Annotated in this window: 75 protein-coding genes and 3 pseudogenes (1 of these 78 only partly in view); 35 read left to right on the forward strand and 43 right to left on the reverse strand. The window is 70.8% G+C overall.

What is annotated here, in order from left to right; translation table 11 throughout:
• The 6 genes from ACGFNI_RS24720 to ACGFNI_RS24745 form a co-directional block, all read right to left on the reverse strand.
• Positions 1-1,289 carry the 5' end (the start) of an amino acid adenylation domain-containing protein gene (locus tag ACGFNI_RS24720; RefSeq protein ID WP_393686815.1) on the reverse strand. The gene continues 8,152 nt to the left of window position 1, outside the view, so the window shows 1,289 of its 9,441 coding nt (coding positions 1-1,289); its start codon is at positions 1,287-1,289; its stop codon lies beyond the left edge, outside the window.
• Positions 1,290-1,397: 108 nt separating this feature from the next.
• Complete coding sequence (locus tag ACGFNI_RS24725) at positions 1,398-2,324, reverse strand: sterol desaturase family protein (RefSeq protein ID WP_393686816.1); 927 nt, start codon at positions 2,322-2,324, stop codon at positions 1,398-1,400.
• A gap of 458 nt (positions 2,325-2,782) precedes the next feature.
• Entirely contained in the window at positions 2,783-3,832 is a 1,050-nt protein-coding gene (locus ACGFNI_RS24730) for a Rieske 2Fe-2S domain-containing protein (protein ID WP_393686817.1), read from the reverse strand.
• Positions 3,833-4,091: 259 nt separating this feature from the next.
• Complete coding sequence (locus ACGFNI_RS24735; protein WP_393686818.1) at positions 4,092-5,540, reverse strand: FG-GAP and VCBS repeat-containing protein; 1,449 nt, start codon at positions 5,538-5,540, stop codon at positions 4,092-4,094.
• Between the two features lie 263 nt (positions 5,541-5,803).
• Positions 5,804-5,965, reverse strand: coding sequence for a hypothetical protein (locus ACGFNI_RS24740; protein WP_393686819.1), 162 nt, complete (start codon positions 5,963-5,965; stop codon positions 5,804-5,806).
• Between the two features lie 127 nt (positions 5,966-6,092).
• The gene (locus tag ACGFNI_RS24745; RefSeq protein ID WP_393686820.1) at positions 6,093-6,521 is read right to left on the reverse strand and encodes a VOC family protein; all 429 of its coding nucleotides are present in this window, start codon (positions 6,519-6,521) and stop codon (positions 6,093-6,095) included.
• Positions 6,522-6,832: 311 nt separating this feature from the next.
• Between ACGFNI_RS24745 and ACGFNI_RS24750 the strand changes: the two are divergent.
• Positions 6,833-7,222: pseudogene (locus tag ACGFNI_RS24750) on the forward strand (LuxR C-terminal-related transcriptional regulator); the annotation flags it as partial.
• Positions 7,223-7,260: 38 nt separating this feature from the next.
• Here the strand turns inward: ACGFNI_RS24750 and ACGFNI_RS24755 are convergent.
• The 4 genes from ACGFNI_RS24755 to ACGFNI_RS24770 all read right to left on the reverse strand — a co-directional run bounded on the left by ACGFNI_RS24755 (position 7,261) and on the right by ACGFNI_RS24770 (position 11,647).
• Positions 7,261-7,911 carry a GntR family transcriptional regulator gene (locus ACGFNI_RS24755; RefSeq protein WP_393686821.1) on the reverse strand — a complete coding sequence of 217 codons (651 nt, stop codon included), beginning with the start codon at positions 7,909-7,911 and terminating at the stop codon, positions 7,261-7,263.
• 81 nt (positions 7,912-7,992) lie between these two features.
• Positions 7,993-8,901 (reverse strand): transcriptional regulator CynR, encoded by a 909-nt coding sequence (gene cynR, locus ACGFNI_RS24760; RefSeq protein ID WP_393686822.1) that lies wholly within the window; start codon positions 8,899-8,901, stop codon positions 7,993-7,995.
• Between the two features lie 118 nt (positions 8,902-9,019).
• On the reverse strand, positions 9,020-10,324 hold the full coding sequence (locus ACGFNI_RS24765; RefSeq protein ID WP_393686823.1) for an amidohydrolase: 1,305 nt from the start codon (positions 10,322-10,324) through the stop codon (positions 9,020-9,022).
• A 51-nt stretch (positions 10,325-10,375) separates the two neighbouring features.
• Entirely contained in the window at positions 10,376-11,647 is a 1,272-nt protein-coding gene (locus ACGFNI_RS24770) for an amidohydrolase family protein (protein ID WP_393686824.1), read from the reverse strand.
• Positions 11,648-12,115: 468 nt separating this feature from the next.
• On the opposite strand from ACGFNI_RS24770, the gene ACGFNI_RS24775 reads away from it, so the two are divergent.
• Entirely contained in the window at positions 12,116-12,730 is a 615-nt protein-coding gene (locus ACGFNI_RS24775) for a heme-binding protein (RefSeq protein ID WP_393686825.1), read from the forward strand.
• Between the two features lie 25 nt (positions 12,731-12,755).
• Here ACGFNI_RS24775 and ACGFNI_RS24780 read toward each other — a convergent pair whose 3' ends face one another.
• Positions 12,756-14,069 (reverse strand): phytase, encoded by a 1,314-nt coding sequence (locus ACGFNI_RS24780; protein WP_393686826.1) that lies wholly within the window; start codon positions 14,067-14,069, stop codon positions 12,756-12,758.
• Positions 14,070-14,275: 206 nt separating this feature from the next.
• Here ACGFNI_RS24780 and ACGFNI_RS24785 point away from each other — a divergent pair, with 206 nt between their 5' ends.
• Complete coding sequence (locus tag ACGFNI_RS24785; RefSeq protein WP_393686827.1) at positions 14,276-14,626, forward strand: hypothetical protein; 351 nt, start codon at positions 14,276-14,278, stop codon at positions 14,624-14,626.
• A gap of 33 nt (positions 14,627-14,659) precedes the next feature.
• Here ACGFNI_RS24785 and ACGFNI_RS24790 read toward each other — a convergent pair whose 3' ends face one another.
• Together ACGFNI_RS24790 and ACGFNI_RS24795 are read right to left on the reverse strand one after the other, a co-directional pair.
• Positions 14,660-15,160: a GNAT family N-acetyltransferase gene (locus ACGFNI_RS24790; RefSeq protein WP_393686828.1), complete on the reverse strand. Its 501-nt coding sequence runs from the start codon at positions 15,158-15,160 to the stop codon at positions 14,660-14,662.
• A 249-nt stretch (positions 15,161-15,409) separates the two neighbouring features.
• A complete protein-coding gene (locus ACGFNI_RS24795) occupies positions 15,410-16,390 on the reverse strand; it encodes an MFS transporter (protein WP_393686829.1) in 981 nt (326 codons plus the stop codon).
• 273 nt (positions 16,391-16,663) lie between these two features.
• Here ACGFNI_RS24795 and ACGFNI_RS24800 point away from each other — a divergent pair, with 273 nt between their 5' ends.
• Positions 16,664-17,335 carry a PucR family transcriptional regulator gene (locus ACGFNI_RS24800; RefSeq protein ID WP_393686830.1) on the forward strand — a complete coding sequence of 224 codons (672 nt, stop codon included), beginning with the start codon at positions 16,664-16,666 and terminating at the stop codon, positions 17,333-17,335.
• Between the two features lie 36 nt (positions 17,336-17,371).
• On the opposite strand, the gene ACGFNI_RS24805 is transcribed toward ACGFNI_RS24800, so the two are convergent.
• Positions 17,372-17,935 (reverse strand): TetR/AcrR family transcriptional regulator, encoded by a 564-nt coding sequence (locus ACGFNI_RS24805; protein WP_393686831.1) that lies wholly within the window; start codon positions 17,933-17,935, stop codon positions 17,372-17,374.
• Between the two features lie 124 nt (positions 17,936-18,059).
• Here ACGFNI_RS24805 and ACGFNI_RS24810 point away from each other — a divergent pair, with 124 nt between their 5' ends.
• Positions 18,060-18,965 (forward strand): SDR family oxidoreductase, encoded by a 906-nt coding sequence (locus ACGFNI_RS24810; protein ID WP_393686832.1) that lies wholly within the window; start codon positions 18,060-18,062, stop codon positions 18,963-18,965.
• Between the two features lie 85 nt (positions 18,966-19,050).
• Here the strand turns inward: ACGFNI_RS24810 and ACGFNI_RS24815 are convergent, their stop codons facing one another.
• Both ACGFNI_RS24815 and ACGFNI_RS24820 read right to left on the reverse strand, forming a co-directional pair.
• Positions 19,051-20,190, reverse strand: coding sequence for a lipase (locus ACGFNI_RS24815; protein ID WP_393686892.1), 1,140 nt, complete (start codon positions 20,188-20,190; stop codon positions 19,051-19,053).
• A gap of 135 nt (positions 20,191-20,325) precedes the next feature.
• A complete protein-coding gene (locus ACGFNI_RS24820; RefSeq protein ID WP_393686833.1) occupies positions 20,326-21,435 on the reverse strand; it encodes an FAD-dependent monooxygenase in 1,110 nt (369 codons plus the stop codon).
• 197 nt (positions 21,436-21,632) lie between these two features.
• Here ACGFNI_RS24820 and ACGFNI_RS24825 point away from each other — a divergent pair, with 197 nt between their 5' ends.
• From ACGFNI_RS24825 to ACGFNI_RS24835, 3 genes and pseudogenes are all read left to right on the forward strand, one after another.
• Positions 21,633-22,583, forward strand: coding sequence for a TetR/AcrR family transcriptional regulator C-terminal domain-containing protein (locus ACGFNI_RS24825; RefSeq protein WP_393686834.1), 951 nt, complete (start codon positions 21,633-21,635; stop codon positions 22,581-22,583).
• A gap of 183 nt (positions 22,584-22,766) precedes the next feature.
• Positions 22,767-23,093, forward strand: a complete 327-nt coding sequence (locus tag ACGFNI_RS24830) for a plasmid stabilization protein (protein WP_393686835.1) — start codon at positions 22,767-22,769, stop codon at positions 23,091-23,093.
• Between the two features lie 13 nt (positions 23,094-23,106).
• Positions 23,107-23,815, forward strand: a pseudogene (locus ACGFNI_RS24835) (hypothetical protein).
• On the opposite strand, the gene ACGFNI_RS24840 reads toward ACGFNI_RS24835, so the two are convergent.
• Positions 23,816-24,397, reverse strand: coding sequence for a TetR/AcrR family transcriptional regulator (locus ACGFNI_RS24840; RefSeq protein ID WP_393686836.1), 582 nt, complete (start codon positions 24,395-24,397; stop codon positions 23,816-23,818).
• 95 nt (positions 24,398-24,492) lie between these two features.
• Between ACGFNI_RS24840 and ACGFNI_RS24845 the strand changes: the two genes are divergently transcribed.
• The gene (locus tag ACGFNI_RS24845) at positions 24,493-25,755 is read left to right on the forward strand and encodes an NADH:flavin oxidoreductase/NADH oxidase family protein (RefSeq protein WP_393686837.1); all 1,263 of its coding nucleotides are present in this window, start codon (positions 24,493-24,495) and stop codon (positions 25,753-25,755) included.
• A gap of 235 nt (positions 25,756-25,990) precedes the next feature.
• Positions 25,991-26,965 carry an alpha/beta hydrolase gene (locus ACGFNI_RS24850; RefSeq protein WP_393686838.1) on the forward strand — a complete coding sequence of 325 codons (975 nt, stop codon included), beginning with the start codon at positions 25,991-25,993 and terminating at the stop codon, positions 26,963-26,965.
• 10 nt (positions 26,966-26,975) lie between these two features.
• Here the strand turns inward: ACGFNI_RS24850 and ACGFNI_RS24855 are convergent, their stop codons facing one another.
• Together ACGFNI_RS24855 and ACGFNI_RS24860 are read right to left on the reverse strand one after the other, a co-directional pair.
• Entirely contained in the window at positions 26,976-27,302 is a 327-nt protein-coding gene (locus ACGFNI_RS24855; protein WP_393686893.1) for an erythromycin esterase family protein, read from the reverse strand.
• On the reverse strand, positions 27,200-28,036 hold the full coding sequence (locus tag ACGFNI_RS24860) for an erythromycin esterase family protein (RefSeq protein WP_393686839.1): 837 nt from the start codon (positions 28,034-28,036) through the stop codon (positions 27,200-27,202). Before ACGFNI_RS24860 ends, ACGFNI_RS24855 begins: the two co-directional genes overlap by 103 nt.
• A 216-nt stretch (positions 28,037-28,252) precedes the next feature.
• Between ACGFNI_RS24860 and ACGFNI_RS24865 the strand changes: the two genes are divergently transcribed.
• Positions 28,253-29,101: a Crp/Fnr family transcriptional regulator gene (locus ACGFNI_RS24865; protein WP_393686840.1), complete on the forward strand. Its 849-nt coding sequence runs from the start codon at positions 28,253-28,255 to the stop codon at positions 29,099-29,101.
• A gap of 148 nt (positions 29,102-29,249) precedes the next feature.
• On the opposite strand, the gene ACGFNI_RS24870 is transcribed toward ACGFNI_RS24865, so the two are convergent.
• Both ACGFNI_RS24870 and ACGFNI_RS24875 read right to left on the reverse strand, forming a co-directional pair.
• Positions 29,250-29,675 carry a hypothetical protein gene (locus ACGFNI_RS24870; protein ID WP_393686841.1) on the reverse strand — a complete coding sequence of 142 codons (426 nt, stop codon included), beginning with the start codon at positions 29,673-29,675 and terminating at the stop codon, positions 29,250-29,252.
• Positions 29,676-29,915: 240 nt separating this feature from the next.
• Positions 29,916-31,046, reverse strand: a complete 1,131-nt coding sequence (locus ACGFNI_RS24875; RefSeq protein ID WP_393686842.1) for a PQQ-dependent sugar dehydrogenase — start codon at positions 31,044-31,046, stop codon at positions 29,916-29,918.
• A gap of 679 nt (positions 31,047-31,725) precedes the next feature.
• Between ACGFNI_RS24875 and pqqA the strand changes: the two genes are divergently transcribed.
• The 8 genes from pqqA (at position 31,726) to ACGFNI_RS24915 (ending at position 39,400) form a co-directional block, all read left to right on the forward strand.
• Positions 31,726-31,911 (forward strand): pyrroloquinoline quinone precursor peptide PqqA, encoded by a 186-nt coding sequence (gene pqqA / locus ACGFNI_RS24880; RefSeq protein ID WP_393686843.1) that lies wholly within the window; start codon positions 31,726-31,728, stop codon positions 31,909-31,911.
• 10 nt (positions 31,912-31,921) lie between these two features.
• Positions 31,922-32,842: a pyrroloquinoline quinone biosynthesis protein PqqB gene (gene pqqB / locus ACGFNI_RS24885; protein ID WP_393686844.1), complete on the forward strand. Its 921-nt coding sequence runs from the start codon at positions 31,922-31,924 to the stop codon at positions 32,840-32,842.
• Entirely contained in the window at positions 32,839-33,591 is a 753-nt protein-coding gene (gene pqqC, locus ACGFNI_RS24890) for a pyrroloquinoline-quinone synthase PqqC (RefSeq protein ID WP_393686845.1), read from the forward strand. Before pqqB ends, pqqC begins: the two co-directional genes overlap by 4 nt.
• Complete coding sequence (pqqD, locus tag ACGFNI_RS24895; RefSeq protein ID WP_393686846.1) at positions 33,588-33,845, forward strand: pyrroloquinoline quinone biosynthesis peptide chaperone PqqD; 258 nt, start codon at positions 33,588-33,590, stop codon at positions 33,843-33,845. Before pqqC ends, pqqD begins: the two co-directional genes overlap by 4 nt.
• Positions 33,842-34,993, forward strand: a complete 1,152-nt coding sequence (gene pqqE / locus ACGFNI_RS24900; protein WP_393686847.1) for a pyrroloquinoline quinone biosynthesis protein PqqE — start codon at positions 33,842-33,844, stop codon at positions 34,991-34,993. Before pqqD ends, pqqE begins: the two co-directional genes overlap by 4 nt.
• A complete protein-coding gene (locus ACGFNI_RS24905) occupies positions 34,993-36,036 on the forward strand; it encodes a chitinase (protein WP_393686848.1) in 1,044 nt (347 codons plus the stop codon). Before pqqE ends, ACGFNI_RS24905 begins: the two co-directional genes overlap by 1 nt.
• A gap of 132 nt (positions 36,037-36,168) precedes the next feature.
• Complete coding sequence (locus ACGFNI_RS24910; protein ID WP_393686849.1) at positions 36,169-37,236, forward strand: DUF6801 domain-containing protein; 1,068 nt, start codon at positions 36,169-36,171, stop codon at positions 37,234-37,236.
• Positions 37,229-39,400: an NACHT domain-containing protein gene (locus ACGFNI_RS24915; RefSeq protein ID WP_393686850.1), complete on the forward strand. Its 2,172-nt coding sequence runs from the start codon at positions 37,229-37,231 to the stop codon at positions 39,398-39,400. Before ACGFNI_RS24910 ends, ACGFNI_RS24915 begins: the two co-directional genes overlap by 8 nt.
• A gap of 87 nt (positions 39,401-39,487) precedes the next feature.
• Here the strand turns inward: ACGFNI_RS24915 and ACGFNI_RS24920 are convergent, their stop codons facing one another.
• The 4 genes from ACGFNI_RS24920 to dnaK form a co-directional block, all read right to left on the reverse strand.
• A complete protein-coding gene (locus tag ACGFNI_RS24920; RefSeq protein WP_393686851.1) occupies positions 39,488-40,288 on the reverse strand; it encodes an SAM-dependent methyltransferase in 801 nt (266 codons plus the stop codon).
• Positions 40,289-40,471: 183 nt separating this feature from the next.
• Positions 40,472-42,028 carry a serine/threonine-protein kinase gene (locus ACGFNI_RS24925; protein WP_393686852.1) on the reverse strand — a complete coding sequence of 519 codons (1,557 nt, stop codon included), beginning with the start codon at positions 42,026-42,028 and terminating at the stop codon, positions 40,472-40,474.
• A 314-nt stretch (positions 42,029-42,342) separates the two neighbouring features.
• The gene (gene grpE / locus ACGFNI_RS24930) at positions 42,343-42,924 is read right to left on the reverse strand and encodes a nucleotide exchange factor GrpE (RefSeq protein WP_393686853.1); all 582 of its coding nucleotides are present in this window, start codon (positions 42,922-42,924) and stop codon (positions 42,343-42,345) included.
• On the reverse strand, positions 42,921-44,783 hold the full coding sequence (dnaK, locus tag ACGFNI_RS24935) for a molecular chaperone DnaK (RefSeq protein ID WP_393686854.1): 1,863 nt from the start codon (positions 44,781-44,783) through the stop codon (positions 42,921-42,923). The genes grpE and dnaK overlap by 4 nt, the downstream gene beginning before the upstream one ends.
• A gap of 259 nt (positions 44,784-45,042) precedes the next feature.
• Here dnaK and ACGFNI_RS24940 point away from each other — a divergent pair, with 259 nt between their 5' ends.
• On the forward strand, positions 45,043-46,263 hold the full coding sequence (locus tag ACGFNI_RS24940; protein ID WP_393686855.1) for an alpha/beta hydrolase family protein: 1,221 nt from the start codon (positions 45,043-45,045) through the stop codon (positions 46,261-46,263).
• A gap of 87 nt (positions 46,264-46,350) precedes the next feature.
• Here the strand turns inward: ACGFNI_RS24940 and ACGFNI_RS24945 are convergent, their stop codons facing one another.
• From ACGFNI_RS24945 to ACGFNI_RS24990, 10 genes are all read right to left on the reverse strand, one after another.
• A complete protein-coding gene (locus ACGFNI_RS24945; protein WP_393686856.1) occupies positions 46,351-46,998 on the reverse strand; it encodes a TetR/AcrR family transcriptional regulator C-terminal ligand-binding domain-containing protein in 648 nt (215 codons plus the stop codon).
• Between the two features lie 89 nt (positions 46,999-47,087).
• Positions 47,088-50,186 (reverse strand): NACHT domain-containing protein, encoded by a 3,099-nt coding sequence (locus ACGFNI_RS24950; RefSeq protein ID WP_393686857.1) that lies wholly within the window; start codon positions 50,184-50,186, stop codon positions 47,088-47,090.
• A 113-nt stretch (positions 50,187-50,299) separates the two neighbouring features.
• The gene (locus ACGFNI_RS24955) at positions 50,300-51,553 is read right to left on the reverse strand and encodes a beta-ketoacyl-[acyl-carrier-protein] synthase family protein (protein WP_393686858.1); all 1,254 of its coding nucleotides are present in this window, start codon (positions 51,551-51,553) and stop codon (positions 50,300-50,302) included.
• Positions 51,550-51,816 (reverse strand): acyl carrier protein, encoded by a 267-nt coding sequence (locus ACGFNI_RS24960; RefSeq protein WP_393686859.1) that lies wholly within the window; start codon positions 51,814-51,816, stop codon positions 51,550-51,552. The genes ACGFNI_RS24955 and ACGFNI_RS24960 overlap by 4 nt, the downstream gene beginning before the upstream one ends.
• Positions 51,789-52,901 (reverse strand): beta-ketoacyl-ACP synthase III, encoded by a 1,113-nt coding sequence (locus ACGFNI_RS24965; protein WP_393686860.1) that lies wholly within the window; start codon positions 52,899-52,901, stop codon positions 51,789-51,791. Before ACGFNI_RS24965 ends, ACGFNI_RS24960 begins: the two co-directional genes overlap by 28 nt.
• Positions 52,902-52,929: 28 nt before the next feature.
• Positions 52,930-53,772: an SDR family NAD(P)-dependent oxidoreductase gene (locus ACGFNI_RS24970; RefSeq protein WP_393686861.1), complete on the reverse strand. Its 843-nt coding sequence runs from the start codon at positions 53,770-53,772 to the stop codon at positions 52,930-52,932.
• 39 nt (positions 53,773-53,811) lie between these two features.
• Complete coding sequence (locus ACGFNI_RS24975; protein ID WP_393686862.1) at positions 53,812-54,861, reverse strand: 3-oxoacyl-ACP synthase III family protein; 1,050 nt, start codon at positions 54,859-54,861, stop codon at positions 53,812-53,814.
• A gap of 14 nt (positions 54,862-54,875) precedes the next feature.
• The gene (locus ACGFNI_RS24980) at positions 54,876-56,741 is read right to left on the reverse strand and encodes an acyl-CoA dehydrogenase (protein WP_393686863.1); all 1,866 of its coding nucleotides are present in this window, start codon (positions 56,739-56,741) and stop codon (positions 54,876-54,878) included.
• Positions 56,713-57,651 (reverse strand): acyltransferase domain-containing protein, encoded by a 939-nt coding sequence (locus ACGFNI_RS24985; protein WP_393686864.1) that lies wholly within the window; start codon positions 57,649-57,651, stop codon positions 56,713-56,715. Before ACGFNI_RS24985 ends, ACGFNI_RS24980 begins: the two co-directional genes overlap by 29 nt.
• A gap of 256 nt (positions 57,652-57,907) precedes the next feature.
• Positions 57,908-59,275 (reverse strand): hypothetical protein, encoded by a 1,368-nt coding sequence (locus tag ACGFNI_RS24990; RefSeq protein ID WP_393686865.1) that lies wholly within the window; start codon positions 59,273-59,275, stop codon positions 57,908-57,910.
• A 471-nt stretch (positions 59,276-59,746) separates the two neighbouring features.
• On the opposite strand from ACGFNI_RS24990, the gene ACGFNI_RS24995 reads away from it, so the two are divergent.
• A complete protein-coding gene (locus ACGFNI_RS24995) occupies positions 59,747-60,919 on the forward strand; it encodes a hypothetical protein (RefSeq protein WP_393686866.1) in 1,173 nt (390 codons plus the stop codon).
• 463 nt (positions 60,920-61,382) lie between these two features.
• Here ACGFNI_RS24995 and ACGFNI_RS25000 read toward each other — a convergent pair whose 3' ends face one another.
• Complete coding sequence (locus ACGFNI_RS25000; RefSeq protein WP_393686867.1) at positions 61,383-62,711, reverse strand: hypothetical protein; 1,329 nt, start codon at positions 62,709-62,711, stop codon at positions 61,383-61,385.
• Between the two features lie 375 nt (positions 62,712-63,086).
• On the opposite strand from ACGFNI_RS25000, the pseudogene ACGFNI_RS25005 reads away from it, so the two are divergent.
• From ACGFNI_RS25005 to ACGFNI_RS25025, 5 genes and pseudogenes are all read left to right on the forward strand, one after another.
• Positions 63,087-64,118, forward strand: a pseudogene (locus tag ACGFNI_RS25005) (alpha/beta hydrolase family esterase); the annotation flags it as partial.
• 255 nt (positions 64,119-64,373) lie between these two features.
• Entirely contained in the window at positions 64,374-65,117 is a 744-nt protein-coding gene (locus tag ACGFNI_RS25010) for a 3-hydroxybutyrate dehydrogenase (protein ID WP_393686868.1), read from the forward strand.
• Positions 65,118-65,177: 60 nt separating this feature from the next.
• The gene (locus tag ACGFNI_RS25015; protein ID WP_393686869.1) at positions 65,178-66,560 is read left to right on the forward strand and encodes an MFS transporter; all 1,383 of its coding nucleotides are present in this window, start codon (positions 65,178-65,180) and stop codon (positions 66,558-66,560) included.
• 13 nt (positions 66,561-66,573) lie between these two features.
• Positions 66,574-68,496, forward strand: coding sequence for a helix-turn-helix domain-containing protein (locus ACGFNI_RS25020; protein ID WP_393686870.1), 1,923 nt, complete (start codon positions 66,574-66,576; stop codon positions 68,494-68,496).
• An 89-nt stretch (positions 68,497-68,585) separates the two neighbouring features.
• Positions 68,586-69,506: a hypothetical protein gene (locus ACGFNI_RS25025; RefSeq protein ID WP_393686871.1), complete on the forward strand. Its 921-nt coding sequence runs from the start codon at positions 68,586-68,588 to the stop codon at positions 69,504-69,506.
• Here the strand turns inward: ACGFNI_RS25025 and ACGFNI_RS25030 are convergent.
• Complete coding sequence (locus ACGFNI_RS25030; RefSeq protein ID WP_393686894.1) at positions 69,503-69,826, reverse strand: hypothetical protein; 324 nt, start codon at positions 69,824-69,826, stop codon at positions 69,503-69,505. The two genes, ACGFNI_RS25025 and ACGFNI_RS25030, sit on opposite strands and share 4 nt — an antisense overlap.
• 208 nt (positions 69,827-70,034) lie before the next feature.
• Positions 70,035-70,931, reverse strand: coding sequence for a zinc metalloprotease (locus tag ACGFNI_RS25035; protein ID WP_393686872.1), 897 nt, complete (start codon positions 70,929-70,931; stop codon positions 70,035-70,037).
• A 209-nt stretch (positions 70,932-71,140) separates the two neighbouring features.
• On the opposite strand from ACGFNI_RS25035, the gene ACGFNI_RS25040 reads away from it, so the two are divergent.
• Positions 71,141-71,458 carry a hypothetical protein gene (locus ACGFNI_RS25040; RefSeq protein WP_393686873.1) on the forward strand — a complete coding sequence of 106 codons (318 nt, stop codon included), beginning with the start codon at positions 71,141-71,143 and terminating at the stop codon, positions 71,456-71,458.
• A gap of 55 nt (positions 71,459-71,513) precedes the next feature.
• Here the strand turns inward: ACGFNI_RS25040 and ACGFNI_RS25045 are convergent, their stop codons facing one another.
• On the reverse strand, positions 71,514-72,302 hold the full coding sequence (locus tag ACGFNI_RS25045) for a hypothetical protein (protein WP_393686874.1): 789 nt from the start codon (positions 72,300-72,302) through the stop codon (positions 71,514-71,516).
• A gap of 356 nt (positions 72,303-72,658) precedes the next feature.
• On the opposite strand from ACGFNI_RS25045, the gene ACGFNI_RS25050 reads away from it, so the two are divergent.
• The 4 genes from ACGFNI_RS25050 to ACGFNI_RS25065 all read left to right on the forward strand — a co-directional run bounded on the left by ACGFNI_RS25050 (position 72,659) and on the right by ACGFNI_RS25065 (position 77,943).
• Entirely contained in the window at positions 72,659-74,356 is a 1,698-nt protein-coding gene (locus ACGFNI_RS25050; protein WP_393686875.1) for a M4 family metallopeptidase, read from the forward strand.
• Positions 74,357-74,675: 319 nt separating this feature from the next.
• Positions 74,676-76,364 carry a GMC oxidoreductase gene (locus ACGFNI_RS25055; protein WP_393686876.1) on the forward strand — a complete coding sequence of 563 codons (1,689 nt, stop codon included), beginning with the start codon at positions 74,676-74,678 and terminating at the stop codon, positions 76,362-76,364.
• 69 nt (positions 76,365-76,433) lie between these two features.
• Positions 76,434-76,982 carry a gluconate 2-dehydrogenase subunit 3 family protein gene (locus ACGFNI_RS25060; protein WP_393686877.1) on the forward strand — a complete coding sequence of 183 codons (549 nt, stop codon included), beginning with the start codon at positions 76,434-76,436 and terminating at the stop codon, positions 76,980-76,982.
• Positions 76,983-77,013: 31 nt separating this feature from the next.
• Positions 77,014-77,943: a ferritin-like protein gene (locus ACGFNI_RS25065; RefSeq protein WP_393686878.1), complete on the forward strand. Its 930-nt coding sequence runs from the start codon at positions 77,014-77,016 to the stop codon at positions 77,941-77,943.
• Between the two features lie 106 nt (positions 77,944-78,049).
• Here ACGFNI_RS25065 and ACGFNI_RS25070 read toward each other — a convergent pair whose 3' ends face one another.
• Together ACGFNI_RS25070 and ACGFNI_RS25075 are read right to left on the reverse strand one after the other, a co-directional pair.
• Positions 78,050-78,619 carry a glycoside hydrolase family 25 protein gene (locus tag ACGFNI_RS25070; protein ID WP_393686879.1) on the reverse strand — a complete coding sequence of 190 codons (570 nt, stop codon included), beginning with the start codon at positions 78,617-78,619 and terminating at the stop codon, positions 78,050-78,052.
• A gap of 189 nt (positions 78,620-78,808) precedes the next feature.
• Positions 78,809-79,279: a hypothetical protein gene (locus ACGFNI_RS25075; protein WP_393686880.1), complete on the reverse strand. Its 471-nt coding sequence runs from the start codon at positions 79,277-79,279 to the stop codon at positions 78,809-78,811.
• Positions 79,280-79,630: 351 nt separating this feature from the next.
• Here ACGFNI_RS25075 and ACGFNI_RS25080 point away from each other — a divergent pair, with 351 nt between their 5' ends.
• On the forward strand, positions 79,631-81,079 hold the full coding sequence (locus ACGFNI_RS25080) for a tyrosinase family protein (protein WP_393686895.1): 1,449 nt from the start codon (positions 79,631-79,633) through the stop codon (positions 81,077-81,079).
• A gap of 101 nt (positions 81,080-81,180) precedes the next feature.
• Here the strand turns inward: ACGFNI_RS25080 and ACGFNI_RS25085 are convergent, their stop codons facing one another.
• Positions 81,181-81,939 carry a hypothetical protein gene (locus ACGFNI_RS25085; RefSeq protein WP_393686881.1) on the reverse strand — a complete coding sequence of 253 codons (759 nt, stop codon included), beginning with the start codon at positions 81,937-81,939 and terminating at the stop codon, positions 81,181-81,183.
• Between the two features lie 730 nt (positions 81,940-82,669).
• On the reverse strand, positions 82,670-83,155 hold the full coding sequence (locus ACGFNI_RS25090; protein ID WP_393686882.1) for a carboxymuconolactone decarboxylase family protein: 486 nt from the start codon (positions 83,153-83,155) through the stop codon (positions 82,670-82,672).
• A 174-nt stretch (positions 83,156-83,329) separates the two neighbouring features.
• Between ACGFNI_RS25090 and ACGFNI_RS25095 the strand changes: the two genes are divergently transcribed.
• The 3 genes from ACGFNI_RS25095 (at position 83,330) to ACGFNI_RS25105 (ending at position 86,758) form a co-directional block, all read left to right on the forward strand.
• Complete coding sequence (locus tag ACGFNI_RS25095) at positions 83,330-84,268, forward strand: RNA polymerase sigma-70 factor (protein ID WP_393686883.1); 939 nt, start codon at positions 83,330-83,332, stop codon at positions 84,266-84,268.
• A gap of 237 nt (positions 84,269-84,505) precedes the next feature.
• Positions 84,506-85,243 (forward strand): helix-turn-helix domain-containing protein, encoded by a 738-nt coding sequence (locus tag ACGFNI_RS25100; protein WP_393686884.1) that lies wholly within the window; start codon positions 84,506-84,508, stop codon positions 85,241-85,243.
• A gap of 69 nt (positions 85,244-85,312) precedes the next feature.
• Positions 85,313-86,758: a CoA transferase gene (locus ACGFNI_RS25105; RefSeq protein WP_393686885.1), complete on the forward strand. Its 1,446-nt coding sequence runs from the start codon at positions 85,313-85,315 to the stop codon at positions 86,756-86,758.
• Positions 86,759-86,848 lie beyond the last annotated feature (90 nt).

Raw genomic sequence — 86,848 nt, forward strand, 5'->3', positions numbered from 1 at the left:
TTGGTGCCGCCGAAGCCGAACGAGTTCACCCCGGCTCGCGCGGTGCCCTCGTGCGCGGGCCATGCGGTCACCCGTTCGGGGAACTCGTACGGCAGGGCGTCCTGTTCGATGGCGGGGTTGAGGTGCTCCAGGTTGATGTGGGGCGGGATCTGCCGGTGTTCGAGGCACAGGGCGGTCTTGATCAGCCCGGCGATGCCGGCGGCCGACTCGGTGTGCCCGATGTTGGCCTTGACCGAGCCGACGTAGCAGCGGTCACCGGGCCGCCGCCCGACCGCCAGCGCGCGGCCCAGCGCGTTGGCCTCGATGGGGTCGCCGACCGGCGTCGAGGTGCCGTGCGCCTCCATGTACTGCAGGTCGCCCGGCGTGATGCCGGCCTCGGCGCAGACCCGTTGGATGAGGGTGACCTGCGCGTCCGGGTTCGGCACGGTGATGCCGTTGGTGCGGCCGTCCTGATTGACGCCGCTGCCGCTGATCACCGCGTGGATCGGATCCCCGTCGCGCAGGGCGTCGTCCAGCCGCTTGAGCGCGACGATGCCGACCCCTTCGGCCCGTACGTAGCCGTTGGCCGAGGCGTCGAAGGTCCGCGACCGGCCGTCGGGGGAGAGGAATCCGCCCTTGGTCTCGGCGATGGTGTACTGCGGCGCCATGTGCAGCAGCGCCCCGCCGGCCAGTGCGATGCCGGTCTCGCCGCGGTTCAGGCTCTGGCAGGCGAGGTGCACGGCCACCAGCGATGAGCTGCACGCGGAGTCGAGCGAGACGCTCGGGCCGCGGAAGTCGAAGCAGTAGGAGATGCGGTTCGACACCATCGTCATCATGGTGCCGGTCGCCGTGTGCGCGGCCAGCGACTCGAAGCTGAGGTCCGAGAACTGGAGGATCTTGTAGTCGAGCGTGAACGCGCCGACGAACACGCCGACTTCGCCTCCGGCCAGCTCCGCGGGCCGCTGCCCGCCGTCCTCCAGGGCCTCCCAGGCCACCTCAAGCAGCTTGCGCTGCTGCGGGTCCATGTGGTCGGCCTCGCGCGGGCTGATGCCGAAGAAGGCGGGGTCGAACTCGTCGAAGCCGTCGATATAGCCACCGCGGCCACCTACCAGGCGCCCTGGTTTGTCTTTGAACCGGCTGCCGAGCGTGGTGACGTCGTAGCGGTCGGCAGGGGTCGGTGTGATGCAGTCCTTGCCGTCCAGCAGGTTCCGCCAGAACGTGCGGTGGTCGGATGCGCCGCCGGGCAGCCGGCAGCCCATGCCGATGATGGCCACTTTGCCCTGTGCGGCAGCGTCGTGCGCCTCCGTCATGGTCGAACTCCTCACGTCGTGCGCCGCGGCACTGGGGATGGGGGAAGGGGTATGGGGATGATGAGTGGTGGTGCGTGCTTCGGGGACGGCCGGCCAGGTGGGCGGCGGTCAGCCCTTCCTCGCACGGCGCCAGGGGTGGAGATGGGCGGCGATGATCTCGCCGGTACCGGGAAACGACGCGGGATCCCGGAGGCCGACCGCGACCGGCCTGATTCCGGGCCGCCAGGTGAAGCTGCCGAAGAGGTGGTCCCAGACCGAGAGGTCGGCGCCGTAGTGGCCGGCCTGCGACAGCGCGGTGCTGTGGTGCAGCCGGTGCTGTTCAGGACTGGCCAGCGCATGGTTGAGCCAGCCGAAGCGGACATCGATGTCGGCGTGGATGAAGTAGCCCTGCGCGACGACGAAGAGGCCCACCACGAACACCGATTCCTGCGAGAACCCGGCCAGCGCCAGGGCCAGTTGGACGCAGCCCTGCTCGATGACGATGTCGAGGACGTGGTTGACGCCGTTGTTGGCGACGTTGACCTTCTGCGGGACGTGGTGCACTCCGTGCAGACGCCACAGCCATGCGTGGGTGTGCGCCAGCCGGTGCACCAGGTACCCCGTCAGCGAACCGCTCAGCAGCGCGCACGGGATCTCCTGCCACAGCGCGAGCGCCGGGTCGGCAGGTGACAGCACACCGACGGCGGTCGTCACCAGCCCCTGCGCCAGCGCTCCGCCGGCCATGGTGAGCAGGAAATAGACGCCGTACCAACGCCATTCCTCGGCACCGGGACGCCAGTCGCGCTCGTAGGGAATCAGGTGTTCGAGAATCACCAGATAGGTGACGACGCCGATCAGGAAAATCGGGCTGACCCGGGCGGGATCCCACTGGTACCGCAGTGCCGTCATTGCCACCGAAAGGGTGGCAAGGAAAAGCACTGGATAAGCGGTCGCGCGCAGCACGGAACCCGGGAAAATATCCGAAATCCGCTTCGTGAACGGCTGGGATGTGGCTGGCTCGATTTCGCTGCTGGCTGACTGTTCGAACTCTTCCATCCGTAGCACCTCTACGAGCGATGCGATACAGGGAAAAAGGTGACGTCCTCACCGCTGCGGCGATCCGCTTGAGGTGTGGACCGCCACGTCACGGCGCGGTCCACCACCCCCGCCCACCAGGAGCCCGGAGGTTTCGGCGGGCGCTTCATGGCGGTGTGTGATGCTTCGGGGAGCCTGGCCGGAAATCGCTGTTTTCAAGTCCCTGTACGGACTCGCAAAACGCATGGACGAGCGTCGACTGAACCGGGTATGCATTGTTCCTTTTCTTTTCCGGTGGCCTTGAGCAAGGCGTACCGATGTGTCATTCCAGGTATCCGCGTCACCGCTCTCCACCTGATGACCATTGAACCGGATGGTCCACACCGGGGGAATATGAAAAGAGCCCCGTGTCATCAATTTGAGCTACTTAATATTACTAGTATGCCAATGGGGTTTCCCGCTCAGAGGGCGACCGGTCGTCAGGCGTCCTCGCGCTCCGTCGGCGGCGGGTAGAACCGCTGGGCCCAGCGCCGGAACGGGCCGATCGGACCGTCGCCGTGCGCGAGCCCGGGCGGCTGCTGGTACAGCTTGTGGTGCCAGACCGGGAAGTCGGCGGCGGTGAACTCGCAGCTGGACCGGAAGATCGAGCGGTCCAGCAGCCGGGCGGCGGTCCGGCTCACCACGCGGGCGAGCGGCGCGGGCAGCCGGGCCGGTTCGCTGAAGGCGATGCGGTTCAGCTGCCGGAACTGCATGCGGTTGGGCGCGATGGCCGTCGGCATCACCATCGTGCACATCCGCAGGCCGAGCCGGGGTGTGTACATGTCCGCGTGCAGGCAGCCGAGCCCGTACCCGTCCACCTCCACCTCGACGACGAAGTCGCCTACCAGGGGCGCCGATTCATGGGCCCGCATGGAGACGTGGAACGTCGCGTCGGCGTACGCGACCGGCCCGCCGATCTCGGCCTTGGACCAGCCGTGCAGGGTGGCGAAATGCCCGAGATCCACCGAGTTCTCGATCACTTCCTGGACGTTGCCGGCCAGTTCCCAGGCCATGTGGCGGGCGGGCCGGTGGCCGATCGTGTGCCAGTTGGGGATGGACCAGTCCGGCGCCCGGCCGTCGTGGTGCCGCCAGACGAAGACGGCGCCGTTGGCCTCCCGTACGGGCAGCGACGTAAGGCGTGATCTGGGCGGCGGGGCGCCGTACGCCGTCCGCGCACAGGTCCCGTCGGGGCGGAAGGCGAAGAAGTGGAACGGGCAGATCAGATTGTCCCCTTCGACCTTCGCGAGGCCGAGGTGGGCGCCGAGGTGCGGACAGTACGGCCGGACGGCCCGGACCGCGCCCGAGGTCAGCCGGTAGAGGACCACGTCCTCGCCGGCCAGCGGCCGGGTGAGGACGGTACCCGGCGGCAGTTCGTCCGAGAACGCCAGCGCGGCCCAGCCGCTCGGGTAGGGCAGGGCCAAGGTCCCCGCAGCGTCGGCCGGAGTCGGGCCCTCGCTGATGGCCCGCCCGTATTCGCGTGCTATTCCCATGCCGCCCCCTTCACATCCGTTCGCCTGGAGAATGCCCACAGCGTCCTGAGATCGTCCCGACGCGCCGTATCTCACCCGAATGAGTGCACGTTGGCGAAGCGCGGCAAGAGCGGCGAAGTGCGGTATGAGGGGTATTTCCGGCGACTGTCGAGGCGGACCGGAACGGTCGGAAATCACCGCCGGGCAGGCGAACGGCCCCCGCCGTCATACGGTCGGGGGCCGCTCGGTCTCCGGGGGCGGGCCACCGGCCCGCAGTGGATCAGTTCTCTTCGAGGCCCCAAAGAGGCGACTCCGTCGAGCCGTTGAAGTTGTCGCCGAACGAGGCCCCGGGCGCGGGCGCCCCCAGGTCACCGGGTGCGAAGGACGTCGCCTTGCCGGTGACCAGGCCCGACGCGCTGCCGGGAACGGACCAGACGGCGCCGGCGCCGGCGTTCTCACCGGGCGCGGAATCGGCCAGGTCGGCCTTGCCGTCGCCGTTGACGTCCAACAGCCGCACATTGCCGCCGAATTCGTCGCCCGCCTCGGCCACGCCCGGCACTCCGGCGGTGTCCTGGCTGAACGCCTGCGCGCCGGTTCCGGTCAGCCCGTCGGCCGAGCCCTTGAGCAGGACGGTCGAACCGGCCTTGTGCTTGCTGCCGATGGACTCGCCCGGCACGCCGACGGCCAGCTCGTCGCGGCCGTCGCCGTCGACGTCGCCCGCGGCGAGCGAGGCGCCGAACACGTCACCCGTCTCGTTCGCGCCCGGCACACCCGGGGTGGCCTGGGTGAAGGTGGCGGTGCGGCTGCCGAGCCCGTCCTTCGTGCCGTAACGCACCTTGACGGTGCCGGAGTCGGTCCACGGGCCCTCGACGACCCCGCCGGGTGCCTCGCGGTAGGCCAGGTCCGCCTTGCCGTCACCGTTGAAGTCGCCGAGGGTGGCGGGCAGGGCCTCGGGCCCCTTGCCGGTCTGCTTGGTCAGCCCGTTCCTGCCGCCCAGGAGCACGGCGCCAGGGCGTGCCGACTCCTCCATGGCCCGGCTCACGAACACGTCGTCGGCGCCGTCGCCGTTGATGTCTCCTGCGGTGAGCCCGAGCGCCTCGTCGTCGGATTCGGTCACCGAGAGCGTCTGCACCTTGGCGGGCTTGCCGTCGCGGGTGAAGGGGCCCTGGAGCAGGGTGGCCTTGTTCTCCTTCATGTACTCGGTGACGAACAGGTCCTGCTTGCCGTCGCCGTTGAAGTCACCGGCGGCCATCCGCTGGGCGTCGTGGAGCCGGACGGCCCCCTGGGCACTCAGCCCCTTGCCCTTGGCGCCCCACAGTGCGATCAGGCGGTCCCCGGACCCGCCCGCGGCCTGCACGACGAGGTCCGTCACGCCGTCACCGTCCAGGTCCCTGGCGGCGAGCTTGTCGGCGAAATGGCCTTCGATGTCCGGAATCCCGAGCATCTTGGCGTCGATGACGGTGCGGGTGGCGGGGTCAAGACCGTGGGCCGAACCGTAGACGACGGCCAGGTAGCCGGACCCGCCCGAGGCGCCGGGGGCTCCGATGGCCAGGTCGTTGTAGCCGTCGCCGTTGAAGTCCTCCTTCACCGCGGACTTCTTGACCGCGGCCTGCGGGTCCTTGGCGGGCCCTGACGAGCCCGACGTGACGGCCCCGGCGGTGACGGCGAGCGCCCCCGCGGCGACGACACCGATGCCTGCTGCTATCGCGCCCCTGGTGCGATTACGCACACGACCTCCTGGAAGGTGAGTTGAGTGGGAGTTGAGTGGTGGGGGTGGGTTGTGGGGGAGTGGGGTGAAAGGGGACAAGTGGGTTGGGGGTGTGGTGAGTTGGGTGCTCGGATGAAATGCCTTCACGGCGCATGACACCGTGTCGCGCCTCGGCGGTTGCACCTGTGCGCGCCGCTTTTCCGCGGACCCGGTGATGGCGGGGTACGCGCGGGCCGGTCTGCGACGGTCCGACCCGGCGAAGGCGTATTTCAGCAGGAAGATCCCTACTGGCTGCGGGTACGGGAGCCGCTGTACTGCTGGTCGGTGACCGGCTCGGCCCAGGTCGTTTCAGGGGCGCCGTGCAGCCTTAGCCTGCCGTTGTGGTGGCGGGGCGGGAGCGCCGGGCCGTCCAGCAGTGCCCAGCAGCCGAACCTCGCCCGTTTCAACTTCCTCACAAAGGCTCGGACAGGCGCAGCGGAGTTCCACGGCCCCCGGTCCGGGCACCGGCCCGGACCGGGGGCCGCGGGCCGCTCAACGACAAGTAAGCCGGTGGGCCTACCGCTTGACGGCGCGTCAGGGACGCACGTAGGGCCGGGTCATGATCTCCATGTTGTGGCCGTCCGGGTCGGCGAAGTACGCGCCGTGACCGCCGAACAGGTTGTTGGTCCGGCCGGGTTCGGTGTGACCGGGGTCGGCGCAGTACGTGACCCCGACGGCCTCCAGCCGGGCGATCATGGTGGGGAACTGCGCTTCGGGCACGAGGAACGCGTAGTGCTGCGACTGGATCGGCTCGTCCCGCTTCTCGTAGTAGTCGAGCGTCACGCCGTTGCCGAGGTCGACGGGCAGGAAAGGCCCGAACGGAGCGCCGACCTCAAGACCCAGGATCGTGGCGATGAACTCGGCCGACAGGTGCCGGTCACTGGCATGGACGACGGTGTGGTTCAGCTGGACGGAAGCCGCCGACGGCTCGGGGGCATGGGCGTACTGCGGGGCATGTGACATCGGTGGGGTTCTCCGGGTCTTCGGGATGCGTTGGCAGAGGCGCCGCGTGCGGGCGCCGGGAGCAAAGACACGGAGAAGGGGGCGGGCCTCTTGCCCGCCTCGCGCTCACGCCGAGGCCGGGCGCCTCACTCGTGTATGGCCCATGGCCGACCCGGCAGTCACCCGGCCGATTTTAGTGGTGAACCGGGCGCAGGGACAACGCCGTTCCCGGCCACGGCCACGGGCGCAGGCGACAGCGCGCCGGTGACGCGGACGACCGGCGGGTCAGCCGATCGGCTGATGCGGGCGTCGCTGCGCTGGCTAACCTTGATCGGGTGCTCACCACGTACGACACGGACGCCGACATCACCCGCGGCATCGGGGCGGGCGCCACCGGGTACCTGCTCAAGGCCGAGCGGCCCGGGGAGCTGTTCGCGGCGATCCGCGCCGCAGCCCAGGGCCGTACGACGCTGTCGCCGCCGGTCGCAGGACGGGTGATGGACCGGATGCGCGGTGCCGCCGGGCCGACCCTCACCGACCGGGAGCGGGACATCCTCGGGCAGCTCGCGCGCGGCCTCGGCAACCGTGACATCGCCCGCGCGCTCTTCATCAGCGAGGCCACCGTCAAGACCCACCTCGGCCGGATCTACACCAAGCTCGGCGTCGACACCCGCGCGGGCGCCGTCGCCGTCGCGAAGGAACAGCGCCTGCTGCCCGGGTAGGCAGGCCGGAGGGGTCGGGCGGCGGTGCGGTCCGGAGGTCAGTCCCGGGGCTGCTTCCGGCGGGCGGCGGCTGCGTTGCGGCCGGTCTCCACGTGCTTTTCGGCCAGCTCTTCGACCCGCGCCACGTCACGGTCGGCGACGGCGGTGTAGAGCTCTTCGTGTTCCTTCGCCATCGCCGTGAGGTCGTCGTGCTGCCCCAGGAGCCAGCGCATCCGGCTGCGGAGGGTGCGCTCCAGTTCGTTCAGCAGCTCGTTGTCGGCGAGTGAGGTCACCGTCTCGTGGAAGTCGGCCGCCGCCCGCCGGGCGCGTACGGCGTCTCCCTCGCCGGCCGCGGTCAGCTCGGCGTCGAGGTCCGCGCGCAGCCGGGCGAGTCCGGCGCGGGTACGGCGCTGGGCGGCCAGCCCGAAGGCCAGCGTCTCGAAGGCCGACCGCACCTCGTCGAGGTCGGCGATGTCCGTCGGCGTGAACTCCCGCACGACGGCCCACGTCCGCGGGCGCAGCGTCACCAGCCCTTCGGACACCAGCGCCTTCAGGGCATCCCGGATCGGCAGCCGGCTCACCCCCAGTTCGGCGGCGAGTTCGCGCTCGACCAGTTTGCTGCCCGGTGTGCGCACGCCGTCGATGATCTCGTCGCGCAACTGCCGGGTGACCCGCTCGGATTCGGGTTCAAACCCTCCAGACCCTGCCATGCCCTCATTCTCTCATCGGCCCGTGCCGCGCCCGGCCTGCCGTCCGTCGGCCGACGCGGCTGCCGTGCCGTCGTGCCGCCGTCAGGCCGGCGCGTAGCCGCGGTCGCGGACCACGTGACCGGCGAGCCGGGTGAAGGCGCGGGCGGCGGCGCTCTGGTAGGCGCTGTCACGGCGCAGCAGCGCGGCGACGCGGGTGGGCAGGGGAGGGTCGAGGGGAAGGGGGGTGAGGTGCGGGTGATCGTCGGTGATGGCGTCGGGGAGGACGGTGGCCAGCGCGGGGGTGCGTCGCACGATCTCCGTGAGTGCCTGGATGGTGTTGGCCTCCACCGCGATCGGCGGGCTGACGCGGTGCCGGGCGAAGTAGGCGTCGATGTGGCCGCGGGTGGCGAAACCCGCGCTGAGCAGGGCGAGTTGCTGCTCGGCGAGCCGCTGCACCGGCATCGGCCGCCGCTCCCGGGTGCCGGGGCGGTCCGCGGTGGCGACCAGGCTGAGGGTCTCGGCGAACAGCGCGGTGGCGGCGATGCCGGGCGGGTGGGGTCTTTCGAAGGCGATGCCGAGGTCGAGTTCGTCGGCCAGGAGGCCCGTTTCGATGCGGTCCTGCGCCATCTCGCTCACCTCCAGCGTGACGCCGGGAAAGCCCTCGTGCAGCTCCTGCACGAGAGGACCGAGGAGGTAGGCGGTGAAGGTGGGTGTCATCGCCAGACGCAGATGCCCCCGGGAGAGGTCGGCGACGTCCAGGACCGCGCGGTCGGCGGCGGCCAGCTCCCGCAGGGCGCGCCGGGCGTAGTGCACGTACGCCTCACCCGCGTCGGTCGGCCGGACACTGCGCCCGCTGCGGTCGATGAGCTGGACGCCGACGGCGCGTTCCAGCTGTTTGATCTGCTGCGAGAGCGTCGGCTGGGAGATGCACAGCACCTCGGCGGCGCGGGTGAAGTTGCCTTGCTCGGCCACCGCGATCAGATAGCGGAGGTGACGTAGTTCCGGACCCATACGCCGGACTATAGGCATCGGCGGCCATGGCGCCGCCGCCGAGCCCGACGGCGATGGCGGGGAAGAGGGCGCCGGGCCCCTGCCATGCGCGTCGCGGCGGCAGGGGCCCGTGCGCAGGTCACCTCAGTTCGCCGTCGCGGGCCACCACCCGGCCGCCGTGCACCACCAGATCCCGCGCGGGCAGGTCCACCACGACCTGCGGCAGGCACTCGCCGCTGACGAGAAGGAAGTCGGCGGGGGAACCGGGGGACAGGTCGGCGCGGGGCAGCCGCAGGACGTCCGAGCCGCCGTGCGAACCCGCCTCGTAACAGGCCGCCAGTTCCGAGTCGAGGCGGACGTCATCGACCCAGCCGAGCAGATGCGCACGGTGCAGCATGTCCGCGTTGCCGAACGGGCTCCACGCGTCGCGCACCCCGTCCGAGCCGAGCCCGACGCGTACCCCGTGCTCCTTCAGCCGGGCGATCGGCAGGACCAGCGACTCGCTCGGTGCCACGGTGGTCAGCGCGATGTCCAGCTCGCCGAGGTCTCCCGCCACCCGCGCCAGCTCCGCGTCGGACAGGCCAGGCAGGCAGAACACATGGCTGACCGTCACCCTGCCCCGCAGGGAAAGCGTCCGGGTGCGGTCGATGATGCCGCGCAGCGCCGTGAGACCCTTCTCGCCCCGGTCATGCAGGTGGATGTCCACGCCGACGCCGTACCGGTCCGCGAGGCCGAACACCAGGTCAAGTTGCTCGTCCAGTGCCTGGTCGAAGCCGATCGGATCGATCCCGCCGATGAAGTCGACGGACCCGCTGCGCGCCGCCTCCTTGAGGAGCGCCGCCGTACCGGGCGCGCGGACGACGCCGTGCTGCGGGAACGCCACGATCTGGACGTCGAGCGCGTGCCGGAGCCGCTCGCGGGCGTGCGCGACGCCTTCCACGCAGGTCAGGCCGTAGGCGGGCGCGATGTCGGCGTGGGCGCGCATGGCTCGCGTGCCGCGCGTCACGGCGTGCGCCATCAGCCCGTACGCCCGCTCGGCGACCGGCCTGCGCTGACCGTGGAACACCTCCACGTCCTGGGCCGCGAGATCGGCGATGCCGTCGGCCGGTTTGCGCGACATCCAGGTGCCGCCCCACGCCGTCTTGTCGGGGTGGATGTGCGCGTCCACCAGCGCCGGCAGGGCGATGCGACCGCCGCCGTCGATCACTTCGGCGTCCTCGGGGGCCTGCTCGTCCGTGATGCGGCCGTCGACGACGGTGAGGTCCACCGGGCGCTTCGCGCCGAAGGGCCGCACGGTGCGGAAGACCACCGGGCGACTCGGCCGCGCCCGGGATTCGGCCCGCGCCGACGGGGCGGCAGCGGACAGCACGGTGCCGGAACCCGCGAGCGCGGCGGCCCCCGCGAGGACACCGCGGCGGGAAGGTTCGGAGGGTGAGGGCGGCATGGGACTCCTTCGGTCGGTGACGGGACGGCGGGGCAGGTGGCGTGAGACGGCTCAGAGCGGCAGCCCGGCACGGACCACGCGGAGCGGCTTCTTCAGCACGGACACGTCGGCGAGCGGGTCGCCGTCGACCACGACCACGTCTCCCGCGAAGCCGCGCGCCAGCCGCCCCGCCGTCCGCTCCAGGCCGAGGAGCCGGGCGGCGCCGGTCGTGGCCGTACGGATCGCGTCCAGCGCGGACAGCCCCGCCGCGCGCATCAACTCCACTTCCCCGCCGATGGGTTCGACCTCGCCGCCCGATGAGTCCGTGCCGGCCGCCAGCGGTACGCCCAGCTCGTGCGCTGTGCGCACCGCGTCCTTCAGGACCGGCAGGTACGCACGCCCGCGCTCGGCGAGTACCGGGTCGGACGCGTCGACGAGCCCCGCGATCGCGGTCAGCGTCGGCGTGAAGTACGTACCCCTGCGCCGCATGTCGTGCAGGGTCCGCTCGGCGACGAACACCCCGTGCTCCAAGGACCTGATCCCCGCCCGCACCGCGTCGTCGCAGCCACGCTCGCTGTAGCTGTGGCACAGCACGCCCTTGCCGCCCCGCCGCGCCGCCGCCACGACGTCGGACAGCTGCTCGTACGAGTAGACCTGGGTCAGCGGGTCCTGCTCCGGCAGCCCGGCCCGCTCGTTCACCCGCGTCTTGATCACGTCCGCACCGCGGGCGAGGTTCACCTGGACGACCCGGCGCAGCGCCTCGGCCGAACGCACTCCGTCCTTCAGGCGGGCGAGCGGGGTGAGATCGGGGTCGGCGAGCACCGTGTCGCCCAGATCGGGGGTGACGAAGACGCCGGCGGCCCGCAGCCGGGGCGCCAGCTCGGGGGCCTGGCGGGCCAACTCCCGTACGGCGATGTCCTGGTAGAAGTTCGTGGAGCCGCTGCGGGCGCTGGTGGCGCCCTTGCGGACGGCGTCGCGCGCCTCGGCGGCGGTGTTGAGGTGGATGTGCGCGTCGATCAGGCCGGGCAGCACCCACCGGCCGTGCGCGTCGAGGCGCGGGACGCCGTCCGGAACCTCGGTCCGCGACCTGGCGCCGGCGGCGCGGACCACACCGGCACGGATCACGACGACGGCGTCCTCGGTGACATCACCGGTCGCCGGGTCGAGCAGCGTGCCGCCTTCGACAACCAGATCGCCGGTGTGCCCCGCGCCCCGCGTCGGTGCGGCGGCGGCCCGCGGAGCCGCCGAGAGCGCGGCGGCCGTCCCGGCCAGCGCGGCGGCCCCGGCGAGTATGCCGCGACGGGTGACCCGGCTGGACGGGGGCGGAACGGACTCGACACACATGGCGGGCTCCTAGGCGCTCTGCGGGCAACCGGTCAATTGGTATACCAAATGGAGAGTGCGGGACAAGGCTTCACGCGCGGGAAGATCACCGCCACAGCGATGGAGTTCGCCCCTGTATGCGATGCGCCGCGATGGTTCGCCCGCTTCCCTTCGGAGGTTTGGTATCCCAATATGCGGACGGCCTCGCAGGATGCGCGGATGCCCTTGCGGGCCGGGGCGTGCGCCCACCGGGCGGGCGGCACCGGGTCAACCGATCGGACGACCCCGGTGTCCACCCTCCCGCCCGCCGCATGGAGCCGGTACGCCGACGGGAGCCGCCGGAATGCGGCCCCAGGATGGATCTCGGAGCGGGGCGGCGGTCGACCCCCGCCCGCCCCGGACACACCCCGCCGGAAGGGACGCCGACGCCCCGGCCCCTTCCGGCCGTCGGCGCCCCGCACACCCTCTGAGAGCCACTGGAGTTTCCCCATGAATCACGACAAGCGCGATAAGAGCGACAGGAACGACAGGCGTGATGGGCTCGACAAGAAGGTCTCGAAGCGCGCCCGCGCCCGCGTCCTCGCCGGAGGCGCCGTCGCCGCCCTCGCCATCGGTGGCCTCGGCGCCTGGTCCGCGAGCGCGTCATCCCCCGCTCCGGCCGCCCGGACCGCCGTCAAGGCCGACGCGGGGAGCGGTCACCTCACCAAGTCCACCCACCTGACCGTCGCGGCGGCCACCGACGCCGCCGAAGCCGTCCTGCACGCCGCGCAGCAGGAGAACCAGCGCGTCTCCGTCGCCGTCGTGGACCGCAACGGCAACACCGTCGTCGCACTGCGCGGCGACGGCGCGGGACCGCAGTCCTACGAGTCGGCCGTGAAGAAGGCGTACACCGCCGTCTCCTGGAACGCCCCGACCTCCGAACTGGTCAAGCGGCTGGAGAGCGCCCCGACGCTGAAGGAAATCCCCGGCACCCTGTTCCTCGCCGGCGGCGCCCCGGTCACCGCGGAGAAGGCGCCGATCGCCGGCATCGGCGTCGCCTGCGCCCCGTCCGGCGACCTGGACGAGAAGTTCGCGCGGGCCGGCGTCGCCGCACTCGCCGAGTAGCCGGCGGCGTGCCCCGGCTTCCGGGTCAGTCGCCGACGGCGTCGAGCACGTCGCCCGCATCCACGAACTTGAAGTCGGTGGAGGGCCGTTCGGGGTCGCCGGGCGCGTCGTGACCGTCCTGCACGACGAGCAGACCGTGCGGGTACGCGTCCCCGAGCGGCTCGTTCAGGACCGCGGCGCCGTCGCACTCCTCGGAGCCGTCGGGCGCGCCGGATGCGGCGGCGACGCGGAAGCCGCCCTCGTACGCGTTGCCTTCGGACCGCTCGCGGTCGTACGCGGCGAAGGTGTGGTCGCCCTGGCTGGAGGCCAGCAGATAGCCGTCGCCGCCGTCCTGGCCGAGCAGCGTCAGGCCCTCGACGTCGGCCGTCAGGTGCGTGCCGCCGTAGCCAGGGTCGGCGCCCGCCACGCACTTCTCGGTCGCCTTGTCGTATGTGCCGGGCACGCCGTACTCGCGGACCTTGTCGACCAGTTGGGTCGGTCCGGTCAGGTCGGCGCGCAGTCGCCAGATACCGACGTCCTCCTGGCCCGCGTACAGCGTGCCGTTCGCCGGGTCCACGACCATGCCCTCGACCTGCGGCAGTTCGCCGGGCTCGGCGCACGGTGACCACGAAGCGCCGTTCGGCAGCGTGAACCTGTCGGGCAGGTCGAGCGTGCGGATCTGCCGGTAGCCGACCGTGCCGTCGGGCTTCGCGGTCAGCTCGACCAGCGCGAGCCGGGTCCGCTCCCGGCGGCTGACGATCGCGTACGAGCGGCCCGTCGACGGGTCCTTCCACGTCGCGAGGCCGTACGCGGTGCGCTGCTCGCTGATCTCCTGCTGGGACGAGGAGAAGACGGGCGGCGCCGACGGGTCGGTGACGTCGGTGAGCGGGCCCCCGGCGCGGTCGCGGTCGATGCGGTAGACGCGCAGCCGGTCGGTGCCGCGGTCGCTGGTCACGGCCAGGTCGGCGCGGCCCGTTCCGACGCGCATGCCGCGCACCAGGTCGACGTTGTTGAAGCGGCCGGGCGCGTCGCCTTGGCCGGGAGCGGCGGGCGCAGGCAGGGACTGCACCTCGCGCGCCCCGAGGTCGTACACGCGCAGCCCGCCCTGCTTGGCGGTGGCGATGACCAGGCTGCGGTCCGGGTCGGCCGCGTTGCGCCAGATCGCCGGGTCGTCGGCATCGGCGTTGCCGCCCGCTTCGTCGTCGTGCAGGGCCGGCGTCTCGGCGTGCGGCAGCACGGCGGGCGGCGCGGTGGCCGCCTGTGCGCCGGAGCCGAGCGGCACCGTCGCCGTGAGCGCCGCGAGCGCCGTGACGAGGGCGAGCCGGCCGAGAGCGGGGCGTGCGCTGCGGGGCTTGGCCATGAAGGGCGGTCCTTTCATGTCGCGAACATGACGAGATCACTGTGTGACCGCGCCGTGAAGGCTTTCCGCCGGGTAACGCGACCGGCAGCCGTCCGCGAAGTGAACGGACGGGGCCGGGCACCTCACCTCACGCGGCGCTCCGGTCGCTTACCGGAGGCCCACCACTCCCCAGGATCCGACCGCCTGGCCCGGCCTAAAATAGTCCGATGCCGCTCATCGAAGTCACCTACGCGCCGACGGTCGCCGAACCCCAACTCCGCGAACTCGGCTCGGTGCTCCCGCACTTGGTCTCCGAGGCCGTGGAGTGCCCCGAGGAACCGTACGACGGTGACCTGCAGCCGGGCGATGTGGAGATCCGCTTCCGGAAGCTGGGACCGCTGGACCGCTGCGGCCTGGACATCGTGATCGAGGTGCGGTCCAAGTGGTTCGAGAGCAGAGCCGCCAACCGCCAGGAACGCGTGGACGCGCTGCACGACGCCATCGGTGCCGCGACCGGACTCAGCGACTTCGGCGTCTACTTGTCCCTCCCGGTGGCCGCGTGGTCGCAGGGAGACTGAATCGGCCAGGTCCGCCGCACGCCGCCGCGTAGCTCAGCAGGCCGGGACGTCGAACGCGATCCAGACGTCGGGCGGCAGCTCAGGCCGGCCGGGCACCGGCCTGCGCTCCTCGGTCCACGCGTCGCCCGCTATCGCAGTGGCGACGCGGCGCCAGAAGCGCACCGCGGCCACGTTCTCGTCCTGAAAGGCGACCTCCCAAGGCCCGGGGTGCTCGGCCACCACCGCCCGCACCGCGCGCAGCCCGATCCCCGTCCGCCGCGCCCCACGCACCACGAAGAAGCTGTTCAACACGCGCATCGGACCCGGCAGACCGCGCACGAACGCGAGGCCGACGGGGCTTTCGCCGCTGGTCAGGAGGTACGGCGCCCAGTCGCCGCGGGTGAGAGCGTCGTCCAGTCGGTCGCTGCGGAACGTGCCGTCAGGGCGGGGCAGCAGACCATGGAACTCGGACAGGTCGTGACGGAACATCAGCCACAGGCGCTCCAGGACGGGGCGATCGGCGGCGTTCGCGAGGCGCACGGACACGTCGGACATGAACTTCTCCTTTACCGGGGCGGGTCCACCGGGGCGGGGGCCTTACTGGGACCGGTGGTCCCGGCAGGGGCCGGCGCCCTGTGGAGAGGTGCACCGTTCCGGGGCGATGCGGCCCCAGGACACAGAAGAAGCCTCCCCGGCGGATCTGCGTCCAGCCGGGAAGGCTTCTGATGACGTGACCCTAGCAGGCGGCCGGGAGACTCAGCCGCTTTGGGGCGTTCATGAGCGTGAGGCACTGTTCTTCCCTGATCATTTTTCTTCGCCCTCGGCTTCACCTCCGGCCCTGACGTCCCGTAGGGCGATGCAGCTCACCATCAGCAGCAGACCGGACACCACCGCGAAGCCGATGGAATAACTCGTGCTCTGGACCACGATCCCGACGCAGAAGCCGCCGAGGCCCAGACCGGCGTCGAACGCGAGATTCCACTGCGCTCCGGCCACGCTGAACCCCTTGCGTCCGGCCCGTTGCAGCATCAGCACCAGGGTGGCGTTCTGGAGCGTTCCGAAACCCGCGCCGAACACCAGCATCAGGATCAGCAGCGTCGCGGAATCGCCGGTCAGGGTGGCGCCGAGCACGCCGACGGCCGTGGTGAGCGTCGCGGGCAGCAGCAGCGCCCGGTTGCCGAAGCGGTCGCCGAGCCGACCGGCCAGCCAGCGGCTCCCGGTGATGCCCAACTGGAAGAGCAGCAGGGCCACGGGCGTGAGCCAGAGCGGTTCCCTCGGCGCGGCCAGCGGCAGGAACGTCACCACCGCACCCGACGCCATGGCACCCGCGGTCAGCAGGATGAACGGGCGCAGTATCGCCGGCCGTACGATCCCGGTGACGACACGGGGGCGCACGACGGGAGCCGGCCGCGGTGCCACGATGAACAGGGCGGCGAGCAGCCCGCAGAGCGGCGCCACCGTCCCCGCGACGAACAGCGGCTGATAGCCGAATCGGTGCGCCAGAAGCACACCGAACGGGGTGCCGACGGTGCCGCCGAGCCCCGTCGCCACCCCGTTCCAGCCCGTGCCCTGGCTGCGCCGCCCGGCGGGAGCCAGCTCGGCCGTGGAGGCCATCAGCGCGCCGGTGATGATTCCCGCCACTGCCGTGTGGCCGCTCGTCTGCGCTGCGTACTCAGGCACGGTCGACAGCAGCAGGTAGAAGCCCGCGAACCCGTTGAGGGTGCACAGGAGTACCGCCACCATGGGCCGGGTGAAGAGGGTCTGCTGCTGGATTCGAGGCGGCACGGATTGCGAAAGATTCACCTGCTTGATCCCAGCAGAGCGGCACCGCTGGTAACAGTGTCGAGATCTCCATCAGACGGGCCGTTGAGTGTGTCTTCCTCCACCGCCCCTGGCGCGGTGGAGGTACCGGACCCGTACGGTGCCCCGCGGCCCGGTGGGTGCGGAGGTGTGGCTGGTTCCCGTCCGGCGCTGGACACATGCCACGCACACATGCTTCTTTCTGTCCCGTGAACCGATGCGTGAGGGCCTCGTCCCGTCCCGGCGAGTCAGCGCGCCATGCTGCGCATCGCTGACCTCCTGGGCCATTCCGCTCTGGGGCTCCAGGCGGTGGGGGACACCGGCGGACTGAACCGGGCCATCCGGTGGGTGCACGTCACCGAACTGCCCGACCCCGGCCCGTACATAGGGGAGGATGAACTGGTCCTCACCAACGGCCTCTGGCTCGCTCAGCAGGACCCCGCCGTGTACGTCAGGGGCCTGATCGCTTCCCGCGCGGCAGGTCTGGTCTACGGACTGCGCACCAGCACACCGGTGGTACCGGCGGAACTCGTCAGCGCCTGCTGTGAGGCCCGGATGCCGCTGCTGCAACTGCCCGTCGAGGTGCCCTTCACCGCCGTCACTCAGGTGGTGTCCTTCGCCGACGTCAGCGCGCACCGGCTGCTGCTCGCGCTGCTGGACCGCGAGACCCGTCGGGGATTCGCGGAATCCGTCCTCGGCCCGGTCGAGGAGTACGACAGGTCGCACCGCAGCGAACTGATGCGCAGCCTGGAGGTGTTCCTGCGCTCGGGCATGCGCTGGACGGAGACGGCCGGAGCGCTGCACATCCACGTCAACACCCTGCGCAACAGACTTGCCAAGGTGCGGCCCCTCACCGGGCGGGACCTGAGCTGCACGGAGGACATGGTGGACGTCTTCCTCGCCCTGCAGACCTACAGCGAAGAGGAATGAGACGGGGTGCCGCCGGCGGGCAGCCGGCGGCACCCCTCAGCCCGCGGTCGCGGACTTGAGGTGGTCGAGGGAGTCGCGGATGAGGTCGGACAGCGTCCGCCCGCCGGGTTCGCCGAGCCACCGCTCGAACGCGACCTTGAAGACCGCGACGCCGGCCTCGGCGCTGAGGCTCGCGGTCGGCTCCGTGACCCCGCGGCGGCGCAGCGCGTCGGCCGTCGCGGCGGCGAGTGAGGCGAGCTTCAGCAACTCGCGTTCCCGGAGCGCGGCGTTCGCGGTGATCACGGTCCGGCGCTGCCCGGCGAGTTCGCGGCGCTCTTCGAACCGGGTGGAGGCGGCCCGGATGGCGTCGGTCGCCGCGTCGATGGGGGCGGTGGCTTCGGGGGTGCAGGCGATGGTGTTCACGACGGTTTCGAGCAGCTCGGCCTGTCCGGAGAACAGCACTTCGCGTTTGTCGGCGAAGTGGCGGAAGAACGTCCGCTCCGTGAGGCCCGCGCGGTGGGCGATCTCCGCCACCGTCGTCCGCTCGAAGCCCAGCTCGATGTAGAGCTCCAACGCCGCCCGTTCAAGCCGCTCGCGCGCGCCCGGTTCCCATCGCCCCATGGCCTGATCCTACGTGATGACAGCTCCTGACATCGGGTGTACGGTTCGATGACAGTCACTGACATCAGCTTGTCCGGGCGCGACTCCGCGCCGCGGACGGGCCTCTGGCATGGAGATCTCACTGATGCGTGTATTCGTCACCGGCGCGTCCGGCTTCATCGGTTCCGCCGTCGTCCCCGAACTCCTCCGCGCCGGCCATCAGGTCGTCGGGCTCGCCCGCTCGGACGCCTCGGCCGAGAAGGTCGCCGCCGCCGGAGCCGAGGTGCACCGCGGTGCCCTCGACGACCTGGACAGCCTGCGCGCGGGCGCCGCCGCGGCCGACGGGGTCGTGCACCTCGCCTTCATCCACGACTTCGCGGACTTCGAGGACGCCGCCAAGACCGATCTGCGCGCCATCGAGGCCATCGGCGGCGTGCTGGAGGGCTCCGGCCGCCCCCTCGCCGTCGCCTCCGGACTGATCGGGGTCGCCCAGGGGCGGTTGGCGACCGAGCGGGACCGGCCAGGACCCGAATCGGCCGCGGGCCCCCGGGATGCCGGCGCGCGGGCGGTGCTCGAACTCGCCGGGCGCGGCGTGCGTTCGTCCCTCGTGCGCCTTGGCGCATCGGTCCACGACGAGGGCGATCACGGGTTCGTCCCCAGGCTGATAGAGATCGCCCGCGAGAAGGGCGTCTCCGGCTATGTCGGTGACGGGTCCGGCCGCTGGCCCGCGGTGCACCGGCTCGATGCCGCGCGGCTGTTCCGGCTGGCACTGGAGAGTGCCCCGGCCGGATCGGTGCTGCACGGCACCGCCGAGGAGGGCCTGCCGATCCGCACCCTCGCGGAGGTGATCGGCCGTCGCCTCGACCTGCCGGTGACGTCCGTCCCCGCCGAGGAGGCGGACGCGCACTTCGGCTGGCTGGGCCGCTTCTTCGGCGCCGACATCCCGGCGTCCAACGAGCTGACGCGCGAACTGCTGGGCTGGCAGCCGACGGGCCCCGGCCTCATCGAGGACCTGGAAGGCGGCCACTACTTCAGCCCCCGGTCCGCCTGAGTTCCCGGTCCGTCTGAGCCCGCCGCCCGCCGTGTTCGCGATCCGGCCGACGGAGTGCGCCAACCGCGCAGCGGGCGGCGGTCGTTCAGCGGAACGGACCGTCGGGCGTGAAGGCGTGGGCGGCGAAGCGCTCGCCCATCCGGTGGTAGGCGGCGGCGGTGGGGTGCAGGCCGTCGGGCAGGTCGTCCGTCTCGTCAGGGCCGAGCAGCTCGCGGCCGTCGAGGTGGTGGAGGTGGGGATCGTGGGCCTGCCGGGCCGCTACGATCCGGGCGAGTTCGGCACGGACGACCGCCAGCGACAGCGCCCCACCCGCCACGTCCGCCGGGTCACCCAGGGCGATGACCTTCCCGTCCGGGCCCGTCGTGGCCGGGCCCGGGGTCTCATCGAATGCCGGACAGCTCACCGGGGACACCAGCAGGAGCGGGGTGTCCGGGTGCCCGTCCCGGATCGTGTCGAGGAATCCGTGCACCGCCGGGCCGAACGTCCGCAGCCGGAAGGCGGCCAGGCTCACGATGTTGATGCCCACCTTGAGGCTGATCAGGTCGGCGGGCATATCGCGGATCGTCCGGGCGATGTAGGGGTCGAGCACGGCGTTGCCCGCCTGGCTGAGGTTGATCACCTCGGCCCCGCCGAGCCCGGCCGCCACCACCGGCCAGGTGCCGGTCGGGCCGTCGGCCTCGATGCAGTGGCTGAGGGAACTGCCGTGGTGCACCCAGCGGCGCCGCCCGTCCGGCAGCGGCGCCAGCACCTCGCCGTCCGCGCGCAGCGCCACCAGTTCCGTGGGGGTCTGCTGCGGCAGCCACAGCTCGATGCTCTTCATGCCGGCCGGCAGCCCGGTGAACCGCACGGTCCCCGGCTCGCCCGGGATCAGCCGCTGCGCGGCACCGGGCGCCGCCATCCGCAGCACGTTGCCAAGCGGCGCCTGCCGACGCCCGGCCGGGGCGCCGTCCACCAGCAGATCCAGCATCCCGGTCGGGCGGGGCGCGGGGTCCGTATCGAGCTGTCCCGTGGAGGTGAGCACCTCGAACTCCAGCTCACGAGCATCGGTACGGAACACCAGCCGCACCCCCGAAGGCATCAGGGTCACCCCATGGACCGACGGGTCCTGGTACTGCTCCTTGGTCCACGCGGGCAGCCGGCGCGGCATCACCCCCGCCTCCGTGACCTCCAGATCCAGCGCGCCCCGCAACTCCACCGGCCCGCCCACCAGCGGAACCGTCCGCATCGTCACCGTCACCACTCCCGCCCCTGGTTCGCTGCCGCAACGAACCTACTGATCACCGCCCTTCGATGACAATCGGCCCGCCTGCACCGCCCCTGCCGCGCCGACCGTGCCCCCAGCCGGCGTCCGCCCGCGTCCTCAACCGCCCAGCGCGATGGCGTTCTTGGCCCGCGCCACCGACTCCTCGGCGGCAGGCCCGCCCGGATTCTCCGTCGCCAGGGCCTGGTTGAGCGCGACGAACGGCCGCATACGCGCCTCGTAACGGGCGAACGCGCCGCGGTGGTCGTCGCCCGCCCTGCCCAGCTCGTCGGCGAGCACGTGGGCACCGACCAAGGCCAGACTCGTCCCCTGCCCCGACAGCGGGGAGGCGCAGTAGCCCGCGTCCCCGAGCAGCGCGACCCGGCCCCGCGTCCAGTGCTCCATCCGGATCTGGGCCATCGCGTCACAGAAGAAGTCGGGCGCTTCGGCAGCGGCCTTCGCCAGCCTCGTCGGCTCCCAGCGCAGCGCGGCGAGCTTGTCGGCGACCAGCCCGCGGAGCCACTCGGTGTCGCGGTGGTTGCCGTCGAGCGGGCCGGAGTGGAAGCCGAAGGCGATCCGCAGCTCCGCGTTGTCGCGTACCGGCATGATGCCGAATCCCGCGTCGCCGTCCTGAAGCCACAGCTGCCAGTTGTCCAGCGCCAGGAAGTTGTCCGCGCCGAACACCGATACATAGCTGCCCAGATGGTGGGCGAAGCGCTCTTCCGGGCCGAACACGAGCCGCCGGACCGTCGAGTGCAGCCCGTCGGCGCCCACCACCAGATCGAAGGTGCGGGAGGGGCCGTGCGCGAAGTCGGCACGCACACCGTCCGCGTCCTCGCTGAGCGCCGTGATGCTGTCGCCGAAGACGTACTCGGCGTCCTGGCGCGTGTGCTCGTGCAGCAGGTGGACCAGATCATCCCGCAGCAGCTCGATGTCGGCGCTGTCGAGCCGTCCGCTGCTGAAGGTGGCCTCGGTGGAGCGGTCGATCTCGTTGCCGTCGGGGTCGAGTACCGACATCCCGCGCATCCGGGTGCGCATCCCGCGGGCCTGTTCCAGCAGGCCCATGCCGTCGACGACTTCGAGTGCGACGCCGCGGATGTCGACGGCCTGACCGCCTCGGCGCAGGCCGGGGGCGCGCTCCACGACCACGGGTGCGAGGCCGCGCCTGTGCAGCAGGTGCGCGAGTGCGGATCCGGCGATTCCGCCGCCTGAGATGAGGACCGTCTTCATGTGAATACCCCTTTCATACGCTGTACGCGGCTGAATGTACGGCGTATTTGCAGGGCCGGACAACCGTCTCAACTGTCTGCTGTACTAGGCCAGATATGCCCGTCACGACCGTTGTCGCTGCTAAGGTCTGCACTAGTACAGTGTGTACGGGCCTGAGAAGATTCACAAAAACGGGGCGTCCGAAGGAGGGGCACAGCATGGCCGAGGCACCCGACCCGCCCTACGCGCGCATCGTCGCCGACATCCGGCGCCGCATCCGGGACGGCGAACTCGCCCCGGGCGACCGGATCCCGTCGACGCGCCAGCTCTCCAGGGACTGGGGCGTCGCACTGGCCACCGCCACCAAGGCGCTGACGGCACTGCGGATGGAAGGGCTGGTGGAAACCCGCCCGCGCGCCGCCACGTTCGTCGCGGGGCACCCGGCACCCGCACGCCCGAAGCGGCGCACGCCCCTCCCCGGCGATCAGGAACTGACCCAGGAGGGGATCATCCGCGCCGCCATCGAGATCGCCGATGCCGAGGGGCTCTCCGCACTCTCCATGCGCGGTGTCGCCGCCCGCCTGGGCGTGGCCGCCATGTCCCCGTACCGCTACGTCGGCAGCAAGGACGAACTCGTCCTGCTGATGGCCGACGCCGCCTACGGCGAGCTGACCTATCCGGCCCCCGGGCCCGAGGGCTGGCGGGCCCGCCTGGAGCTGGGCGCGCGCACCCTGTGGCAGCTGAACCGCAAGCACCCCTGGCTGGCCCACATCGGTCCGCTCAACCGCCCCTTGATGCTGCCGAACCTGATGGTGCACGGCGAGTGGATGCTCAGCACGCTGGACCGTCAGGGCCTCGACCCGGTGACCATGTTCGACCTGCACGTGCTGCTGTACAGCTACATCCAGGGCCTCGCGGTCAACCTGGAACGCGAGGCCCAGGCCGAGGCCGCCACGGGGCTCACCGAAGACGAGTGGATGGAACGCCAGGCCGCATCGATGCGAGCGATCATCGAGTCGGACCGGTACCCCGTGTTCACCCGGGTCGTCACGGGCTTCGATGACGGCTACGACCTGAACATCGACGCACTCTTCGAGTTCGGCCTTCGACCGCTCCTCGACGGCTTCGCCGGCATCGTCGAAGGGAGGCGGGGGCCGGCGAAAACCTGAGCCGGTCGCAGCGCAGGACTGCCGGGCCGGGGGAGCGGTCGCGCCCCTTCGGTGCCTGCCGCACAGTGGACGAGGGGCCTGGTCACGGCGGGCAGCCGCGGGGGAGCGAGCACCTCACCGACAACGACGCCCCGCACCGCTCACCGGAAGGCGCACGGCCTCCCCGACCACAGGAGTCGCCTCATGCCCGCAGGATCGAACAGGAAGCGCGAGCGGCAGTACGAGCACATCAAGGAACAGGCCGAAGAGCGCGGCACGTCCGAACGCCGTGCCAAGGAAATCGCCGCGCGCACCGTCAACAAGGAACGTGCCCGCGCCGGCGAATCGAAGACCGCGAGCAAGGTTTCCACCCGCGACCCGAAATCCGCTGCGCAGCGCGGCGGCGAACGTTCCCACCGCGGACCGCAGAGCCCCACCCGCGACCAGCTGTACGAAGAGGCCAGACGGAAGAACGTCGAAGGGCGCTCGAACATGAACAAGGAGCAACTGCGCAAGGCCGTCGGCCGCTGACGCGGTTCTTTTCATGTCGGGGCCATCGGGCACGGTCGGTAACACCGGGGAACCTCTCGGTTCCCCGGTCAATTCCCACAACGAATGGGATCCGCTGGAGGAGATCATCGTCGGACGCCTCGAAGGCGCGACGGTTCCCTCCAGTCATCCGGTCGTGGCCTGCAACATCCCGCCGTGGGCGGCACGGTTGCAGGGGCTCGCCTCCGGCTTCAGGTATCCGCGCCGGACGCGATGTGTTCGTCACGCGGAGCAACGTCACCAACCGCCTGGGCATCGAGTGGCTGCGCCGCCACCTCGGGACCGGCTACCGCATCCACGAGATCGAGAGCCGCTGTCGCACGCCCATGCACATCGACGCGACATTTCTCTTGCTCTCGCCCGGCAAGGTGCTGGTCAATCCGGAATACATCGACATCAACCGGCTGCCCGGCATTCTGAGTTCGTGGGATGTCCTGATCGCCCCCGAGCCCGACCCGATCGATGAGCCTTTGCTCAGGACCACGTCGTTGTGCGGGAAATGGCTCAGCATGAACATTCTCATGATCGACGAAAAACGGGTGATCGCGGAGCGGCATCACACCGGCATGCTCCGCGCACTCGAAAACTGGGGGTTCGAGCCGATCCCCTGCGACCTGCTGCACTACGCGCCGTTCGGCGGCTCGTTCCACTGCGCAACGCTCGATATCCGGCGCCGCGGCACGCTCCAGTCCTATTTCCCTTGATTACACCGTCGACGCGGCGGTGAACAGCGCGTGCACGGCGCTGCGGACCTGCCCGGCGACCGCCTCCGGGGTGGAGGTGTCGAGTTTGCCGTCGAGGTGCAGGAACGCCAGGCCGTGCACGAGGGCCCACACCGTGGTCGACAGGGCGTCCGGGTCGGCGCCGGGGAAGGCGTTGCGGACGGTGTGGTGGACGTACGCGGAGATGGCGGCCGTCGCGTGGACCCGGTCCTCGTTGTCCGGGTCGCAGGGCTCCGCGAACATCGCCCGGAACAGCGCGGGGTGGTCGAGCGCGAAGCGCACGTAGGCGACGGCGACCGCGGCGAGATCGTCGGGCGTCGTGGGTGAGGGGTGTGCCGCGGCCAGCTGCCCGGTGAGTTCGCGGTAGCCCTCCGCCGCGACCGCGGAGACGAGTGCGTCGCGGTCCGCGTAGTGGCGGTAGGGGGCCGTCGCCGATACGCCGGCCCGCCGCGCCACCGCCCGCAGCGACAGTCCGGCGCTGCCGTCTTCTTCAAGCAGCTCTCGCGCGGCGCGCAGGCAGGCGGCGCGCAGATTGCCGTGGTGGTACGCACTCGCTTGCGACATGGTTCACACCCTCTCATGTTTGCATCGCTCACATCGTCCCCTAATGTAAACGACGCATACATCGTCATCGATCGAGATGAAAGAAGGAAACGCGGATGACCAGCGAGCTGTTCTCGCCGCTGTCCTTGCGCTCCGGAGCGGCGCTGGGCAACCGGATCGTGAAGGCGGCCATGGAAGAGAACATGGCCGCCGACGGCCAGTTGCCCGGACGGGAGCTACTGGCGCTGTACCGGCGCTGGGCCGCCGGCGGCACCGGACTGTTGATCACCGGCAACGTCATGGTGCACGCCGAGGCGCTGACCGGCCCTGCGGGCGTCGTGCTCGACGATGCCGCGCCGCTGGAGCCGTTCACCGAGTGGGCCACGGCCGCCAAGTCCGGCGGTGGGGCCGTGTGGATGCAGATCAACCACCCCGGCCGCCAGATTCAGGCGGACATGCCGGGTGTGGTGTGGGGCCCTTCCGCGGTGGGCGTCGACCTGGGCCGGCACAGCAGCCGTTTCGGCCGCCCCGTGGCCATGACCCCGGAGCAGATCGAGGACACCGTCACCCGCTTCGCGGTCACGGCCGCGCGGGCCGAACAAGCGGGGTTCGACGGTGTGGAGGTCCACGCCGCGCACGGATACCTGCTGTCGCAGTTCCTGTCCCCGCTGGTCAACCGGCGCACCGACGCGTGGGGCGGGTCGCTTGAGAACCGGTCCCGGATGCTGCTGGACGTCGTCCGTGCCGTCCGCGCCGCCGTCTCGCCGTCCTTCGCGGTCGCCGTGAAGCTCAACTCCGCCGACTTCCAGCGCGGCGGGTTCGACGCCGACGACGCCAGGCAGGTGATCGCGATGCTCGAACCGCTCGGTGTCGATCTGGTCGAACTGTCCGGCGGCAGCTACGAGAGCCCGGCGATGTCCGGCCGCCCCGCCGATGCCCGCACCCGGACCCGCGAGGCCTACTTCCTGGACCTGGCGAAGGACCTCGTCAAGACCAGCCCCCTCCCGCTGATGCTCACCGGCGGTATCACGCGACGCGACACCGCCGAAACGGTGCTCGCCGGCGGCGTGGCGCTCGTCGGGATGGGCACCGCCCTCGCCGTCACCCCTGACCTGCCCGACCGCTGGCGGGGCGGACGCGAGGCCGGCCGGCAGCTGCGGCCGGTGACCTGGTCCGACAAGGCACTCGCCTCGGCGGCAGGCATGGCGCAGGTCCGCCACCAGATGCGCCGCATCGCGCGCGGCAGCGACCCCAGGCCCGGCACCCACCCGGCGCGTGCCCTGATCGCCGAGCAGCTCCAGCAGCGACGGGCGCTGCGCCGCTACCGCGCCTGGCTGCCCGCGGCACGAGGCGCCGCCGCGGCGGGCCGTCCCGCGTGAGCAGGTCGCGGCCGTCGCCCGTGCACCGGCCGCGACCCTCTGCGGCACCTCCGGCCGAGACGGCGATCCGGCCCCCGGCACGGCCGGTCGGTGGTGGCGTGGAACGTCTGCGGCAGGTTGCGCGGTGCGGACCGGGAGCGAACGATGGGACGCGGGTTTCAGCGGGGGACGACAACCAGCCGCGGCCGGTGCCGCCGCGCGACAGGGCACATGGTGCCCGGGGCATGGAGTGGACATGACCGAGCTTCCGCCGCCGATCACCCCCTACCTCGAACCCGCCGCGAAGGAGCTGGCCGAGGCGACCGACCCGCACCCCCGGATCTACGAGGTCCCACCGGAGCAGGGCCGTGACATCCTGCTCGGCCTCCAGAGCGGCGCCGGCGTGGCCCGCCCGGACGTCGACGAGGAGTGGGTCGACGTGGACGCCGGCCGGTGGGGCACGGTCCGCACCCGCATCATCCGGCCCAAGGGGGCCGGCGGGCCGCTGCCGGTGGTGTTCTACATCCACGGCGCCGGCTGGGTCTTCGGCGACGACAGGACCCACGACCGCCTCTTCCGCGAACTGACCGTCGGGGCGGGAGCCGCGGGCGTCTTTCCCGTCTACGACCGGGCACCTGAGGCGCAGTACCCCACACAGGTGGAGCAGAACTACGCCGTGGGCCAGTGGGTCCTGGAACACGGCGCGGAACACGGTTTGGACACCTCGCGCATCGCCGTGACCGGAGAGTCGGTCGGCGGCTGCATGTCGGCGGTGTTCGCGCTGATGAACAAGGAGCGCGGCGGGATCGGCCTCAAGGCCCAGGTCCTGCTCTACCCGGTGACCAACGCCGACTTCGACACCCCGTCCTACCTGCAATTCGCCGAGGGCTACTACCTCACCCGCGACGGCATGAAGTGGTTCTGGGACGCCTACACCACCGATCCCGCCCAGCGCGCCGAGGCGTACGCATCCCCGCTCCGGGCGACCCCGGAACAGCTCAGAGGGCTGCCCACCACACTCGTCATCACCGACGAGGCCGACGTGCTGCGCGACGAGGGCGAGCAGTACGCCAACAAGCTGCGCGAGGCCGGGGTCGACGTCACCTCGGTCCGGGTGGCCGGCATGGTCCACGACTTCCTCCTCCTGGACAGCCTGCGCGACACCCGCGCCGCCAACGTCGCCCGCACACTCGCTGTCGACGCCCTGAGGACGGCGCTGCACGGCAGCTGAGAGAACACGCTCACGGCAGCGAGCGCACCGGAGACACCCGGCGCAGGTGGATGAGCACGTCGAAGGCGTCGGCGAGGGAAGCGAAGGCGAGGTGCGCGACGTCGTCACGGGACGGGTCGTAGACGCCGCCGATGACGCGGGCCTTCGCCGGGCCGTCCCATCGGCGGCGTACCGCGTCGCGGCGCAGGTCGAGCCAGTGGTCGGGCGGGCCCGCCGCGCCGAGCCGCGCGTCGATCAGGTCCGCGGCCGGTTCCGGGACGACGGCGACACCGAGATCTCCGTGGTGGAAGCCGATCGCCACCGAGACGTACCGGGCGCCGTACCGCTCACGCAGCAGGCTGCCGACTCCGGGCTGCGGGCCGCGCTCGGCGGCCATGCCCAGGACCGCTTCGGCTGCCGAGGTGTGCGCGATGCCGTCCCCGCTCCGGGCAGCGACCTGACCAGGGCGAGCGCGTCGCGGGCGTGGTCGGCGAACGGGCGTCCCGGGTGCGTTCCCCGGGCGCGCTGTACGTGTTCATCGGTGTGGTGGGCGGTCCGGATCAGGCCCAGGTAGGACGCGGCTTGCGCCAGCCGTTCCGGGGCCGACGCGCGGACGTGGTCCAGGACGGCGTCGTAGTCGTCGGGCTGCGCCTGCGCGGGCTTCACGCCGAAGATCCGTATCGGGTCGTCCGGATGGTCCTGGTTGAACTCCCGCATCCACGTCAGCGCCTCGGCCATCTCGGCGGTGCGCCAGGGACGCCAGGCGCCGTCGAGCGCGGATGCGGCCGAACCCCCGCCGCCGCGTACGTACCCGTCGAGGCGGGCGGCCACGTCGGCGCTGTCCTGCACGGCCAGCGCCCGGAACCCGTGGCGCCCGACCAGCCGGCGGAAGAGCTGGTCCCGCACGCCGAAGGTTTCCCGGGCGGCCCGGGTGGACTCCCCGATGCCGACGATCGTCGCCCCGTCGGCAAGCCTCCCGGCCAGCTCGTCGAGGGCGGCCCCGGACAGCGGGCCCGCGTCGGCGTGCCGCGGCCCGGACGGGTACGTACGGGAAGGGGTGGTGCGCCGGGGAGCGGTGGTGTCGGTGTTCATGCCCTGAGCCTCTTACCTGAAGTGTGGTTGAGGTCAAGGCGGTTGGCCGGCTGGGCGTCAGGGGGCGGCGAAATCTCGCGTCGGGCGGCAGCGGGCGCGAGACCGTCGGGACCGCCCCGGCCCTCGGCGCGACGCGCTCGCCGACACCGCCGGGCGCGCCATCCGCGGGTGCGCCTTTGCCGCCACGGGCATCGCTATCATCCCCACGACCAGGCCGTGGGCGAGTCCGACCGGGACGCCGGTCAGCGCACCGGCGGGATCCGGCCGGTGGACGACCGTGGCGTACAGCAGGCCGAAGGCCACCGTGCCGCCGAGGGCCGCCCCGACGCGAAGGACTGTCACATGGTGCAACCGCAGCAGCACCACGGCCGCCTCCAGGCGACCGTCACCGAACCGCCCCAGGACCAGCTCAAAGCCGCGGCATGGGTGGCCAGATCCCTCGGCCGCGGCGAGCACGCGCCGCTGCGCGCGGAGGACGTGGTGGCGCTCGCCGACATTCTGCGGCCGGTGCCCGTGCGCCCCGGGACCGTCGTCACCGCCGCAGGCGCCGCCCCGTCCGGGGTGTGGATCCTGCGCAGCGGCAGCGCCGAACTCGCCGTCGGCTCCGGCTCCCGCCAGGTCGTCGTCCAGATCCTGCATCCCGGGGACATCGACGGGGACGTCCAGATGCTGCTGCGCATGCCGCTGCCCTACACCACCAGGGCCCTGGAGACCGGGGAGTTCCTGCACCTGTCGAACGCCGACTTCGACCGCGTCCTCCAGAGCCGCCCGGCCGTCGCCCGCCGCTGGCTGACCAGCATCTCCATCCGGCTCGCGCACAGCCAGGCCCGGCTGACCACGCTGCTCGGCGGCACTCTGATCCAGCAGGCCGCCCGCCTGCTCCTCGACGAAGCGGTCGACGGCGCCGTCCGCCTGCCCCAGCGCACGCTCGCCGCCATGCTCGGCGCCCGCCGCCCCTCCCTCAACAAGATCCTCAAAGAACTCGAACAGCGCGGCGCCATCCGCTTGGCCTACCGCACCATCGAAATCAGCGACGCCGCCGCCCTGCAAAAGCTCGCGACATGAACACCGCCCGGCACCACAAGTGCCGGGCGGTGGGCGCCTCTTCGCGCGACAGGAGCGTTTCCCCGCTGTCCCGCGCATAGCGCTGAACGCCCGGCGGCCGGGCGTTTCCCGGCCCGGCCGCCAACCGTTCACTCAGACCTTTCACTCATCACCGGCCGCCGCCGCCGTGACCGCCGCCACCGCCGCCGCCGTGGCCACCGCCACCGCCGCCGCCGTGACCGCCACCGCCGCCGTGACCGCCGCCGCCACCGTGGCCACCGCCACCGTGACCGCCGCCGTCGCCATGACCGCCGCCGTGGCCGTAGCCACCGTTGCCGTGGCCGTATCCACCATCGCCGTGGCCGTGGCCGTAACCGCCATAGCCGCCGTTGTGGTCGTGACCGCGGTAACCGTCGTTGTTCCAACCCCATCCGTCGGAGTCGTGGTGGGCGTTGGTGCTGACGGCAGCAACGTGTCCGGTAGAACTCTGCTGTGCCTCGGCAGCGGAGGCTGCGCCGCCGGCCGCTGCCAGCGTGCCGGCAGCCAGGAGTCCGGTGGCCGCAACAGCGGCGAGGCGCCGAATCGACTTACTCATGAGTACTCTCCTCGCTTCCAGAGGGGCGGCCGATGACCGCCTGCCTCAAGTCAAGAGTGAGTCCGCCGATGGTGTCGCTGCGCCCGAAAAGTCACAAAGGTGACATAGGTTCCGCGATCGTGACATAGGTTCCGTGATCTCCTGTCCGAGGTGCCGTGGTGAGCGCCCGGACGCCGGTGAAGGCGCCCCCCGCCGCGGCCCCGCCGCCCCTCACTCCAGGCCGGTTCACTTCAGGCCGGTTCACTTCAGGTCGATCCGGAACACCTTGTCCGAGCCGGGGCCGCCGTCGCCGTTGTTGTCGGCGTTGGTCGTCGTCAGCCACAGCGCCTTCTTGCCCGGCACCGCCTCGACGGTGCGCAGCCGCCCGTAGTCCTTGGTGTAGTACGCCTTCGGGGTGCCTGCGGTGGTGCCGTCGACCGGGATGCGCCAGAGCCGCTGGCCGCGCAGCGCCGCCAGATAGAGCGCCCCGTCCGCGTACGCGACGGCGCTGGGGGAGGCTTCCTTGACCGGCCACTGGCGCTTCGGGCTGGTCATCCCGTCGGTCGAGCAGCTGCCCTCGCAGGTCGGCCAGCCGTAGTTCTTTCCCGGTTCGATGAGGTTCAGTTCGTCGTACTTGGCGTTGCCGAACTCGGCCTCCCACAGGTGTCCTTCGGTGTCCCAGGTGAGGCCCTGGGGATTGCGGTGGCCGTAGGAGTAGACGAGGCTGCCGAACGGGTTGCCCGGCGCGGCCTTGCCGTCCGGCGTCATCCGCAGGATCTTTCCGTTGAGGGACTTCTTGTCCTGCGCCAGGTCGGGGGTCTGCGCCTCGCCCGTCGTGGCGTAGAGGAAGCCGTCGGGGCCGAACTTGACGCGGCCACCGTTGTGGTACTTGTTCTTCTTGATCCCCTTGACCAGCACGGTGTAGTCGCCGAGCTTGCCGTCCTGGTACGTCAGCCGCGCGATGCGGTTGCCTTCCGACGCGGTGTGCATCACGAAGACGTGGTGGTCGCTCTCCCAGTGCGGGGACACGGCGATGCTCAGCAGGCCGCCCTCGCCGCCCGTCGTCACCACCTCGGGCACCTTGCCGATCTCCTTCTTCGTCCCGTCCTGGGTGAGCGTGAAGACCTTGAAGGTGTCCCGCTCGGTGAGCAGGGCGGAGCCGTCGGGCAGCCAGCTCAGGCCCCACGGGATGGACCAGCCGTCCGAGACGGTCGCCGGTGTGCCGGGGGCGGAATCGGCCGTGGCCCGGTCGGCGGGGCGCGGCGGATGCGCGGGGCCCGCCGATGCGGGGCCGGCTGCTCCGGCGGCGAGCAGCAGTCCGACGGCCGCGGCGGACGCGCCGAGGCTGCGGAGGGAGGGGCGGTGGGGGCGGATGGGGATGCGCTTGCGCATGGGGGGCCTCCGGTCAGGAAGGTGCGGCAGGACATGCCCTGGGGGTGCGGTGAACGGCGGGCCGGGACGCGCGGGCGGGCGGACGTCCCGTCCGGGCGGCGTCGGCGGGGCGGACCGCCCGGAAGCTGATAGGAAAGTTTCCTGTTTGTTGACTGGCCGGGAACCTACTGCGGGCTCAGAGCACCGTCAAGAGACCGGGCGCGGGGCGTGCGGAGCGCGCGGCCACCTCCAAAGTGCCCCGTCCTGACCGGAGTTACCGCACACGCCCGGGGAGTCACGGACGGCGGACGGCGGCCGGAAGAAGTTTCCACGACCGGGGGCCGGACCCCACAAACGCCTCCCACCAGGGGAGTTGACGTACATGGAAGCGCCGGGGAACGCCCCGGGACGCCGCGTGGACCGGACCGATGCCGCCCGGCCCCATTGACGGCGGCGCTCATGGGCGGTGATTCTGCGGTGCGGTACGGAGCGTCACGGCGCGGCGGGGCGCCGGCCCGCTCCCGTCGGCGCCGCACCTCCGGCTACCGCGCGCCAACACCCCTGTATGGAAGGGGGGTTGGGCGCAACGGCGGGCCGGTGCCGGGTGACCGGCGCGGCGACGCCCGGAGCCCGGCGCCGCCATGCCAGGAACGCTCCGTTTCCCCCCAACCACCTGCTCCAGCGAAGGGCGGACCCCCCCATGACCAGCCTCCAGGCCGTACCCACCGCGCACCGCGCGCCGCACACCCCGCAGACCGACGTGCCGAAGGACGCGCCCCGTTCGCACGATTCCGGAACCCGGACCGCGACCGCCTGGCACACCCCCGGCTACACCGTGATCGACACCGCGCTCGAAGTCACCGCGTACCGGCTCACCGACCGCTGACCGCCGCCGCATGCTGCTCAAGGTGCTCGGCACCGCGGCGGGCGGCGGCGTGCCCCAGTGGAACTGCGCGTGCCCCGGATGCGCCGGGGCACGCGCCCACCCGGAACGCCGTCGCCGCCACGCCTCACTCGCCGTACGGGCCGACGACGGCCAGTGGTTCCTGATCAACGCCACCCCCGACATCGCCGACCAGATCGAAGCCACCCCCCAACTCCACCCGGGCCCCGCCGCCCGCCGCACCCCGGTGCGCGGACTGATCCTCACCGACGCCGAACTCGACCACACCCTCGGCCTCGCCAGGCTCCGCGAGGCCGACCGCGTCGACGTCCTCGCCACCGCACCGGTCCGCAGGGCACTGTGCGAACGGCTGCACCTGGCCGACGTACTCGGGCCGTACACCGACCTCACCTGGCGCGAGCTGGGACCTGACCCGGTGCCGCTCACCGGCACCGACACCGGCACCGGAACCGGAATCGAGATCAGCGCCCTGCCCGTCTCGGCCAAACGCCCCCGCTACGCGGCCGACTCCCCGGCGGCCGACGCCGAGGATCCGACCTGGGTGATCGCCCTGCGGCTGCACGACCCCGCCACCGGGGGCACCGCCGTGTACGCCCCGTGCCTGAGCACCTGGCCACCGGGGCTCGACGCGGCACTCGCCGACGCCGACTGCGTCCTGCTCGACGGCACCTTCTGGGACGACGACGAGCCGCACCGCAGCGGCTTCTCCACCCGGAGCGCCACCGCCATGGGCCACCTCCCCATCGACGGCCCACACGGCACCGCCCGCCGCCTCGCCCCCCTGCGCGCCCGCTGCCTCTACACCCACCTCAACAACACCAACCCGCTCACCGACCCCGGCGCACCACAGCACGGGCACCTCGCCGCACGGGGCCTCGCCGTCGCGGTGGAAGGGATGGAGATCGCGTTATGAACGGCCTGCCGGGAACCCCGCCCCGCCCCGCATCCCAGGCGGCACGGGCCTCGTTCGAGGAACGCCTGCGTACCGTCGCGCGCGAGCACTACCACGACCGCCACCCCTTCAACCTCCGCATGCACGAAGGGCAGTTGACCCCCGACGAGCTGCGCCGCTGGATCCGCAACCGCTTCCACTACCAGCGCCACATCCCCGTCAAGGACGCCCTGATCACCGCGAAGCTCGACACCCCCGCACTGCGCCGGATGTGGCTGCGCCGGATCCGTGACCACGACGGCGACCGGGAGGGCGAGGGCGGCATCGAACGCTGGCTGCGGCTCGGTGAGGCCGCCGGTATCGGGCGCGCGCTGCTGCTCGACGCCTCCGGCGTGCTGCCCGGCGTCCGGCTGGCCGTCGACGGCTATGTGAACTTCTGCCGCCTGCGCTCCCCGCTGGAGGCCGTCGCCGCATCCCTCACCGAACTGTCAGCCCCGGACATCATGCGCACCCGGATCGACGCCTTCGAACGCCACTACCCCTGGATCGAGCAGGACGGCCTGACCTACTTCCGCGACCGGCAGGGCCAGGGCCGCCGGGACAGCAAGGAGGCACTCGCCCTGGTCATCGACGGAGCCAGGACCGCCGAAGACCAGGACCTGGCCGTCGCCGCCCTCACCTTCAAATGCGAGGTCCTCTGGGCTCTCCTGGACGCCGTCGAACGCGGCGGCCGGCCGCAGACCGGGACGGAACCGGGAGCGCAGGCATGACCGCCTGGCACCCGGGCCCCGCCCCCGGCGTCCTCCTGCGCGCCGACCGGGTACGCGGCGTCGACCTGCTGCTCCTGCCCGAGCGGGTCGTGGTGCTCGACGGGTCGGCCGGCGAGGTGCTGCGGCTGTGCGACGGCACCCGCGACGTCCCGCAGATCGTCCGGGAGCTGACCGCCCGTCACCCCGGCGCGCCCGTCGCCGCCGAGGTGCCCGCCTTCCTCGACCGGATACGGAAGGAGGGCTGGCTGCGATGACCGCACCGCCCGCCCCCGGCGCCCCGGCGGCGGACACAGGCCCCGTGCCGCCGCCGCCCTGGGCACTGCTCGCCGAGCTGACCCACGCCTGCCCGCTGCACTGCACCTACTGCTCCAACCCCGTCGAACTCACCCGCCGCAGCCGGGAATTGACCCTCGCCGAATGGCAGGACACGTTCCGCCAGGCCGCCGATCTGGGTGTGGTGAGCGCCCACCTCTCCGGCGGTGAGCCGCTGCTGCGCCGGGACCTGACGGAGATCGTCGCGGCGGCCGACGGCGCCGGGATCCACACCCAGCTGATCACCAGCGGTGTCGGCCTCACCCGCGACCGGCTGGCCCGCCTCACGGGCGCCGGACTGCGCAGCGTCCAGCTCTCCGTCCAGCACGCCGACCCGGCCCATGGCGACCGGATCGCAGGCCACCGCGCCCACGCGGCCAAGGAACGCGCCGCGGCCCTCGTCACGGACGCCGGACTGCCCCTCGGCCTCAACGTCGTGCTCCACCGCCACAACCTCGGCGCCCTCGACGCACTGATCGACCTCGCCCCCGCCTGGGGCGCGGACCGCATCGAACTCGCCAACACCCAGTTCTACGGCTGGGCACTCCTCAACAAGGCCGAACTCCTGCCCAGCCGCGCCCAGTTGGCCGATGCCGAAGTGACCGTACGGCGCCGACGGCAGCAGCTCGACGGCCGCGTCGAGATCATCTGGGTCGTCCCCGACCACTTCGACGGCACCGCCAAACCCTGCATGGGCGGCTGGGGCGCCGTCTCGCTCACCGTCGCCCCCGACGGCACGGTCCTGCCCTGCCCGGCCGCAGCCGCCATCCCAGGACTCGACCCGCCCGGCGTCCGTGACCGGCCGCTGCGCTGGATCTGGGAGCGCTCCACGGCCTTCACCCGCTACCGGGGCACCGACTGGATGCGCGACCCCTGCCGCAGCTGTGCCCTGCGCGAGCGGGACTTCGGCGGCTGCCGCTGCCAGGCGTACGCCCTCACCGGGGACGCCGCCGCCACCGACCCGGCCTGCCGCCACTCCCCGCACCACACCCTCGTCCGCGACCTCGTGGACGCGCCCGCGCCACCGCCCCATGCCCTGGGCCGCCCCCGCCGGCCAGGCCACCCGTCCCGCAGAGTGGAGACCCCCTGATGGACCGCACCGCACCACAGCCCCGTCACCGGGTACGGCGCCGCCGCGCCCTGCTGACCGCATCGGCGGCGGCCCTCCTCACCGCCGCCGCCACGACCGGCGCCGCGGCCGGCACACCCACCGACGCGCCCCGCCGGGCCGCCCCGAAGGCCGCTCCGCCGATGGCCGCCGCGCCCTACGAGTACCTCGGCTGGGGCGACCCGCAGCCGCCCACCGAGGTGATGGAGGCGACCGGCACCAAGTGGTTCACCCTCGCCTTCATCCTCTCCGACGGCGGCTGCAACCCCGCCTGGGACGGCAGCCGGCCGCTGGCCGGCGGCAGCGACCAGGCCGCCATCGACGCGATCCGCGCCAAGGGCGGCGACGTCGTCATCTCTGCGGGCGGCTGGAGCGGCGCCAAGCTGGGCGAGAAGTGCGACAGCGCCGACGCCCTGGCCGGCGCGTACCAGAAGGTGATCGACGCGTACCGGCTCAAGGCGCTCGACATCGACATCGAGGACACCGAAATGAGCAACGCGACGGTGCGCCAGCGCGTCGTCGACGCCCTGAAGAAGGTCAAGGCCGCCAATCCCGGCCTGGTCACGTACGTCACCATGGGCACCACCCCCGAGGGGCCGAACGAAGACGGCAAGGACCTCATCAGGCGCGGTGCCGAGGCCGGTCTCGACAACGACGGCTGGGTGATCATGCCGTTCGACTTCGGCGGCCACAGCGGCACCATGGGCGAGGCCACCGTCAGCGCGCTCGACGGCCTCGCAGCCGAGGTCAAGTCCGCCTACGGCTACAGCGAGGCCGACGCCTACCGCAAGACCGGCGTGTCCTCCATGAACGGCCACACCGACCAGGCCGACGAGAACGTCACCCTCGACGACTTCCGCACCATCCTCGACCATGCCCGCACCCACCACCTCGCCCGCTTCGCCTTCTGGGCCGTCAACCGCGACCGGCCCTGTGGCTCCGGCGGCAACGCCGGCGACAGCTGCAGCGGCGTGGATCAGGAGCCGTACGCCTACACCAAGATCGTGGCCCAGTACGAGGGTTGAGCCTCCGGCACCGTGGGCCGGGAGGGAACGGAGCGATAACTGGTTTGTGTTCCGATGTAGTTCCGGTGCAAGGAGTAAAGATTCGGCCCTTTCGGCTGTGTTTTTCGAAATGCCTGCGTAAAGTGCGTAGGCATGCTTGCTGAGTTATCGACGGTCGGCGCGAGAGGGCGCTTTCTCCGTTTGTTCACAACCGTGGCCTTCGTCGGAGGCGTCGGGATGTCCGGAGCCGGTTCCACTGTCTCGGAAGCGGCTCCGCGCACCTTTCACTACACCTGCTCGTACCGCCTGATCGGTGACCATCCGATGGCGGCATCGGTCGTGTGGAACGCGCCGCACACGCACGTGGTCGGCCGGGCCACGCCCCGTTCACCCATCAACACCGCGGCGACGGTCAGTTCCACCGTCACGCAGGCGCTCCGCCTCGCCGGTGCGGCAACCGTCGACGGCATCGCCGACGTGAAAGCCGTCGTGACCTCACCACAGGGCGACATCCCCATGTCCATGCGACTCAAGGTGCCGGTGACCAAGGTCCCGGGTTCCGGCGCACTGACCGTCAAAGCGAGTGGGACGCTGCCTTCGCTCATTTTCCGCAAGCCGGGAGAAGGAAAGGTCATTGTCGGCGGGATTGCCATGCGCATCACGCCGAGAGACGCGAGCGGCGACGAGACCGCATTGGGCAAGGTCGACTCGACATGCGCTTTGAATTCCGGTCAGGACGGTGTTCTGGCGGCATTCAAGATCCGGCCGGCCGATCCGCGTCCGACACCTTCGCCGACGCACGGGAAACCCACGGCCGAACCGGGCGGGTCGGGGGGAACCGGCGGATCGGGCGGACCGGGCGGATCGGGTGGACCGGGCGGGTCAGGTGGATCGGGGGGACCGGGCGGATCGGGCGGATCGGAGGGAACGGCCGGGCCGGGCGCATCGGGTTCCGGACGGCCCACCTCCGCCACCCCGGACGCCGACCCGTCGGACACCGCGAGCGGCAAGGCGAATCCCCCGGCCGACGGCGCCCCGACCAGCGCTTCCCCCACCGCTACCGTCACCGCGACCGGCGGCTCCGACCTCGCGGCCCCGCTCCGTGCGGTCGTCGGCGTCCTCGCCGTAGGAGCCGTGGCAGGTGCCGCCGCATGGGGAGGCGTCTGGTGGCGCAGGCGGCACCGGACCGACGCCGACGGGCCGGAGGGCCGACATGGCTGACGTCTCGTCCGCCGGCGCCGAGCCTTCGGTGCACAACGAAGTGAGCGGCTCCACCACCGGGCCGGTGATCCAGGCCGAAAAGATCGAGGTGGTGAACGTCGGCCCCGCGCCGGCGCGGCCACCGCAGGGCGAGCTGGCCAAGACCGCCGACACACTCGCCGCCGCGGTGGAGGAACGCTGGCAGCACGAGGAGGAACGACGGAAGATCCAGGACCCGAGACCACTGCCGGTGCGCTGGAAGACCGCGCGCAAGGGCCTGATGGACCGCTGGGAGAACATCCGCCGGACGCCCTACGGGGAGACGGCCGAACCCCTGGACCTGGACGGGTCGTTGGACCAGATCACCGAGATCTACGAAAAGGTCCCTTCCCGCCGCCTTGTGGTGCTGGGCCGGGCCGGCTCGGGAAAGACCATCCTGGGCCTGCGGTTCGTGCTGGACCGGCTGGAGGTCCGCGACCCCGGCGAACCCGTTCCCGAGATATTCAGCCTCGGGTCCTGGAACCCCACCACCGATTCGCTGCTGGACTGGCTGAGCAGCCAACTGATCCGTGACCAGCCGGGCTTGACCACGATCGGCGACGACGGGAGGACGCTGGCCGCCGCGCTGGTCGCACGGGGCTTCATCCTGCCCGTCCTGGACGGTTTCGACGAGATCGCCGAGCGCCTCCGCCCCGCCGCGCTGAAGGAACTCTCCCGCCTCAGCCTGATGCCGCTGGTCCTGACCAGCCGTTCCGACGAATACGCCGCCGCGAAGCGGAAGAGCGCCAGAGGTCTGACGCACGCCGCCGCCGTCGAGCTGACCGATCTCACCTTGAAGGACTCGGGGGAGTACCTGGTTCTCAGCAGCGCCGAGGACGACATGCCCGGATGGGCCGACGTACTGGCCGAGCTGGGCAACCGACCGGAAGCCCCCCTCGCCGCAGTGCTGGCCACCCCCTTGATGGTCTCCCTCGCCCGCACCATCTACAGCGAGAGCGACGAGTCCGACGAGAGCGGGCACGAGCACGGGAGCGAGCGGGACGATCCGAGGCGCAGCCCGGCAGCGCTGCTGGAAGACGGCCGGTTCACCACCCGCGAAAGCCTTGAGGACCATCTCCTGAGCAGCTTCCTGCCGTCGGTCTACGAGCGGCGGCCGGGCGACCGGCGCACCGCGTCCACCCGGAGATGGAACCCGCAGCGCGCCCAACGCTGGCTCGGCTACCTCGCGGGCCACCTGAAGCAGCTCGACACCCCCGACCTCGCCTGGTGGAAACTCGGCACCTCGATGAGCCGCACGTCGCGCACCGCCCTGATCGCGTTCCTCGCGGGGTTGTCCTTCGCGGTCGTCACCTGCATCGGCAACATCCCCATCGACCTGATCGCCACCTCACACGGACTGGGTTTCGCCATCCGGCGCGGGGTCGTCGTCGGACTCCTGCACGGGCTCGTGACGGGAGGGGCGTTCGGCTTCGTCTACTGGCTCGCCGACGGCAGTGAGCTGCTCAAACCCTCGCCCGTACAGGTCCGTCTCTTCGGCCGTCCACAGCACCTGGGCGCACGGTTCTCCGCCAAGGTCATGACGCGGGTCATGACCGGAGTCCTGATCGGTTTCGCGGTCGCGCTGGCGCTCCTGCTCGTCGACAGACTCGCTGTGCCGCGGCTCGGGCTCGATGACGGGCTCGGGGGAGGGCTGCTGTCCGCGCTCGTCTTCCCTCCCGAGGTCGGCCTGTCGGGGGGGATCGTACTCGGGATCATGACCTGGCTGGAGATCCCGCTCAAGGTGGAGGCCGCCGCACGCTGCGCCGACCTGCTGCGGTCGAACCGTGCGAACGTGATCTCCCATCTCCTGGTCTGGGCACTCGTACTCGGACTCGTGGCCGGACTCGTCGGCAGCATCACCGCCGACCCCATCAGCAGCCTCCGGCTCGGCCTCGCCTTCGGCATCGAAGGCGCCTTCGGCGCCGGAATCGGCTACGGCCTCTGCCTCACCGCCTGGGGCCAGTGGGTCGCACTCGCCCGCATCTGGCTCCCCCTGACGGGCCGACTGCCCTGGAGACTGGTCACGTTCCTGGAAGACGCCTGCAAACGAGGCGCCCTGCGCCGGGCAGGCGCGGTGTACCAGTTCCGCCACGCGAGCCTCCAGGACCACCTCACCGGGACGCGCAAGGCGGTCGAGGAGAGCTGAACCGACCGCCGGGCCCCGCCCGGTCGTGCACCGGCGTCCAACGGCCCCAACGCCCCGTGGCGGCACCGGCCTTGCACCCCGGGCGGGTCAGAGCCGGCCGACCCCGCCGTAGTAGCCGACGCCGCGGGCATCGTCAGGCAGCGGCTCATCCGGCCGCCAGAAGGGGACCTGGACCAGGCCGGGTTCCACGAGGTCGAAGCCGTCGAAAAACCGCAGGATCTCGGCGTGACTGCGCAGCTTCAGGGCGGCGGTTGAGCTGTTGTACACGGCCTCGGCGTCGGTACGGTCGCGGTAGATGTCGTTGGCGGTGTGCGACAGCATGAGGTAGCTGCCGGCCGGAAGCGCGTCGCGCAGGGTGGCCACGATGCCCCAGGGGTCCTGGGCATCGGCGATGAAGTGCGCGATGGCGACGAGGGAAAGACCCACCGGCCGGTCGAAGTCGATCACCCTGCGGACGTCGGGGTGGTCGACGATGGCCTGCGGATCGTGCAGATCGGCCATGACGATGCTGGTGTTGCCGACACCCCTGCCGGACATCAGCGCGTTGGCGTGCACGTTCACGATGGGGTCGTTGTCGACGTAGGCGACCCGGACATCGGGCGAGATGCCGTGCGCGACCTCGTGGACGTTCGGCGAGGTGGGCAGGCCCGTGCCGATGTCGAGGATCTGCCGGATGCCGTTGTCGACGAGGAAGCGGACCGCCCGCTGCATGAAGGCGCGGTTCTCCCTGACGCTCACGAGTACTTCGGGGGCGGTTTCCATGACGCGGTGCGCCGCGATCCGGTCGACCTCGTAATTGTCCTTGCCGCCCAGGAAGTAGTCGTACATGCGGGCCGGATGCGGCCTGCTGGTGTCGATCTCCTCGGCGGGGGTGCCGCGGTCGGCCATGGAAGCGCTCCGTTCGCTGGTGCCAGTCGTGTGTTCCCGGGCGCGGGTCAACCCCTCGCCCCTTCAGGACCGCACGGCCGCAATGCTTGTCCCCGGACGCGGCCGGCACGTGTGAGGAGGAGAATACTTGTTGCCATGATCACCGATGCCGGAGGGATGGCCACGGCACGACCGCCGGGACCGTCAGGACCGGCCCATTTTGATGTCCGGCATCCGCAGTCCGGCGACGACCTTGTTGTAGAAGGCCGTTGGCGCGTCCCCCTCCACCTCCTTCTCGGGGCCTCGCGCCCAGACGTACAGGGAGTACTCGACCTCGGAGTCCTTGGTGATGACCTTGAGTTGGAGACCGCGGCTGAGGATGCCCGCGGCCTTGTCGCCCGGGGCGTAGTACCGGGCGTCGAGCGTGGAGGCCGGCCGGTCGCCGAACGTGGCGTGGTCGTTGAACGTGTAGTTGCGGAGTTCGCGGCCCTCGGTGCGGTAGAAGCCGGCGAGGTCGTTGGCCGTGCCTTCGCCCGGTGTGGCGTCGGCGGTGTGCGGATTCCGGTAGATCTGGATCCTGAACTGGACCCCGGGGGGCGGCTTTTCCCCCACGGTCGTGGTGCCGAAGTCAGGCGACTGGTACTGGACCGCGGGGTTGACGGCGTCGTCCGGCGTAGCGCGCTGGTATCCGACGGGTGCAGGCAAGCTGACCCGCACCTCGTTCTCGTGGACCGTCTGCCAGCGCGCGGGCATCGCGGCCGGGCCGTTGTAGGGCGGGGCCTCGGGCGACAGGACGAACGCCAGGACCAGCACCGTGAGCGCCGCCGCTGCGATGACGACAGTGATCACCCGCCCCCGCACGGTGCGGTACCACCGTCGGCGTACGGCCCCGCCTTCGGGGATCCGCATGACGGGGGCGGCGGTCTCCTCCTCCGGTGGCCGTCCGCCGGTCTGCTCCAGCGCCTGCGCGTGCGCCACCGCGTTGAGCGCTTCCCTCACCTGTGCGGCGTCCGGGCGCGCCGAAGGCTCCTTGTGCAGCAGCGCGGTGATCAGGGGGGACAGCGCCCCGGATCGTGTCGGGGCCGGCGGGCTCTCGTCCCGTACGGCAAGCATCGTCGTGATCGAACTCGACCGCCGGAAGGGCGACCAGCCCTCCACCGTGACGAAGAGCAGCACCCCCAGCGACCACATGTCCGATGCGGGGTCCGGACGTATGCCGGACACCCGCTCCGGCGCGATGTACTGCGGCGACCCGATGATCGCGCCGGTCTCCGTCAGCGACGCGGCGCCCTCGACGTAGGCGATGCCGAAGTCGGTGAGCATCACCCGGCCGTCCTCGGCGAGCAGCACGTTGGCGGGCTTGACGTCGCGGTGCAGCACACCCGCCGCGTGCACCGCGGCCAGCGCATCGATCACCTCCAGGCCGATCCGCGCGGCCTCCGGCGGGGCGAGCGTGCCCTCGTCCAACAGGTCGGCCAGGGAGCGTCCGCGCACCAACTCCATGACGAGCCAGGGCCTTCCCTCGTCCATGACGACGTCGTGCAGCGTCACGACGTTGCGGTGGGTGACGCTGGCGACGGCCCGCGCCTCCCGCAGCATCCGGTCCAGGAACCGCCGGCCTTCGTCCTCGGAAAGGCTGTTGGGGATCCGCGGCTCCTTCACCGCGACGTCGCGGTGCACCCGCTCGTCGCGAGCCCGCCAGACGGTGCCCATGCCGCCGTGGCCCAGCCGTTCAACGAGCCGGTACCGTCCGGCGACCATCCGGCCGTCGCCTCCCCGGCCGACAGCCCCGGCACCGGCATCCCCCGCGCCTCCGTTGCCCGCGTCCACCGTCGTCGCTCCCTTGGTCAGCTGCCCGCGTACCCGAGCAATGTAATGGCTCCGCTGTGCGGCGACGGCTCAGGCCCGAGTGCGGCAGGCGGACGGGCAGGTGCAGTGGGCGGACGGGGGAGAGGGCCGCGACGGGAGACGGTGCCGGCCCAGGAATCCCCGGCACCGAGGCGTCCGCCACCAGCCGTACCGCTCCCACGCGAGCGCGCCTCGGGACCTCACGGACGGCCTGCCGCGCGTCGGCCCTACGGCCGCGTCGCCGTTTCCTCCGGCCCGGTGACCGTGACCTGCGCGGGACGCAGGAGTTGCTGTCCGACGCGGTAGCCGCGGCGCAGCAGGGCGGTGCAGGTCGGCCGGTCGACAGTGCCGGACACCTCGTGGGTGACGGCCTCGTGCCGGGTGGGGTCGAAGGAGTCGCCCGGCGCTCCGACGGTCTCCAGGCCGAGAGCGCCGAGCCGGCTTTCCAGCAGCTCGGCGACCGCCTTCAGGCCGCCGGTCAGTTCGCCGTGTTCCCGCGCCCGGTCGATGGCGTCCAGTACGGGAAGCAGTCCGGTGAGGACGTTGGCGACCGCGACCTCCCGGACCGCCAGGCGGTCGCGCTGTACGCGCTTGCGGTAGTTGTCGTAATCGGCCTTCAGGCGTTGCAGGTCAGCCGTGCGCTCGGCGAGCCGCGTTGCGAGCGCGGCGTCCTGTCCTTCCCCGGCCGGGGCGGTTCCGCGGGCGGCGCCTTCCCGCCCCGGTACGGTCACCGGGCCGGTGCGCCGGTTGTCGCGTACCGGGACGGGGAGTTGCTGCCGTGGCGGCCGGAATACAGGCGTCCGGTTCATCCCGCACCTCCCTTGTCCCGCTCGTCGTCGACGATCTCCGCGTCGACGACCTCGTCCGCTCCGCCGTCCGGCCGGCCCTGGGAAGCGGATCCGGTGTCACCCGCGGCGCCCTGGGCCTGGGCGTAGAGGGCGTTGCCGATCTTCTGCGAGACCTCCGCCGCCTTGTCCATGGCGGCACGGATCGCGGCGCTGTCCTCGCCCTTGAGCTTGTCCCTGACGTCTGCCAGGGCGTCTTCCGTCTCGGTCTTCACCTCATCGGGGATCTTGTCGGCGTTGTCGGCCAGCAGCTTCTCCGTCTGGTACACGAACTGCTCGGCCTGGTTGCGGGTCTCGGCGGCCTCGCGGCGCCGCCGGTCCTCCTCGGCATGCGCTTCGGCCTCCCGCATCATGCGATCGATCTGGTCCTTGGGCAGCGAGGAGCCGCCGGTGACGGTCATCTTCTGTTCCCTGCCGGTGCCCAGGTCCTTCGCGGTCACGTGCATGATGCCGTTGGCGTCGATGTCGAAGGAGACCTCGATCTGCGGCAGACCGCGCTGGGCCGGCGGCAGACCGGTCAGGTCGAACCTCCCGAGCATCTTGTTGTACGCCGCGATCTCGCGTTCGCCCTGGTAGACCTGGATCTGCACGGACGGCTGGTTGTCATCGGCCGTCGTGAAGACCTCGGACCGCTTGGTCGGGATCGTCGTGTTCCGCTCGATGAGCTTCGTCATGATCCCGCCCTTGGTCTCGATACCGAGCGACAGCGGGGTCACGTCGAGGAGCAGGACGTCCTTGACCTCACCCTTGAGGACTCCGGCCTGGAGAGCGGCGCCGATGGCGACGACCTCGTCCGGGTTCACGCCTTTGTGCGGATCCTTGCCGGTCAGCTCACGGACCAGACCGGTCACCGCCGGCATGCGGGTGGAACCGCCCACCAGAATCACGTGGTTGATGTCCGGGACACTGATCCCCGCGTCCTCGACCGCGTTGTGGAACGGGCCCTTGCAGCGGTTGAGCAGATCGGCGGTGAGATGCTCGAACTGCGCCCGTGTGAGCTTCTCGTCCAGGTGCAGCGGGCCCTCGGCGGATGCGGTGATGTACGGCAGATTGATCGCCGTCTCGGTCGCGGACGACAGCTCGATCTTCGCCTTCTCCGCGGCCTCGCGCAGCCGCTGGGTGGCCATCTTGTCCTGCGCCAGATCGATCCCGTAGGCGTTCTTGAACTGCTGGGTCAGGTGGTCGACGATCCGCTGGTCCCAGTCGTCACCGCCCAGATGTGTGTCGCCGTTGGTGGACTTCACCTCCACCAGCCCTTCGCCGATCTCCAGGAGGGACACGTCGAAGGTGCCGCCGCCGAGGTCGAAGACCAGGATCGTCTGGTCGTTCTCCTTGTCCAGGCCGTACGCGAGCGCGGCGGACGTCGGCTCGTTGATGATCCGCAGCACCTTCAGACCGGCGATTTCCCCGGCTTCCTTGGTGGCCGTGCGCTGACTGTCGTTGAAGTAGGCAGGGACGGTGATCACCGCGTCCGTCACGTCCTCACCGAGGTACGTCTCGGCGTCGCGCTTCAGCTTCTGCAGCACCCGCGCCGAGATCTCCTGCGCCGTGTACTGCTTGCCGTCGATGTCACCGCTGTCAGGGAAGCGCCACTGCGCCTCGCCCATGTGCCGCTTCACCGACCGCGCCGTGCGCTCGACGTTCGTCACCGCCTGCCGCTTGGCGACCTCGCCGACCAGCACCTCACCCTTCTTGGCGAAACCGACCACCGACGGGGTGGTACGGGCGCCCTCCGTGTTGGTGATGACCGTCGGCTCGCCGCCTTCGAGTACGGCGACGACGGAGTTGGTCGTCCCCAGGTCAATGCCCACTGCCCGTGTCATCACGCGCTCCTTTCAGAGCGGATCGCACGCGTCACACCCCGTCGGCAGCGCTCGGAGCAGGGCACCGGCCGTCTCGCAGCACGCGTCCACGGGCATGACGACACCCTCTATTTAACGCGCGTCCGCAAACTTCACAAGAGGTGGCAATTGGTGACATATGGGCAATAAAAGGCGGCTTAATGTAAGCCGCCTTGCGTTAGCGGTCGGTCGCTGTCATAGTCACTTAATGCAGGTCCACCTACATTAAGGAGCGTTCCCTGTGAAGCAGCTGCTCTTCCACGAGAACGAGAGCTTCTGGTTCGAAACGCTGCGGTCGCTGGGGCACAGCGCCTACGGCGGTGCGGACTTCGGAGAGGTTCTGTACACGGCCGGCCGGATCACGTCCGGCGACTACGACAGCTGGTACGACGAGTGGTCCGCGACCGCGGAGCGCCTGTGGGAGGTGGCCGTCGAGGCGCAGCGCGGTGGCCATGCCGTCACCGCACGGGACACCTACCTGCGCGCGTCGAACTACTACCGCACCGCGGAATTCTTCCTGCACGGCGACCCCGGCGACCCGCGGATCCGGACGGCGTACGACAAGTCCATCGACGCCTACCACCGCTTCGTGGACCTGTCAGGGCCCACCATCGAGCGGGTCGAGGTGCCGTACGAGAACACGACGCTGCCGGGCTACTTCTATCCGAGTCCGCTGCCCGGCCGTCAGCCGCTGATCGTGATGCACAACGGATTCGACGGCACGGCCGAGGAGTTGAGGTTCCTCGGCGCGCTCGCGGCACAGGAGCGCGGCTACCACGTGCTGTGCTTCGACGGCCCGGGACAGCCCGGCACGCGGCACTCCCAGGGACTGCTGTTCAGGCCGGACTGGGAGAACGTCGTCGGCCCCGTGATCGACTACGCGCTCGGCCGGCCGGAGGTCGACCCCGACAAGATCAGCCTTTACGGGGCCAGCCTCGGCGGGGAGCTGTGCGTCCGGGCCGCCGCCTTCGAACCCAGGCTGAAGGCGGTCATCGCCAACGACGGGGTGTACGACCTCGGTGCCTTCGCCATGAAGTTCGTCGGAGGTGACCGCGCGGAGGCCGAGCGGGCACTGACCGCCGAGTCGGCGCCCGAGACCGATGCCGCCATCGCCGCCGTGATGCGGAGCAACCCCAGTGCCCGCTGGGCGTTCGAACACGGGCAGTTCGTGATGGGCGGCGCCACGCCGCGGGAGTTCGCGGCGCGGATGCTGGACTACCACCTGCGCGACGGGATCGCGGAACGCGTGACGTGCGCCGTGCTGGTGTGCGAGGCGGCCGACGATCTGTTCTTCGACGGCCAGCCCGAACAGGTCCACAACGCGCTGACCACGTCGGACAAGACCCTGCTGCGGTTCACCGAAGAGGAGGGCGCCGACGCCCACTGCCATTTCGGCGCGCAGCGCTACGCGTTCGGCAAGATGCTCGACTGGCTCGACGACCGCACCCCGGTCAACCGCTGAGGGGAACGCCGGTTCCGGTTGCGCTGACCATCGGAACCGACGGAAACGGCAACGGCAAGGGAGGCGTGGAGAGTTGAGGCCGGCGGCTCACTTGCCGGGGCGGCCGGGGTGGCGGCTCGGGCTCTCCTCGCCGTCCTGGCCAGGTCGCGCGGCGGCCAGGGCGCGGTCGACGAGCATCTCGACGTCGTCGGGGGACGCGTAGCCCCACAGCGCCCGGAGGTAGAGCGGCGCGAGGATCAGGTCGAGCACCATGTCCACCGTCGGCGGGGTGTCGCCCTTCTCGGTCTCGCGGTCCAGCGCGCTCTGGATCTGCTCGACACGGCTCCGGAGGTAGTTCCTCGCGTACGGCGGTGTGTCCTCGGCAGGGGCGCCGAACGCGGGGGACACGGCGGCGGCCAGCGCTTTGAAGAAGGCGAACCCGTCGCCCCGTTGCAACTGCGCGGCGACGGCCTTCGCCCAGGTGAGCAGGTCGGCGCGGAGTTCACCGGTGTCAGGGAAGGGCGCCTCCTCGTTCAACTGGGCCGTGGCGACGTCGAGCACAAGCGACTCGATGGAACCCCAGCGGCGGTAGATCGTGACCTCGTGCACGCCGGAGAGTTCGGCGACCTCCCGTGCGGTGAGGTCCGTTCTGCCGTCGGCGAGGAGTTCCCGCACGGCGTCGTGCACGGACGCACGCGTCCGCGCCGTGCGGCCACCGGGGCGCCGCCGCGGAGCTGGGGAGGAAGCCGGGGACATGTCCTCAGGGTATCGGCTTCGGGGGAGGGATCTATCGCAGAGTTCGCCGGTGGCCCTTTGGCCTCCTTCGGGACCGGGGCGTTGTGTTGTCAGACGACCTGGGTGACCACACCTGGGATATCGAGGGTGGTGATGCGTGTGCCGTCGGGGGTGTGGCACTCGGAGACAGTCAGCCTTCTAAGGTTCTCGAAACGCGTGAAGGCGTGAGGGTCGTCGGGTACGACGCAATTTTCCATAAACAGGTGTGTCAACGAGGGTGGGGGGCTCTTGAGTGTCGTGAGCCATGCGTTCACGTCATGGTGGAGGAGAAAGAGGCTATTGAGACGGGCCATTGCTGCGAGCTCTGTGAAACCTAGCCCCGTGCACTCGTCGGCGCCGACCAGGTGCAACTCCTGCACGTCGGAGAGGGCGGTCAGCGGGCTCAGATCCGCTTCCGCCGCGATCCTGGCGAGGCTGAGGATTTTCAGTTGGGGAAGAAGGCGCAGGGTGTTCAGGTCCAGATCCTCCGGGAGGGGAAGCGCCAGCCAGTTCAGTTCCGTGAGGTCCGCGAGGGCCGAGACTCCTTCTGCCGTCCCGTAGCCGGACAACAGGAGTTGTTCCAGATCGCGCTGGTTCCGGAGGGGTGTCAGGTCAACGCCTTGCCTGGGAATATTCACCCACAGCCATTTGAGGGGCGGGAACCCAGCGAGAAACCCGAGTTCCCGTACGGGGTGGTAAATGTCAATGTGTGTCAGAGAACGCAACCGGCTTGCCGCCTGGATCTGGCCGGAATGATTGAGCGATACCGGGTGTTCCGCCAGCGGAAGCCGTGACAGAACGTCGTCCACGTAGCTATCCGCGTCGAAGTAGTCCCATGCGCGGATGAGTTCATCGACGACTCCATCACGCTCATCTCCCACGTACCCCGCCAACCGCTCCAAGCACTCCTCACCCCCGATCAGCGCCACGGTCCGTACCGTCTGCGCCGCGGCTTTCTCGGTCAGCTGTCCCAAAGATCGGGGCAGCCAGCGCAGCAGGCTGGGCCCCACCGCCGCCAGCGCCGGCGGGTCCGTCTTTCGTCTTGCCGGGAGCAGCTTGGCTATGGCTTGGTCCAGGCGGTCCGCGAGGTCGTCCGATACGGACGGCAGGGTTTCCTGGCAGGCTGCGGCCAGGAGACGGAGCGTGCGGGCGTGGCGGGGTTCGTCCTCGGCTCGGTCGAGGATGCCGCCGAGGAGTTCTTCCCGTTGGCGGGTGGTGGCGTGGCCCGCCACCATGATGATGGTCTCTCGCCACAGGTCCAGGTGTGCCCGGCCGACCAGGTTGCCGATGCGGTCCTCCTCCGTGGCCTCCTTGGCGGCGAGGTATTCCTGGAAGGTGCGGTGCACGAAGTCCATGCGGCCCTGAGCGGGGGAGCGGAGGATTCCGGAGCGGTGCCGTAGCTGCTCCAGGACCTGGTTGCCGTCCAGCACGTCCAGGTGGCGCAAGGCCCTCAGCTTTGCCGCGACGTATCCGGCCGCCCGCTCCAGGTCGATCTCGCTGCGGTTGTTGTCCGACAGCCGCCAGGCGAGGTCTCGCAGGATGACGAGTTTGTCGCTGAGGCTGAGCTTGCTGTCCACCGCGCTCGGTACGTTGCGGTCGGCGTCCCGGTCGTGGACGAGTGTGTGCAGGGCGTTTCGGTACAACTCCATGCGGTCGCGGGGGAGTTGGCGGCCCCTGTTCAGGTGCATCGCGCACAGCATGGCCGCCAGCAGCGGTGTGCCCGCCAGTGATTGGAGGTGGGCCCGGTCCTTGAGGCTGGTGAGCAGGGACTGCTCGTACTGGGGGAGTTCGTCCACGGAGCAGGGGAGCTCGCCGCCCAGTTCCCGTACGGCCTGGTGCCACTGGCGGACGAAGGCCGCCAGGTCCGGTGGGGTCATCCGGTCCAGGTGGAGGGCGGTGAAGTCCTCGCGGCGCAGCCAGTCCGCGCCGGCCGCCGCGGGGCGTGAGGTGACGACCACCCGTACGCCGTCGTACTGGCCCAGCAGCTTGCGCAGCCAGTCGCGTACCGCTCGGCGCTCCCGGTCGAGCAGTTCGTCCACGCCGTCGATCAGCAGCAGTGCCTTGCCACCGTGGAGCTGCCGCTCCACCCACCCTCTGGGCATGATCCCGGTGATGGGTCCGGCGATTCCGTCGAGCATCGCCTCCGGATCAGGAAGCGTGCGGTCGCTGTACTCACGCAGCTTGATGAGGAGGGGGGTGAGTCCGTTCCAGTCGGCCAGCTCACCCGTGAAAGCCCCGCGTGCCGCCATGACGGCCAGCCGGCGCAGCAAGGTCGTCTTGCCCGATCCTGCCTCGCCCCGCAGGAGAACCCGGGACGCACCGCTCAACGCGGCCTCGACCCGCATCCCGGAACCCTCGCCGCCGGCTTCTTCCCAGTCGCTCATGTCGGGCCTGAGCGCGGGCAGCGAGCGGGTGACGCGGCGGCGTTTCCCGTCGTCCCCGGTGGCCCGCAGGCTGACGTACGCGACGGACAGCCGTACCCGGGGCGCGGTCGCCTGATCGGATGTGCTCCGGAACAGCTCCACCTCGTCCAGGTCCCTGCTGACCAGTTCCAGGTAGGTACGGCGGAAAGCGGTGTCGTGGTCCGTGCCGTCCGGCGCGAAGAGCGAGCGGTCCGGGAGGCGCTCCAGGATTCGTGCCACCTCGGTGCCCAACGTGGCCGTCCGCACCAGCAGTTCCCCCGCTGCCCGCTCCTCGAAGACCGGCAGGCTGCGCACGATGCGGACGTAGTACTCGACGCACTCGGCGAAGAGCACCTCGTAGAGCCGGGTTTCCGCCTCGTTCAGGCCGACCGGTCCGCGTACGGAGCCGGTGATGTGGCGGACGAGTTCGGCCGGGCGGGCGTTCGCGGCGAGGAGCGCCTCGTCGGAGAGGTCGGCCCGTGTGAAGGTGTCGGCCACGCTGTCGATCACGGCCTGGCGACCGCCTTCCTCCAGGCGCTGGAACGCGTGCTTCAGGAACGGTTCCAGCCGGTCGAACACCGCGTTGGCGATGTGCTCGAACTGCTGCCTGACCTCGCGTTGAAGCCGTATGCCCGGCACCCGTAACCGGATCAGCTCATCCATCGGCAGCAGACGCTCCTGCTCGCGTTGCCTGCCCTTCAGCCATAGCTGGCCCGCCGCGTTCGCCACGGTCGTGCCCAGCCGTAACGCCGCCGTCTCCGCGAGCATGTGCACCCCTCCTCCATATGAACTCCTCCATATGAACCCAGGCATTGTGGCAGGGGGAGGACGGGAGCGGAGATCCACCTGGACCGTAGGGCGACGCCGAGTCCGCCGTCCCGTCAGGTGCCAGGCCGGAAGGCGAGCACTGTCACATGGCCCCCGAATCCCAGGGAGTTGCTCAGGGCCAGGGGGATGGTCTGGGTGCGGGGTGCGTCGGTGACCAGGTCGAGGGTGGGGGAGTCGGGGTCGGGGCGTTGGAAGTTGGCGGTGGGCGGGGCGTGGCCGTGCTTGACGGTCAGGGCGGTGAGTGCTGCCTCGATCGCTCCGGAGGCGCCCATGGTGTGGCCGAGTACGCCCTTGGCCGAGGTCACCGAGGTCACCGAGGGCCCGTCGGGGCCGAACAGCTGGGCCAGCGCGGTCGCCTCCGTACGGTCGTTGAGCGGTGTGCTGGTGCCGTGGGCGTTGATGTGGGCGACGTCGGACGCCGTGGCGCCGGCCGAGCGCAGGGCCTCCGCCGTCGCCAGGCGCAGGCCCCGGCACTCGGGGTCGGGGGCCACCGGGTGGTGGGCGTCGGCGGCGATGCCGTAGCCGGCCAGGTGGGCCTGGACCGGTGCCCGGCGGGCCGCGGCGTCCGCGGCGCGCTCCAGGACGAGCACGCCGGCGCCCTCGCCGAGTACGAAGCCGTCCCGGTCGGCGTCGAACGGCCGGGAGGCGCGGGCGGGTGCGTCCCGGCGTCGGGAGAGCGCCTTCATCCGCGCGAACGCGGTCGCGCACAGCGGGGTGACCATGGCGTCCGTACCGCCTGCCACCGCGACGTCGCAGGCCCCGGAGGAGAGCAGGAGCGCCGCCAGGGCCACCGCGGACGCGCCCGACGCGCAGGCCGTCGAGGTGTGCAGGACCGGGCCCCTGGCGCCGAGTGCGATGGCCACCTGCCCGGCCGCCATGTTGGGGAGGAAGGCGGGGAGGGTGAGCGGGGAGACGGCCTGCGGGCCGCTGTCGGTGAACTTGCGGAACTGGTCCTCGTAGGTGCCCACGCCGCCGGCCGCCGAGCCCAGGACCACCGCGATCCGGGCGGCGTCCCGGGCGGCCGGGCCCAACTCTGCTGCGGTGACCGCCTCGTGGGCGGCGGCCAGCGCGAACTGCGTGGCGCGGTCGTGCTGCCAGGGCCGGGGGCCCGGCACCCGGTCGCGCGGGTCGAAGCCGGGGACACGGCAGGAGAACGCGACGGGCAGGCCGGCGAGTTCGGGATCGGGTGCTGCGGTGCCCCGGCCTGCGCAGACCCCTTCCCAGGTGGCGGCGGTGCCGGAACCGGCCGGGGTGACCAGGCCGATTCCGGTGACCGCGAGCCCCGCGCCGTCGCCGGGAGCGCTCACCGCGGCGCTCCGTCGTGTTCGGCGTCGGCGGCGGGCAGTTGAGCCGTCACGGCCCGCGCCACCTGCGCCACGGTCAGCTCGGCGGCGGAGTCGTCATCCGCCAGCGGCACGCCCCAGCGTTCCTGGAGGGTGACGTACAGCTCGACGACGGCGAGGGAGTCCAACTCCAGCTCGGTGAGGGTCATTTCGGGGCGGATTACCTCGGCGTCCACCTCGAACTTGTCGGTGAGGACGGTCACGAGGTGGTCGTAGACAGCGGCCATGAGGGGTTCCTCCGCGTGGGTCGGGTGGTGGGAGAGGTGGTGGAGTCGGCGGTGCGGGGTTGTGGCGGGTGGTCGCAGGGGCGGGCCTTGGGCCAGGTCATGGCGGCCGATGCCCAGGTCAGTCCGCCGCCGAAGGCGGTCAGAAGGGTGGGGGTGCCGGGTGGGATCCGGCGGTGGGCCGCGGTGTCGGCGAGGGCCAGGGGGACGGAAGCGGCGGCGGTGTTGCCGACGTCGCGGAGATTGCCGTAGCGGTGTCGCGGCGGGATCCCGACCCGGTCGGCGACCGAGTCGAGGATGCGCTGGTTGGCCTGGTGGCCGATGAACGCCCCGACCGAGGCCGGTCGCCAGCCGGCCTTCGCCAGCACGGCGCGCGAGGAATCGGTCATCCGGCGCACCGCCTGCCCGTAGACCTCTCGGCCGCGCATCCGGAAATAGCGCTCCTCGCGGCTCATCCGGTGCGCGGGATCGGGCTGCCGTGCGCCGCCCGCGGTGATCGCGATGAGGTCGGCGCCGGTGCCGTCGGCGCCCCAGTCGGTGCCGGCGAGTGCGCCGGGTTCGGCGCGGTCGCCGGCCCGCAGCAGCACCGCGCCGGCGCCGTCCCCGAAGATCACCGCGGTGTCCCGGTCCAACGGGTCGACGATCCGGGAGTAGGTATCGGCGCCGATCACCAGCGGCCTGGCGCAGACCCCGGTGCGGACCAGGGCGGTGGCCACGACCAGGCCGTAGAGGAAGCCGGAGCAGACCGCGGCCAGGTCGAAGGCGGGCACGGTGCCGAGGCCCAGCCGGTCCGCGACCTCGGGCGCGGTCGCCGGGCAGCGCCGGTCGGGGGTGGTGGTGGCGACCAGCACCAGGTCCGCGCGGGCCGCGGCGGACTCCTGTGCGGCCCGGCCGGCGGCCACCGCGAGGTCGCCGGTGCTGATGTCGTCATCGGCCGCCCGGCGCCTGGCTATTCCGGTGCGGGAACGGATCCACGCGTCGCTGGTGTCCAGGACACCGCGGCGCCGCACGTCGTCGTTGGTCAGTACCCGCGGCGGCAGGCAACTGCCCAGGCCGACGATCACGGCTGGGGGGATCACCTTTGTCATGAGGGACGCTCCTCGGTGCGCGGGACGGTCAGGCGGGGAACGGGGAGGGTGGCTTGGCGATGCCGGCCAAGCCGCCGTCGGGGACACAGACCCCGCCGTCGAGCACCAGCGCCTGCCCGGTCAGGTAGGACGCGGCCGGCGAGGCGAGGAACAGCGCGGCGTGGGCGACTTCGTCCGGCTCCGCCCAGCGGCCCAGCGGAACGTGTGCGGTCAGCCAGTCCGACAGGGGTGCCAGGGAATGGGCGAAGGACGTCATGTCCGTCCGGGTCCAGCCGGGGCACAGGGCGTTGACCCGGATGCCCTGGCGCGCCCAGCCCACCGCCAGGCTGCGGGCCAGCGCGATCTGCGCCGCTTTGGAGGCGCCGTACGCCTCCATCCGCGGGGCGCCGACCACGCCGGCCAGCGAGGACGTCAGCACCACACTGGCCCGCGACGAGCCGATGAGGTGGGTGTGGGCACGCCGGCACAGTGCCGCGGTGGCGTTGAGGTTGACCGCCAGCACGTGGTCCCAGTCGGCCTGGTCGGATTCCTGGAGCGGGACCAAGGTGGGGGTGCCGTCCTCCTGGGCGGGCAGCACACCGGCGTTGTGGACCACGACGTCGAGGCCGCCGAGCGCGGTCGCCGCCTCGTCCACCACCCTCTCGGCGGCGCTCGACGCGGCGAGGTCACCGGGGACGAGCACCGCGGGGCGCCCCTCGTCCTCCACCAGCGCGGCGGTCTCCTTGAGCGCGCCCCGGCTGCGCGCGGACAGCGCCAGGTCGGCACCGGCACGGGCGAGCGCCAGCGCGGTGGCCTTGCCGATGCCCCGGGACGCGCCGGTGACCAGAGCGCGGGCACCGTCAAGCCGGAACGGGTCACGGTTCGTCGTCATGCGGAACTCCTTTGCGTACGGGGGTGGGGGAGGGGGCGCTCACGCGCGGGTGTGCAGCGGCGCCACGCGGATGGCGGGTGTACCGGTCCAGGTCAGCAGGGCGCTGCCCCAGGTCACCCCGGCGCCGAAGACGGCCAGCAGGATCCGGCCGCCGCGCGGCAGCTGTCCGCCGGCGGCGGCCCTGGCCAGGGCGTACGGGGCGCTGGCGGCACCGATGTTGCCGACCTCGTCGCCGACGATGACCAGCCGCCCGTCCGGGATGCCGATGTGCTCGCCCAGACCGCGCAGCAGGGCGGGGTTGGGCTGATGGGTGATGAACGCGTCGATGTCGGTCAGGCACAGGTCGTTGCGGTTCAGGGTCTCGCGCACGAGCCGGGGGAAGACGTCGGCGATGAAGTCCCGCACCGCGCGGCCGTCCATGTGGATGTGGTGCCCGCGTGCGTCGAGGGTGGCGGGTCCTGCCGGGGCGCGGCTGCCGCCGGCGGGGATGAGCACGTGGTGCGCGCCGGTGCCGTCCGAGCCGAGGTGGAAGTCGCTGAAGCCGGCGCCGTCCGGGACGGGCCCCAGCACCGTGGCGGCTGCGCCGTCCGCGAAGAGCACAGCCGTGGCCCGGTCGGTGGGGTCGAGGAACTTCGAGTACGCCTCCACGCCGACCACCGCTGCGTAGCGGGCGCCGCCGCTGCCGCGCAGCCAGTCGTGCGCGACCTTGGCGGCGAACAACCAGCCGGCGCAGGCCGCGCTGACGTCGAGGGCGACCGCGTTGCGGGCTCCGGTCAGCGCCTGGACGCGGCAGGCGGTGGAGGGGCCGAGTTCGTCCGGGGTGGAGGTGGCGGCGATCAGCACGTCGAGCTGGTCGATGTCGATGCCGGCGGCGGCCACCGCGGCGCGGACCGCGTCCGCCGCCAGGTCGGAAGCGGCCTGTTCGGGGGCGGCGATGTGCCGGGTGCGGACCCCGGTGCGCCGGTCGATCCACTCCGGGGTGACGCCGGCCGCGGCGGCGACGTCCGCGTTGCTGCGGGTGCCGTGCGGCAGGTAGCTGCCGGTGCCCAGAACTCCGATGTGCGGGGCGGGGGAGGGGCGGGAACTCATGACGGCCTTTCCGGTCACCGGGCGAGACGGGCGTGCAGGGCGGCGGCATAGTCGTCGGCGCCCAACGGCGCCGGGACGGCGTCCTGCGGTGCGCCCATCGCCTCGCACAGCAGGGGCAGATGGGGCAGCAGCCGGTCGCAGAGGCCGTCGATCACCTCGGGAAGGGCGCGGACGGCGGCCGGCGCGAGCGTGCCCGTCGCCAGCAGCCCGCCGGCCGACCGGCGCGCCTCCACGGCGCCGTACAGCGTCGCCAACGCCTCGGCGACGAAGCGGAGTTCGGGATCGCGGACGGATGCGACGGTGGCGGCCACCGCGTCCGCGACCAGCCGGGTGCCGTACGCCTCGCCGAGGTCGTGGGCCGCGGCCAGCAGCGGGTTCCACAGTCCAAGGCCCGTCCGGCCGGCCTGGGAGCGCTGCCGGACGGTCCGGGTGCGCCGCCGGACGGTCCGGTGCAGGTCGCTCTGCAACCGCGCCTCCTGGGCGCGGGCGACCGCGGGCCACCACCCGGAACGGTCAGCGGGCACGTCGGGCAGCGGCCCGGCCGGCTGTCCCCCGTCCTTCTCCTGGGCGAGTGTCCGCCCGGCGTCCATCAGGATCAACTGGCTGTCGCCGCCCGCGGTTTCGAAGACGTGGGTGCAACGGCGGTAGCCGTCGAGCCCGTTGGGGCCGAGGAAACCGGCGAGCCCGCAGCGATGCTGGCACTCACCGGCCACCCGGACGGCGCCGCGTACCGTGACCGCCTTGAGAACCGCCAGCGGCCGGTCCACCGCGGTCCACGGCGAGAAGGTCATCCCCTCGGTGCGCGGCCCAAAGGCGCAGCGGTCGTCGGCGGCGGGCCGGCGGGCCCACAGGTCCTGCGCGCTCCGCCCGGCGCAGGTCAGCGCGAACGATTCGGCCAGCGCCCCGAGCAGGGCGTGCTGCTGGTTGCGCAGGTCCAGCAGGCGGGCGCCTGGCGCCAGCCGGCCGTGCGCCCGGCGGTGCACGGAGAAGCGCAGTGCCTGCACGGAACACTGGCGGGCCACGGCGGCGACCGCCGACGGCAGCGTCGCCCACAGGGTCTGGCCGACGGACAGGGTCCGCGCCAGCCGGGCGTCCGGACCGCCGAGCGGATCGTGGAAGGCGTCGTCCGCGTCGATGCGCGCCCCGTCGCGCAGCCACTGCCGGTACGGCACCCGGACGCCGTCGAACCGCACCAGCGCGTAATCCAGCGGCAGCGAAGGCGCCTCGACGGTGGGGGAGACCGTCACACCGGGCAGCGGGCCCGCGTCGTCGGTGAGTTCCACGACGAACGAGAACACCCCGCGGTCGCTCCCGCCGGCCTGGAGGCGGGCGCACACCACGGCGGTCTGCGGCACGCCTGACCCGCCGACGCCGGAGAACTTCGCCGCGCCGGCCGACGGCGTGCTCAGCACGAACTCCCCGGTGGCCGGGTCGAACCGGGCGGTGGTCCGGATACCGAGCTGGCTGCTGGCGTCCCCGATCTCGGTCAGCAGGAACAGGCCCTTGGTGCGGCCGGTGGCCAGGGCGCGCCACGGTGCGCCGATCCCCGCCGGGTCGTCGGTCAGGGCCACGACGGACCTCAGGCACAGGACGTAGTGGTTGATGACGGCCATGTAGAGGGGAGGCTCGACGAGCGCCGCGCACTCGCTGAGCACCGCCAGCTGCTCCGGATCGCGGAGCAGCTCGGCCACCGGCGGCAGGTTGCCGGCGAGCAGCCGCAGCCGCCGGTGCACGTGGCGGGCGCGGTCATCGGTGCCGTCGGCCGACGGTGTGCGGTCGGCGGCCAGGGCGGTCAGCAAACGGTCGCGCAGGGCGGTGCCGGAGGGGGAACCGCCGATGAGGTCGGCCAGTTCACCGGGCGGCGCGGTACGGGTGATCATCGTGATGGCTCCAAAGTGCGCTGGGCGAGGGGTGGTTGGCCGATCCGGATCGGGGCGGCGGCCAGGGGAAGGCGGGCTCGGCGAGCGGCGCGTGTGCGGTGGCCGTGCCGGGCGGCAGGATCTGCCGGATGTTGCGGGTCAGCGCCCGGCCGGTGCCCGCCTCGACGAACACGGCGCGGCCGGCGGCTGCCCGACGGAGTACCGGTGGCATCCGCACGGGGTGGACCAGGCAGTCGGCCAGCCCCCGGCGGACGTCGTCCCCGGGGCCGTAGGGGCCGCCGCGGACCGCGGAGAGGACCGGCAGCCGGGCCTGATGCGCGGCGAGCGGCCCGATCGCGGCGGCGAAGGCATCCGCCGGCCCGGTCAGCGAGGGGTGGTGGGAGGCGAACGGCAGCCGCAGCCGGGACGCCGTGACGCCGCGCCGCCCGGCCAGCTCCTCCAGCGCCCGCAGGTCCGGCAGCGGGCCGCTGACGACGGTCTCCCCGGGGCCGTTCACGCACGCCACCGCCAGATCCGTGCGACAGGAGGCGCGCAGCAGCTCCCGCGTGGCGTCCTCCCCGGCGTCGAGCACCGTCATCCCCCCTTCGCAGCGGGCGAGTTGACGTGCCAGCAGGCACGCGATCCGGGCGCCTTCGGTGAGCGTGAAAACCCCGGCCGCGGTGAGGGCGGCGATCTCCCCGAAGCTCACCCCGAGCACCTGGTCGGGGCCGAACCCGGCGGAGCACAGGGCGCGGTGCACCGCCATCGATGAGCAGTACAGGGCCAGTTGCGGCGTCCCGAGCGGTCCGGCCGCCAGCGTCCTTCCACTGGGCGGATCCTCGCCCAGTAATTCCTTTGTCAGGGGCGGGATACCGAATGCGGCGCCCACCTCCTCGGTTTCTTCGAATACCTCGCGCACGCCATTTCGCACGCCGGCATGTTCCCGAAGTGCCCGTACCAACGGGCTTATTGCGAAATCCCCCTGCCCCGGAAAGACATGGACGATCTGCGGCGGTGCAAGGTCGTCATTCACAGGGGTGACCACGGTTCGGCCACGCATTTCCGCACCTCATTTCCGGCGGTTTCCGGTCGATGTCGTGCCATTCAACATCGGCTGCCGGTGTCATGCCCGTGGATTCACGGACGGGACTGTTGAAGGGCGTGAAACCGCAGACCGCGGACCCGTCTCAGGAGGGTGCGGAGGGTGACGCCACGGGGAATGCCCGGTGCAACACCGCGTTCGCCGCCTGGAGTTTACGGAACGGCGTCAGGAGTTGCCGCATACGGTCCGCTGCCTGATCCGCCGAGCCCGAGCGCAGCTGGGCGTGGTGATCGAGAAAGGAATTCCAGGCGGTACAGGCTTCTTCCACGTGCCCGAGCCCGACGAGGATTTCCGCGAGCTGGGCGTGGCTGAGCGCCATTCCCCGGTGGTCAGCCCCCGGCCGGCGCGCCAGGGAGTTGGTCAGCGCGGTGCGCGCGGCCGACAGGTCGCCCGTGTACCGGAGTACCTCCGACCGCTGGAATTCCAGGGAACCCGGCGAGTACGTGGTGAAGGGCTCAGCCGTGCCGGCACCGGCACCCTTGGCCAGTGCGTCCTCGGCGCCTGCCATCGACGCACGCGCCGACCTGTGCCGTCCGCAGGCCGCCTGCGCCACCGCCAGCTGGGACAGCAGAAACGCCCTGGCCGGGCCATCGGGCGCCCTGCGGGTTGCGGCAGCCGCCGCCTCGGCCGCGTGCAGCGCGCTCTGCCGGTGCCCCAGCGTGAGCCCCTGAGCGCTCAGCCCGCGCAGCACGACGGCACGGGCCATCGCGTCCCCGGACTCGTCCGCGAGCCGCAGCGCGGTGCCGAAGTGCTGCTGCGCGAGCCCGTGGACGGCGGTGTCCTGGTGCATCCGCGCCAGCAGGAACGACAGCCTGGACGCCTCCACCAACAGCCCGCGGCGCGGTGCGCCGTCGTCCTGCTCGCGCAGCAACGGCGCGATGTCATCCGCGAGGTACGCGGCGAGTGCCGTGCGTGCCCGCTGCCCGCCGTGCGCGTCGAAGGAGGTGGAGAAGAACCGCACCGCGAGCCGGACGGCGCCGAGTTCGTCGTCGGCGTCGTAGGTGACGTGCGGCGTCCCCGGGGCCGGCGCCAAGGCCGTGGACCGGGCCAACTGCGCCAACTCCGCCTCCCGGTACGGCAAGAGCCGGGTGGCGGCCCGGCGCGCCGGGTCGTTCTCCATGCCGCACAGCTCGGTGAGCACGGTCCCTATCGGCGTGTTGAACCCGGGGAGCCGGCCGGCCGCGGGGCCGACGGCCTCACCGTCGAGCCCGGTGGCGGCAGGGGAGACCGCGCGGCCCAGGCGGCGGGTGAACGCCTCGGCTATCAGATCCGGTACCGGGGGCACCGGGCGCGTCCCACTGAGCCAGTGGGCGACGGCCGTTCGGTCGTAATTCAGGTCGAGATCGATTTCCGCGGCGAGGGCGTTGACCGCACGTGCCAGCGCGGCCTGCGGCCAGCGGGCCTCGGTGAGCAGGCCCCGCAACTTCTCGTTCCGGCGACGGGACGGCGCCACTTACGGCTCCCGCCGCCGAGGCGCGGATTCCGGCCCGACGATCAGGCCCGCGGCATTCGACATGATGTCCTCTGCCGCACGGAGAGCGACGGGAGGAGAGAGGAAACGGGAGAATCTGACGTGACGAAGGAAGTCCATGGAGAGTGTTGTCCGTTACTGGGAATGCCGTTGCTGCTGGGTTCTGTTGGATGTGTGCCCGCCTTCGCCGCTTCGTGACGGTGCCTGCGCATTCCTCCGATGCGGCCTTGTGGTGGCCGAGAGGCACCCTTGCGAACCGTTCATCCGTAGACAAGGGCCGTGCACCAAAGGAACCATGAATCGAGCCTGGGTGGAACATCTGATCGCAGCGGGAAGCGTGAAAGTGTTGAAAGTCGCTGCCGTGACACCAAGTGCTCACTGAGGTTATCCGGCCTGACCAGTGAGCGAGGAAGACAGCCCATGACGCCTCCGCGCCACCCCAACCGTATGCCAGTGGTCCGGTCGGCAGAGGCCGACCGGACCGCCACCGACGTCTCCCGGGCCGGCAACGCTCCGGGCGCCGAGCGGGCCGCCCCCGACCCCGCGGCACTGAGCGCCGCGCTGCGCGGCAGCGACCCGGCCCACCGCCTGGCAGCCCTCTGCCACGCCGACGCCGATCCCGCCCGACGGGCAGCCCTCGCGCGAGCCGTACGCGCCACCCCGCCGCCGACGTTCACCAGGTGGGACGCCCGGCCCCCGGAACCCACCCCGGCCGACCCGCGCACGCCCCGGGCATCCGCCGCCGCCCCGGCCCGTCTGGAGGCGATGGCGTACCGCACCGCTCTCATGGGGGAGCGGTACGGCGGCGCCCACGGCCGTTCGGCGCTGGCAGGGTTTCTCGCCACGGACGTGGCGCCGCTGCTGATCGCGCCGTCGGCCCACCCCGCGGACCGCCGCTCCCTGCTCACCTGCGCCGCCCAGCTCACCCTCCTGCTCGCAGGACGCACCGACGAGACCGGCCACCCGGCGCTCGCCCGGCACTACTACGACATCGCCCTCGGCCTGGCACACGCCGCCGGGGAGGCCGCCTCCTACACGATCATCCTGCGCTGTCTGAGCGTGCAGACACACCAACTGGGCGACCACCACCGGGCCGTGGCCCTGAGCGATGAGGCCGTCGATCTCGCCGGAGCCGCAGTGCCCCACGCCGTCCGTGCCTTCCTCCATGCCGGGCGCGCGGTGGTACGGGCCGCTGCAGGCCAACACCGCGAGGCAGCCGCTGACCTGCTCGCCGCCGAGCAGCACCTGGCGCGCACCCAAGGCCCCGAAGGCCCCTTCACCAGCTATCCGGAGACCGCCCTGCGCTACCAACGGGCCGAGGTGCTCTCGCGCCTGGGTGAGCACAAGTCGGCCCTGGTCGAGCTGGAGAACTCCCTGGCCTGCCGGCCCGCCGACCACCACAAGGCCCGCGCCCTGCTGCACGCCCGGCTCGCGCACACCCTGCTCGCCCTGCACGAGATCGACGGGGCGGTGGACCACTCCTTCCAGGCCCTGCGCCACCACCGGCAGTTGGCCGCCGGCTCCGCCCACGGCATGCTGCCGCGTCTCGCCCGCCGTCTCCAGCCCTACCAAAGCACCCCGCACGTCAGGGACTTCCGGGAGTGTCTGCGGGCGACCGTGCGGTGAGCCCGGCCGGCTCCTTCCCTCGGGAGCCGTCGCCCCGCGCGGTCGCCGAGCGGCACTCCTCCCCGCTGCCTTCCACCGGCACCGCGGGAAAGCCACCCAGCAGCACCATCGCCATGTCTACGGGATCGGTCATAAAGGAATAAGTCGGTCAGACGGCTCAGCTTTCCCTCTGGGCGCGCCCCGCCCACCACACTCTTCACCCATAAGCACGAAGCCGCCCGCCCGGCCGCCCTCTTCCCGCCCTCGCAGGCCACGGCCCACACACGCACGGGACGACCGGGGCACCGGAACGTGCGGCGCCGTGGTCCGTGGCGTGGGTGAGTACGGGCCGGGCGACATGGCACCGGTCAACTCCGTGGTCCTCGTGAGGTGATCAGCACCTGAAGCGACCGTCCCTCCTTCGGCGGCTGAAGGCAGCGCCCTGGCGCCAGCCGCGACCGGCGACAGGGCGCTGCCGACCCGCTTACGGGATCTCGTCGCCGCCGGTGCGCCCGTCAGGCGGCTCCGCCCGACGCTCTTCCTCCTGGTCGCCGCCCGCTTCCGCGGAGCCCGCGAGCGGCGCCTGGACATCGTCGGGGGCCGCATCGTCAGCAGGGGCGGAGCGGTCGTCCCAGGCGCGGTCGTCCAGGGTGATGGTGACCGGCCGGCCGTGCGGGGAGAGGCCGGTCAGGCTGGACCGGATCCGCTCGTAGAGGGTGGCGGCCAGCTCCTGGTCGCCGTCGCCGTCGCCGGCCGTGTGACCGACGGAGTGCAGGCTGATCAGCAGGGCGATCAGGGAGCGTCCGGAAACGGCGGCCCGGATCCGCTCCTGGCCCTCGCCGGCGACCTGCGGCGGCACCCGGAAATGCCGGTGCCGCCCCGCGTGCGCGGTGAGGAACTCCCAGACGTCGCGGTGGCACAGCAGGTCGGCGGACGAGACCCTGGCCGCCTGCCTCAGCAGCTCGCTGTGCTCCGTACTCACCTCGACGGCCACCGTCCCGCCGTCGGCAGGCCGCAGCTGCTCCAGTCCGGCCCGCAGCGCGACAACCTCATCGCGCAGAGCGGCGAGCTCGGCACCCGTCCCCCTGCGGACCGCGTCCAACTGCCCACGCAGCTCCCCGGCCACCTGGCGCAACTGCACCAGCACGTCATCGCGGACGGCGGCAGCCGCCTCGCCCTGCGCATCCGTCTTCTCCGTCAGGAGGAAGCGGAGCGAGGCGAGTTCTTCGGCGACGGCGTCGCGGACGGCCTGCCGGATCAGGTCAACCGACACCACGGGGGCCTCAGGGGACGTGCCGTCGCCGCTGTCGCGCTGCGCCGGGATCGTGGCGCCGACGGATACCGCCGGACGGTCGTCGTGCTCCGTGGCGGTGGCCAACGGGTCCGGCCCCGGCGGGGTGTTGAGGTCGGATGCGGGCCCTGGCGCATCGTGGCCGGCGGGCCGGTACGGGGGCGCCGGTTCCGGAGTACCCGCGGCGGCAAGTGGTGTCCGAGCGGCCGGGGCGATGTTCTCGACGGCCTGCCGGAGGTCGCGCATCTCGGCCTGTAGCTGGGAGACGGCCTGGCGGACTTCCGTGTTCAGCATGTCGGCGCCGGTGGACAGCCGGTCCCTCGCCTCACGGAGGTTGGCGCGCATCCGGCCGAGTTCGTCGACCACGGTCCTGGCCGTGTCCTGCTGGGCGCTCTGCCCGCTCGCCTCCAGCTTCTCGACGCCCTTGTCGAGAGCGTCCCGTAGCTCCTTGCCCGTGTGCATGACGTCGGCGTGCAGCATCGTCAGCGTGTTGGCGAAGTCCGGGTTCGTACCCCGTGCCATCTGGCCCCCTGCGAGATTCGCGATAGCGGTGAGTAGTGGTTCGCGTCCGCTGCGCATGCTGCCACCGGCGGGGCGCATGCTGCTGAGTCATCGCGTCAACTCGCCCTTGAGCAAAGCCATTTGGCCAACGGAGCAGCCGAAAAGGGCCGTGCGGATCGCACTCCGGGACGAGTCTGCGACGCGACTTCGGGTAGCAGACGTCGACAGCTGACACAACCCATGCGGGTGGCACATCGCCCCCTGCCGGGTGTGGCGCTCCACGCCATACCGCCGCGCGCCGAACCGCCTCTACGGTGCGGGGCACCGGGCAACTCCCGCTGATCCACGCCAGGGGAGCGCCCCGGTGTCCCCCCACATGACACCGAAGGAGCTGCCATGCAGTCACCGCCCGTCCACCCGCTGCCGCGTCTCGCGGGGCGCACCTGGCGTGGCTTGCTGTCCCGCTTCGCCGCCGTCGCCGCCCTCGTCCTGGCAGGGGCCGTGGCCGGCCCGGCGCAGGCCGCCCACGCGTCGGCCGGCCTGACGCAGGTCACCGGCTTCGGTGACAATCCGGGCCGGTTGAACATGTACGTGTACCGGCCCGAGTCTCTGCCCGCGAAGCCGGCGGTGGTGTTCGCGCTGCACGGGTGCACTCAGGACGCCCGGACCTACGCCGACCACTCCGGCCTGCCCCAACTCGCCGACCGCGACGGCTTCTTGCTCGTGTTCGCGGAAACCACGTCCGCGAACAACATGAACAAGTGCTTCAACTGGTTCCAGCCCGGCGACAACCGCAGAGGCCAGGGCGAAGCCGCCTCGATCCAGCAGATGGCCGCTCACACCGTCGCCGCCTACGGTACGGACGCACAGCGGACCTATGTCACCGGTCTGTCCGCGGGGGGCGGCATGACGTCGGTGATGCTCGCCGCGTATCCGGACGTCTTTCACGCGGGTGCCGTCATCGCCGGTCTGCCCTACGGCTGCGCCGACGACGTCATCAGCGCCTACACGTGCATGAATCCCGGTACCGACCGGACTCCGGAGCAGTGGGCCCGGAGCGTCAGGGACGCGTTCCCCTCCTGGACGGGCGCCCGGCCGCGCGTGGCCATCTGGCACGGCGACAAGGACACCACGGTCGCACCGCGCAACGCGGACGAACTGCGTGACCAGTGGACGGCCGTGCACGGCATCTCCCAGACGCCGAGCCGCACTTCGGAAATCGGCCCGAACGCCACCCGGCACGAGGAGTACCTGGCTGCGGACGGCTCGGTGGCCGTCGAGGTGAACCGCGTTCCGGGCATCGGGCACGGCACCCCGGTCGACCCGGGCAGCGGCGGCGAACAGTGCGGCAGCACGGGTGCCGCCTATTTCCTGGATTCGATCTGCTCCAGCTACTGGATCACGCGGTTCTTCGGCCTGGGGGGATCCGGCGCGACCTGGCGCTGAGCGCCAGGTCAGGCAGGGCGTCGTCGTACACCGGCATCGACCTGTGCCGGCCAACTGCGGCCACCGCCCCCGCCCATGGACCGTCCGGGCCTCCCGTCCCATAGCCGCATGCGCCATAGGTCCAACACCCTTTGTGGCGGTCACAGACATAGGTGTGGCAAGGCGGCGTCCCTAATGTTTCCGGCCATGACGCGCAAGAATCCTTCTCTTCCCCGTCGTGCCTCCCTGGGGGCAGGCGTGGATCTGACGTCCAGGTCCGCCTTGGTCACCGGTGGCGGCAGCGGTATCGGCAAGGCGTGCGCCGTGGCGCTGGCGGCGGTCGGCGCCACCGTGCACGTCGTGGACCGGGACGCCGCGGCTGCCAGGGCGGTCGCGGCCGACATCGGGGCCAAAGCGCACGTCGTCGACCTGGCCGACCAGACCGCGATCGACGCCCTGCCGACCGGAGTCGACATCCTGGTCAACAACGCCGGACTCCAGCACGTCGCGCCGCTGACGGACTTCCCGCCCGAGCGGTTCGCCCTCATCCAGCAGGTGATGGTCACGGCACCGTTCCTGTTGATGCGCCGCAGCCTGCCGCACATGTACACACAGGGCTGGGGGCGGGTGATCAACGTCTCCAGCGTCCACGGACTGCGGGCCAGCGCCTACAAGGCGGCGTACGTCGCCGCCAAACACGCCCTGGAAGGGCTGAGCAAGGTGGCCGCGATCGAAGGCGCCCCGTACGGGGTGACCAGCAACTGCATCAACCCCGGCTATGTCCGCACCCCCCTGGTCGAGCACCAGATCCGCGACCAGGCCGCCGCACACGGAATCAGCCCGGAAGACGTACTGAGCGACGTACTGCTGACCCGCTCGCCCATCAAGCGCCTGCTGGAGGCGGAAGAGGTCGCCTCCGCCGCGCTGTGGCTGTGCACGGACCACAGCGGCTGCATCACCGGTGCCTCGCTGCCCATTGACGGCGGCTGGGGCGCCAACTGACCTGCGCCGTCCGCCACTTCACCCTTTGCCCTTGTCCGTATGCGAGAAGCCGGTGACCGAATGACCGAGACCACGTCCGCCCAGCCGGGCGCGCGCCGCTCCGGCGGCATCGCCCGGATCGTCAGCGCGAGCCTGATCGGCACCACCATCGAGTGGTACGACTTCTTCCTCTACAGTTCTGCCGCCGCGTTGGTGTTCAACGACCTCTTCTTCCCCTCCAGCGACCCGCTGGTGGGCACAATGATCGCCTTCATCACCTACGCGATCGGCTTCGCCGCCCGGCCGCTCGGCGGCGTGGTCTTCGGACACTTCGGCGACAGGATCGGCCGCAAGAGACTGCTCGTGCTCAGCCTGATGATGATGGGTGGAGCCACCTTCGCCATGGGCCTGCTGCCCACCTACGGCACCTTCGGCGTCGGCGCCCCGATCCTGCTCACGGTGTTGCGCCTCATCCAGGGCTTCGCGCTGGGCGGCGAATGGGGCGGCTCCGTACTGATCGTCTCCGAGCACGGCGGCGACAGGCACCGTGGTTTCTGGGCCTCTTGGCCGCAGGCAGGCGCTCCGGGCGGCAACCTTCTCGCCACCGGTGTCCTCGCGCTGCTGGCCGCCGTGCAGTCCGATGACGCGTTCCACTCCTGGGGCTGGCGCATTCCCTTCCTGCTCTCCGGCGTCCTGGTCGTGATCGGGCTGTGGATCCGTGTCTCGGTGTCCGAGTCCCCGGTCTTCCTCGCCGCACAGGCCGAGGCCGAGGAGGACGCCGCCCGAGGGGTCCAGGAGAAGCCGCCGGTCGTCGAGGTCTTCCGCCGCAGCTGGCGCGAGGTGCTCGGCGCCATCGGCACCCGGTTCGGCGAGAACATCTCGTACTACATCCTCACCTCCTTCATCCTGGTCTACGTCACCAGCCACCTGGAACTCCCCAAGAGCACCGCGCTGAACGCCGTCCTGATCGGCTCGGCCGTCCACTTCGTCACCATCCCCCTGTGGGGGGCACTCTCCGACCGGCTCGGCCGCAAGCCCGTGACCCTGATCGGCTCGGTCGGGATGGCCGCCTGGGCGTTCGTCTTCTTCTCCCTGGTCGACACGGAGTCGTTCGCCGTGATCACCCTGGCGGTGACCGCGGGGCTGCTGCTGCACGGCGCCATGTACGGCCCGCAGGCCGCCTTCATCTCGGAAATGTTCGACACCAAGGTCCGCTACTCGGGCGCCTCCATGGGATCGCAGCTCGCTTCGATCGTCGCCGGTGCCCTCGCGCCTATCATCGCGGTCGAACTCTTGAAGGATTTCGCGTCCCCGACCCCCATCGCGCTGTACCTTTGTGCCGCCGCAGTGATCACCACCGTCACCGTCGCCGTCATCAAGGAGACCCGAGGCCGCGACCTGACCCGCTCCGTCACGCCGCCGAGCGGGCACGAAGCACCGGTCGTCCGCGCCGGCCGTCGCTGAAGGGACCGCCGCCATGACCACCGTGAACGAACCCGCGGGCGCGGCGACAGCGGCACTCAGGGAACTGCTCGACCTGCTGACCGCCGACGCGTCGGCCGAGCAGCTGGCCAAGACCGCCGACCGGGCACGCGCCGCCGGGGCGAACGCGCAGGAACAGCGCGCGATCGACGACGCCACCCGGGTCGCACTGGACATCCACCGGACCCTGGCCCAGCGCCGGAGACGAGAAGCGGAACTCGCCGCACTGTTCGACACCGCAAGCGACTTGGCCGCACTGCGCGACCTGGACTCCGTGCTGCGGGCCATCGTGCAGCGGGCCCGTACCCTGCTGGGCACCGACATCGCCTACCTCACCCTGATCGACTTCGGGGTGGGGGACACGGTCATGCGGGTCACCGTCGGCTCGGTCTCCGCCAAGTTCCAGCAACTGCGCCTGGCCATGGGGGAGGGGCTCGGCGGCCTCGTCGCACAGACCGCCCGCCCCTACGCCAGCACCGACTACCGCACCGATTTCCGCTTCACACACACCGGCAGCATCGACGAAGGCGTGGACGAAGAAGGACTGCGCGGCATCCTCGGCGTCCCGCTGCGGGTCGGCTCACAGGTCATCGGCGTCCTGTTCGCCTCCGACCGGACGCCGCGCGAGTTCACTCCCGACGCCATAGCCCTGCTCGCCTCGCTCGCCGACCACGCCGCAGTCGCGATCGACGGCGCACGCCTCCTGGAAGAGACCCGCTCGGCGCTCGTCGAACTGAACGCGGCGAACGAGAAGGCCCGCGCGCACAGCGAAGCCATGGCCCGCGCGGCCGACACCCACGACCGGCTCACCGATCTGGTCCTCACCGGGGGCGATGTCGACGACGTCGCACGCGAGATCGCCGCCCTCCTCGACGGCGGCCTGGCCCTCCATGACGCGGACGGCACCGAACTCGCCCGCGTGGGCACCGCCCCCCTGACCCCGCCCGAGCAGGGGATCGAAGCCTCCCGCACCGGCGGGCGGGCCGTCCCCGTAGACGGCACCTGGGTCTGCGCGGTCCTGGCAGGCCCCGAACTCCTCGGCAGCCTGCTGCTCACCGGCCGGGCCGGCCTCACCGCCGACGACCGCCGCCTGTTCGAACGCGCCGCCCTGGTCACCGCGCTCCTGCTGCTTCTGCGCCGATCCGTGGCCGAGGCTGAGGACCGGGTACGCGGCGAACTCCTCGACGACCTGCTCACCGTGCCGCCCTCCGGAGGATTCCGCGACACCGGCAGCATGGCGCTGCGCGCAAGGAAACTGGGCATCAACCTCACCCAGCACCACGCGATCCTCGTCGCCAATTGCGCCCCTGATCTGCGATCACGTCTGCTGGCCGAAGCAGCACGCCGTGCCCGCACGCTCGGCGGCCTGGCCGGGACGCGCAACGGGCACACCGTCCTGCTCGCCCCCACCGCGGACCCGGGATCACTCGCTCATGACCTGGCCCAGGAACTCACCCGCGGCCTCGGCACTCCCGTCACCATCGGGGCGGCGGGCCCCACCACAGGGGCCGAACGCCTCCCCGACATCTACGACGAGGCGCACCGCTGCCTCGGAGCCCTGGAAACGCTCGGCCGCGCCGGTGAGGGAGCGAGCCCGGCCGAACTGGGCTTCCTGGGCGTCCTCTTGGGCGAGCGGGCGGACATCGCCGGATACGTGGACCGCGTCCTGGGCCCGGTGATCGGCTACGACGCCCAACGCGGCACCGAACTCGTCCGCACGCTCGACGCCTACTACGACCACGGCGCCAGCCTCGCCCGATCCAAAGATGCCCTGCACGTCCACGTCAACACCGTGGTGCAGCGTCTCGACCGCGTCACACAACTCCTCGGCCCTGACTGGAACACCCCCAGCAGAGCCCTGGAAATCCAAGTCGCCCTGCGCCTGCACCGCCTCGTCCAACGGCGCACTCCCCGTTGACCTGTCAGCGGCCTGTGGCATGGTGGCACAAAGTGCGTACTCGCTCCCTCTGGGTTACGTTCCGGGTAACCGTCGGTGGGAGAGACAACATGAGTTACACGCTGTTGCGTGGCCTATTCGTCATCCGTTATCCCGACCTGCCCCGGCAGGGACCGGAGCCGGACGGTGACACGGTCAAGTTCAGACCGGACTCGCCCGCCCTGGTCGAGGGGCTGCCCCGGCCGTCGGGGATGCCGCCGGACATCAACGCAAGAGGCATCTCGGTGCGTCTTGAGGCGATCGACGCGCTGGAGACGCACTTCGGTGGGACTCACCAGGAGCTGGTCGGCGCGAACGCCGCCCGCGAAAGGTTGCTGGCGTTGCTGGGGTTCACCGGCGTCACCTTCTTCGAGGACCACCCGAACAAGGTCGAGGCAGCCGATCAGGACAGCCTTCGCGGCTATGTGCTCTCCAATGGGATCGACGCCAACGGGCGGCTGATCGGGTTCGTCTTTCCCGGCGACCCCGTCGAGCCGGACGGGGCGGACGTGTTCCTGGAAGAAGCCCGGGTGGACGCATCGCCCAACGCGACGCTGATGACGGAGGGGCTGGCCTACCCGGCGTTCTACGCGACCCTGCCCGTCGCGCTGCGCATCCACCTGGCAGGGAAGTCGCGGGCGGCGCGGGCGGCGAAGGCCGGGCTGTGGCGAAACTCGACGGCCGACCCGAACGGCAAGGCCACCGTCGCGAACCTCGACGCACTACGGCAGCTGGTGATGTGGCCCAAGCTGTTCCGGCGGCTCGTGCCCTACTTCGCGGCCGGGGCCACCGACTTCACCGCGTTCGATGCCTGGTTGCGCGCCGACAAGGTGCACCGCGACGACCCGCTCTTCCTCCTGGACCGGGGCGAATTCGGCAACATGCACGACGTGATCAGCGCCGGGGGCAGCGACATTCAGCTCACGGTCTGGCCTGAGGAGTTCATCATCAGCCCCGACCCCGCACCGCCAGGGGTGTCCACCTCTCCCTAGGCGCCGAGGCCGGTACCGTCGAGGAACTGAAGCAGCACGGCGGCCTCCGCGCGCAGCTGCGCGGCTCGGGCAGCATGCGCGGGGGCTGTCAACTGCGCTGCCGCCTCCAGCCGTTCGGCGGCTTCGGTGCGCACGACCTCCACCACACGGCGCTCGCTCAGCTCACGCCGCGCCGCTTCGGTGGCGCCGGCGCCGACCGGCGACTGTTCCAGGGCCGCGCCGCGGAGTCCGGCTTCGTCCACGGGCACCGCCTCGGCGTTGTCCAGCGCGGCGAGCGTGGTGCGCAGGGCACTCACCGCCGCCTTGTCGCGGGCGCGCATCGCTTCCGGCAGTGCTTGACGCATACGAAGACGTACAGACATGCCGATGACCTTATGGCCGCATGCCTGGACCCACAACGCGATTTACGCGCGGCACCGGGCTTCCCGCCAACCGGGCGCTACCTCCTGACAAGATCGCGAAGACCGCGTACCGCACCGCCTCCGCGATGGCCCCCTCTGCCGTCGAACGGTCTGAACTCCCCACCCCTCAGGTGCCGTTGAAGGACGACCTGGCGCTGTCGAGGGTGGCCTCCATGCGGGCTACCTGGCCCCGGGTGAACATGAACATGGACTTGTCGTCGGTGTAGTCCATGTAGTTGACGAACATGTCGCCGTCCGGGCCGTTGCTGCACGACAGCCGGGGGAAGGCCGGGGTCTGGAAGTTGGGGCCGCCGGCGTTCGGGGTGTCCGCGACGAGGTCGCTGCCGTTGCAGCCGTTGTCGTCGTCGCCCCAGATGTGCAGCAGGTTGAGCCAGTGACCCACCTCGTGGGTGGCTGTGCGCCCGCCGTTGAAGGGGGCGGAGGCGGTGCCGGTCGTACCGAAGAACCGGTGGCCGATGACCACGCCGTCCGTATCCGCGGGACCACCCGGGAACTGGGCGTAGCCGAGTATCTCGTTGGAGTCCCTGGGGTCGAAGATGCGCGGGCAGACCCAGAGGTTGAGGTACCGGTCGTCGGGCCAGGCGTCGTGGCCGCCGCTCGACGCGTGTTTGGCGGCGTTGGTCCGTATGTTGAATTGCGTGTTCTGTGTCTGTGTGCGGGTGATGCCGTCGGTGGGCTGCCCTTGTGGGTCCTGCGTGGCGAGGTGGAACTCGATGCGACTGTCGGCCACGAGCGGTTTCCAGACCTCGGGAACCCTGTCGATGTCCGGATTGAGAGCCCGGAAGTCCCGGTTCAGTACGTCGATCTGGCTGGTGACCTGGTCCTCGCCGATGTTCTGTGCGGCGGTGTTGAACACCACGTGCACCACGACCGGGATGCGGGTCAAGCCGACGCGTTCCGTTGTCTCGGCGCCGATCTCGTAGGCGAAGGCCTGGTTCTCGATCTGGACACGGTTCGCGGCGTACGCCGGGTCATCGGCCATCAGCAGATGGTGCACCGGCATGGTGCCGCACCCTCGGCGGATAGGAGTGGTGGCCGCATCATTCTCTGACATATCGCACCTCCAGGTTTGGCCGCGGGGCGCGGCTGTGGCCGGTGAGGTATTGCAAGTTAGTGTAAATAAGCCATGATGGTGCAAATAGAAAAATCCACCAACAGGCTAGCATTTGTTGTGAATCGGGGCAAAAGATGCTTCGAGGGAAGGTCGGAACGATGAGCGAGCTGCCTGCCGAACTGTTCCGGCAGTGGACCCACTCCTACGAGGAGGACACCGAGGGCGTGACCGTCTACCGTCCGGCCGGCTATCCGTTTCCGCCCGCTCGCGGTCGCCGGGGCATGGAGATCGTCGCGGATGGCACCTACATCGATCACGTCATCGGCGGTGCCGACGTACCCGACACCGTCCCCGGCCGCTGGTCGACGGCGGACGGGCGGTCACTTGCCATCAGCTTTCCCGGCACCGACCGGCCAAGCCGCCGGCTCGAAATCCTGCAGTGCGACGGCGAACTGCTGAAGGTGCGTGCTTCCTGAGGCAGCCGAACGCCCCAACTCTCCCGTCCGTCCCCGCCGTTCCGATACCGCCCCGCTACCCGGTCAGGTGCGCGCGGGCAAGGGCGGTGAGGGCGCTGCGGGTCTTGGACATCTGAGGCGAGGGAGGCTGGAGGCCCAGGTCGATGAGGGCCCGTTCCAGCAGGTCCTGTGCGCCGGAGGCTTCGGCAGGGTGCGCCCGGAGTGACAGCTCCAAGAAACGCAGGTCGGGGCCGACGCTCCAGAATTCCGCGGTGAGCGGGTGGATCAGGTCGCGGCGGGAGGGCTTCCACTTGATGGCCTGGACCGGGCCAAGCGGCACGAGGTCCGCCAGGTCGTCGTCGGTGACCTGGGCGCTCGCCAGCAGCTCTCGCTGGTCCCGGGTCAGCCGGGGCCGACGCGAGTCCCCGTCCCTGTCCCCGTCCCTGTCCCCGTCCCCGTCTCCGTCATCGGCGGTGGGCCGCCCGAAGTCGCCTTCCACCTTCAGCGAGGCCGCCCAGGCGCGATTGCGGCCGGTCCAGTCCTCCTCGATCGTGAACTCCCAGTCCTTCCCTTCGCGATTCGCCCGCCAGTCGGCAGGCAGCGTGTCCAGGACGCACGGCCGCAGTTTCACGGTCAGGTCGTCCGCATCGCCCTTCGCGGCCTTCCGTAGCCGGATGACAACTCCCGCCTCCGACAGGGGAAGACGGATGCTGTCACCATCCGTCCACGGTCTTTCCCAGAAGTAAATCGTGAGGTCCTTGCCGTCGTCGGCCTCCAGCCCGAGCATCCGGAGCGCGGAATCGGCCGCCTCACCTGACATGCTGAGCTTGACTTCGACATCGGCGTTCTTCAGCGCATCCGCCATATTCCCTTTATCGCACGGGGGTACCCGGCGCGCATCCCTCATTCCGTACGCGAAAGGGCACCTGCGAGGGCACGCGAAAGGGCACGCGCGAGGGCACGCGAAAGGGCACGCGCGAGGGCACGCGAAAGGGCACGCGCGCCGAGAGCACATCACGGCTTCTGCGGTGCACGAAGGCCAGTCGTTTGCTTGTGGCCACCTGACGGGCAATCACCGCACCGGCATCAGTGACATGCGGAGGCGCAGTCACCGCCCGCCGTCCGGTTGCCGACCCCGCTGGGGCATGTCACGGTGAAATCGAGGACGCATGCGAAGGGCGGGGGCAGCCAGAGGCGAGGGGCCCGACGAGGGGTACAGCCATGCCAGGCTTTGAACGGTATCGCTACCACGCCAGCGACGATCCGGAGGCGGGTGGCGCACATCAGGGGCCGGAGGCGGTGCGCGGGGTAGGCGCACCAGAGGGCGCCGAGGACCGCGGAGCGTTCAACTCGGCCGAGACCGCCGCACGTTTCTACCTGGCCGAGAAGCTCGGCCGGGCGGAAGCCCCGGAGCTTCGTGCCGCGGTCAGGGAGGACCGGCCCGAGCGGGTTCCCGATCTGGCCCTGCGCGGGGCGCGCCGCCAGGTCGGCACAGGCACCACCCTGGTCCGCTTCGACCAGACTCAGCAGGAGATCCCCGTCTTCGGCGCCGAGGCGCTGGTCGAGATCGACGAGAGTCAGCGGCTGGTCTCGATCGACTGCCGGCTCGGAGAGGTATCCGGCGTGGGCTCCGTACCCGAACTGTCGGGCAACGAGGCGCTGGAGCGGGTCAAGGCGGCGACCGGGAGCACGGTCGACGCCGAAGAGCTACCGCCGCCGACACTGGCGTATGTCAGCCAGGACGACCAGTGGCACCTGGCGTGGCACCTGCGCAAGGTGCCGGCCCAACTGCCCGAGTCGCGCCGTGAGGAGGGCCAGCGCGGCCATGGCCTCGACCCGTCCCCGCGCGACGACTTCCCGCTCACCGGCTACCTCGTCGACACGCATTCCGGAGAGATTCTCCAGTCGTACGGGATGGCCCCCACGGTTTCGGTGCCTACCCGGCTGGAGGGCGACGACGAGGTCAGCGTCCATCACCGGTTCCGGGGCAGTCACCGGGACAGCTCCTACTTCTTGAACGACAAGTGGCGGCAGATCGCCACCTATGACCTGGACTTCGCCGACCTTGCGGGAGCCCAGCTGCCGGCTTCGACGATCGGCTCGTCGGATGCGGACTTCGGCGCTGACCACCGGGCCGGGGTCTCGGCCCATGTCAACGCGGAGCGGGTGGAGAGTTTCTACCGCCAGCAACTCAACCGGGACGGCATCGACGACGCCGACATGGAATTGGTCTCCGCAGTCAACTGCACCTACCGGCGGCACGGGCCGGGGCCCGAGTGGCGCAACGCCGTCTGGTGGAACGGGCGGATGTGGTACGGCCAGACCTCCGACGGAAACCGGCTGGTCAGCCTGGCCCGCCATCTCGGGATCATCGCGCACGAGCTGACCCACGGGGTGATCGAGACCTCCAGCAACCTCGTCTACCAGGACCAGTCCGGCGCTCTCAACGAGTCGCTGGCCGACACCATGGGCATCATCATCGCCAACTGGTACCAGGCGCCCGACCAGGGCGATGTGCGTACCTGGAGCTGGGAGATCGGGGCCGACCTGGGTCGCGACGGCCTGCCGCTGCGCGACATGAGCGACCCCACCCGGACCGGCGATCCCGACCATATGCGCGACTACCGGCACACCACGGCCGACAACGGTGGCGTGCACACCAACAGCAATATCCACAACAAGGCGATGCACCTCATGCTCACCTCGGTGGACGGAGCAGGAAAGCCGCTCCTCACGGTCGAGGAATGGGCGCTGTTGGTCTATCTCGCCCTGGTGCGGTTGCTCACGCAGTCGGGTTTCGAGGACATGCGCCAGGCGCTGCGGGACGTCACCAATACGTACCTCGCCGGAAATACTGCCGCGTGCACCGCGACGCTGGCCGCGGTCGACGACGCATATCGAAGGGTCGGCATCGCCTGAGAGCGACCAACAGCCCACCCCGTCCGCAAGTGAGCGCGCAGCACGTCGGATTCGCTACCAGACCGACCGGGTTTTCACTTCCCGCGGCTTCTTCATTGCCCGCTGGACCACACCACCCGTTCAGCAGGCATGCAGGTCGCCCTGGGCATGGCATGTATCGATTAACGGGCTGCCCCATGAATTTCCGAGGCTTTAATTCATTCCCTGCCGAGTCCGCGCGCCGGCTCACGGTTTGACCATCGAAGCGACTGCGATACGTCATAGCGCGTCACGCCAGGCCCATGCACTGTAGAAACTGCCCGATAGAGGAGCGAGTCACGTGTCCGGCACTCAGGCGTTTGACGTCATCATTGTCGGCTCCGGAGCCGCCGGGGGAATGGCGGCCTACGAGCTTTCTTCGGCAGGTCTGAAGGTCCTCATGCTGGAGGCCGGCCGGGACTACGCCCCCGGAACCGAGACGCCGATGTTCCAGACGCAGGAGGACGCGCCACTGCGAGGGGCGACGACGGCGGACAAGCCGGCCGGCTTCTACGACGCCACGGTCGACGGTGGATCGGAGATCAGCGGCGAGCCCTACACCCAGGCCAATGAAGCGGAGCCGTTCAGTTGGTGGCGACCGCGGATGCTCGGTGGCCGGACCAACCATTGGGGCCGCGTGGCGCTGCGCTTCGGGCCTTATGATTTCAAGCCGAAGACACGCGACGGACTGGGTTTCGACTGGCCCATCGATTACACGGATCTCGCACCGTGGTACGACAAGGTCGAAAGCCTCATCGGCGTCACGGGCCTGCCGCACGGGATCGAGAACGCACCCGACGCCCCTCCCGGTGTCCAGCTCCCGCCCCCGCCCCCGCGCGCCCACGAGATCGTCCTCACGCGGGCATTCGAGAACATGGGAATGAAGGTGGCGGCCATCCATGCGGCCGTCCTCACCCGCCCTCTGAACGGCCGCGCGGCGTGCCTGTACGCGACTCAGTGCACGCGCGGCTGCTCAAGCCAATCAAACTTCCAGAGCCCGACCGTCCTCATTCCTCCTGCTCGGGCCACCGGAAATCTCACCGTTCTGTGCAATGCCATGGTGTCCCGGGTCGACGTCGACGACACCGGGCGTGCGACCGGAGTCACGTTCCACGACCGTGAGACCGGCTCCGAGTTCTCGGTCCAGGGCAGGGTGGTGACACTGGCGGCGGGCACCTGCTCGTCGGTGCGCATCCTGCTCAACTCAAGAAGCGATGCGTTTCCCAACGGCATCGGAAACAACTACGGATTCGTCGGGAAATATCTGATGGATTCGGTCGAATTCTCGCGGTCGTCGCGGATTCCGATGCTTGAGAAGGTGCCGCCGCAGAACGATGACGGCATCTTCACGCCGCACGTCTACGTGCCGTGGTGGCTGGTGCGCGAGCAGGCGGCAGGGAAGCTCGATTTCCCGCGCGGCTACCATATCGAGCCGCGCGGGGGGCGCCGGATGCCCACTACCGGCGTGGGCGGATTCGTAGATGCCGGAAGTGCGACCTACGGCGATGAGCTGCGCGCGGAGGTTCGGCGGAAGTACGGCACCTTTGTCACCCTCATCGGTGAAGGCGAGATGATCCCGAACGAGGATTCCTTCTGCGAACTCGACCCTGTGACCAAGGACAAGTGGGGAGTTCCGGCCCTGCGCTTCCACTGGAAATGGGGTGAGTCGGAAATCCGGCAGACCATGCACATGCAGACCACATTCAATGAGGTGTTCCGCAGACTCGGAGGCGCTCCGGACAATACTGCGTTTCAGATGCCGCAGGGCGGCGGAGCGGTTCACGAGGTCGGCGGGGCACGCATGGGATCGTCGCCGCAGAACTCCGTGATCGACTCCTACAACCAGTGCTGGGATGTGCGGAACCTGTTCGTTCTCGACGGGGCAGCCTTCGTGTCGAGCCCGGACAAGAACCCCACGCTGACGATCATGGCTCTCGCCGCCCGCAGTTCGTCCCGCATTCTCGAATTGGTGAAGAGCGGCGGTCTTTAACCGCCCTTCGCGGCACGACCACGCGGAATGGGTGTCCCGACTTCAGTTGACCAGGAACGAGAGGGAGCGATGGACCAGCAAAATGTTGCCGAAGCCGGTGCCGAAGCGCAGGGCTACGGAACCGATCCCAATCTCGTGACGCCGCACGCTCCTTGGCCGCGTACGCTTTCGGAGCACGAGCGCGCACTCATCTCGGCCCTCGCCGACCTCATTCTGCCGGGCACCGATGAGTACCCGGCGCCAAGTGGGATGGGCATCGTCGAGTTCTTCGACGAATGGGTGAGCGCCCCTTACAAGACGCAACAGCAACATAGAACAGTCATCACGACCGGGCTTGCCATGGTCGACGCAGAAGCGCGCCGTCAGTTCGAGAGCGATTTCCTGGAGCTGGACGTACCGCGACAGCGCCAGATCATTGATCAGATCGCGTCGCCCACTGCCGTGGACAGAAAGTTCTTCATCAGATTCCGGCACCTGCTGCTCGGCGGCTATTTCACGTCCGACGTCGGGTTCAAGGCGATCGGCTACATCGGCAACGTACCGCTGCTCAGCTTTCCGGGTGTCACATCCGACGTCCAGCGCATCATCGACGATGAGCTAGAAGTGCTCGGCCTGTAGCGTCCATTCGAATACCGCAGGGGTGTTGTGCATGAAGACGATCAGGGAATACGTCGAAGCGGAGACTCTGTCACTGGATGACCTCAAGGGCGCGCTGCAACTGGCGATGCGTCTGGAATTTGCGACGATCCCGCCGTATCTGTGTGCGCAGTGGTCGGTCAGACGTGACCCGGACCGCACGGAGGGCGTGCTCCACAGGATTGTCAGCCAGGAGATGCACCACTTCGCGCTGGCCGGGAACCTGCTGTCCGCGATCGGCGGTCAGCCGTCGATCGCCAACGCAGAGTTCCTGCCCACCTATCCGGCCAACGAACTACCCGGAGGTATTCCACAGGAGATTCCGATCGACCTGAAGCCGTTGCTCAAGGAGCAGCTCGCGGTTTTCATGCAGATCGAGTATCCGGATTTCCCTCCCGTTGCGCTGGTGCCGGAGCAGCCGCCCGCAACGATCGGTGCTTTCTACGACAGGATCATCGCGGCATTCGATACGCTCATTCCGGCGATCGATCAGAATGCCCATGCGGTGGATGTTCCTTTCGCGAAGCCGATCAGAAGTATCGCCGACGCAATCGGGGCAATCGAGAGGATCAAGAGCGAGGGGGAGGGGGTTCGGGGATCTCCGGATCAGCCATCCGGGGAGGCACAAGGGCGCGCACACTATTACCTCTTCAAGGAGCTGTTCGTTCAGAAGAGGCTGGTCAAGGTCGGCGAAAAGTGGAGCTTCAGCGGAGCTCCCGTCACACTGCCGGAAGTGTATGACTTTGAACCCTCCGCCGCCCGGCCGAACCCGTCAACCGAGTTCAACCGCACCTTGTCGAACCTGCTGGTCGATCTGGAAAAATGCTGGACATCGGGCGATGCCCCGAACGTGGCAGCCATGTTCCAGCTACGCATCGTCGGACAAGATCTGATCAGAAAGGGAATCCGCCCGGAATTCCGGTGGGACGGCGGAGCGGTCTGAGCGTCCCGCCGGGCACGGGTGGCCAGGCCCGACGGCGCGTTTCCTGCCGGGCGCCTTCCGCGGTGAGCCCCGACTCCGCCGCACAGCGGGCCGCTTCAGTCGAGCTTCAGCCGAACGAAGCCAGCTCCCGGTGTGTGGACCAACCGCGCAGTGCCACCTTGTCCTTGAAGTTTCCGACGTTCGTGTCGACCGGTTGGTCGGTGTACTGGTGGAACAGCCACGGGTGCTGAATGTCGGGCCGACCTGGCCTGCCGTTGTACTGGGCTATCCACAGGCCGTCCCCGGCGAAGGACGTGGTGTCACGGTTCAGCCAGAAGTCCCGGTTGCAGTAGAGCACCGTCTTGTGCCCGGGTGCGCGGCGCTGCACGCGCTTGATCCAGCTGTCCTTGAAGGAGTTCGAGACGCCACGGTCCTCCCAGTCGAAGGCGAGAATGTCCCCGTCCGCCAGCGTGATCTTGGAGAGGAAGAAGTCGGCCTGGGCTTCAAAGGATCCAGGCCGGACGAAATGATAGAAGCCGGTCACCATTCCGGCGTCTCGTGCGGTCTTGCGTTGAGCGACCCACTTGGGGTTCGTGTAGGTGGTGCCCTCCGTGATTTTGATGAAGACAAAGGCGAATCCGTCGGTGCGGTATTGCTCCGACTGGAATGACGAGACATCAATTCCCTTGATGGTCATGGTCGCCTCCTTAAGGCGATGGCGACTGACCTGGCGACTCGCGTGCGCATGCTGCCCAGGGCAGTCACGGCTTGTCTCCATTTTCGCGCTGCGCCTCGACCGTGGCATCTGGATCAACCTGCCCGGCCGGAGCGCGACGCAGGCACCGGAACCACGGTCGGCCACGTGCCTGAGCCATGGTCCGCCGGGTCAGGCGTCGTCGCGCTTCACCGCCAGGAAGCCGGCCGTCTGTCCGGCCTTGGCCAGGCTGGAACCGCTCCCGTGGTCCTCCGCGCGCAGCACCGTCCCGGCGAGGGTCATCCGCTGGCCGATCCCGGTCTCCCAGTGGCGTAGGGCGATGCCGTCGTACTCGTAGTGGAAGTCCGCGATGGCGCTGTTCGGCCGGCCCCTTCCGGTCAAGGTGAATGCCATGGGAGACGAGCCCGAGGCCCGGCCAACCATGTCCATGGCGATAGGTTCGGCTCCGGGTTCCTCCGAGAAGACCAGCGCACCGCTGACCGTGCCGTCCGGTTCGGCCGCAAGCCTCAGCTCCAGCTGTGCGAACCGAAGCTTGTTGAAGTCATCGACGGGCTCCGGTCGATTGAGGAAACTCCGGTAGGTGTACGTCCCGGTCAGCTCTACGACGTTCATCTTGTCCCTCCTGGTCACGGCGATGCGCATCGAGCACGCCCCTCCAGAGTGCTGCGAACGCCCAGTCCCCGCGAGCGACAGCGACGGCCGTGTGCCGTGTGCCGTGCGCGAGGGTGCGCTCCTGCCGAACGCGTGCATTTCCCTGCCCCGTCGTCGCCGCTCTCGTCCGGATGGCGCGCCCGGTCACCCCTCGGAAGGTTTGTGGACGAAATGTGATGGGGCGGCCGTCGGGGTCGGTAGGGATCTGGGGCGCCCCACTCGGGCGTCCCGCTCAGAACTAGGAGCAACATGGCGAACGGTGTCGCGTTCGTGCGGCAAGACGCGAGCAAGATGGATACCTGGGATCCGGCGTTGTACTGGTATGCCCGAGCCGTGGGAAGGATGCAGCAGCGGCCGGCCACGGACCCGACAAGTTGGGTCTTCCAAGGGTGTATCCACGGCGTCCCGCCCACGATCACGGAGACGAACGAGGCGTTCAACCAGTGTCCGCACGGCGGCTGGTTCTTCCTGCCGTGGCACCGGGGCTACCTGTACTACTTCGAACGGATCGTCCGGGCAGCCATCAAGGAGATCGCCGCCGAGGAGAAGATCACCCCCGACCCCTCCACCACCTGGGCACTGCCGTACTGGAACTATGCGCTGGACGCGCCCGACCCGAACCCGGTCGAGGACTTCACCTCGCGCGCTCTCCCGGAGGCATTCCGCACCCCCAAGATGCCGTCCCACCCGGAAGGCGACGACCTGACGGCCGACAACCCCCTCTATCTTTCGGACGCACAGGTGCTCCGACCGGACTTCTGGAACATCCCGCATCGCGCGCTGGACAAGAACTCGGCCTTCGAGGTGCTTCCCTACACGGACATCAATCCCTTCCGCGCCATGAGCCAGACGGTATTCTCCGCCACACACAGCCGTCAGACGGACCAGCCGAGCTTCGGCAGCGAGATCAGCTACACCTCCATGATCCACTTCCGCCGTGGCTTCGGTGAGCTGGAGAACGTCCCGCACAACCAGGTCCACGGTGGCGTCGGCGGTTGGATGGGCGCCGTGGCGGGCGCCGCCCGCGATCCGATCTTCTGGCTGCACCACAGCAACATCGACCGGCTCTGGTCGGGCTGGCTGAGCAAGGACAACCTCAACCCGGACCACACGTCCTGGCTGGACCAGCAGTTCATCTTCTTCGACGAGAACGGGCAGATCCAGCGGCCCACGAGCAGGGACTTCCTGGGCATCGATCCACGCGACTACGCATACGAGGCCCTGACCGAGGGGGCGGGAACCCGGCCCGCGGTCGTGCCGCCGGCCCCGGTCACCCGAGCCGGCGAACGCGTCCTGGCCGCCGCCAACCCCCGGCAGGTCCTCAGCGTCCACGGGCCGACCGAGGTGAGCCTGGAACCGGTCGGCGACGCCGGCCGGTCCATGCGGGCCATGGTCGCAGGCCACGCCCCGGAAACCGGCCTGATCCTCACCGTGCACGGTGTGCGCACGGACGTGCCGCCCGGAACGCCGTTCCACGTCTTCCTCAACGGCCACGGGGGTGAACTCGACCCGTCCGGGCCCTACTTCGTCGGCTGGATCTCCTTCTTCGGCGCGGCGGACGTCGACGGATCCCTGCACGACCACGGCGGCCACGACGCGAGTTTCGACATCACCGAGCAGGTCCACCGGCTGCACGAACAGGGGCTGCTGCCGGACGGGCCGGTCACCGTCTCCCTCGTGCCATCCGTCCCCCGTCCCGCACCGGCACTCGCCGAAGCCGCCCCCGCAGGTGCCGTCGCGGAGGCCGCCCCGCAGCCCAGCTTCGAACGCGTCAGCCTCACCGCCGTGTAGCCCGTCCCGCTGCCGCTGCACACCCGCCGGCCGTCGGCTGACTCGACATCAGCCGACGGCCGGTGGTGCTGGAACGCCATCCGTCCGCCGGAAGGAACAGGTCAGCGCAGGACCAGCACGGCTGCCACGGTGACGGCGGCGGCCGAGCCCAGCGCCAGCAGCACGGGCGGCCCCGCCAACTCCCCGGCCGCCCGGCGGCGTCGGGCCAGCGCCAGCGCCAGGGCCGTGCCCGCGCCCCGCAGCAGTACACCCGCGACCACGGCGAGCAGCACTACGTGCACCCACTCCGGCACGGGCACCACCAGGGTGATCCAGCCGCCCACGAGCGGGCTCAGGCAGACGGCGGCCAGCCATGGGGTCAGGGGCCGCCGGCCCCGCGCGTCGAGTACCGCCGTCAACGCGAGTCCTTCACTGACGGAGTGCACGACCAGCGCGGCCACCACAGGAACCGAGGCCAGCAGGACGACCGTCATGCCCTCCACCAGCCGGTGCAGCACGAGGGCCACCGCCGTCCCCGCACTCAGCAGACGCCCCGGCTCACACCGCCGGCGCAGGAGGCGCCCCGCCGGGGCAAGAGCGAAAACCAGCACGGCGGTGACCGGTACGACCCAGCGGGAAACCCCCGCCTCGTCGGCCTCGTGAACGGCGTGCGGCACGATGTCGGCCCCGGCCACGGCCAGCAGCACTCCCGACGCGGCCCCGAGCAGCACCGTCGAACGATGCGACCACCGTCGTCCCGACCACGCACCGACCAGCGTCCCGGCCGCGATCAGCACCAGCCCCAGGTACTGACCGAGGCTGAATTCCCCCGCCCATGACAGTGCGACCCATACCCCCGCCTCGACAACCGCACCAGCCACCGTTCGCCCTTCTTGAAGCGAGTGCAGGAATGGGACCGATTCCCGTGACGCTGCCACGTCTCCTGCCGGGTTGCACGCTGCCGGGCCGCTTCAGGGGCCATTGGCGTGCAGGACCGGGAACCGGCGGCACGGCGCGGCTGCGGGCAGGTACTGGCAGGGGGTGAGTTCCTCCGCTGTTCGGTCAGGAAGAGGTGGGCGGCGGTGACGGGGGTGACGTGGCGGTGCCAGTCGGTGAACGAGCGTGCACGGCTGCCAGGAGGGTGGGAGCGTGCGCGTCGGGCAGGAGGGCCGTCGACGCGGGGCGTGCCGGTTGCCGCAAGGGCGACTGGCCCCCTGCGGCAACCATCCGAGCCCTTCCGGGCCGGCCGACCGGGCGGTGGGGCCCGGATGGCTCATGCCAGGGCCCTCACACCACCCGCACTTCCCGTCCACCGGAACCCTCGCCCCCGTCATCAAGTCCGCGGTGCCGACGGCGTAGTTGCGTGTACCCGTCCACAGTCGACGATGGCGGCCAGAGCGGGGAACTGATCCTCCGTCACCACGCGCTCCAGGACCTTGCGTACGACATCGCAGGGCCGCGGGACTGCGATGCTGCGGGCAACGTGGCGGCTACGGCCAGAGCGGCAGCCGCTGCTGCCGCCGCGGCGGTCCCGCCCCGGCCTGGACGGTGATGTGGCGTGAACAGGCCGGAGCGCGGCTTCCTTTCTTCCCCGCCGGATCCGTCTGCCGGTCAGTTGAACGCGGCGGCGAACATTCCGGGCTCGTAGGAACCGCCCTGCTGGTGCACGATCACGGCGAGCCGGTTGGCCGCGTTGATCAGGGCGACCAAGGCGACCAGCGCGGCGATCCGGTCGTCGTCGTAGTGCTTGCGTACCTGGGCCCAGGTCTCGTCGGACACGCCGTGGTGGGCATCGGCGAGCCGGGTGCCCTCTTCGGCGAGCGCCAGCGCGGCCCGCTCGGCCTCCGTGAACACGGTGGACTCGCGCCAGGCGGCGACCAGATGGAGCCGGGTCGTGGTTTCACCGGCGGCTGCGGCCTCCTTGGTGTGCATGTCGATGCACCAACCACAGCCGTTGATCTGGCTGGCGCGCAGCGACACCAGCTCCTGCGTGGACTTCGGCAGCGGCGACTGCTGGATCACCAGGCCGGCGCCTGCGAACCGCTTGGCGAACTTGGCGGCGATCTCGTTGCCGAACATGTCGAATCGGGTGTCCATGGCTTCGTCCTCACTCGTGGTGTTGCACGGAACGAACACGAGATGCCGGCCACCCGCTCCTTGTGACAGCGGCGGCCGTGTGACGTGCGCCACCACTCATGGGTGTCACAAAGCTGTGGGGACCGGCGTCCTGTGTGCGTGGCACCGTCGAGAGCGGACAGGCAGGAGCAGCCGGTGAAGAGCGAGCACCACGAGCGCACAGAGGGCCCGGCCGGGCAGCTCGCCGGCGGCGGACGCACGGACCCTGCCACCGAGGCGTTCGTCGCCCATCGCAACCTGCTGTTCACCGTCGCCTACGAGATGCTCGGCTCGGCCGCCGACGCGGAGGACGTCCTCCAGGAGACCTGGCTGCGGTGGGCGGGCGTCGATCTCGGCACGGTGCGGGAGCAGCGTGCGTACCTGGTCCGGATCACCACGCGTCAGGCGCTGAGCCGGTTGCGTACGCTCAGCCGCCGCAGGGAGTCCTACGTCGGCACCTGGCTGCCCGAGCCGCTGCTCACCGCGCCCGACGTGGCCGATGACGTCGAGCTGGCCGACAGCGTCTCGATGGCGATGCTGCTGGTGATGGAGACTCTGACACCGACCGAGCGGGCGGTGTTCGTGCTGCGCGAGGTGTTCGACGTCGGATACGACGAGATCGCCGAAGCCGTCGACAAGAGCCCGGCCGCGGTCCGCCAGATCGCGCACCGGGCACGGGCACACGTCGCGGCGCGCCGGCCACGTGCGACCGTTTCCCCGGCCGAGACCCGAGACCTGCTCGATGCGTTCCGACGGGCGGTCGAAACGGGCGATCTGCAGAGCCTGCTCGACACCCTCGCGCCGGATGTCGTCCTCCTGGGCGACGGTGGCGGAGTCAAGCAGGCCGTCCTGCGGCCCGTCGTGGGGGCCGACAAGGTGGCCCGCCTGCTGGCCGCAGGGCTGGGCAGGGTCACCGGAGTGTCGCTGCGGCCCGCACAGATCAATGCCTGCCCGGCGCTGATCATCCGGCTCGACGGCGCGCTCGACACCGTCGTGGCGGCGCGCATCGACAACGACCTCATCACCGGGCTCTACGCCGTACGCAATCCCGAAAAACTCTCACACATGCAGCGGGAGACCACCCTGCGCCGCTGAGCCCCGGCCCTGGCACCACCACCCACACCCCGCTGCCGGCAGCGGCTCGCCCACCGCACACTTCCCTCGACCCGGAGACGGTCCTTCCGCCCTCGCGTGAACCACCTTCTGCTGCCGGGCTCGTGACGTCTGCGATGGCCGGGGCCGACTTGCTCGTCGGGGTGGTGCGGGAAAGGATCAGCGGGTCGTGTCGGCGCGAGTGGCCGGCGACGCACAAGAAGGACAAGGCGGGGTGGGATGGGCGAGCACGGTCGGCGGCGGCGTCACCGTACGGTGGACCGGGTCGCGTGGATCCTGGAGGCCGCCGCACGGGCGCCGGGCGGAGTGACCGTGGCCGAGTTGGCGCGGACGGTCGAGGCGCCGGCGAGTTCGGTGCAGGACCTGGTCAACGGCCTTGCCGCGACCGGTTTTCTGCTGGAGCAGCACGGGCGCTTCAGGCTCGGGCCTGCCCCGCACGTCCTCAACCTCATCGCCGGCCGGGTCGTCCCGCGGATCAGTCAGGCCGAGCTCAGCGAACTGAGCCGCGTCGCGGGTACCCCGGTGCTGCTCACGGTGCGGGTCGGACTCGACGCCGTGTACCTCGCACGCGGCGGCGAGGACCACATTCCGCGCCTCGTGCCGCTCGCCGACCAGCACGTCGCCCGGCCCCTGCTGCGCACCGCAGCGGGCCGGCTGCTCCTCGCGCTCACCGACGAGGCGGAGCGCCGTGGGCTGCTCGACGAACTGGCCCGCCACGACCCCGAGGCGGTCGCCGAGTTCCGCTCCGCTCTTCCGGCGATCCGCGCGTCGCGGATCAGCCGCAGCGAGGGGTTGGCCGACCCCGAGGTCAGCGCACTCGCGATCCCCGTCACCGACGGCCCCGTCGTCACGGGAGCCCTCGCTCTGATGCACCGGCGCCGTGGCCGCTCGGAGCGGCTGCGTCTGGACCGGGCGGCGGCCCGGCTCCTCGCGCACATCCAGGAGCGGCGGATGTGACGTCCGCATCGGTTCACGGATATCCGTGAATCCGGGCGCTCGTGCCGTGCCGGGAACGAGCATCCCGGCATGACTTCGCACACGCTGACCACGACCGATCCGACACCGCCGACGCCCACCGGCGAGGTCGTCTCCCGGCTCCTTCACACCCTCGGCGACCCCGATCCGGCCCGTGGGGCCGAGGACATCACCGTCGTCGGGGCCGATCCCCTGGTGCCATCGGTGCACCGCCTCGCCGATGCCATGTCCGCCGCGATCGGTGTCTTCGGGCGGCAGACGGCGGCACTCGGCGAACAGCGCGGTCACCCGCGCCAGAGGGTGGAGGTACAGGCCGGGGCCGCGATCGACCAACTCATGGCGACGTATCACACGACGCTCTCAGGGCGCCCGCTCAGCGATCTGCTCGACGACCCGGCGCTGCTCGGCAACAACGACTTCTACCGGGCACGCGACGGCCGGTGGATCTTCCTCATCACCGCCTATCCGCATCTGCGGGACGCGGTCTGCTCCGTGCTGAGGTGCGGGCTCGACAAGGTGGGCATCGCGCAGGCCGTGGCCGACTGGGACGCCTTCACGCTGGAGGAGGCCATCTGCGCGCGGGGCGGCGTCGCCTGCGTGGTGCGCAGCCGGGACGAGTGGCTCGCGCACCCCGCGGGGCGGCATGTGGCGCAGCGCCCGGTCGTCGAGATCGACCGCGTCGGTGAAGGACCGGTCCGCCCTCTGGAGCCGATCGGCGCGGCCGACGAAGCGCTCACGGGCGTACGCGTACTCGACCTCACCCACGTCATCGCAGGTCCCGTAGCGGCGCGACTACTCGCCCAGTTCGGTGCCGACGTGCTGCACCTGTCGCGTCCCGACCGCCCCGACCCGATCCCGATGATCGCGATAACCGGCGGCGGCAAGCGCAACGCCTACTGCGACCTGCGCGACGGTCACGACCGTGCGGCCTTCCACGACGCGCTCCAGGACGCGGACGTCTTCGTGCACGCCTACCGGGGACTTGCCCGGCACGGGGCGTCGACCGAGGAACTCGTCCGGCGCCGCCCCGGACTCATCACCCTCGAATACCACGCCTGGGGCGCCGACGGCCCCTGGGGCGAACGCGGCGGTTTCGACCAACTCGCCTGCTCGGCAACCGGATTCGCCGTCGAGGAATGGACGGACCGGCCTTCGCTGCCGCCGACATACCTGCTCAATGACTACCTCGCCGCCTACCTCGGGGCCGCCGCCGTCGCAACGGCCCTGCGCCGACGTACGGCGGAGGGCGGCTCCTGGCGGATCCGCGTGACCTTGGCCGGGGTGTGCCACTGGGTGCAGCAACTCGGGCTGCTGGCACGGGAGGACGTACGCGACCTGCCCCGGCCAGGACGCACGCCGCACGCCCCGCTGTCGACCACCGGGACCGACTTCGGCCCGCTCACCGAACCGGCGACACCGTTCGCGTACAGCGGGCGCACGGCCCCCCAGCCCGGCCGGCGTTCCCCGCTCGGGTCCGCTGCGCTCCAGTGGCGCTAGGCGGTGTCTTCAATTGTCACGCCCACATCAGGAGCGAGGCGAGTGTGACGGCTGCCTGGTAGGACTCGGCGGTCTTGTCGTAACGGGTCG

This window comes from Streptomyces sp. NPDC048644 (assembly GCF_043199105.1).
Classification (GTDB): domain Bacteria; phylum Actinomycetota; class Actinomycetes; order Streptomycetales; family Streptomycetaceae; genus Streptomyces.

What these genes read in the sequence shown, in the direction of transcription:
- ACGFNI_RS24770 (WP_393686824.1), bottom strand. Translation starts at nt 11,647, where the DNA reads ATGTGTGTCGAGTCCGTTCCGCCCCCGTCCAGCCGGGTCACCCGTCGC.
- ACGFNI_RS24780 (WP_393686826.1), bottom strand. Translation starts at nt 14,069, where the DNA reads ATGGCCAAGCCCCGCAGCGCACGCCCCGCTCTCGGCCGGCTCGCCCTC.
- ACGFNI_RS24810 (WP_393686832.1), top strand. Translation starts at nt 18,060, where the DNA reads ATGCGTGTATTCGTCACCGGCGCGTCCGGCTTCATCGGTTCCGCCGTC.
- ACGFNI_RS24850 (WP_393686838.1), top strand. Translation starts at nt 25,991, where the DNA reads ATGACCGAGCTTCCGCCGCCGATCACCCCCTACCTCGAACCCGCCGCG.
- ACGFNI_RS25080 (WP_393686895.1), top strand. Translation starts at nt 79,631, where the DNA reads ATGCAGCAGCGGCCGGCCACGGACCCGACAAGTTGGGTCTTCCAAGGG.
- ACGFNI_RS25075 (WP_393686880.1), bottom strand. Translation starts at nt 79,279, where the DNA reads ATGCGCATCGCCGTGACCAGGAGGGACAAGATGAACGTCGTAGAGCTG.
- ACGFNI_RS25020 (WP_393686870.1), top strand. Translation starts at nt 66,574, where the DNA reads ATGACCACCGTGAACGAACCCGCGGGCGCGGCGACAGCGGCACTCAGG.
- grpE (WP_393686853.1), bottom strand. Translation starts at nt 42,924, where the DNA reads ATGAACCGGACGCCTGTATTCCGGCCGCCACGGCAGCAACTCCCCGTC.
- ACGFNI_RS25025 (WP_393686871.1), top strand. Translation starts at nt 68,586, where the DNA reads ATGAGTTACACGCTGTTGCGTGGCCTATTCGTCATCCGTTATCCCGAC.
- ACGFNI_RS24925 (WP_393686852.1), bottom strand. Translation starts at nt 42,028, where the DNA reads ATGGTCGCCGGACGGTACCGGCTCGTTGAACGGCTGGGCCACGGCGGC.
- ACGFNI_RS25035 (WP_393686872.1), bottom strand. Translation starts at nt 70,931, where the DNA reads ATGCCGGTGCACCATCTGCTGATGGCCGATGACCCGGCGTACGCCGCG.
- ACGFNI_RS24840 (WP_393686836.1), bottom strand. Translation starts at nt 24,397, where the DNA reads ATGTCGCAAGCGAGTGCGTACCACCACGGCAATCTGCGCGCCGCCTGC.
- ACGFNI_RS24945 (WP_393686856.1), bottom strand. Translation starts at nt 46,998, where the DNA reads ATGTCCCCGGCTTCCTCCCCAGCTCCGCGGCGGCGCCCCGGTGGCCGC.
- ACGFNI_RS24775 (WP_393686825.1), top strand. Translation starts at nt 12,116, where the DNA reads ATGAATCACGACAAGCGCGATAAGAGCGACAGGAACGACAGGCGTGAT.
- ACGFNI_RS24800 (WP_393686830.1), top strand. Translation starts at nt 16,664, where the DNA reads ATGCTGCGCATCGCTGACCTCCTGGGCCATTCCGCTCTGGGGCTCCAG.
- ACGFNI_RS25030 (WP_393686894.1), bottom strand. Translation starts at nt 69,826, where the DNA reads ATGCGCGCCCGCGACAAGGCGGCGGTGAGTGCCCTGCGCACCACGCTC.
- ACGFNI_RS25090 (WP_393686882.1), bottom strand. Translation starts at nt 83,155, where the DNA reads ATGGACACCCGATTCGACATGTTCGGCAACGAGATCGCCGCCAAGTTC.
- ACGFNI_RS24920 (WP_393686851.1), bottom strand. Translation starts at nt 40,288, where the DNA reads ATGGCCGACCGCGGCACCCCCGCCGAGGAGATCGACACCAGCAGGCCG.
- ACGFNI_RS25105 (WP_393686885.1), top strand. Translation starts at nt 85,313, where the DNA reads ATGACTTCGCACACGCTGACCACGACCGATCCGACACCGCCGACGCCC.
- ACGFNI_RS24950 (WP_393686857.1), bottom strand. Translation starts at nt 50,186, where the DNA reads ATGCTCGCGGAGACGGCGGCGTTACGGCTGGGCACGACCGTGGCGAAC.
- ACGFNI_RS24725 (WP_393686816.1), bottom strand. Translation starts at nt 2,324, where the DNA reads ATGGAAGAGTTCGAACAGTCAGCCAGCAGCGAAATCGAGCCAGCCACA.
- ACGFNI_RS24870 (WP_393686841.1), bottom strand. Translation starts at nt 29,675, where the DNA reads ATGAGTAAGTCGATTCGGCGCCTCGCCGCTGTTGCGGCCACCGGACTC.
- ACGFNI_RS24820 (WP_393686833.1), bottom strand. Translation starts at nt 21,435, where the DNA reads ATGAAGACGGTCCTCATCTCAGGCGGCGGAATCGCCGGATCCGCACTC.
- dnaK (WP_393686854.1), bottom strand. Translation starts at nt 44,783, where the DNA reads ATGACACGGGCAGTGGGCATTGACCTGGGGACGACCAACTCCGTCGTC.
- ACGFNI_RS25065 (WP_393686878.1), top strand. Translation starts at nt 77,014, where the DNA reads ATGAAGACGATCAGGGAATACGTCGAAGCGGAGACTCTGTCACTGGAT.
- ACGFNI_RS24975 (WP_393686862.1), bottom strand. Translation starts at nt 54,861, where the DNA reads ATGAGTTCCCGCCCCTCCCCCGCCCCGCACATCGGAGTTCTGGGCACC.
- pqqE (WP_393686847.1), top strand. Translation starts at nt 33,842, where the DNA reads ATGACCGCACCGCCCGCCCCCGGCGCCCCGGCGGCGGACACAGGCCCC.
- ACGFNI_RS24980 (WP_393686863.1), bottom strand. Translation starts at nt 56,741, where the DNA reads ATGATCACCCGTACCGCGCCGCCCGGTGAACTGGCCGACCTCATCGGC.
- ACGFNI_RS24960 (WP_393686859.1), bottom strand. Translation starts at nt 51,816, where the DNA reads ATGGCCGCTGTCTACGACCACCTCGTGACCGTCCTCACCGACAAGTTC.
- ACGFNI_RS25015 (WP_393686869.1), top strand. Translation starts at nt 65,178, where the DNA reads ATGACCGAGACCACGTCCGCCCAGCCGGGCGCGCGCCGCTCCGGCGGC.
- ACGFNI_RS24830 (WP_393686835.1), top strand. Translation starts at nt 22,767, where the DNA reads ATGCCCGCAGGATCGAACAGGAAGCGCGAGCGGCAGTACGAGCACATC.
- ACGFNI_RS25070 (WP_393686879.1), bottom strand. Translation starts at nt 78,619, where the DNA reads ATGACCATCAAGGGAATTGATGTCTCGTCATTCCAGTCGGAGCAATAC.
- ACGFNI_RS24765 (WP_393686823.1), bottom strand. Translation starts at nt 10,324, where the DNA reads ATGCCGCCCTCACCCTCCGAACCTTCCCGCCGCGGTGTCCTCGCGGGG.
- pqqA (WP_393686843.1), top strand. Translation starts at nt 31,726, where the DNA reads ATGACCAGCCTCCAGGCCGTACCCACCGCGCACCGCGCGCCGCACACC.
- ACGFNI_RS24790 (WP_393686828.1), bottom strand. Translation starts at nt 15,160, where the DNA reads ATGTCCGACGTGTCCGTGCGCCTCGCGAACGCCGCCGATCGCCCCGTC.
- ACGFNI_RS25050 (WP_393686875.1), top strand. Translation starts at nt 72,659, where the DNA reads ATGCCAGGCTTTGAACGGTATCGCTACCACGCCAGCGACGATCCGGAG.
- ACGFNI_RS24860 (WP_393686839.1), bottom strand. Translation starts at nt 28,036, where the DNA reads ATGAACACCGACACCACCGCTCCCCGGCGCACCACCCCTTCCCGTACG.
- ACGFNI_RS24845 (WP_393686837.1), top strand. Translation starts at nt 24,493, where the DNA reads ATGACCAGCGAGCTGTTCTCGCCGCTGTCCTTGCGCTCCGGAGCGGCG.
- ACGFNI_RS25040 (WP_393686873.1), top strand. Translation starts at nt 71,141, where the DNA reads ATGAGCGAGCTGCCTGCCGAACTGTTCCGGCAGTGGACCCACTCCTAC.
- cynR (WP_393686822.1), bottom strand. Translation starts at nt 8,901, where the DNA reads ATGGGTCCGGAACTACGTCACCTCCGCTATCTGATCGCGGTGGCCGAG.
- ACGFNI_RS25045 (WP_393686874.1), bottom strand. Translation starts at nt 72,302, where the DNA reads ATGGCGGATGCGCTGAAGAACGCCGATGTCGAAGTCAAGCTCAGCATG.
- ACGFNI_RS24825 (WP_393686834.1), top strand. Translation starts at nt 21,633, where the DNA reads ATGGCCGAGGCACCCGACCCGCCCTACGCGCGCATCGTCGCCGACATC.
- ACGFNI_RS24730 (WP_393686817.1), bottom strand. Translation starts at nt 3,832, where the DNA reads ATGGGAATAGCACGCGAATACGGGCGGGCCATCAGCGAGGGCCCGACT.
- ACGFNI_RS24875 (WP_393686842.1), bottom strand. Translation starts at nt 31,046, where the DNA reads ATGCGCAAGCGCATCCCCATCCGCCCCCACCGCCCCTCCCTCCGCAGC.
- ACGFNI_RS24815 (WP_393686892.1), bottom strand. Translation starts at nt 20,190, where the DNA reads ATGCGGACGGTTCCGCTGGTGGGCGGGCCGGTGGAGTTGCGGGGCGCG.
- ACGFNI_RS24785 (WP_393686827.1), top strand. Translation starts at nt 14,276, where the DNA reads ATGCCGCTCATCGAAGTCACCTACGCGCCGACGGTCGCCGAACCCCAA.
- ACGFNI_RS24965 (WP_393686860.1), bottom strand. Translation starts at nt 52,901, where the DNA reads ATGACAAAGGTGATCCCCCCAGCCGTGATCGTCGGCCTGGGCAGTTGC.
- ACGFNI_RS25060 (WP_393686877.1), top strand. Translation starts at nt 76,434, where the DNA reads ATGGACCAGCAAAATGTTGCCGAAGCCGGTGCCGAAGCGCAGGGCTAC.
- ACGFNI_RS24755 (WP_393686821.1), bottom strand. Translation starts at nt 7,911, where the DNA reads ATGGCAGGGTCTGGAGGGTTTGAACCCGAATCCGAGCGGGTCACCCGG.
- ACGFNI_RS24905 (WP_393686848.1), top strand. Translation starts at nt 34,993, where the DNA reads ATGGACCGCACCGCACCACAGCCCCGTCACCGGGTACGGCGCCGCCGC.
- ACGFNI_RS25100 (WP_393686884.1), top strand. Translation starts at nt 84,506, where the DNA reads ATGGGCGAGCACGGTCGGCGGCGGCGTCACCGTACGGTGGACCGGGTC.
- ACGFNI_RS24970 (WP_393686861.1), bottom strand. Translation starts at nt 53,772, where the DNA reads ATGACGACGAACCGTGACCCGTTCCGGCTTGACGGTGCCCGCGCTCTG.
- ACGFNI_RS24910 (WP_393686849.1), top strand. Translation starts at nt 36,169, where the DNA reads ATGCTTGCTGAGTTATCGACGGTCGGCGCGAGAGGGCGCTTTCTCCGT.
- ACGFNI_RS24915 (WP_393686850.1), top strand. Translation starts at nt 37,229, where the DNA reads ATGGCTGACGTCTCGTCCGCCGGCGCCGAGCCTTCGGTGCACAACGAA.
- ACGFNI_RS24805 (WP_393686831.1), bottom strand. Translation starts at nt 17,935, where the DNA reads ATGGGGCGATGGGAACCGGGCGCGCGCGAGCGGCTTGAACGGGCGGCG.
- ACGFNI_RS24745 (WP_393686820.1), bottom strand. Translation starts at nt 6,521, where the DNA reads ATGTCACATGCCCCGCAGTACGCCCATGCCCCCGAGCCGTCGGCGGCT.
- ACGFNI_RS25000 (WP_393686867.1), bottom strand. Translation starts at nt 62,711, where the DNA reads ATGGCACGGGGTACGAACCCGGACTTCGCCAACACGCTGACGATGCTG.
- pqqC (WP_393686845.1), top strand. Translation starts at nt 32,839, where the DNA reads ATGAACGGCCTGCCGGGAACCCCGCCCCGCCCCGCATCCCAGGCGGCA.
- pqqB (WP_393686844.1), top strand. Translation starts at nt 31,922, where the DNA reads ATGCTGCTCAAGGTGCTCGGCACCGCGGCGGGCGGCGGCGTGCCCCAG.
- pqqD (WP_393686846.1), top strand. Translation starts at nt 33,588, where the DNA reads ATGACCGCCTGGCACCCGGGCCCCGCCCCCGGCGTCCTCCTGCGCGCC.